Below are 115,343 nucleotides of genomic sequence, written 5' to 3' on the forward strand. Positions count from 1 at the left end.
AATGCTGGCCTTGTTGGGTATATTCCAACACCTTTTTTTCATTAGCATAAATGTCATTTTTTAGTTTAGCGAGAGCTGGAATATCGTTGATGCTAGAGAGCTTGTTGGTTTTTCGCTCTCTAAGAATTACTTTGCCATCCTTGTTAATAAAAAATACGGTAAATTGATACTGCTCTCTAAAGTGCTTTAGGATAGAGTCTATATAAGACATGCGCATGCCAATGCCCGTAGCCCCAATCAGTTTTCCAGAATTATCAAATATTTTATGGTTAATAAACATAATCATGCTGTTACTGAATTTGTCGTTGTAATCCAGGTTGATTTCATGATTGTTTTTTTCGTTTTTAAACCGGAAATACCATTTGTTGTCCGGTTTGTCGGAGCTCATTTTCTCAATGAAGCCCTTTTGAGAGTAATAGCGGAGTGTTTTTTCGGAAACCAGAAAGGTCACGAACATACCGTATTTTTCTTGGATGGTTTTTAGGTAACTTTGAATTTTTGTTGTGTCTTGTTCGTCATACACAAGCCAGTGTTTGACAAAAGTATCATGTGCCATAATCGATGAGATTAGGTTTGGTTGGATGATATTGCGCTGTATTTCGGTGGAAATATTATCGACAGACAGCGGCAAAGAGCGAGTTTTCAGCTCTTTTTGTTTGGCGCTTAAGGAAACCGAGAAGTTAATTAATGAAATTGAAATGGATAGAAATACCAGAAGCAGCGAAATCACAGCAACAATTTTAATGTTTGAGTCGAACTTCATTAACTAGGGAGTCCTTGTTTGGTTTAGCATGGTAAAAACCATTTTTTATTAGTGGTTTTGCGAATTATAACCAAATGACAGCGCTATTTTTAGGATTAAATCGTGACTTTGTTTGGTAGCAGTTTATATTCAAACAAAAGCACAATAGATAAGGGGCGCCAGATTATGTTAATAAACTGGCACCAAAGCGTAACCTTGTGCTTGCCAACCCATTACGGATAAAAAGCCGGAGCGAACCGGTTTTATGCCTGGGTATAACGTGTCATTATCGACTTTGAAATAAGCGGTCGCTGCAGAGCAAGCTTCCATCTTGACGCCCAAATTAATCAAACGAGCAATCTGAGCTTTAATTTTCGGCAAAACTTCAGCGTGTTGGAATTCGACTTCTTCCGAAGGTTTGGTCGTAATGAACTTCACCGCGCTGGAGATGAACACCACTCTTAAATTTGGTTTTACACCTTCTTTGAGCAAGTTTTTATGATTGGTCTCAATACCTTTCAGGTAAGCCAGCATGACGTTGGGGTTCGATTTCCTGACGTCATAAAGTGTATGGATTTCGGTGATGCCTTGGAGAGCTTCTTTATTGTCAAGTTCCTGAGCCTGAGCGGAAAGTGGCATAAGCGAAACCAAGCTCAATAATAAACCGCAGAAAAGTGTTGAATTAGTGCCGATACGCATCGTGTCCTCCTTTGGTTATGCCGATATTTTTATTGTTCTGATATGAACTCTATCACAAATTGTGTGAGAGGATTTATGCTAAAAACAGAAAATTGTTTTTGAGATAGAGGTCAAAGAAAATCTGCCAGGCTGGGTAAGTGAGCACTCTGACAGTAGAGTGCTCCATGTTTCTGAGGCTGGATCAGTTCGCAAAATCTTCCGGGTCGTAACCTAGGTTTGGCGCTAGCCAGGTTTCAGCTTTTTCAATGCTCCAGCCTTTACGTTGGGCATAGTCTTCTACCTGATCTCGACCTAAAGATCCGACACCGAAATATTTGGCATCAGGGTGCGCAAAATAGGTGCCGGAAACGGCAGCCGTTGGTGTCATGGCAAAGCTTTCGGTAATTTCAAGGCCGATAGCTGCGTCTGGTTTTAAGATTTCCCAAATAGTGCCTTTTTCGGTGTGGTCAGGGCAGGCAGGGTAGCCTGCTGCTGGACGAATCCCTTGATAGCGTTCTCGAATCAGGTCTTCATTGGTCAGTTCTTCATCAGCGGCATAAGCCCAGTCTTCTTTACGAACGATTTCATGTAATTTTTCGGCAAAAGCTTCAGCCAAACGGTCTGCCAAGGCTTTTAACATAATCGCATTATAATCATCATGCGCTTTTTCAAAACGCTCTACATGCTCGTCAATGCCGATACCGGCCGTGACGGCAAATAAGCCTACATAGTCTGCTACGCCAGTTTCTTTCGGAGCGATAAAGTCGGATAAGCAACCATTAGCACCGCCACGTTTTTTCTCGGCTTGTTGTCTAAGGTGATGAAGTTTGTGTATGACTTTAGTGCGAGTTTCATCGCTATAGATTTCTATGTCGTCACCCACGCGATTGGCAGGGTAGAAGCCATAAATCGCTTTGGCAGTAAGCCATTTCTCGTCGAGAATTTTTTGCAGCATGGCCTGTGCATCGGCAAAAAGTTTTTTCGCTTCTTCACCGACAACCTTGTCCTCAAGAATGCGAGGGTATAAGCCATGCAGTTCCCAAGATTGGAAAAAAGGTGACCAGTCAAAACGTTCAACCAGTTTTTCCAGTGGATAATCTTCTAGTACTTTTGTGCCCAAGAATTTAGGTTTTGTTGGGGTGTAATCTTGCCAAGCATCTAGTGTTAAAGATGGATTTTTACGTGCTTTATTGATGGAGATACGCTTGACCTGCTTGGCACGTGCCTTACGTTCTTCACGCACTTGCTCGTATTCAGCACGGATTTTGGCGGCGAAGTCAGATTTTAAGTCATTAGAAATCAGGCTTTGTGCCACGCCCACGGCACGTGAAGCATCTTTGACATAAACCACAGGGTGTTCATATTGTGGTTCGATTTTTACTGCAGTATGGGCTTTAGAAGTGGTGGCACCACCGATGAGTAGCGGTAAGTTCATGCCACGCTCTTTCATCAGTTTGGCGACATTGACCATCTCTTCCAGTGATGGTGTTATCAAACCGGAAAGACCAATGACATTCGCGCCTTGTTCGATGGCGGTATCAAGAATCTTTTCCGCAGGCACCATGACACCAAGGTCGATGACCTCGAAGTTATTACATTGTAGTACGACGCCAACAATGTTTTTACCTATATCGTGTACATCACCCTTAACGGTCGCCATCACGATTTTGCCTTGAACCTGCCCCGAAGATTTTTCCGCTTCCAAGAAGGGGTCAAGATAAGCAACAGCACGTTTCATCACGCGTGCGGACTTCACTACTTGCGGCAGGAACATTTTTCCAGATCCGAACAGGTCACCAACCACGTTCATGCCGTCCATTAATGGACCTTCGATAACATTAATCGGTGCGCCGAGCTTTTGGCGAGCTTCTTCGGTATCGTCTTCGATAAAATCGGTAATGCCTTTCACTAAAGAGTGTTCAAGGCGCTTTTCAACAGAAGCTTCACGCCAAGATAAATCGGCAACTTTGCTGGCAGCAGAACCATCACCGCGGAACTCTTCAGCCACTTCCAGCAGGCGTTCACCGGCTTCAGGGTCTTTGTTGAGAATTACGTCTTCGACAGCTAAACGTAGCTTCTCTGGCAGGTCGTCGTAAATCGCCATTTGTCCTGCATTAACGATCCCCATGTCCATACCTTCTTTGATGGCGTAGTAGAGGAATACCGAGTGAATGGCTTCGCGAACCGGATTGTTGCCTCGGAAGGAGAACGAGACGTTCGACACGCCACCGGAGATTTTTGCATAAGGTAGGTTTTGCTTAATCCAGGTGACGGCGTTGATAAAGTCCAGGCCGTAGTTGTTGTGCTCTTCAATCCCGGTGGCGACCGCGAAAATGTTCGGGTCGAAAATGATGTCTTGTGGCAGGAAGCCGACTTTTTCGGTCAATACTTTGTATGAGCGCGAACAGATTTCGATTTTACGTTCTAGGGTGTCAGCCTGACCGTCTTCGTCAAACGCCATGATAATGGCAGCAGCACCATATTTTTTAACCAGTTTGGCATGGTGGATAAACGCTTCTTCGCCTTCTTTCAGAGAGATGGAGTTGACGACCCCTTTACCCTGAATGCATTTTAGACCTGCTTCGATGACTTCCCACTTGGAGGAGTCGATCATAATCGGTACGCGGGACGCTTCCGGTTCGGATGCCAGTAAGTTCAGGAAGCGTGTCATACAGGCTTTGGCATCTAGCATGCCTTCATCCATATTCACGTCAATAATCTGTGCGCCGTCTTCTACTTGTTTAACGGCGATTTCAATTGCTTCATCGTAGTTGTCTTCGATAATCAGGCGTTTGAATTTTGCTGAACCTGTGACGTTATTTCGTTCACCAACATTGACAAACAAAGAGCTGTCGTCGATATTTAGTGGTTCTAAGCCGGACAAACGACATGCTGGTTTAATAGTTGGTAACTGGCGGCGAGGATGTTTTTGGGCGGCTTGAGCCATCGCGGCAACGTGATCTGGGGTGGTGCCGCAGCATCCGCCGATAATGTTGATCCAGCCTTTTTCTGCCCAAACAGCAATTTCCGCAGCCATTTGTTCTGGGGTTTCATCGTATTCACCAAATTCGTTAGGTAGACCTGCATTTGGGTGAATGGAAATATAGGTTTCGCAAACGCGACTGAGTTCTTCCACATAAGGGCGCAATTCTTCCGGCCCTAAGGCACAGTTCAAACCAACTGAAAGTGGTTCGGCATGTGCGACGGCATTATAGAAAGACTCTGTGGTTTGACCCGAAAGGGTACGACCACTCGCGTCCGTTATCGTACCGGAAAGCATAATCGGTACTTCATAGCCGACTTCGTCTTCTACTTCTTTCACGGCGAAAATCGCAGCCTTGGCATTGAGTGTGTCGAAAATGGTCTCAATCAGGATGGTATCAACACCGCCTTCTAATAAAGCATGGGTTGCCTGCTTATAAGTAATGACCAGTTCGTCAAAGGAGGTGTTGCGGAACCCTGGATCATTTACGTCAGGCGAAATAGATGCCGTACGGTTCGTCGGCCCCAAAACACCTGCAACAAAACGCGGTTTGCCATCTTCTTGCTCGGCAATGTCACAAGCCTCACGTGCTACTTTAGCAGCGGCCAGATTGAGTTCGGTGACGACTTCTTGCATGTCGTAATCGGCTTGTGCGATGGTGGTGCCGTTGAATGAGTTGGTTTCGACAATATCGACGCCATTGCGTAAGAACTGAAGGTGAATATCACGAATGAGTTTTGGTTGTGTGATGACCAAAATGTCGTTATTGCCTTTGATGTCCATGTGATAATCGGCAAAGCGAGTACCGCGAAACTCTTCTTCCGTTAGCTCCAAACCTTGAATCATGGTGCCCATTGCACCATCAAGAATTACGACACGTTCGTTAAGTAAGGATTTAAGTTGTTGGAGTCTTTCAGTTTTTGTTGTCATTTTGCCACTTAAATTAGGTCATCAATTAAAGCGCGTATTTTAACCGAATACTGAGAGACTTCCTAATCTTGCGTGTTGGTGAATAGATTAATTGATAAAATCTGCCAGGCTGGGGTAGATTGTTTATGCGTCTTTACACTTGCTTCTGTCGCGCGTTGCATTGCGGCTTTAAAGCGTGTCTGCTAATTTATGCAGATTGTTAAACATTAATTCTGATTCGATTTTTTCATGCTTGGAACTTTTTCAATTTTATTGCCGATTTTTGGTTTGATTGCGGCTGGGTTTATCAGTCGTAAAACCAAAGTAATGGGTGCAACTGCTGCCGGTGAGCTGAGTCGCTTTGTCGTTTGGTTGGCATTGCCAGCGTTATTGTTCGATATTATGGCGAACAGCCATTGGTCTGATCTATATTTACCCGACTTTATTAGTGTTTACCTAATTGGTTCAATGAGTGTTTTTGCGCTGGTTTTATTGTGGCGATTAAAGCAGGGGCATAAGCTTGCTGATGCAAGCATAGACAGCGTTTCTGCAGCATATTCTAATGCGGCGTATATTGGCTTTCCTTTGCTGCTTTTGGTGTTTGGTGCATCCAGCCATGTACCGACGACCATTGCCAGTATTATCGTAGTGAGTGTCGTTTTTGCCACAGCCATTATCTTGATAGAGGCAGGCTTACAGTCGGAAGTTTCTTTACACCTCAAGGTGCAAAAGGTGTTGAAAGCGGTGTTTCTCAATCCGTTGATTTTATCACCAATTGCTGGCGTGATTGTCGCAGCTGCATCCATTCATTTGCCGCAAAGTATCGAGACTTTTTTAAAGTTTCTTGGCAATGCAGCCAGTCCGGCGGCATTGGTGAGTTTGGGGTTGTTTTTGGCGGATGCCAAGGTAGCTTCCGGCCAGAGTTCGACTCAAAGTCGAGTCACGCCTTGGGTGCTGACGGCAATTAAGTTGATTGGTCAGCCATTGTTGGTGGCCTGGCTGGCACTAGGTGTGTTCGATATGGATCATGAGCTGGCGATGATGGCGATTCTGCTTGCAGCTTTGCCGACAGGAACCGGACCTTTCATGCTTGCAGAGTATTATCGACGAGAAGCCTTGGTGACTGCGCAAACGGTTTTGTATTCTACGCTTGCGTCTTTAATTACCTTGTCGGTGCTTCTCACTTTTTTCACTAAATAAGCTCGAAGTAGACTGGGGAGATGGTCTTACAGGTACTGCCACCAACGTACGGCAGGATCTTCAGCATGCATGGGACGGATAAAGCGTTCCACTTCTTTTTCTTTGCCCTCGTTGCTGTAAGCCATATTGTTACGGGCGAAGTTTTGCAGAATGCGTTCGCGCGATTGTTGCTCTTTGCCGTCTGTTAACCCAGGGTGATTTCGCAAGACAAAGTCTGGCTGGAAAAAGAAATAAGTGTAGTCGAATCCATAAGGATTTCGAGCGTGTTTTAATGGGTAGCAAGTTCCAAACGCGGTTAAGAATAAGCTTTCTCCTGCCCAAGAATATTTCCAGCCCTTAACTTCTATATCTTGTTGTAGGCAGTCCGAGTGCGTTGGATCGATTTTGTTGAGAGCGGATAAAAATTTGGCAACGGTTTGTGCTAGCTCATCGACGCTGTCACTGAAAGAAGCGGGCATACGCAATGCATAGCCTTTGAACTTTTCTTTTTTACCAAAGGTCATAAAACGGAAAAAACCTTCGGCAAAACGTTGAATGTTTTGTTCGAATGTCAGTTCATTATCCCATTCGTCTGCTCCCCAGTACTTGCCTGTTTGGGCAAAAATGCATTGAGTTTTGTCTACAGCACCCAAAAACTGTCGGTGTGTTGGCGAAAAGACGGGTTCATATTCATTTTCATCACGGGCAAATTTTTTCAATATCGGTAAACTGCCAGCCCAATGCGCTTCAAAGTCTTTTAGTTGCGAAGGGAAATTGACCGCCAACATAGCAAATAAACGGTTGGTAAGATTTTGAATGCTCTCTAAGTCGTTTTCCGGAATGGGATTTTGAATCTGTACCGATTGATAAAATGCAAGAGTGTCCGCCAGTTGTTTTAGAGTAGGTAGGATACTTTCGTGTGCATACTCATCTGCGAATTCAGGTTTTTGACAATGGTTTAACAGGCGATCGGGAAGTACATAATAACGATAAGCTGTTTGCAAAATGACAAAGCTCAAAAGTGACTTAGTGGATTGATCCTTCCAATTGCTGTATTGCTCCATCTGTTCAATAAGATAGTGGATAAGATTGATGGTTGTTTTATCGTTAAGCTGTAGGTGTTGCTCAGTGGCAAAAGCTTCAGCACGTCTTTGCGCTATTACGAATTGTTTGAGTAAATTCAACACTTCCACACGTCCTTAAAATTCTAGGTTTAGTTGCTAAGGCGGTGGCGCATCCATGTTCCTATGCCTAATCATTTACCTGGTTGTTCTGTTGGCGGCGGGAATGATATCGAAATTCACTGATATTGTATATAAACCATATTAATTTTATGGTTTTATTGAGCTGGTTTGAAACAAAAAACAAATAAGAGTTGTTGCTCTTAAGTCACCGCCGTTGGTTTTGTCTGTTTTTGGGGCCATTTTCAACGTTTTTACCTGCTTTTGCAACCTAACTCAAAGTGTGCAATCTGTTATAATTCGCGCTTTATAGTTAAGTTTTTAAGTTATCTTCAATGCTTTGTCAGGTTTTCCCCGAGAGTTATGAGGCACAATTAACCGACAAGAAAAATCGGTTACAGGTGCTGATTCCCCATTTACAAAAATTATCAATTTTTGAGTCGACGCCTGCGCATTACCGTGCGAGAGCGGAGTTTCGCGTGTGGCATGAAGGAGATGAAACCTTCTACATCATGTTTGATTCCGAAACCAAGGAAAAAGTGCGAGTCGATCGTTGTCCTATGGCGCTAGAGTCCATCGATGCTTTAATGCCGAAACTGATGCAAGCAATTGAGCAGATGCCGGTTTTACGTCAAAAGTTGTTTCAGGTCGATTTTCTAGCTACTTTAAGTGGCGAGATGCTGGTCACGTTGATTTATCGCAGATCCATTGCCGAAGATGAAGCGTGGCTTAGTGCCGCGGAGGCTTTGAAAGCAGATTTGGGCGTTACATCAATTATCGGGCGAGCACGTAAACAAAAAATCCTGCTTGATCAAGGCTATGTGACTGAGCAATTGAAGGTTGATGATAAAACCTTTATTTACCAGCAGGTAGAAAACAGTTTTACTCAACCGAATGCTGGTGTTGCGCAAAAGATGCTGCATTGGGCAAGACGCATGGCGAAAAGCTATGTTGACCCGCAAACGGATTTGATTGAGCTTTATTGCGGTAATGGAAACTTTTCCATTGCCTTGTCGGAGCACTTTAACCGCGTGTTGGCCACCGAGATTTCCAAAACGTCGGTGCAATCGGCGCAGTTCAATATTGCAGCCAATCAGGTAGAAAACTTGGTGGTGGTGAAGATGGCTGCGGAAGAGATTTCGCAAGCATTGCAAGGACAGAGTTTTAACCGCCTCGCAAATGTCGATTTGGCGAGTTATGACTTTAAAACAATTTTTGTAGATCCACCAAGAGCAGGTTTGGATGATTTGACGCGTAGCATGGTCGTTGAGTTTGATTACATTATTTATATCTCCTGCAATCCGGAAACTTTGGCAAGAGATTTAGTGTCGATTGAGAAAACGCACGAGATCGTTGAATCAGCATTGTTTGACCAGTTTCCGTACACGCACCATATCGAAAGCGGTGTGTTTTTGAGAAAGAGATAGAAGCAAGAAGGATTAAAAATGACTTTGGCATGGATTGGCGCTTTGTTTATTGGGGTGAGTTTAGGGTTGCTAGGTTCTGGCGGCTCAATTTTGACTGTTCCAGTACTCGTTTATTTGGTAGGGCAAGAGCCAAAAGTTGCTATGGCCGGGTCTTTGTTGATTGTTGGTCTTATTAGCGTCTTTTCGGTAATGACCTATGCGCGTCACAGTTTAATTCAATGGCGTACGGTGATGTTGTTTGGTGTGCCTGGAATGCTTGGTGCATTTATCGGTGCTTGGGCAGGACATTTTGTATCGAGTGTTTTTCAGATGTTGGTGTTTTCGGTATTACTTTTGTCGGCATCTTATTTGATGTTCAAGCCTGTAAAGGTGGGAGATGCCGATAAGCCGCATGCTGAACGTGCGTTGTACAAAATTGCTTCCGATGGCTTATTGGTCGGTATGGTAACTGGGTTGGTTGGAGTAGGCGGCGGTTTTTTGATTATTCCTGCTCTGGTGTTGCTAGGTGGATTGCCGATGCGTCTAGCTGTGGGAACCAGTCTTGCTATTATTGCGATGAATTCTTTTGTCGGTTTTGCTGAGCATTTACGCGTGTTAGATGAGCGTAATTTGGCATTGGACTGGCGTGTACTGTTCGTTTTTGCTATTATTGGTATAGCGGGGAGCTGGGTTGGTAAGTATGTTAGCCAACGCGTTGATCAGGAAAAGTTAAAAAGAATTTTTGCGGTATTCCTGGTTTTAATTGGCGCATTTATTTTGTATAAAAACATTCCTGCGCTTTTCTAGTCCATTTTTGACTTAAATTGATGAAGGGCTCAATCAGGAGCGCTTCATTAAAAGCCAAAGTCGAATTTCAAATCAATAGAATCTTTTTTCTGAAAGCTATCAGTCGGTAAACTCAGCGTTTGTTCAAGCAATTGAGAGTTGGATTGATAACTGAAGCTTACGCCAAAGCTTTTCCAGTTTTGTCTTGAGTAGCGTACACCAAGGCCAAATTGGATTTGGGTTTTGTTAAACCGGTTGCTCTCAATATAGTTGGGATTGAAAGAAGTCGCAGGATTCTCGTCATACCCCAACCCTACCTTAGCAAAAGGACGAAAACGTTCGTTGGAAACATCAATTGCATGACCAAAGTTTGCAAAGGCCGAATAGGATTTTGGATTTAGTATGGTTTGTGATGGATCAATACGCGTTTTCAGCGCTTTCATATCCAACTCCAAGTCAAACCAGTTGTTGAGTTGATAGTTTGAAAATGTACTGATTTGTCCAGTGGTTTGCTGTTGGTAAAAGTAATTTGGTGAGTCGTTTTGCTTGTTTTTTTGCGCTTTGCTTTGCTCGGCAATCGAAAAATCTAGACGTGTCATATCGTCCGCTGCCCAGCTATAAGTAGTTGCAAGGCATCCTCCGAGAAAAGTTGCGGCGATTAACAGCGACAGTTTTTTCATACGTTTGTGCTGAGGAGCAACAAGGGGGAGGGACAACATTTTCAAAATACTTTTTAGTTTATGGATGTCCATTGTAGAAGTCTAAGGTGAGAATTCAATGAAATGTTGATCGCAAAAAATAAAAAATACAACCTGTTGCGAAATAGCAACAATTTTAAGGACTTAGGAAATGTTATTACTTACTATTTGTAAGGTTTTATGGCTAAAAAGGGTAGAAACGAATGGCTCCATTTTTTGCGCCATCTCTTGCAACCCAAGTCCCTTTACCCCAGCCTGGTAGATTTTGTATGGCAATGGCTTCAGGGTTCCCTCTATCGGTTGGTAAGATCAGCTTTTCATGTAATGGCGAAAAAGTGGTTTTGCCTGACCAATCATAAAGCACAAAACGCTTGGGTGTTTCATTGACGGCGCCAGCTAGGAGAACAAAAGAATTGTCAGTCGCTTGCATATCTCTGATGCCCAATCCTTGCAAGTTAACAAGTAAGAGTTTGCTTTTGCTTACTTTGAAGGCATTTCGATCTAACGTTAACTTTAATATAGGGGTTAAATTGCCTCTTAATACAGGGCCTCGAAAGCCGACATAAAGCTGAGTTTTACCTTTATGTGAGCGCACGGCCAAGCCTTCAATATCAATACCATTTTCTTTACTGGGGATTGCCAAGAACGGAGCGAGAATAGGTTGGTTATGAAGGTTGCCTAGCAGGCTGATTTTATCGATATGCGCCGCTTTAAGCTGTTTATTTAGCTCTATACGAAAAAGAACTCGACGATCCGGTTCATCAATAATCGGCGTGATACGGTTGAGGTTTTCTTTTGTCTTCAAAGAGGCTTTGAGTTTTTTGCGTTTTTTCGAATGTGACCCTATAGCGTAAAGATAAGGGCTTTGCCAGGCCAGTGCTTCCAGGTCAAACTCCTTGATTTTGGTATGCGTTTGATTAAGGTCTATTACGCCGTTGGGCGTTGCTAGATAGCCATCTTTTGATTTAGGAAGAATTTGGATTTTTGTCCCTTCATCGGTGGCGAGAGCCAAAAAACGGTCGGTTTTTACCATGCCACTGATATTGTCAGGATCAATGGATAGTGAGCCAATAATAGAAAGCTGGGGTGTTTGGCTTGATGCCAATGTGGATTGAGACAGAGTGCTGAGCAATAACAGGCTGACGATTAACCAAGCGTTAGATTGGCGAGATAGAAACTTAGTAAAAAAATTAGCCATAGCAAAGTGTTCCAAAAGTTTCATCAACCACTTGTCGTTTTTGTATGATAAGAATCATAACAGAGAAGCTGAATTCGTCATCGAAAATCTGCCGATCCTATTTGCATGATTAAGGAAGTAAGTTGCACTATGAAAATATTATCACTCAATATTGGGCAAAAGCGTCCTTATCCTTGGCGCAATGGAACAGAATCCGCCATTTTGAAGAGTCCAGTAGAAGGTCAAGTTGAAATCACACCAACAGGATTGGTGGGCGATGAACAAGCTGACTTTGGCGCGCATGGTGGTGAAGATAAAGCGGTGCTGTGCATTCCTCAAAGCAATTATGCATTGTTTGAAATTCATCAGGGGTTTGGGTTTCTGGGTGAAAACCTAACTTTATCTGATGTGGATGAAACCCAAATTCAACTCGGCGATCAAATGAAAATAGGCGAAGTCGTTTTGGAAGTAACGCAGCCGCGTTCACCTTGTTGGAAGCTGAATGAGATTACGCAAGACCCGCAGTTTTTAAAGCGCTATGCAGAGAGTGGTCGGGTTGGTTTTTATTGTCGTGTACTGAATACGGGTAAGTTAGAAATTAATGACTCGGTCTCTTTGCGCCATCCTGAACCGGCAGCGGATCATCCAGCGATTTCTATTCAATCATTATTTTTGGCAAAACATCGTGTACAAACGCGCAATGCGCAAACCGGTGATATGGATTTGTTGGCACTTGCCGTTCAGCATCCAGCACTTTCAGATGCCTGGCACAGAGAATTGACTAAATTATTAGATCAATAATTTTTTGGCTAAATATTTTCGTCTAGCGTGCCTTCGCCATGCCCTTGACCCTCTTTGTTTCCTTTTCGGTGTGTTACTGTATCTAAGTCAGGTCCTTCTAAGGTATAGGCTTGGGCAAAGCCTCGCACAAAGTTAATTGAATTTGGTTGTAACTCAAATAAGTGGAAATCACTTAAGGTTTGTAGGAAATCAATCATTTCTCCCAATCTATCGGACATTTTGGGCAATACAGTATTCCAAGTTTCTGAATCTCTGGCGATAATTTTTCCGCTCGCTTTCACGGTTGCGCGCTTGCGAGCGAATAGATTTTCAGCACTTTGTTCATCTTCAATAAACAGCAGGCTAACAGCGGGGTTTTTATAAAGGTTTTGCGTGTGGTTTGCTAGCTCAGAAATCAAAATATAGTAACAGTGATTGTGCACCAGAACAGGAGCATAACTGGCTTCAGGCATGTTTTCGCTTGATAGCGTTGCTAAAACAGCGGAGCGGTGTTCGCTTATAAATGCCATGCAATCCTGATAAACGGATGCAAGTGGCTTTTTCTCTTGTTCTTGCGCCACCTTAGTTCTCCTTAGAAAGTTATGTGAATCATCATTTTAGGTAAATGCCAGTGATATTTCATCATGCAAACCATGACAAATTCTTGAAGCACATGATTTATCTGGTGGGTATTTATTTGAGTGCCTGGAATGAGCTCGGTTACAATGCATTTAATTCTAAAATTTCATTTGTATACTAATTTGAACCTATGACAACGTCAACGCAAGGTTTGCGAGCCTTTCCCAAAACTCTATTGCTTGTATTATCGGCGACTTTATTGGCTGTCTGCCTCCTGTCATTAATAACCGGATCAATGCAGTTATCAGCTTTACAGGTTTGGTCGAATATCTGGTCGACAAGTGATCAAACCGCGCATTTAGTGATAATGGATATTCGGTTTCCCAGAGTTTTGTTGGGTGTGATGGTTGGTGCGGCACTGGGGATTTCAGGTGCCGTCATGCAAGGGTTGTTTCGCAATCCGCTTGCCGATCCAGCTCTGGTCGGGGTTTCAAGTGGTGCAGCCCTGGCAGCGGTAACCGTGATCGTGCTAGGAGGCACTTGGCTACAATCCTGGACGGGTTGGTTGCACTCGTTAGCGATTCCAGTGGCAGCATTTCTCGGTGGAATATTGGTGACCATTATTATTTTCCGCTTTTCGACACGTAATGGCCGAACTGATGTTGGTTTGATGTTGTTGAGCGGTATCGCCATTAATGCCATTGCGGGTGCGGCAACAGGCTTACTGACTTATGTTGCCAGTGATGAAGCGCTTCGTTCGTTAACCTTTTGGAGCATGGGCTCGCTCGCGAGCGCTACTTGGCAGGACGTTGTGATTGTGACAGTACCAACCTTGTTGGCGTTGGTGATATTGCCGTTTTTTGCCCGTTCGCTGAACAGTTTTTTGATGGGGGAGTCGGTTTCTTATCAAAGCGGTTTTAACGTTAAGCAGCTTAAACGAGTGACCATTGGTTTGACGGCGTTGGCTGTGGGAGCTGCAGTTTCCGTGAGTGGCTTGATTGGTTTCGTAGGTTTGGTTGCACCGCATTTGGTTCGATTGGTTTTGGGGCCAGATCATCGCTGGGTGATTCCCGGTAGTGCTTTGATGGGCGGTATGCTGGTATTGTTATCCGATATTCTGGCAAGAACCCTGTTATCACCGGCAGAACTACCGATTGGCATTTTAATGTCAGCCATTGGCGGTCCGTTTTTCCTTTGGTTGTTGGTAAAAAACCGTTCTCGTATTGGGTTATGAAACGGATGGATAAGGTAAGCAAATGTTAAAGGCTATCGATTTAAAACTGACTCTGGAGTCGAAGACTATTTTGAATTCGGTCTCTATTGAGTTGCAGCCGAGACAATTGATTGCCGTTTTGGGGCCGAATGGTGCTGGAAAATCAACCTTGTTGAAATGTTTATCTGGTGAGTTGTCTCCTCATAGTGGAGAAGTGTTGATGGATTCAGATCCATTGCATGTGCTTTCTACTGAAACCTTGGCTTTGCGTCGTGCCGTAATGCCGCAGTCTGTACAGTTGGATTTTCCGTTTACGGTGACAGAAGTGGTGGAAATGGGGCAGCGTTATGCCTTGTCCAGTATTGAGTTACAACAAATGGTCGAACAATCACTCAGTATGTTTGATGTACAGCATTTGAAAACGCGTAATTATTTGACGCTGTCAGGCGGCGAACAGCAACGCGTGCAGTTGGCTAGAGTGGTCGGACAACTTTTGTCAGCTATGCAGTTTCAAAAGACGGTGCCAGGTTATTTGTTACTGGATGAATGTACGTCTAGTTTGGATTTGTCTCATCAACATTTGGTCTTTAAGGTCGCTCGCCAATTGGCAGATCATCATGGTATGGGCGTGTTAATGGTTTTACATGATTTGAACTTGGCATCGCAATATGCTGATCAACTGGTGTTGATGAAACAGGGGCAGGTTCATTATCAAGGCTCTCCATTAGAAGTTTTAAACGAAGAAATTGTGGAAGCTATTTATGATTTTTCAGTTCGTGTACTTCCACCAACGGAAGGTGTTAGCGACTGGCCGTTGGTTTTACCTATGAAGGACTAAAATCTACCAGGCTGGGGTAGAGGTAAAGATACCCAGCCTGGCAGATTTTACAAACCGTTTGCGGTAAAATATGCGGATTAAATGAAATGAAGCCTGTTATGTCAGAATCCTTGTCTGTTGAATCCTCCGTTGAAAAATTGTCAGAAGTGGCTGCCGAAGCAATTTCGGACGCTGACGCAATGGATTCAAGCACATCTAAACTATCCAAAAAAGAACGTACCAAAGACTGGATTGTGCCACCTAAGTCAATCCTAAAGCTGGTTGGTCGTGCGATTGCACAATACAAGATGATTCAGGAAGGCGATCACGTCTTACTGGGTTTATCTGGCGGTAAAGATTCCTTGGCGTTATTGGCGGTATTAAAGCATTTGCAACGTCATTCTCCGGTGAAGTTTGAGTTGGCGGCCTGTACCATTGATCCCGAAATTCCTGGTTTTGATCCTTCGCCACTAAAAGCTTGGGTAGCCGAGAAAATGGGTATCCCGTATTTTTACGAGGCAGAAGATTTGGTTGCACTGGCAGATGCGCACATGAAGGGCAATTCGTTTTGTAGTTTCTGTGCGCGTCAAAAGCGCGGTAAGCTTTATACCGTGTGCCGTCGAGAAGGTTATAACGTATTGGCATTGGCGCAACACTTGGATGATTTGGCGGAAAGCTTCATTATGTCTGCATTCAATGCGGGCGAGCTGCGTACGATGAAAGCGCACTATCTGAATAATGAAAAAGACATTCGTATCATTCGCCCTTTTGTGCGCGTTAGAGAAAATCAAACGCGAGAATTTGCCAAATCTGCAAATCTGCCGGTGATTCCCGATAATTGCCCGGCATGTTACGCCAAGCCACAGGAACGTCAGCGCATGAAAGAACTGTTGCTGGACGAAGAAAAGCATAACAAACACCTCTATGCGAACCTCTGGACGGCAATGCAGCCATTAATAGCGGATGACAATCATGCTGGTGAAGCGGATTTGAGGAAAACAGATGGCTAAGTACGCGAAGATGGATTGGCAAGGTCGCGTTTTTATTGGCCTGTTAAAATTCTTTTCCTGGTTTTCGTTGCCAATAAATCACCGCTTAGGTGCTGGTATCGGTTATTTGCTTTGGTGGTTGCCCGAGTCTGTTAGCGGCGCAAAAAGAGTTACTCGAATTAACCTGCAAACAGCCTATCCTCAATTAGCACCGGGTGACATTCAATCTTTGGTGAAACAACATTTGATTCAACTGGGCAAGACGGCGACTGAGTTAGGTCCATTGTGGTTGTGGGAAAAAGGCAAAGTCTTATCGTTGATAAAACAGGTTAGTGGTCAGAATGTTTTGGATAAAGCTTTTGCTCAAAAAAGAGGCGTTATTGTTATTTGCCCGCACCTTGGGAGCTGGGAAATTATTGGCCTTTATTTATCTAATCGGTATGAAACCACCAATTTGTATGAGCCACCGAACATAGTATCTCTTGAAGGTTTTATTGTTGATGTGCGCGGTCGTACAGGAGCCAAGTTGGCACCGACGGATCGTAGTGGTGTGATGAAATTGATTAGAGCACTTAAAAAAAATGAAGTTACTGGTATTTTACCGGATCAAGATCCAGGTGAAGTCGGTGGGGTTTATGCACCTTTTTATGGACACCCCGCTAGAACCATGACTTTAGTCTCTAAACTCACAGCAAAAACAGGTTGTGAGTTGGTCTATATGTCAGCAGAACGCTTGCCAAATGGTGAAGGTTTTCATATTCATATTTTGCCTGCGGATAAGCAAGCAATAGCTGCGCAAGATGATTTGACGGCAGCGACTGCGTTGAATGCTGGTATTGAACATCTAATCGAAATAGTTTCAACGACGCAATATCACTGGAACTACAAACGTTATCGTCACCCACCTGAAGGTGTTAAAGACATCTATAAACGCGAACCATAAAGCTAAAGCCATCAAGTTTTTGATTTGGTTTTTTTGAAAGTTAGTAATGTCACACCAAGCGTCACCAAAATCATACCGATAGCATGATAGACCGTAAAGGGCTCGTGCAGAATCCAGATAGCAAGGAAGATAGTCATAATTGGGCCGAGTGTGCCGATGATACCGGTTTGTGCTGGGCCAATGCGACGGATAGCTTCCGCAATCATAAAGCTTGGAATGACCGTGCTGAAAACCGCTAAGAGAAACAGCCACAACCAAGCCTCTTCAGTAGTCGTCAATGCGGAAAAATCGAAGAAGGTAAAGTAGTACGCCAGTACAAATAAGCTGGAAGCTGTCATTGCCAAGCTGGTAAACCACAAGCTGCCGATAGCGGTAATGACTTGTTTTCCGAACAGCACGTAAATAGAAAAACTCAGTGCCGCTAAGAATACAAATAGCGTTCCCCAAATCGTTTCATTTCCAAAAACATCCAATTCTTCAATAAACACCACCCAAAGTCCGGTGTAGGTAATGATTAACGAGAAAATTACTTTGCGCGTCAGGGGCGTTTTAAAAAATATGGCACCGAGAATGGCTGTGATGATTGGGTAGGTGAATAGTGTCAACCGTTCCAATTGAGCAGTGATGTATTCAAGACCTTTTAAGTCTAGCCAAGACGATAGGAAATATCCCATGAATCCAAGGACTAGAATGCTGACAAAGCGATTTTTGAGCTCATTTCTGTGTATTGGTTTATAGCGTATTAGCCAAATAATGATGCCCAGATAAATAGGTAAAGAAATTGCCATGCGCAGCATCAGTACGCTATCGGTGTTGAGCCCTTGTGCATAAGCGAGCTTGATAAAGATGGACTTTAAAGAAAATAAAGCAGTACCGAAAATGGCGAGTAAAAAACCGACCAACAGTTGCGGTGATTGCAGTTGCATCATGAAGCTTCCAAACGACGGTAAACGTAAGATAAGAGTGAAATGCCAGTTTATGCTATCCCCAGCCTGGCAGATTTTTCTACGTTAAGGCTTAAAGATTAATTCAACGGCTTTTGCCCAATATACCATGCCTGACGTGTTGTTTTGGAGTTTTTGTCATCATGGTTGGGAGCTGCTGTGTTGGCTAGCGTGGGCAATAAACCTTCGCCATAAACTTCGGTCACAAGTGACGGAAACGCTTTGCCGAGTTCGGAAGATTTAAGATAAAAGTTTGGGTTGCTGGGTGCATTGTCTTGAATCGGACCCAAATAGGTTTGGTAAAAAAGTTTACCGCACGGTTTGAGGGCTTGTTCAATTTGAGGAAACAATTGTCGATTTAAATAAAAGCTGACGGTAATTACATCAAACTGTTGGTAAGGCAACAGCATTTGATCCAAATCGCATAGAGTTGGTTTAATGGGTAGACGATTAACTGCTGCCCAGTTATTCAATTCGGTCAAAGCTATATCTGAAATATCCCAAGCTTCAACGCTTAGACCACATTGCGCCATAAAGCGTGCATTACCACCAAGGCCGCAAGCTAGGTCAAGCGCCTTTCCTTTTAGAGGAAGCTGTTCTGGGTGCTGGCGTAATACCCAAGCCGGTATGACAGGTTGCTTTGGATCATGGTTTAGGTATTTTTGATCCCATTTTTCTGCGGTATTCATAAGTGTGGTTTATTTTCTCCAGAATGCAGCAGTAAAGAGCACGAGCAGAGTGAATATTTCCAAACGACCTAGCAACATCGCAAAGGTTAATACCCATTTCATAGGAGATGTAAGGGTTTGGTAGTTGGTTGAAACATCACCCAAGCCTGGACCAAGGTTGTTGATGGTGGCAGCAACGGCCGAAAATGCGGTGACTTGATCCATCCCAAGCATCATCAGAAGAACCATCAGGCCGATGAATGAAACCACGTAAAGTGAAAAGAATCCCCAAACGGCACTAATAACTCTATCTGGCACCGCTTTCCCATTGAGTTTAACTGGCATAATGGCGTTTGGATGCAATAGACGTTTTATTTCTCGGCTACCTTGTTTGGCTAGCAAAATAAAACGGATGACTTTCATGCCCCCTGCGGTTGAACCAGCAGAGCCACCGATAAAACTCATGAAAATAAACATGACAGGTAAAAATGCCGGCCAGATGGCGAATTCGGCATTGGTAAAACCGGTCGTTGTGGCAATAGAAATGGTTTGGAAAGCTGCATAACGTAACGATTCTGTCCAATCGGAGTAGAAACCTTTGTAGTGCAAGTAAAGGGTGCTGATTGCGATACCAATAAGCAAGATGCCGGTATAGACTTTAAACTCTGGATCACTCAAATAAGGTCGATTCGACATGTTTCGGAAAGCTGTAAAGTGTAGGGCAAAGTTAATCCCAGCTAGGTACATGAAAACCATTGCTACAATTTCGATATCGACATTATTGTAATAGCCAATACTTAGATCATGTGTAGAGAAACCGCCGATGGCTACGGTCGAAAAGCTATGTGCAAAAGCATCAAACCAGTTCATGCCTGCCACCCAATAAGCAAAGGCACAAGCGAGCGTTAGCCCTAAGTAGATTAGCCAGAGCGCTTTTGCGGTTTCGGAAATACGCGGCGCTAATTTGGAGTCTTTAACCGGGCCAGGTGCTTCGGCACGATATAGCTGCATCCCCCCAATACCAAGCATTGGAAGAATGGCAACGGCCAAAACGATAATCCCCATACCACCGAGCCATTGGAGTTGTTGGCGATACCAGAGAATAGCGTGAGGAAGTGTATCTAGCGAGGTCAGTACGGTTGCCCCAGTGGTTGTTAAAGCTGAGAAAGACTCAAAAATGGCATCCGTTGGCGGCATAAAAGTATTGGATGCAAAATACATTGGAATCGCCCCAGCGAAACCCAGTGCCGTCCAGAAGATAACCACAATTAAAAAGCCGTCACGAATTTTTAGCTCATGGTGATTATTACGTGTTGGATACCACATAATCACGCCTAATAAGAAAAGGCCAATCATAGATTTGATAAAGTCATCTAGACCACCATCTTGATAGACTAAGGCAATCAGAATAGGCGGTATCAGCGTTAAGCTGAACACCATTAAAAGTAAGCCAACAATTCTTAGAATGAGTTTAGTGTGCATTATTTTCGGACTTATATGTTTAGAACCAGCTGGTTCTTTCTTTTGGCGAGAAGATTTCTGCAACTTCTTTCGCGCGAGAACGGTCGGTCAGAAACAGGACTACATGGTCTTCTGCCTCAATAACAATGTCTCGATGAGCCATCATGACCTGATCTTCTCGAATGACACATCCAATGGTGATGTCCATTGGCCAGTCAATTTCTCCAATGGGCTTACCAATGATTTTTGAAGTGTTTTCGCTTCCATGCACGATGACTTCCATTGCTTCGGCAGCACCGCGTCTTAGTGTAAATGCTTTGACGGTATCACCTTGACGCATATAGTGTAGTAAATGACTGGTGGTAATTTGATCTGCTGAGATGGCGACATCAATACTGTTTAGGTGAATTAAATCAATATAGGATTGATTGTTTACAAGCGCGATAACACGCTTAACACCGAGTTTTTTCGCCAGCATGCCGGAGATAATATTTGCTTCATCCGAATTGGTGACAGCAAGGAAAAGGTCAATTTCATCAATATTTTCTTCAATAAGAAGGGATTTGTCGGCGACGTCACCATGAATAATGATGGTTTCATCCAGCGTTTCGGCAATGGTTCTGGCGCGCTCTATATTGTGGTCCACAATTTTGACTTGATGCTGTCTTTCAAGCTCTTTTGCAAGGTTGTAGCCGATATTTCCACCACCTGCGATCATAATGTTACGCGATGGACGTAGTTTGTAACGACGCAATTCTTCTACAATGGCTGGAATGGCGCTAGGCACAGCCATAAAGAAGACTTCGTCATCTTCACGTATTTTCGCACTTCCAACGGGCATCACAACTTCACCTTTTCGGTAGATGGCAACAATGCGTGTCTCGATACCTGATGGAAGGTGGTTTTTGATGTCTCGAATTTCTTTATCGACCAGTAAGCTTCCCGAACGGACTCGAATGGCGACGATTCGTACTTTTGAGTCGGCGAAATCTACAACCTGTAAAGAACCAGGGTAGGCGATTAACTGAAGGATGTAATCTTTTACCAGGCTTTCTGGGCTGATGAGCATGTTAATTGGAATGGCATCGGTGTTTTGATTACGGTCGAATAATTCTGGGTGATTTAAAAAGCTTGGACTACGAACGCGAGCGATTTTTGTCGGTGTTTTGTGCATGACATGTGCCAACTGGCAGGCAACGATATTGGTGTCATCGTTTTGCGTGGTGGCAATTAGCATATCGGCATCTTCGATACTTGCCTGTATCAGCACGTCTGGATCCGATGCATGACCACTAATTGTTCGTATATCAAGGCGATCTTGAAGCTGTTGCAGACGACTTTGGTCTAGGTCAACGACGGTAACATCGTTGTTTTCGTCAGAGAGGAGTTCGGCTAGTGACGTACCGACTTGCCCGGCGCCTAAGATAATGATATTCATAATTATTACAATTCGTTCATGTATTTATTTCGGGTTTTTCGGATCGATATTGAGCATTTTCAACTTGCGATACAAGTTGGTGCGCTCCACGCCTGAGAGTTTTGCGGTTTCAGTAACATTACCGCTGGTTTCTCTCAGCATTTGACTCAAATAAGCGGCTTCAAATCGTTCTTTCGCCTGTTTTAAATTCATAGAAGTATCCACTGTCGCCAAGGATGAGCTACTTTCTTGCCTATTACTTTCCAGCAGTTTTTTTACTTCGGTATCCGTGACTTCGCCATCACCTAAAATTAATAGGCGTTGGATGCAGTTTTTCAGTTCTTTAAAATTGCCTGGCCAACTATATTGGCGCAAAACGTTTTTTGCAGACAAGTCGAATTCTCGATAGTTTAAGCCTTCCGTCGACAAAAAGAAATCGACAAAGTAATCAATCAGTTCAGGAATATCTTCCGTATGTTGTCTGAGCGAAGGCACATAGACTGGCATTACATTTAAGCGATGCATCAAGTCTTCTCTGATGATTCCTGATTTAATCAATTCAGTAGGGTCAACTTCGGACAGTGCAATAACTCGGACATTGAGCTGAATTTTTCTATCAGATCCTAAGCGAGTATAGCTATTGTGGAAAATAAGTTGCGCCAAGCAATCTTGCCCTCTATCGCTCAAGGCTTCTAGGTTGGAGATAATTAAAGTACCGCCATCGGCACGGTCGAACTCACCTCTGAATATTTGGCCGTTTGTTTCTTCTCCAATCAAGAGACGTTCTTGATCATCAAAGTCTGTACCGTTGATTTCGACTATTTTATGATCTTTGCGGTCGCTTAGTTTGTGAACGGCTTCCGCTAGTCGGTGCTTTCCTGTACCTGATTCGCCCACAACTAATATTGGCATGGTGTATTTTGCCAGGCGCTTAATGGTACTTCTCAGTTCGTTAATCACTTTACTTTTGCCAACAGGCAAAATTTGATCAGGGATTTTTTGTTTAAGGTGTCGGTTTTCCTGATGGAGTTGGATGTGCTCCATCGCTCGTTCAGCGGTAATGAGTAGCTTGGCAAGAGATAAAGGCTTTTCAAGGAAATCGTAAGCGCCAAGTTTAGTGGCTTCAATCGCAGTTTCGATTGTACCGTGGCCTGACATCATAACAACGCAGCTGTTTTCCAGAACTTGCTCGTCGATCATTTGTTTGAGCAATGTAATGCCGTCAATATCTGACATCCAAATGTCGAGAAAAATCAAATCCGCTGATTGTTCCCGCCAAGCTTTTTGCGCTTGTTGACCGTTGGCGGCGGTGGTTACTTGATAGCCTTCTTCTGTGAAAATTTCTTCCATCAGATTACGAATATCTTTTTCGTCGTCAATAATCAGAATTTTGCCGGGTTTCATGTGTTCTCGTTTACCTGATTTTACCTAGGCTTAAAGGTTCGGGTTTAAGGGCAAGGTAATGATAAATTTGGTTCCCTGTTCTACATCTGATTTTACCTGAATTTTTCCCAGATGTTCATCAACAATTTTTTTCACAATGGCTAACCCTAACCCGGTTCCTTTCGGCTTGTTGGTGGCGTAGGGTTCAAAAATCCAGTTGCGGGTTTTTTCCGCAATACCTGGACCATTGTCACTGACACTGATTTCTACCTGTGTTTCTTGACAATGTGTGGTGACCAGAATTAGAGGTTGTTCAGTTTGTTCGGTTGCTTCTATGCCATTTTTAATCAGGTTGTGTAGTAGTTGGCGTAGTTTGGCAGCATCCGCTTGGATAATACCGCAATGTGAATCTATATCATAACGAACCTGCCAATTGGCTTTGGGGTCTTGGTACATACTGGTGATGTCTTTAATGAGGTCGTTAAGGTCAAATCGGCTTAGTTCCAGATCTGGGGTATCTGCGTATTCGGTAAAGGCTTGTACCATGTTTTGCATTGCATCAACCTGCTCAATGATGGTATCGGTCATGCGATTAAGGAGCTTTTGATCGCCATCATCGAGTTTGTCTGTAAGTTTGTAATTGAGACGCTCGGCAGAGAGTTGAATCGGGGTTAGCGGATTTTTGATTTCGTGAGCAAGGCGTTTGGCGACATCGCTCCAGGCTGCATGGAGTTGAGCTTGAACCAGCTCGGTAATGTCTTCGATAACAATAACGTAACCACCCAGTTTTTGATCCAAACTGGGAAGGGTTGAACCATGTATTTGCAGGATTTTTTCACCTTCTTTGCAGTTAAAAGAGAGTTGTTCACTCCATGGCTTATCGGACTTGTCGAAAATCGGGAAAACTTCGTCAAAAAAATAATTTAAATGTTGGTTGCCGTCAAACGCCAGTACTTCTTTTAATGGTTTGCCCAGATGTTTAAACAGGTCGGCATTCAAAATCTGATTAGTGGCATCGTTTATGGTTTTTAACCGCATATTCTTATCAAGCGTCAAGACACCACTTTTTAGGTTTTTGATAATCGCTTGTAAATAGAGTTTTTGTACTTCGGTTTGTTGATGACCGAATTTGATTTCATTTCGTGCTCGGGCGATCTGCTGAATCATATCGTTAAAAGATTGAATCAATTGGCCCATTTCATCATTTTGTTCAATGGGCATGGCAATGGAGTAATCGCCTTCGGCAACGGCCTTCGTTCCTTTTGCTAGAGTTTGTAGCGGGCGCACCATGTTTTCAAATACCTGAATGATAAAGAGTATGGCACTTACCATGGTGAGGAATAAAAGGAGTGTTAGTACAACGGTAAAACTGGTTTTAAGCGGTGTTTTGAGATAAGAACGCTCTTTGTATTGGCTGGCAGAGAGTCTAACGGTGTCAGCCAAACTACTGAGCTGATCGGGAATTGGGTAAACTGCTTGCAGTGCGTATTTTTTATTGGTGAAAATGTCATACACTGGCACCATAATGCGAATGATTTGGTAGCTGTGATTGACGCTCGCTAGGGTTTCAATGGCAGCATAGGTTCGATCATTACGAATTTGTTGGAAAATGCCTGCAGATGGTGTTTTAGGAAGATCGGTGTCGTTGGTTTGGCTGCTGTAAGCAACCAATTCGCCGTTTAAAGTATAAAGTGCCGCTTCACGAATATTAAACTGTTTGCGTAACTTATTGATAGTGAGCACCGGGGTAACCGACAAAGCATTTTGATAGAGGTCCGCAGCTTGTAAAGTGGCTTTAAGATGGTTGCGTGTTTGATCATCCAATGTAATTTTGACCAGCTTGACTGCATTGGTTAGAGCGGTGTCGGTTTTAACATCAAACCATTGGTCAATGCCCTTGTTAACAAAGGTAATGGAGAAAAAATAAGTAATCAGCAGTGGAACACCAATAATTAAACTGACCAAAAAGGTTAATCGAGCAGTGATTTTGGTACCAGGTATTTGGCGTCGATAGTTGCGTTTTAGACGTTTTAACGTCTTGATCAGCATGGCAAAGAGAACAGCGATCCCAACAAAACTGGCGAATAATAGCGAGGTGTAAACCTGTGCAAATTGCGATGCGCTTTGTAGAATTTGACTCATTACAATCAATGAGATGAGCAGCAAGCTGCTGATAACCGCTAGCCAGCCGTACTGCTTAATAAGTAAAGAACCTTTGCGATTTGCCATGATTAGTACCAACTGCTCGGAGATTCAATCGTAACGTCATGCCAACCACTAGACAAGTGCCAATCGTTAGAGGTCAAGGTTTCGATCAAAAGTGGAGAAGGCAAATCCCAGGAGTCGAACTTTAAACGTAGTTTTAACGTATATCTCGTATTTGGGTGTAGTTCAGCAAGGTTTGTTACCGTAAAACTGTCTAGCGTGCCTAGCGTGTTAAGCGCTTCCTTTAGGTTGTCAAAAGATTGGGTTTGCTTGTTTCTTAAGTTGGTAATGAAATAGAGGTGGTTGTAAGTGAAATAATAAAGCTTTGTTTTGTACAGAATGTGTACTCGGTTGCGCGTTAGGTTGATGCCGAGAAAATTAAAGCGTTCATCTAGTTCTATTTCAGTTTCAAATGTTAGCGGAATTTCATGTTGTAATGCGTCCTGCATACGCTGTGACAGGGCGATTTTTATTTGAGCATCGGCTTTGAGTTGTTGCTCTTCATGGAAATCATTAAGCTGAGTGATACGAATTTGTCCGGCAGGTATTTGTTCGCCGTCTTCTGTTTGAGATTGGGCATAGAGGGTAAAGGGTAGGCTAAACAGGATCATAAAGAAAAGAGAACGGACTTTGGGGGTAAGTGTGTGGCGATGCGTCATCTTTCCTCCCTTATCCTTTTATTGTTCATTTGTTTAGAGTGTTATTCTGCTTTTTCTAGTAGGCAGTAATAAAAGCCATCCATACCGGCTTCACCAGGAAGGATTTGTTTCCCCGGTAAGTCTTGCTTTAATCCCCAATTGCGTTCAATAGGAATTTCTTTGGCATCCGGTGTTGCGGCTAAAAATGCCTGTGTTTGTAAGCCGTTTTCTTGCGGTAGCACCGAGCAGGTCGCATAAAGCAATTTACCACCAGGTTTCAGTGTTGACCAAAGGGTTTTTAAAATAGCCCCTTGGATTTCTACCAGTTCTTCTACATCTTCCAGTGTTCGGTGCCATTTTATATCAGGATGGCGGCGGATAATACCGGTTGCCGAACAAGGAGCATCCAACAAAATTCTATCGAAAAGCTGACCATCCCACCAGTCTGATGGTTGAGAAGCATCGCCTACTTCAACTTCGGCGTCAAGCTCCAAGCGGTGCAGGTTTTCCGATAAGCGTTCAATGCGTTCCGGTTCTTTTTCCAGTGCGAGTAGCTTTAATTGATTATTCGCTTGTTCCAGCAAGTGTGTGGTTTTACCGCCAGGTGCGGCACAGGCGTCTAAAATGTGTTCGCCTGGTTGAGGGTCAAGTAAATAAGCAGCTTGTTGCGCGGCAATGTCTTGAACACTGAATCCACCGTCTTCATAGCTAGGCAGTTGTGTGATATCAAGAGTTTGTTCTAAAACAAGAGCAGCCGGCGAAAAGTCATGTTCATGACTGGCAATTGATAAAGCATCCAACTCAGCTTTAAAAGCCTCTCGGGTCTGATAAAGCTTGTTTACACGCAGGCTTAAAGGTGCAGGTTGATTATTGGCTTCTAGAATTGCTTGCCAATCATCAGGGTAGGCTTTACGCATGGTTTTGGTAAACCATTGCGGGTGACTGTATTTAAATGCAGGTTTGAGATCAACTTCGGCTTGAATACTCTCAGCATCACGAAGAAAGCTGCGTAAGACACCATTTACGAGGGCTTTTGACCAAGGTTTTTTCAACTTAGCGGTTAAGGTAACTGTTTCCGAAACCGCAGCGTGAGGCGGCGTATCAAGATACAGAATTTGGTACAACCCTAATAGAATCAGTTGATTGACGTCTTCGTCTTTTGCTTTGAGCGGTTTTTTTAATAAGTGCGCCCGAATCGCTGCTAAGCGTTCTTGCCAGCGCAAAGTGCCTAGCACTAAGTTTTGCGTAAAAGCACGCTCACGACGGTCGGAAAATTGTGACAATCCTTCCCCAAGGGTTTGGCTTAAAGAGCGCCCGTGTTCGATTACGTTTAGACACATTTTTAGCGCAACGTAGCGGCTGTTCGGTTGGTTACCGTTCATTCGGCAGTTGCTCCGAAGACTTCACCGACTAGGTTTCGTGCTTGAGCAAAGTCATAAGCATTCATGGCTTTTTTGCCGGAAGCTTGCAGTTGTGTGATGCGCAATACGCCTTCGCCTGTTGCGATATCAACGCCTTGTTTTTCAACTTGAAGCACTTGTCCTGGCTGAACGTCAGTACCCCAGTCTGGCAGATTTTGTGCATCTTGCGTAGAAATGGCTTGTGATTGCCAAACACGCAAGGGTTTGCCTTGGTATTGGGTAAAAGCAACTGGCCAAGGGTTAAACGCTTGAACCTTGCGTTGAATCAGGCTGGCGGGCAGTTGCCAGTCGATTTCCGCTTCGGCTTTATTGAGCTTTTCTGCATAGGTGACCAAGCTTTCATCTTGTTTGACCGGTTTTAAGTGGCCGTTTTGAATGTCAGGCAGGGTTTGCATTAAAGCATCACACCCCAGTTCACTCAAACGGTCATGAAGTGTTTGTGCAGTGTCGTCAGCAGTAATCGGTGTTTTTAAAATGGTGAGCATATCGCCAGTATCAAGGCCAACATCCATTTGCATAATGGTGACACCGCTTTCAGCATCGCCACTTTCAATAGCACGTTGAATCGGTGCTGCTCCGCGCCACCTTGGTAGAAGGGAGGCATGAATATTTAAGCAACCAAAACGAGGCATCTCCAAAACAGCTTTTGGCAAGATTAGACCGTAAGCAACCACAATCATCACGTCTGCATTCAAGGCTGCTAATTCGGATTGAACGTCTTCCGGTTTTAAGCTTAGTGGTTGGTAAACAGGTAAATCAAAGTCTATGGCTGCTTGTTTAACAGGGCTAGCAGTCAGTTTTTGGCCTCGCCCTGCTGGGCGGTCTGGTTGGGTATAGACAGCGATGACTTCGTGTTCTGAAGCCATTAAGCGTTTAAGCGGAGCAACCGAAAAATCTGGTGTGCCAGCAAAAACAATGCGTAAAGGGGATGTCATTCAGCGTTTCTCTCACTTGCTCTTTCGGCAAGTTCTTTTTTGTATTTTTGTAAGGCACGTGTGCGCTTAAGGCCAGAAAGATGGTCGATAAACAGCTTGCCATTTAAGTGGTCGATTTCATGCTGAATACAAACGGCAAGTAAGTCTTTGGCTTCAACTTCAATGATTTTGCCGTCACGATCCATACCTTGAACCAAAATTTCTGAAGGACGGTCCACTTTGCCATAAACGCCTGGAATCGACAGACAACCTTCTTCCCAGGTGATTTTACCTGCGGATTGAAGAATTTCAGGGTTCATAAGCGCAAGAGGTTCGTCTTGGTTTTCTGATACATCGACGACAATTAATCGCTGTTGCACGGCTATTTGCGGTGCAGCCAGACCAATGCCGGGTGCGTCATACATGGTGTAAAACATTTCATCGATGAGCTTATCGAGGTCATCATTCATTTCCGCGACTGGCGCACAGACTTCGCGAAGACCTTCATCTGGGTAAAGTACAATATCGAGCGGTGACATAATTGATATACTGAGTTAAGTTTTTATTGAAGATTTTTAATTGAAACTTATTATAGCCTATTCGTTATTCTGGCGTTATTTTGATAGGAATTGATTTCCGGGATTTGACTTCTTTTTCATGACTAGCTCTGCAGTAAACACTCCAAACACTAAGGCTGATGCCGCAAGACGAGATTTTTTAAAACTCCATTTTGCAAAAGTGAAAGCAATCAAACTTGATGCGATTGAGGCTCGTTTTGGTTCGATTTCTCAAGCCATGTCAGCATCTCAAGCAGATTGGCAAGCCGCTGATTTGTTAACTCCAAGACAGTTTGAACGTTTATTTGACTCGAAAATAGACGAGCTGGTTCAGCAAGCAGAAGATTGGGCGCAAGAAGAAAATCATCATATTTTGTGTCTTGGTGATGAGCGTTATCCTTCGATGTTAGCGGAAATTTCTGACCCACCTATTTTGCTTTATGCGATGGGGCAGGTGAATTTGCTCAAAGATCCTCAAATCGGTATTGTCGGTAGTCGTAATGCCACTAAGTACGGCATTGGTATTACCAAGGATTTTGCACAGTATTTTATAAAAGTGGGCATGACGGTCACCAGTGGTTTGGCAAGTGGTATTGACCAAGCAGCACATGAAGGTGCGCTGACCGCTTATGAAGCGGCATCGGATAAGACGCAAGGTACTACCATCGCTGTTGTGGCAACAGGTTTGGACAGGGTTTATCCAGCTTCTAATCGAGAATTAGCACATAAAATCTGCCAGGCTGGGGTAATCGTGTCTGAATACCCGCTGGGTACGAAACCTTTGGCGCATCAGTTCCCTGAAAGGAATCGTATTATTTCCGGGCTGAGTGTGGGGGTGTTGGTGGTTGAAGCGGCGCTTAAAAGTGGTTCGTTGATTACGGCTCGGCTAGCGATGGAGCAGGGGCGAGAAGTGTTTGCCGTGCCGGGGTCAATTAACAGTCCGCACTCGAAAGGCTGTCATCAATTGATTCGACAGGGTGCGAAGCTTGCTGAGTCGGGTCAGGATGTGTTGGAAGATCTGTCCAGTTTGATTCAGTTGTCTTTATTGGATAACGTTTTGCCCGATACGTCTCAAGTGGACGTACGAGATAATAAAGCTACTGAGCGGGAAAAAGAGAAAAGCTTGTTACAGTGGATCGAGTACGAACCGGTTAGTCTGGATGAGTTGGCGGTACTCAGTAAGTGGCCTGTTTCGGATATTCAAAGTCAGTTGTTGATTTTGGAAGTGACGGGAGAAATAGAGGCCATGTCAGCAGGGCGTTGGCGTAGATTGAAATAACGCAAGTGTTGGATAAATCTTTAGGTGGCAAGCTATTGGGTTTTAGAGGTAATGCAAGTGGCTGTATTACCATTGTTGCTATAGTTTAATTCGTCAAAACTTAGCTTGTTTGCCATCATAATGCCACGCCCGTGGTTATCCATAGCGCGGTCTAAAGAGAAATCCATATACTCCTCGAATTTAAAGCCTTTGCCCATATCTTGAATGGTTACTGCCAGTTTTTCGTCGTCCCGGCTGAGCTCAACAGTAACAAATTTATCTTTGTATTCATTTGAAGCAAGGCGCCGTTTTATTTCATTTTGCAGTTCGCCAGTGGCGACAAGCTCGGTTTTTTCGTCATAAGTAATACCGAGATTGCCATGCTCTATGGCATTGATCATGAGTTCAAGGTACCCCATTGCAATCGTTTCAGGATCAGAGGTCATTAATGCCAAAAATTGCGCTAAATTTTTTGCTTCTTGAAGGTTCTTAAAAGTAAATTGGCCGCTTTTTAATAAGGGCGAAGGTTTGGCGTTTTCAGTTAAAGATCGCGAGGCTTCAAGATAGTTTTCATAATCTTGTAACGCAGCAGTAATTAGAGATAGTAAGGTTTCTTTGGTGACTGGTTTGAGTAGGTAATAAAAAGCACCCAGTTCAATCCCTTTTTTAATGTCTTCTTCACCGGAAACCGCGGTTTGTAGAATGACTGGAATATGTTTACGGTCTGGGTCATCTTTAAGGGTTCTTAAAAGTTCAAGCCCCGTCATTTCAGGCATATTTATATCTGAAATCACACATTGGAAATAGTCAGGTGTTTGTTCTTTTAATATTTGGCAAGCTTCTTTGCCATTTCGCGCAATCGTCAAACGGAAAGGTTCGTTCTTCAGAAAGATTTCAAGTAGTTTGAGGCTGGTTGGTTCGTCTTCGACGATGAGAAGATTTTTGAGTTTCATGAAGCATTCATTTCTTAAATCATTCGTATTGTTTCATTATACATTCTAAAAATGCTGGGAATAAATTGATAAAAAAATCAAATAATTAAACGGAATGATATTAGAATACGCTAATTTTTAAGGTAATACATTTAATAGATTGCATTTCAACTTTTTTTTTTGCACTCTAATAAAAAGACATTATTTGAGATACGATATTTATGACAAATCTTGTGATTGTGGAATCACCAGCCAAAGCAAAAACCATTGAAAAATATTTGGGTAAAGGGTTTACCGTTCGCTCAAGCTATGGCCATATTCGCGATATTCAGAAAAAAGGCATGGGGATTGATATTCCTAATGGCTTTGCGCCGCAGTACGAGGTTTCGCCTGATAAAAAGAAAACAGTTACCGAACTGAAAAAACTTGCCAAGGGCGCAGAAACGGTTTGGCTGGCAACGGATGAGGACCGCGAAGGGGAAGCCATTGCATGGCACCTAGCGGAAGCCTTGAATCTGAATGTTGCTGAAACCAAGCGTATCGTATTTCATGAGATTACCAAGTCAGCTATTCAAAAAGCCATTGCCGAGCCTCGCACAGTAGATATGGACTTAGTTGAAGCCCAACAAGCAAGGCGTATTCTTGATCGTATCGTAGGTTTTGAACTTTCACCGATTTTATGGAAAAAGATCCGTACAGGACTTTCTGCCGGACGTGTACAGTCTGTTGCCGTTCGTTTGATTGTAGAGCGTGAAAGAGAAGTTGATGCGTTCCAATCCGAATTTGTTTTCCGTCTGCAAGGCACTTTAGCGTTATTAGACGAACAGAAAAAGTCAGTGGGTGAAGTTGAAGTTAAGCGTAATGCCGCTTTTGATACTGAAGCAGAAGCAGAAACTTTTTTAAAGACGCTATCGCAAGGGCAATTGACGGTTGCCAATCTAGAAGAAAAACCAGCGAAGAAATCTCCGAAACCACCATTCACCACCTCTACTTTGCAGCAAGAAGCAGCTGCAAAGCTTGGTTTTTCTGTTAAGCAAACCATGTCGGTTGCTCAGCGATTGTATGAGTCTGGAAAAATCACCTATATGCGTACGGATTCTTTGAACTTGTCCGAAGAAGCGATTGCAAGTGCTCGCCAAGTGGTTTCCGCTCAATATGGTGAAGCTTTTTCTCAATCCCGACGTTTTAAAACAAAAAATGCTGATGCGCAAGAAGCGCATGAAGCCATTCGTCCGACGGATTTTTCAGTGTCTGAAGTCTCAGGTGAAAGAAATGAACAGCGTTTATATCAGTTGATTTGGCGTCGTGCGATTGCATCGCAAATGTCAGATGCGCGTTTGAAACGTACGACAGTTGATATTGCTATTTCTAATTTGCCAGATGAAAAATTGGTGGCGAAAGGTGAAGTGGTTGAGTTTGAAGGTTTCCTAAAAGTTTATCACTCCGATGGTGACAAAGAAGCAGGTATTTTACCGCCAATGCAAATCGGTCAATCACTTGACCTAGGCTCACTAATTGTTCGCCAGAGCTTTTCACGTGCGCCAGCTCGTTATAACGAAGCAAGCTTGGTTAGAACGTTAGAAGAAATGGGTATTGGGCGACCATCTACCTATGCACCAACCATTGATACCATTCAAGCACGTGGTTATGTGGTGAAAGAAGATCGTGAGGGTCAGCCGAGAGAATATCGTCAGTTGTCTTTGACGGCTTCAGGTCTAGAAGCAGAAACGTTAACCGAAATGGCTGGTAGCGAAAAGAACAAACTTTTCCCAACCGATATTGCGGGTATTGTTAACGACTTTTTGGTGAAGCATTTTGGTGAGGTGTTAGATTACAAATTCACTGCGAATGTTGAAGATGAATTCGATGTCATCGCGCAAGGCAAAGAGTCTTGGCAGCAGATGTTGCAGAATTTCTATCAACAGTTCCATCCTAAAGTAGAAGCTGCAGAAGATGTCTCCAGAGAAGAAGCTGGGCAATCACGTTTGTTGGGTAATGATCCGGCAAGTGGACAACCTATGTTCGTCAAAATTGGACGTTTTGGACCTTATGTTCAGCTGGGTGATGGCGAGAATGATGAAAAACCGCGTTTTGCCAGTTTGGTTGCAGGGCAAAAAATGGACACGATTAAAATTGAAGAGGCGTTGGAGCTGTTCAAGTTGCCGCGTGTCGTTGGTGAAGCGACCGAAAGTTTTAGTGCAAGTGCCATTGATGGAACGGTTTTCTCAGTAGAAAAAGGTCAAGAAATTATTGCCAAACAAGGGCCTTTCGGACCTTATCTGGAATATGGCCCTAAGAAATATGCACCAATCAAAGGGTTTGACCCACTGTCGATTTCCTTAGAAGATTCTATGGCTTTGGTTGAGGCGAAGATAGTTGCCGAAGCCGAAAAGATTGTTCGTGTATTCAAGGGGACAGATGTAGTTATCTTGAAAGGTCGTTGGGGGCCTTATATTACGGATGTTACCACTAAGAAAAACGCCAAAATTGCGAAAACCGAAGATCCACATACTTTGACTTTGGAAGAGTGTCAGAAGCGTTTGGACGAAGCACCTGCACCGAAGAAACGTGGTCGAGCGGCGGCAAAAAAGGCACCTGCAAAGAAAGCGCCAGCCAAAAAAACAACCGCAAAGAAAACAACGGCTAAAAAAGCGGCACCAAAGAAAAAGTCTTAGTTTTAGGTTGGTAGATTATTGAAGAGGTTCGCTTAGGCTGGAATCGAAGATTCGATGCTGGCCTTTACCGGATCTTTTCGCTTGATACATTGCCAAGTCGGCATTTTGTAGTAGTTCGGTTTGCGTTGCACCATGATCTGGATAAATCGCTATACCGATGCTGGAACCAATGCTGACCTCGTGTCCACCTAATTTAAAAGGTTGTTCCAGTAGCTGATTTAAGCGCTGACCGACCTGTTCTAATTGTTCTTCTGTTGTGTAGGTTTTACACAAGATAACAAACTCATCCCCGCCAACTCTTGCCAAAATAGTGTCTTTGGCGACTTGTTCTGAAATAACGTTACTAACGGACTTCAGTAGAGAATCCCCTATGCCATGACCAAGGGTGTCGTTAATGGTTTTAAAGTTGTCTAAATCCAGAAACATAATGGTAAATTTTTCGTCAGTATGGGAGGCGTTCTGTAGCTGTTTCTTTAACGCAGTATAGAAAAAGTTTCTATTGGGTAGTCCTGTTACGATATCAGTGTGTGCTAAGTGATCCAGTTCTTGTTGTGTAGCTTTTAGCTGAGTGATGTCGGTATAAACCAGTGTGTAATGGGTGTTCTCAGTGGTTTCATGACAGACTTTGTGAATATCTACCAGGCTGGCTCGTGCCAATTTACCATCTTCATGGTGTAAGAGAAGCTCTCCTCGCCATTCATCATGCTGTTCCAGCTTCGACAAGATGTCGATAGGCGGTTCATCTTGCAGATTATCGAGCAAGGTGCCGAGGGTTAACTGCTTCAATTCATTTTCGTTAAGGCCAAAAACCTTGTGAAAGGCGGGGTTGGTGCGGATAAAATTGAAGTTTTTATCGGTAATGGAAATCGCTTCGTTCGTAGAGTCCAGCAAAATACGATCAAGCGTTAATTCTTCTTCGATTTTTTTCTGCTCTGTCACATCAAGACGAACACAAATCAGCCGTTCAATTTCGCCTTGAGGGGAAAGCAGGGTTTGGCCTCGATCATATACCCAGATATAGTCACCATCACTATTCATTACGCGATGAACATCTTCATAAGCGGTTGAACGATTACTCAGTAATTTTAGAAGTTTCTTTTGTACACTTGTTTGATCACTAGGGTGGATACGTGCTTGCCAGGCGTGTAAGTCTTGCGGAAAATCATGATTAGGAAAGCCAATCATTTCTTGCCATAAATCAGAAAAGAAAGCCGTATTTTTTTTGATATTCCATTCCCAATAAGCGATGCGACTGCTGTCTAAAATAATAGTAAGGCGGTCTTTTTCTTTTTTATGGGCTTTGCGAATATTTTTCAGCTCTTTTTTGTTCGCTTCATTTTGCTCAAGCAGCTTTTTTGCAGTGTTTCTATAGGCTTGATAACTGAGTGCGAAAGCAATGATTAAGATCAGGTTTGAGAATTGAGCAAGGGACTGAAATGGGTTTTCGATACCCCATATAGATTTGGGTAACCAAGAAAAGGCAGCAATCAAAATAAAAACTGCAATCAAAAACAAGACAAATTTGTTTTGAGCCTTGGCTACGTGCTGCATTGCATTAGATTCCATTCTGCCTAAGATACTTTCGTTAATAATTATAGCGATTTTCGGTGGTTAATTCGATTTAAATTAATGAAATTATTATAAAAATTATTGATATAAATTGTTTGTGAGATGGTGTCGTTATGAACGATATTTTTGAGATCACAAGCTTTCTAATTGAATTTAGCCGCATATTTAGCTGTTAATTTGAGTAAAATAGCGGCTAATTTTTATCATAGATTTTTTAAAGAGTTGTGCCATGAAGCAACAGGTGACAGAGTTACTGATTCAAGTCGTAGATGCCTTAAAACAAACGGGTGTTCTTCCACAAGACACGCATCCAAAAATTCATTTGGAAAATACCAAAGATAAGTCACACGGTGATTATGCGACCAATTTGGCAATGATGTTGACAAAAGTCGTCGGCAAGCCACCAAGAGACGTAGCGGCAATGATTATCGAGGCTTTACCGTCTTCTGACGTGGTTGAAAAAGTCGAAATTGCCGGGCCTGGCTTTATCAACTTTTTTGTCAAAGAAGCCGCTAAATTTGATGTTGTACCTGACGTTTTGGCAAAAGGTGATGACTTTGGGAAATGCGATGTTGGTAATGGTCGTTCGGTGCTAATTGAATATGTTTCGGCAAACCCAACGGGGCCTTTGCATGTTGGGCATGGTCGTGGTGCGGCTTATGGTGCAAGTGTCGCCAATGTTTTAGCGGAAGCAGGTTATGAAGTATCAAGAGAATACTATGTAAATGATGCGGGTCGTCAAATGGATATTCTCGCAGCCTCCACTTGGTTGCGCTATTTGGAAGTGGGTGGCGCGTCATTGAATTTTCCAAGTAACGGTTACCAGGGCGATTACATTGTTAAAATTGCTGAAGAGCTTTGGCATCAACATGATGATGCTTTTAAAGTTGATGCAAGTGAAGTCTTTGATGGCGTAGCTGCTGATGAAGTGAAAGACGCTGATGGTAATGTAATTTCCGGTGATAAAGATCAGCACATCGATGCTTTGATTGCGAAAGCAAAAGCTTTGTTAGGGGCTGAAAAGTATGAAATTGTTTTTCAGCAAGCATTGACTGTTATTTTGTCTGATATTCGTGAAGACCTTGCGGAATTTGGTGTTGAGTTTGATAACTGGTTTTCAGAACGTTCATTAATGGATTCTGGTGTGATTGATGCAGCGATTGAAAAGTTGCAGGCCGCAGATAAAATTTACGAGAAAAATGGTGCTTTGTGGTTTAGATCAACCGAGTACGGAGATGAGAAAGATCGTGTTGTGGTGCGTGATAATGGGCTAAAAACCTATTTTGCATCAGATATTGCCTATCATTTTAATAAACTGGAACGTGGTTTTGACGTACTGATTGATATTTGGGGTTCGGATCACCATGGCTATGTACCTCGAGTTAAAGCGGCAATGCAGGCGATGGAAACTAATCCGGATGCGTTGCAAGTGTTGTTGGTTCAGTTTGCGATTTTGTATCGTGGCAGTGAAAAATTAGCGATGTCCACACGTTCTGGTCAGTTTGTTAAGTTGCGTGAGCTTTGTGATGAAGTTGGTTCGGATGCAGCGCGTTTTTTCTACGTTCAACGTAAGTCTGAACAGCATATGGATTTTGATTTGGATTTGGCAAAATCGCAATCCAATGAAAACCCGGTTTATTACATTCAATATGCTCATGCGCGTATTTGTCGTGTATTTGAACAAGCAGCGGAAAAAGGCTATGTTACGGGTGTTGACCCCAGCCTGGCAGATTTTTCATTATTGACTTCTGAACATGAAACTGACTTGGCAACCTTGTTGTCTAAATACCCTGAGATGATTGCGCGCGCTGCGCAAACTTATGAGCCACACCAAGTTGCTTATTATCTGAAAGATTTGGCGAATGGACTGCACTCTTATTACAACGCATGTCAGTTTATGGTTGAAGACGAAGCGTTACGCACAGCACGTTTTGTTTTGATCACGGCGGTCAGACAGGTATTGAAAAACGGTTTGAGATTATTGGGTGTTTCCGCACCGGAAAGCATGTAATGAGACTTATCTAGCTTCTATGGCACGCGACTACAAGCAAAAGCACTTTACAGCAAAGCAGCCTTACCAGCGTAAATCTCAACTTCAAAAGCGAGAAGAAGAGCCTGCCTCGTCAATGAAGTGGGTGTGGTTGGTGGCAGGTGTTATCACTGTTGGCTTGTTGGGTGGTTTTTTTGTGGTACAGCACTTTGCTCATAAGGGTGTGAAATCGGGCGATGCTCAGCAAATCGCTGAAGCAGCTTCTAAATCTCAATCTGAAGAACAGGTAGCAAAACCGGAAGAAACGAAAAAAACGGCTGAAAAGCCGGCGTTTGAAGCGGCTGTCGTACCGAAAGCACAGGAAGATGAGCATAAGATTCATTACAGCTTTTATCACGGCTTGGCGCAAACAGAAGTGGTAGTGAATGCAGTGCCGATTTCGATTGAGTTGCCTACGCCTTACTATATTCAGGCAGGAACCTTTACCGAACAAGATGCAGCATTAAGAGAGCAAAAACGTTTGGCACAGCATGATCAGGTCATGAAAATATCCAGTATCCAGTCGAAAGGCAAAACCTATTATCGTCTGCGTTTAGGGCCTTTTACAGATCGTCTTGTGATGAATCGTAAACGCAATGAGCTGAGAAAGCTAGGTGTGGATACGCTATTAATTCGTACTAAGAAATAGAATGCTTGAATACATTAAAAATCTGAAACTTTAAGTGAGACGCCATCGGTTGGATGGCGTTTTTTGCGTTTGTGCTAGGACGAAGTTTCTTCCAAATCTAATTCTGTTTTAACTTGATTGCGTCCCTTTTCTTTGGCTAGGTACAGTGCATCGTCAGCACGTTTGATAAACTCATCAACCGTCTCTTCCATGCCTTTATAAATAGCGATGCCGAAAGAAGCGGTAATTTTTCCTAGTTCCTTTGCAGAATCTTTTCTTTTTAATTTAGCATTTTCTATGTCATGACGAATCGTTTCGGCGCGTTCAGCTGCTGATTCCAAGTCGGTATCAGCAACGATAATAGCGAACTCTTCACCTCCGTAACGGCAAATGGTTTCGTTTTCTTGCTTGGTTTTTTTCATTAGGTTGGCAAAATAGCGAAGTACACTGTCGCCGACCAAGTGGCCGAAATTGTCATTAAAGCGTTTGAAGTGGTCAATGTCCGTCATGATTAGAGCAAGACTGTCTGGCGTGCCGTTAGCTTGTGCTGTGTCCATCATCTCTGCCATAGCGATATTGAATGCTTTTCGGTTACCGACTTCGGTCAGTTCATCCATCATGACTTGAGCTTTTGTATCAATCAATTGTTTACGTAAGCGGGTGATTTCTTCATTACTCGACATCAATTCTTTTTGCAGATCTTCGCTTGAAGTTTGCATTGAGCTAACCGTAGTTTGGACGGTTTGTGTGAGTGCTTTTAGTGTTTCGGCATCAATATTTGGGTCATTCAAAGATGTAGCGCATTGATCAAGTTGCTTAGATTGTTCGGCAAGCTTGTCGCTCCAAATATTCATTTTTTTGATGACTAAACCGATTAAGCGTTTGAGTGCTTTATCGAATTCATTGTCTGCGGTGTCGTCATCAGCGAAAAATTCATCGTAAAGGCGTCTGCCTAAGCGATCATGGTAGCCGAAAGGGTCGTTGAGGATTTTATCCATTTCCTGACGGAACTTTGGATTGTCGCCTTTGTAGTATTCGTACCAAATAAAATAATTTAGCGGTGATGGGTTAATTGACTGTTCTTCAAAAATATCGATTAACTGATTGAAGATGCGAATAGACTTTTCAGGTGCGTCGTTAATATCAAGTAACATGCTAGACCTTAAGGATTACGAATAATATTTTCTTATTTTACACAAAACCGTTGCGTTAAGAATAGATTTGAACCTCTTTTAAAAGATGACGTTTAGCTGAATAGCTCTAGCAATTTAATGGTATTGGATAGGAATATAGAGTATAGTTTTTAGCTTAATAAATTATGCCGTAAAGACTGAAATTACGGTTGTATCGCTAACTTGGAGACATTATGCTGGATTCGAAACAGATTGCATCTTTGGTAGAAACGGTATCTAAAGTTTTGCCTCAAGGTTTTGGTGAACTGCCAGAGCAAGCGCAGAAAAACTTGAAAGCCAGTTTGAGCCGAGCCTTTGAAAAAATGGACTTGGTTTCAAGAGAAGAATTTGATGTGCAAACCGCTGTATTGGCTAAAACACGTCAGAAACTTGAAGCCTTGGAAGTTAAGGTTGCCGCACTAGAGAGTCAGGAATAAATTTAGCCCGTGTTACCGCATTATGCCATTTTGGAAACACGTGCGTCCTCAGGCATGGAAGCGCCTGTTGTTCAGGTGGAAGTACATGTAACCAACGGTTTGCCGCAATTTTCTTTGGTGGGCTTGCCGGAAGCTGCGGTCAAAGAAAGTAAAGACAGAGTGCGCTCCGCTTTAATTAGTAGCGGTTTTCAACTCCCACCCAAACGTATAACTGTTAATTTGGCGCCCGCAGATATTCCTAAACAAGGCAGTCGCTATGACTTACCGATTGCTTTAGGTATCTTGTTGGCATCTCAACAGTTGCACACCGATAAAGATCTTATGCAGTTTGAGTTTATCGGAGAGCTGGGTTTAAATGGTGAAATACGCCGTGTAGAAGGTGTCTTGCCAGCAGTGCTTCAAGCAAAAGAGGCTGGAAAAGTTCTTATTTTACCGCGAGATAATCTAGCAGAAGCCGCAGTGATTGAAGGAGCTGAGGTTTTGGCAGCTGGGCATATATTAGATGTGTGTGCTTTCTTTGCTGGTGAAAATGACCTGACTTCATGTGACGAAGTTGTTATACCGGAAAGTACGGAAGACTTTTCGATTGGCCAAGAAGACATTGCTGACATTCAAGGGCAGTTTCAGGCAAAACGTGTGTTGGAAATTTGCGCATCTGGCGGGCATTCTTTATTAATGGTTGGTCCTCCCGGGTCAGGTAAAAGTATGCTGGCATCACGCTTGATTACTTTGTTGCCAGACTTAACCCCTCAGCAAGCTATGCAAATAGCTACGATTCGATCCCTTGCCGGTAAACCGGTTGCGGGAGAAACCTTATTCAAAAGAAACCTGGTTCGACCGCATCACACGGCAACAGCACCATCCTTAGTCGGCGGTGGTTCTGGTTCTGTGCCTAAACCAGGCGCTTTGTCATTGGCGCATCATTCTGTTTTATTTTTAGATGAACTCCCGGAGTTTAATCGGAATGTTCTGGAAGCCCTTAGAGAACCTTTGGAAACGAAAAAAGTGGAAATCTCAAGGGTGAATCAACAGGTATCTTACCCGGCAAATGTACAGCTCATATGTGCTATGAACCCTACACCTAGTGGTTACTTTAGCGATGACCATTTAGGGCGCTGTAAAGACACGCCGGAACAAATAAATCGCTATTTACGAAAAATATCTGGGCCATTGTTAGATCGTATTGATTGTCATCTTGAAGTTTCTCCTGTGGATTTTCAACAATTGAGTCAAACGCAAGTTCAGTCGGGTGAAACCTCAGCAAACGTTAAGGAGCGCGTTACCATCTGCCATCAAAGACAGTTGGATCGACAGGGTAAACTGAATGCGGCCTTAACCTCTCAAGAACTTACAGAAAGGGTTGAGCCAGATGAGGCATCCTTAAGTTTGTTGGAAAGATCGGTGAATCAATTGGGTATGTCAGCTCGTAGTTATCATAAAGTGTTGAGAGTCGCCTTAACTCTTGCTGATATGGCGCAGGATGATAAGGTTTCTATGAATCATATCGCTGAAGCCTTGTCTTACCGAAAGTTGGACAAGTTGTCATGAAGACTGGATACGTTGTATGAATGAATCATTGTTGTTGACGGCATTAATGGTTGGCATTTTGGGGGGCGTGCACTGTTTAGGTATGTGTAGCGGTGTAGTCGGCACTTTGTCATTTAATTTGAAGCCTGAGGTTCAGTTGAGTCTTTGGCGTATGTTTCCTTATCAGCTTGCCTACAACTTAGGTCGTATTACCAGTTATGTCTTAATCGGTGTTTTATTTGGTTGGCTAGGACATACGGTAACGTCTTTGGCAACTTTTTTACCTGCACAGCAAGCACTACAGGCATTTGCGGGTGTGTTTATGGTTTTGTTAGGGTTGTATGTTGCGGGCATTTGGAATGGTGTTGTAGTCATTGAAAGGCTTGGCAGCTTAATTTGGAAACGACTACAGCCTTTGGTATCAAAAATGACATCCGTTCAATCTCTTTACCAGGCTTGGTTATATGGCCTTATTTGGGGGTGGCTACCTTGCGGTTTGGTTTATAGCATGCTGATTATGGCAATTTCTTCAGGAGGGGCGTTACAAGGGGGTGCTGTTATGTTGGCGTTCGGCTTGGGAACCTTGCCTAATTTGCTGTTAATGGGATCTTTTGCTTTCTTTTTAACGCGTTGGTCGCGTAACCAAAAAGTCAGACGCACAGCAGGAGCTTTAATTATGCTGATGGGCTTGTGGCAAATCTGGTTAGCTATTAGTGTGCATGTAAACTAAAGTTATGAGCTAATTAGCAGAAAGACCGTAATAGTCGAGCCTACCCCAGCCTGGCAGATTTTATAAAAACTGCCAGTTGATTAGATTATTCGTTATTGTATTGCTTTTCAGCGTCAACAAAACTGTATTGGATAGATAGGGTTTTTAACAGATCACCAGTTGCCGCCAAAATACGGTATTTGGCAATCAATTGATCTGATTCATTATTAATCAGTGTGCGCAGTGCGCTGGTATATTCATTTTCAGTGTTCAGTAAATCCAGCAAAGAGCGGCGCCCTAGGTTGAACTGTTTGCGATAACCGATTAGGGTTTCGTGCGTCAGTTTGATATGTTTATTGATATAGGGCAGTTGTTGGCCTATAAACTTATAAGCATTCCATGCATAACGAAGATTTTCAATTACCTGACGACGGCTGTTGTTTCTTACTTCTGTAGCTCGCAAATACTCTGATGCAGTACGTTTGGTTTCAGAAGAGTCACGTCCACCATTATATAGGTTGTACTTTAACCTCAGCATGGCTTGCAGGTCATTATTTTGCCCTTTAAGTCCTGCTAGGTTGTTGTTGTAAGTTTTTTCAATTTCTAGGTTGATGCTTGGGTAGTAATTTTTACCACTCGCATCATATTGAGCTCTAGCTGAGGCTATGTCTGCATTGGCAGATTCAAGCGTTGGATGGTTTTTTAATGCAATTTGAGTAGCGGTATCTAGTGATGCAGGCAAGTTGTATTTAAACTTTGGTTTTATCAAAGAATTACCCGGCTGTCTTCCTAAAATGCGTTGGAATTTTGCTAGAGCGTCATAATAATTGTTTTGTTCTGAACCCAAATTGGATTGTGCTAAAGCAAGACGTGCTTCTGCTTGATCAACTTCAACTTGGTTTCCAACGCCAGCCTTATTACGTTTTAGGATTTGGTCGTGAATTTTGAGGTGCGTATCCAGACTGTCTTTTGCCAGCTTTAACAGTTCTTTTTCTTTGAGTAGGTTGATATAGGCTTTGGCCATGTCCAGAGCAATGGTATTGGCGGCGGCTTGTGCTTTGAACGCAGCAGAGTCTTGACGATATTTTTGGCGTTTAACTTCATCTTCTGTGGCAAAGCCTTCAAATAAGTTTTGCGTCAATTTGATTGAGCTTTCCTGGCGTTCAAGTCCATTGCCTTCGGTGTTGATGGTTGGTTGTTTAACCTCTTCATATCCAATACCGGCACTTAAATCGATGCTGGGATAATACCCTCCTTCAGCAGACCTTACCTGTGCTTGAGTTGCTCTTAAGGCTTTGACCTCTTTGCGGAACTCAGGGTTATGGACAATGGCATCTTCAATCGCTTCTTTGAGTGTCAATGCATGAGCAGCCGGGCTGATGAGCATGACAGCAGAAATAAGGCTGAGATGAAAATAAAAAAGTGCGTTTTTGTATTTCATAGTTATATTTAAGTTTGCCAATTTTGAATGCACAGCACCAAGGCCAAACGATCCTTGACGGAAAACTTTTCCAGCAAATGGCTAATGTGCGCTTTGACAGTTCGTTCACTAATATGCATGGCTTCGGCGATTTCCATATTGCTTAAGCCTTGCATGACTAATTTTAAGGTTTCATCTTCACGTTCCGTGACCAGTTCTTTCCAGCCCTCGGAAACCTGGGGTTGGCTAGTTGCTTGGGTAATGAGTGCTTGCATTACGTTTTGGCCTAGCCAGATATTACCGGACTCTACTACGTCAATTGCTTGACGAATTCTCTCTTCACTTGCATATAAATTAAGGTAACCCTTCACTCCCAGCGCAAACCATGCCAAAGCTTCTTCTGTGGTTGGCAAGTTAGATAATAATATAATCGGATATTCCCGAGCGATAAGAGCTTGTATGCTTTCCTTATCAATTAGTGGGTTGAGTACCACTAGAATCATCACTTCTGATGGGACATAGCTTAAAGCTTCTTCAAAATCAAAAATAACATCACAATCCTGACTTTTTGCTACTGAGGTATTGTTAATGCTATTTTCATCAGTTGTGTAAAGCAGTAAATGCGTCATTATTGGGTACTTTTCAGTAATTGGTTAAGTATTTTTACTATATTTGTCTGAATGCGACTATTGTACCTATTTTTTTAATTGAGCCATAAAAAACTTTTAGTTATGACTCTCTTAATGCCAAGTCCTTGGCCTTGATAATTGGTTTAATTAAGTAATCCATAATCGTTTGTTTACCGACAACAATATCTACCGTGGCTTGCATACCTGGCAATAGGTAAAGCGGCTTTTTATCGGTTCCTAGGTGGTTTTTATTGGTTTTGATTCTGGCAATATAGAAACTGTTGCCTTTGTCATCAACGATGGTATCCGCCGAGATGTTCTCAACCGTACCTTCTAAGCCACCATAAATCGAAAAATCATAAGCCGTAAATTTTACTTTGGCTTTTAAACCTGGGTAAACAAACCCGATATCAGAAGGCTGAATTTTAGTTTCTAATACCAAAGAAGCATCATCAGGTACGATTTTGATAATATCGCTACCCGGCTTGACCACTTCACCAATAGTGGAAACCATCAGCTGATTAATCACACCGTTTACAGGTGAACGGATATTGGTTCTGCGAACCTTATCTTCGATAGCCGTTTGTGAGTTTTCAATTTGTTCTAGCTTAGCTAGGACTTCGTTGAGTTTTTCTTGTGCTTTGTTTTGAAAGTCTTGTTTGGCTTCTTTCTGCTTGGATTCCGCTTCTCTAACAGCTGATTCAAGTTTAGGAATAGAGATACGAGTCGATTCAAGCTTGGTATAAGCATCATTCGCATCACGTCTTGTTTTCAGTAAGTCCACTTGAGAAGCAATCCCTTCCTTGACCAGCGGGGCCATAATCTGAATTTCTTTTTGCAGTAACTCGTAAGATTTTTTTAGTTGTTTGGATTGGTTGTGAGCTTCTTCTAGTTCTGAACGATGTTGAACAATTTGTTGTTCGAGAATGTGGATGTTGGTTTTCAGCTGATTGAGCTGGTTCAAGTAAAGCGTTTTCTCTCGGTCGAACATTCTCGTCACATTCGGATCATCCGAAGGGTATTTTTCAATAAATGGCTTATCAAAAGCTTCAGCTTTGAGGCGCTCGGCTTGCGCTTCTAAGTCGTATTTTTGGGTTTCTGCTTCTCCAAAACTACTGGAGTATTGGGTATTGTCGAGCTTTAATAGAGTTTCACCTTTGCGAACCTTGTCCCCTGTTCTAACGAAAAGATTGGAGACAATCCCGCCTTCCAAGTTTTGTACTACCTGAATTTGACTCGAAGGGACAACTTTACCTTCACCTCTAATTATCTTATCTAAACTTGTAAAACTTGCCCAAACAACTAAAAACACAATTACTAAGAAAATCAGCCAAACCATGACTTGCGACCCGATAGTCGGTTTTTCTAGGGCGGCCTGACTTAAGCTTGACATGAACTCCAAATCAGATTCGGCAACTTCAGTTTGCTTAATTTGTTTGGTGGACTTTACCTGTTTTCCTAGCGCAAGAAATTTCTTAAACATCTTCATTTACTCGCTTGTTCAGTTGTCCCGATTTTAGAGCTTCCAGTACGGTTTCTTTATGTCCATCGGCTATGATTCTTCCATTATCTAATACAATCAAACGATCTACTAATTGCAGGATACTCATTTTATGAGTGACGACAATCATGGTGTCTTGAATCGTATTTGCTTTTAAGCGCTGAATTAGTGTCATTTCAGTACTAGAATCCATCGCATTTGTTGGTTCATCAAATAGATAAATTGGAGCGGGTAATAAAAGTGCACGTGCGACACCAATGCTTTGTCTTTGTCCGCCAGATAAAGAGGTTCCACCCTCGCTTACCATTAAGCCGTAACCGGAAGGGTGGGTTTTAATGAAGTCATCAACCCCGGCTAATTTTGCGGCATGTAATATTTTATCGTCTTCAATGTAGGGTGCTTTATAGGCGATATTTTCACGGACATCACCGCTAAAAAGTGTCACTTCCTGCGGGACATAATTGATATTGTGTCTAAGTGAAGCAGGATCAAGTTGAGTAATGTCGATTCCATCTATGAGCACTGATCCTGTGTCGGGTTTGTAGAAGCCGAGAATTAGTTTTTCAATCGTTGTTTTACCTGAACCCACGCGACCAATAATGCCCACTTTTTCACCGGGTTCCAATTTGAATGAAACATCGTGTAAAGCCTGTTTAGCATCTCCAGGATAAGTGAAGCTGACATGGTTAAATTCGATTTTTCCGTTAAATACAGGGTGTTGGATAAAACGTTTACCAACAGGGCGCTCTGTTTCTTTTTTCATCAGCTCATTCAGTGAGTTGAGTGCAGTGCGCGTTTGCTGATAAGAAGCGGTTAGGTTGGCAAACTGTCCCATAGGGCCAATGGCACGCTGGCTGAGCATAACCGTGGCAATTAGCCCCCCCATGGTGAGGTTTCCATCTTTGATGATGTAGACACCTGTTAGCACAATGAATACGGTACTCATTTGCTGCATGAAGCCTGTCATTCTGCCGATAGAGCTTTGCATCATTTTTGATTTGATACTGGCTTTTGCAATCTCGCCAACGGCTTGCTCCCATTTCCATTGCGAACGAGCTTCAACGCCAAGAGATTTAATGGTTTCGATAGCGGTTAGGGTTTCTATTAACACGGCATTTTTTTGTGCAGAGGCTTCATAGGTTGCTTCAATGCTGCTCATAATCCGATCTTTCATAATCAAACTGTATAGCAGAATCACGAGAATGATTAGTATCGGAACCAATACAATTGGCCCCGCAATGTAGAAAATGACGAGTAAGAAAATAATTACAAAAGGCAAATCAACAATAGAGGCGATAGTGCCGGAGGTGAAAAAGTTTCGGATACTGTCGAACTCTTTAAGATTGTTGGCAAAAGCACCAATAGAGCCTTGTCGGTTTTCCATCGTTAAGTCGAGTGTCTGCTCAAATAGTTTCGATGACATGATGACATCGCTTTTTTTGCCAGCTATTTCTAGGAAATAGGAGCGTAACGACTTGAGTAACAGGTCGAACATATAAACGACACTGATGCCGATTGCCAGTACCCATAAAGAAGCAACAGCATTGTTAGGGACGATACGGTCATAAACGTTCATGACAAAGAGCGGATTGGCAAGAATGAAAATGTTGATGACAATAGAAGCAATGAGTACATCGCGATAAATGGCACGGTTGTCCCAGAAAGTATGCCAGAACCAATGGCCTTCGTTTTTTGTAACCAGATTTTCTTTTTTATTCGCTTGCGTTACTTTACTGCCAAGATAAATGGCATAACCAAGGTAACTTTCTTTGAGTTCGCTGACTGGAACGGTCTTGAGGCTACCTCCCATTTCAGGCAGGATAATACTGGCTTGGCCATCTGTAATAGACTCTAAAATGCAGGCTTGGTCATCTTTTAAGTTTAGGATACATGGCATAACTAATGAAGGAATGTCCGTCAACTGTCGTTGTACGAATTTTGCTTGAACCTGCGCTCGTTCAGCAGCTCGGGTAAATAACTCGGGCGTGAGGCGCTCTCCATTATCTATAGGAAGTCCTGCTATTAAGGCATGACTGGATAGGTTTTGCCCTTGCGTTTTGCAATAAAGAACCAAGCAGTCTAGCAAAGGGTCATGAAATTCTAAATCCAGACTTTTATCGGTTTCATTATTCAAGGTGTTTGATCCAGTGGTATCCGACATAGTTTAAATTGTCCTAAAGTATATACCTTTTTTATTCTGGGGAAAACAGCGGTTTGGGTGCGCCATACAAATAACCTTGGAAAGTGCTCACGCCCAGTTCTTCAAATGCCTTACGCTGAACATTATTTTCGACACCCATTGCAATGACCAGTATATCCAAGCTCTTACACATTTCGATCAAGCTTGATACATAAGAGCGGGTTTGTTCGTCTTTTTCGATGACATGTGTAAATGACATGTCTAACTTGATAAAGTCAGGTCGTAAGTCCTGCAAGAAAGAAAGTTTGCTAAACTGAGAACCAAAGTTATCAATACCAAATTGGAAGCCTTGTTGGCCGAGATCTTTTACAAATTGATAAGCCTGTTGGTTTGCATCTGAAATGAGTGTCTCAGAAATTTCAAATGCAAAATATTTGCGGTTAACTTGGTTTATTTCAGCTAATAGTTTTTCTCTTTCTTTTGAAGATTCGAGCGTAGTGCCACTTAGATTTATTGATAAACGAGAGGAAAAGCCTTGATGGTGTTTATCAATAAAACTTGTTGCCAAACCTACCACCAGTTGGTCAATTTCACTTTCTCTATGCAACCTAATAACAGTAGGCATAAAGAACCCTGCTGATTGTAATTCGCCATTGTTATCTTTCATGCGAATTAATAGTTCATTGGAGTGAACTTGGCGATCAGCAGAGTAAGCACTCTGTTGGAAAAGAACGAAACGGTTTTCTTTCATGGCAAGCTCAATAGTGTCATGCCAAATTTGTTCATCCGATGGGGCTTTTTCATTCGCAGTATAACAGTAGCTATTAGGTTCTCTTTGAGCTGCCTGCGCTACTGCAATATCCAGATTGGTTAATAACTCCCCTCGTGTTTGACCAGGTTCATAGTGAATAATGCCCACATTAATATTTAAGTAATCGTTTGATATATTCAGTTCATCAAGTATTGCATGAGAGGCCGCTAAAAAAGCTTCTGTTTTTTCAATAATGGTTTCTATTTGACTGTTAGGGATGACAGAAATTAGTTCGGTTCCGTTCAATCTAGCTTTTAATGCATTTTTGAAATTAAGGTTGTTAGTCAGCTCAGCCGAAAGTAATTTGACGAATTTATCACCGATTGGATAACCAAATTGGTCGTTGATGTCTTTCAAGTTCTGGATGCGCACTAAAACCATAGAGCCAGGAAGCGCTTCATTTTTTGGGTCTATCAGTGTGTCGATATTCATTTCAAAGTGTAGGCGGTTTGAAAGACCTGTAACACTATCTTGATAAGCGATTTTTTGTAACTTTTCAGACATTTTTGCATCTCTGTCAAACACGTCTTTCATCTTATGAACCATGGTGTTCATAGCTGAAACCACTTGCTTGAATTCAGTGGTGTTTGGCATCTCTTTCTGTAGGAGATACTCTTTTTTAACAATCGCTTCAGCTTGTTTCTCAAGTTTTTTCAACGGGTTTAACATGATTTTTAACGCATAAATCGCCAAGGCAATGGCAAGGATCGCAGCAAGAGTAAACCAGATAATCAGGGTGATCGTGGTTTTCCAAAGCTCAATATAAGCGTAGCCAGGATGACTTTCGACCTTGAGTTTGCCAACAGGAACCCAGCCAGTTTGCACCAGTGCTTCAGCTTTTGGCGTAGTGATGCGGATAAGGTGGATAAACCAGTTGGGGATGCCTTGAATGCTATCGGTATTCGTGCGTTTGTAAATAAGCTTGCCATCTACATCGTAGAGTGCAATCACAGAATAGTAACCTCGGTCAAACACTGCATTAATCATGGTTTCCATTGAGGAGGTATCATCACCATCGGCAACGGAGCTAAGAGAAAGCCCAAGTGAAGTTGCAGTATCTTGAGAGTGAGATTTCAGTTGATGCTCTAAGAATGTTTTGGTGTTGTTAAAGTTCAGGATAAAAGTTCCGATTAACAGAATCATCAACATGCCTGAAATAAATAAAATCATTTGCTTGCTTAAGCTCATGATGAACTCCTCTTATCTAATTTTTTGAGCAGTGTTTGCCATTGTTCGAGTTGTTTATTGCCACCTTGTACGGCTTTTCCATTGCCGCGTTGTTTTGCCAGCCAGAGACCACTACCGTTAAAACTGTATATCGGGACAAGGTCTGGTCGTTGTGTTGCTTTTTTGATTCGGGTATTTAGGTTGTCAAGAACAAGGGGGATGGATTTTGGTTTCTTGAAATAGGTTAAAACCATATGCGCTTGCCGTAATCTAATGGCTTTAACATAAGTCAGGTAAAGTTTTTTATCGGAGATTCCGAGTGCTCTTAAGGTAAAGTATTTGGCGATGACATAGTCTTCACAATCACCAGCGTCCTTCGTTAACATTTCGATCGGGGTTGCCCAGTAATCCTGTTTGCCCCAGTTTTTCTGATCCGAAACGTATTTTGCACCGTTAAAAAAGTTATTTACCATGCTTAACTGCAACCTTTCTGGTTTGCCATAGGCATCATTAACCAATGATTGCCATGCCTTTAAGCGGTTGGCGGCAAGCATGCCGTACTTTTGTTTGATTTTTTGAATTTCAGCAGGGCTGACAACTTCAGGAGCCCTAGATGCATCGGCTAATTTTATGAAGTATAGGCTTAGTGTTATGACCCCTATACCAATTATAAACCGCTGCATCCTTGCCCCTTTTTACTCTGATTATTTTTTCAATCTCATTGCTTGAGGAATATTTTTTCGCGCCGCTTCAGGTATCTTATCAAGTTTTAGTACTTCAAATTCGATACGTCGGTTTTTCTTTCTGCCTTCTTTGGTTTTATTTGATGCGATAGGGTCATGCGCACCGCGGCCAATAACGTAGAACTTGTCTTTCGGGTAGCTGAAGTTACTCAGAATGTAATCTTTAACGCTATTCGCTCTTTCCCATGATAGTTTCAAGTTGGTTTCAGCTTTACCACTACTGTCAGTAAAGCCGGAAATCAATACCGCTTCATCAGGTTGTAGCTCTTTTAGTTTACTTGCACCTCGTTCCAGTTGTTCTTTCTGGCTTGAAGGAATGTTCCATGTACCTACTGGGAAAATAACTTGAATGGAAACCTTGGTTTTTGGTGGGCAGCCATACTTGTTAACGATATAGCCTTTCGGTGTGTTAGGACATTGATCGAGTGAGTCAATAACCCCATCCCCATCTTTGTCATTGTCAATTTTACAACCGTATTGATTCACTTTTACGCCCAGAGGGGTGCCGGGACATTTATCTTTGCTATCAAGCACTCCATCTTTGTCTTCATCGCCTTCACACCCAAGGAAGTTAACGGATACACCCGGTGAGGTATTTGGGCATTGGTCTGTTTTATCAAAAATACCATCCCCATCGCTGTCCAGTTCACAGCCACGTTTGTCGACTTTGGTTCCTTTTGCAGTATTGGCGCAAAAGTCATCCTTGTCTGGCACGCCGTCTTGGTCTAAGTCCTTGTATTCATTGATGTCTTTTTTAACGTTCCCGTCATTGTCCAGTAGTGTTTTCATTGCCGGAGAGTTGGAAAAGTTATTTTCGGCGTCTTGAGCTGTGACGACAAGGGGAAAGCTACAAAGTAAAACCAATGGAAGGGTGCGTAACATAATTTTTTTATACCTGAATAAAAGACGTATCGGTTGTTATTCTACTTAAAAGTACTAAGAGCATCTAGCGTTTTACAGTGCTTTTGGATTATAAAGACTCATATATCGCGTCAAGTAATTGAGTATCGGATAATACAACTGGATTGCCTAGCATGCTCCCTGCACGACAGTTGGCAATAACAGGGTCAAGCTGACAAGGTGTTATGCCATATTCAGCAAGTGATTGAGGCGCATAACGCTCTGTCATATGTTGCAATATTTCGATTAATTTTAATAAATCAGTATTAAGCGTTTCATTGGTCGGTTCTGTTTGTTTCTCATCAGAAAGCAAACGACCGATACGTGCATACTTTATTAAGGTGCTTTGTACTGTTTCATCGTTCTGTTGTTGCAAACTTTTGATATTGGCAGCGGTAATAGGCGCTAAAAGTCTTGCGCAGACAATGCCATGGGGAGCTTCAAAAAAAGCACCAATGGGTCCTGCTAAACCATGGACGGCACCAAGCCCTGCATTTGCCAAAGTAATACCTGATAAGCTTGCGGCTAGCATTAAGTTGCCATAACCGGTTTGTTTGTCGTTATCCGAGTCACTATCCAATAGTTCAAACGCGCCCTTAAACAGCGTCATCCCTTGCCAAGCGAGAGCATCAGTAATTGGGTTTGCTTTTAGGGTGGTGTATGACTCTAATAGTTGGGTGAAAGCATCCATCCCCGTACTGTACAGGACGGGTTGTGGGCAGCCTACCAATAGTTCGGGGTCAAGCCAAACGTCTTTTGCCAGTAGCTTATTGTCACGGAAAGATTTCTTGAACTGACCAAGTCGAGACAGCACAGCGTTTTTTGTGGTTTCACTGCCTGTACCCGCTGTTGTTGGTACTGCGATAAAAGGCAGAGTTTCCACGTCAAATGGCTCGCCCTTACCAACGCCTTCAAGGTAGTTCATGACAGAGTTGCCGTTGGGTATCAAGCCAGCAACGGCTTTGGCAGCATCTAAAACACTACCACCGCCAATGGCAACCACCGCTTGAGCATTACTTGGGCTGGCATCAACAATAGCATCAACCGTTTCGGGTGAAGGTTCGCCAGAAACCAAGAATAACGCGACACGTGTTCCTTGGTGTTGCAGTTGTTCCAATAGCTCTGATGAAAATCTGCCAGGCTGGGCTAGGGTGTGGCTGGAAATCAGGACGATAGAGGCGTAACTGGAAAGGCTATCGGTAAGTTGTTGACGGCAGCCCCAGCCAAAATGGATTTCTGGGAGTTGTGCCATTTGAAACGGGGAAATCATGAAGTTATTCCTTTGGTTTCATTTCTAGTTGGAGGATGTTTTATCCATTTGATGCCAGCATGGCTTTTAAACTGTCTAACGCGGCATTGCCGCTTTGTTTTTTCTCTTCTTCGGAAACGACGACACCCGGTTTGCCTTCCCATTCCAGCAATTCTTCTGGCAGTTCATGTAAGAATCGGCTAGGTTCGCAGCGCATTTCTTCACCGTATTTGCGGCGCTTTTTCGCATAAGTCATGGTCAAGCTTCTTTGTGCTCGGGTAATGCCTACGTAAGCAAGACGTCGCTCTTCTTCGAGTCCAGGCGATTCAAGGTTTTGTTTATGAGGTAACAGTTCCTCTTCCATGCCGATGAGGAATACGTGTGGAAACTCCAAACCTTTGGAGGCATGAAGCGTCATTAAAGTGACTTCATTTTGTTCCACTTCTTCTTCATTGCGCTCAAGCATATCCATCAAAGTCATATAGGAAACGATTTTTTCGAGTTTGATGTCTTCATCGTCTTCGTTTTTGGCCTTGTCGATAATGCGCTCAATCCACTGGAAAAGGTCGCGCGTGTTTTCAATGCGTTTTTCCGCTTGTCTCGGTGTATTGGAAGTTTCTCTTAACCAGTTGTCATATTCGATTTCTTCATTCAGTTTTCGAATGAACTCAATCACTTCAGTGCCTTCCAATGTTTCGGAGTCCTTAATCCATTTGAGGATTAACCCACCAAAATAACTGACACGTTTTAGTGCTTTATCATCCAATACTGTGCTCAAGCCCAGCTCTTGTGTGGCATCGAACAAGCTTACATTGCGTTGAGTGGCGTAGCTTGCCAGCTTAGTCAATGTAGAAGCCCCAATTTCACGGCGAGGTGTATTTACAATACGCAGAAAAGCAGCGTCATCGTCTGGGTTGACGATTAATTTCAAATAAGACAAAAGGTCTTTGATTTCCGCTTTATCAAAAAATGATTGGCCGCCCGATAACTTATAAGGAATGTTTTGCTCACGTAGCGCGCGCTCAAATAGGCGTGATTGGAAGTTGCCGCGATACAGAATCGCATAGTCTTTGAACTGGGTGCGGTTTTTAAATTTGTGCACGATGATTTCGGAAATGACGCGCTCGGCTTCGTGGTTCTCATCATTACAGGCAATGACACGAATCATGTCGCCCATACCCATTTCAGACCACAGCTTCTTCTCAAACTCGTGTGGATTATTAGCAATCAAAGCGTTTGCAGAATGAAGGATGCGGTTTGAAGAACGGTAGTTTTGTTCCAGCTTGATGACTTCAAGATTCGGGAAATCTTCTTTTAGAAGTGACAGATTTTCCGGTTGCGCACCACGCCAAGCATAGATGGATTGGTCGTCGTCACCAACCACGGTAAAGCGCGCTTGAATACCAACCAGTTGTTTAACCAGGGCATATTGTGCTGCATTGGTGTCTTGATACTCATCTACCAGTAAGTAACGTACTTTGTTTTGCCACTTGTCGAGGATTTCACGGTTTTCATCAAACAGTCTCACCGGTAAACCAATCAAATCATCAAAGTCCACAGCGTTGTAGGCCTTGAGTTGTTGTTGGTACAGGTCGTACAAAACGGCGCGTGCTTGTTGAAGGTTATCTTCAGCTTGTTCTAATGCCTGTTGCGGTGAAATATGGGCGTTTTTCCAGCTAGAAATGTCCCATTGCGCATTTTCCAACGCTTCTTCATCGAGTGATTGTTTTTTCAACAGGTCTTTTATGATCTGTTTGGTATCTGTCGCGTCCATAATCGAGAAGTTCGATTTATAGTCCAGCGCTTTATATTCCTGGCGAATGATGTTCAACCCAAGGTTGTGGAAAGTTGAAACATTTAACCCTTTTGAAGGATCATTCTTTAATAACTTGGTGACACGCTCTTTCATCTCGCGCGCTGCTTTATTGGTAAAAGTCAGGGCATAGATATTGTGGGGTTTGATGTCATGCTTACGAATCAGGTGAGCTATTTTCTCTGTAATTACGCGAGTTTTACCCGAGCCAGCACCTGCTAGCACCAAGGCGGGTGCGTGTACATGGAGAACAGCTTCGAGTTGACGTTTATTGAGTGAATGCATAAAAACTTTAAAAAGTTCGACACCATTAATTTGATGAATCGAGCGTTAAATGGGGAATCCTGTATAATTTTCGATAACTTAGGAGAACCGTATATTTTCAACGTGAAAATTTCCAAGTAACCAGTGGCGGATATTTTATCAGCTAGTCGGTTACTTGGCGGATTTTTCCGAATCTTTTGACGACTATTTTCTTAGTTGTTTGCGGTGTAAAAAATATTAAGGCAGTACAGTGAGCACAATTGACGAACTCAAAAAAGACATACAGTTTCAAACAGAACTCAAAGGGCATGCATTGACCTTTAATTCAACTTGGGGCATTTTTTCACCACGAGAAATCGATTCGGGTACAGACTTGTTATTGAAATACCTTGATATTAAACCAGGTGAAGTTGCATTGGACATTGGGTGTGGTTATGGTCCTATCGGAGTGACGATTGCAGCGCATGCACCACAAGGTGAAGTGCATATGGTGGACAAAGATTTTGTTGCAGTCGATTATGCGAATAAAAATGCTCAGCAAAATGGCTTAAGTCATGCCAAAGCTTATTTGTCTAATGGTTTGAGTGCCGTACCAAAAGATAAGGTTTTCACCACTGTGGTGTCGAATATTCCCGCAAAAGTCGGTAAGGAAATGTTGTCGATCATCTTGCATGACGTGCATCAGCATCTGGCGCCGGGTGGACAGTTTGTTGTGGTGACGATTAACGGTCTAAGACAATATATGAAGCGTAATTTTATGGAAGTGTTTGGTAACTACGATAAAGTTAAACAAGGTAAAGATTACACTATTTCCCGTTGTGTAAAGAAGTAGTTACACTTCACTTTTAGATGCGGCATTTGTCTTGTAACTGTTTTAGTTTCTTGTCATAAGACAGGTTTTCTTTTTCGATATCATCCCGGATTTTATTGACGGCATTAATCTCTTTAACATCTGGAAGGTGCTTGTTATAACTTACTAATTGCTCCACGAGAGAGGAAATAACCTTTTCATGGTCGCTAAGCACTCTGTTCGTGTTTTTAATTTCGCACATAGCTATCTTATTCGCTTGAGCTAGATTACTTAATGCTTTGGCGTTAAGTAAATGCATGGCTCCCGCACCTGATAAAAAGCTCACAAAAGTTAACAAGACACTATATTTAATGAAGTGTGCTTTAAGCTTTTGAGTCCAACTAGGTTTAGGTTGTTCTTGCTGTCTATTCTCCAGCACAGAAATTGCGTTGTTGACTATTCGGATAGCGTTATTGATATGTTCAGAGTGATGTTTGGAGGCTTCAGAAGAGTCTTGGCTATTAGCATTTTGTCTAGCTTTTTTGAAGTTTTGAGCATGGTACATATTAAATGCTAAGAGAGGGTGAACTTCATCAGCCCAGCGGTTGAAATCGTGGAGAGATTTAAAAGGTACAGGAATAGAAGGCTCTTTCTGTAATCTCTTAAGTCCTTTTAGTACATCTACTTCCATATAAAAAACCTTGGAACTTTGATTATGAAGTTCAATTAAATATAAGCATCATTGGCACTTTGCTTAATGATTTTTAATTAAGTTTAAAGCTTTTTTGTAAACAGCCTACACTTCTATTAAATTTCAATCTTTAAATATACGCAAGTATTTTAGGGGTATTTATTTAATATATATATTTGAAAAATATGATGTATTGCTGGTTTTAAATGTCTTTTGTGTTTGAATTAGATGCTGTAAAAAGATGAATCTTTAAATAATAATCTACCCAGCCTGGTAGATTTTGTAGCGTAAATCTGTAAGCTAACTGGTTCAAGTTCAGAGGAAATAGAATAATATGAAAAGAACATTGATACTCATCATGACTTTGGTTTCATTTCTTGCTTTTGCTCAGGTAGCAGAAGCGAAACGTTTCGGCTTTGGTGGTAGTTATGGCTACTCGAAAAAAATTGCGCCTCAGCAATATAGTAAACGACCAGCATCCCCTAACTATCAAAAAGCAAAACCACAAGCATCTGCTGGTCAAAGACCAGCAAGCGGAGCCTCTAGATGGTTGGGGCCTTTGGCGGGAATTGCGGCGGGCGGTTTATTAGCTGCGATGTTATTCGGTGATGGTTTTCAAGGTATTCAGCCGTTTGATATTTTGATTTTTATCTTAATTGCTTTTGTACTGATGAGTTTCTTCCGTAGACGTCAGCAGCCTGTTTATACCTCTTCTTATGATCAAAGAGCGGGCGAAGCTGGTCAACCTGCCTATCGTGAATCTTACGAGCAGCAATATGAGCAAAACCCTCAAACAGCACCAAGTCACAATTTGCAGGGTTCAATGATAGGATCAGCTATTTCGGATGATGCCCAGAGCGTAGAAGAAATGCCAAGCTGGTTTAACAAAGACGATTTTCTTGAGAACGCAAAGCACCATTTTGTTGAAGTACAAAAGGCTTGGGATGCACAAGATCTGACGGAAATTCGTGCTTATTGCGCACCTGAGCTGATAGATGCACTTGAAAAAGATATGCAAGGTGTTGATATGGCCGCTAACTTTACTCAGGTTGACGAGTTACGAGCAGATATTGCAGATACGGTTGTTGATGGCAATTATTTCATTGTCAGTGTGCGCTTTTCTGGCTTTATTGTTGAAGAGCAGGGTGGTTTTGCCCATGCCTTTAATGAAATCTGGCATATTCGACGTTTGACTGCAGGTGAAGGGGATTGGCAAATAGCCGGTATTCAACAAACTGCTTAGAGTGGTTGATGGTGCTGAAGTGTCTTGGAAGCTCGAATTTCCATAGATTTTCTGCTAAGGTTATTTCGCGGAATTGCTGAATTGTTCAATTTGGTTTATGAAGCTAGTCAGTTTGCGTAAAGGAAGGAGTCTGGTGATGAAACGCAGTGCTTGGGTTGCTTTGGTAATGTTGTTAACGTCAGTCATGTTTTTATCGGGCTGTTCTAAAGATCCAGTAAAAATTGTGTCGGCAAAATTGGTTGATAATATTGATAAGGGGTCTGGTAATTTTGATCGAATGTTGCAGATTTGTTTTGATAAGCCAATATCTTCCGATTATTACCATACCGTAGTGATCGTCACGCAACAGAACTTTAAATTAAGTGGTGGAAATACCATTCGACCTTTGGCTTCCGATCCCGATAATAAATGCATGTTGAGAAATCTGTATAATTACATCAATAAAGATTCTCCTATGGGTGCGCGTCAGATGATTAAAGATTACATGACACCAGGTAATATCAGTCAAGTACTCATCAAGATTTATGACGAGAAGCCTGAAGGTAAAGAATTGCCAATTGCTCAAGCTTTGTTTAAAAACCTGTAATCCTGTTTAAAGCTAGGACGAGTTTGGAATAAGCCCGGTACTGCACCGGGCTTTTTTGTGTCGGTTTAATGGAAATAAAAATGTCGGAAAAAAACATTTGTTTTGATATGAATGCCTTGGCCTATGCTTATGGTAAGCCTGCTGTAACAGCAACTCTAAAATCTTCTCCTGAAGATTTTAGAGTTGAAGAGCAAATTGCTTTTTCTTTGCTTGGAGAAGGTGAGCATTTATGGATATGGGTTGAAAAGACGGGTCAAAACACTGATTGGGTTGCCAAACAAATCGCCAGTTATATTGGCATTACCTCTCGGGAAATGGGGGTGGCGGGTAAGAAGGATCGTCATGCCATAACTTATCAGTGGATGAGCTGTCATTTACCGGGAAAACCCGATCCTGATTTTTTAAAATTATCTATCCCTGGTGTCAGGGTGTTAAAGGCTGTTCGACATAACCGAAAGCTGCAAACTGGCGGGTTGAGTGGTAACCGTTTTCAAATCACATTGAATAATGTTGAAGGTGGACTTGAACAAATTGAAGAACGCCTAAAAGCCATTCAAGTGCATGGTGTGCCAAATTATTTCGGTGAGCAACGTTTTGGCAATGATATGCAGAACCTAGCGCAGGCATCACGTCTGTTTAATGGTGAGATTAAACCTAAGCGTCATCAAAAATCGCTTTACCTGTCTGCTGCGCGTTCTTGGATGTTTAATGAAGAGTTGAGTGAGCGTATTCAACAAAATACATGGAATCAGGCAATTGAGGGTGATGTGTTCCAATTGCAAGGGTCGCAAAAATGTTTTGTATCGGAAGTGGATGTTGAAATTCAGCAGCGTGTGACAGAATTGGATATTCATCCAACTGGCTCCTTAACTGGGCGAGGAAAAAGTTTAGCAACAGCCAAGGTATATGAGCTTGAACAAAGTATTATGGCGAACTACCCTTTGTGGCAAACGGGCTTGGAGAAGTTCGGTTTAAAACAAGAGCGTCGTGCATTACGCGTTTTGCCTCAAGACTTGTCCTGGCAACTGGAGGGCGTAGCGGAAGGTGGTGTGGCTGATGAGCTGCAAGATGGCCTAGAATTTACCCAAACCAGACTTGTTTTGAGTTTTACACTCCCAGCAGGAAGTTATGCCACTATGCTGGTGAGAGAAGTGGCTTTGGTTACGTCCGAATTAGTTTGACATTTCGTCATCGCTTTCAGCCATGCAGAACTGGTTTCTACCGCGCTCTTTGGCTTTATAAAGAGCTTCATCTGCTGTTTTAAAAAGTTCTTTAAAGGAAGTGTGCTGTGGACTGTGCTGGGCAATACCCGCAGAGAACTTCATATATATCTCGTCTGAACCAACAGTCAGAGGTGTTTCTGATAGTAGGTTCTGAATTTTTATCATCAGTTTTTCAGCTTGTCGTGCATTGGTTTCCGGCAATAAAAGTACAAATTCATCGCCCCCCATGCGAGCAATTAAGTCACTTTTTCTGAGTGCCCGTTTAACGAGTTTAGCGATAAGCTTAATGGATTTGTCGCCAACAAGGTGACCATAGTTGTCGTTGATGAGCTTAAAGTGGTCTACGTCAAACACCACTAAACAAAGTGCGGAGATATAGTGACGACTGGCAAGGTTGAAATATTGTTCTGAACCATCCAGTAACCCTTGGCGATTTAGTACGCCCGTCATTTGATCGTGGGTAACCAGGTTTTGCAGTTGTTGATTTTGTTCGATGATGGCGGTTTCATAAGAATGAATTTGCTTACTGAAATGATGTGCCAAAATTCCAATAGCGATTAAGCAAAGGATCAATGAATACAGCGCATCCTCCGATAAATAGGTCGGTAGATAGCTCTGCGCTAAAAGCACAAAACATAAAGTGAGTATTAAAATACTTAGACCTGTTATGGCATTAATAAAGAAGAAACTAAAGATGATTAGCGGTAGAAACCAGATCAAACGAAAACTATTTTCTGGCACCAATAACGCCATGATGCAAAAAAACACAAAGCCAGAAAAAGCCAAAATCAAGGAAATGGAAAGTGCGGTGTCAGGACGTTTTTTGAAATAACGATAGAGCAGCAGCATTTCCAAGAAGAAAGCGAAATGACTCCATCCTAAAAAGCGTTGATCTTCTGCAAAGTAAAAAAACGCAAAGAAGGTGTAACCTAAATTTATAGCGGCACCCAACAATAAAATCAGCTTCAAGGTGCTGACTTTAAAGTCGATAAAACTAGATGGTGACATGTTTTCAATTTGCATAATTGAAGCCTGTTTTCCAAGGTTCGCTTTTCATTTTACGTTGAACTACTTAGCTTTGTAAAATAAAGAGCGTTACTTTTCTTTTTTCGCATAAAGCGTTTCTGGGTCAATTAGAGGGTCAGTCAAGATAACTGCCGACTCCGGTGAAATTTCAGTATAAAAACAACTTTTTCGTCCTGTATGGCAGGCTGGTCCGGTTTGGTCCACCAGTAGCAAAATGGTGTCGCCATCGCAGTCAAGACGCATGGATTTCAAAACTTGTATCTGCCCTGATTCTTCACCCTTACGCCAGTAAGATTGGCGTGAGCGAGACCAGTAGCAAACTCGTCCGGTCTTTAGCGTTTCAGCAATAGAATCAGCATTCATCCAAGCCATCATTAAGACTTCGCCTGTATCATGCTGTTGAGCGATAGCGGGTATTAGCCCTTTATCATCAAACTTTAATTGAGACTTTAGCTCTGCCCAGTCAAAAGTGTCACCTTGATGTGCTTTTTCTAATGATTTAAACGATGTAGTCATTTGGATAGCTCCCGAACTTATTTTGTACGCTTTGCCTGTGCAAAAGCTGAGGCGAACAAGTTGTTGGAAATGGTGTTTTTCACTGGTTCTGGCTTTTTCGCTTTGATTTGTGATTTGCGTCCAAGGCTGAGCATTGCATTGAAAAGTTCAGCGGTAGCTTGTGCATCTGCCAAAGCATCGTGAGCATCGCCAGGGAAAGGTTTGTTCAAAATCTTTTCATAAGCGACAGTTAATTTTGGCGTTTTGTAGAACCAATACATTTGTTCGGACTGCCAACGCATTGCGCCAACCAGGTCAGTTGCCAGTTTGGCGACATCAAGCCAAGCGTTATAGTCTAGATCAAATGGCAGTGACTTTTTCTCAGCGCTTTTTTGTAAATAGGCAAAGTCGGATTCGGTGCTGTATGCCAATACCACATCGGCATCGAGTAGTGCCTGGTGAATGCTGTCCCACACCTCTGTTAAAGAAGGTGCATCCTGAACCATTTCAGTCGTGATGTTGTGCTTTTCGTTTTCAGGGATATCGTAACCAGGGTTGATTAACTGGTTTAGGATTTCCTTGCCTTCCAAGTCGCAAATAGAAACTTGAATGACATCGGCATCATCACTGGTGGACACATCGGTTGCTTCAATGTCGATGCAATAGATTTTTTTGCCTTTTAGTTCTTTGTCATGTTCTTTCAGTTTGAAGTGCGCATCGTTGCGCCCTTCTTGCAGAAGGTTAACAACTTCAGAAGAAGTAAACTCAGCGATTAATTCCGAAAGTTTGCTGCGAAGTTTTTTAACAGAACGTGTTAAGGATTGGCGCACATCGTCATCTTCACTGGCACGTTCAATAAAAGTGTCCACGCTCATGATTTCATCTTTCACGACAAAGTTTTGCAAAATGCTATCGACGATCTTGGCATCTTTAAAGTCCAATGCTTCAAGCGATGGAATTTTAAGCGTAGCACTCAATAGGGCTTTTTCTCCCTTGGCAGGCGAGGCAATGACTTGAATACCTTTGATATCAAGCCCGTCTGAAGCAGCAACGGCAACAATGTATTCTTTGATGGGCTGGTTACGCTTATCAATAAAAATGAGTTGCGCATTGCTTTTGTTTGTTTTTTTGACGGCTGATTCTGTGTTCATTGCTTCTCTGACAGGGGTTAAAGTAAATGCGGTATTGTACCAGTTTAGGGCTTAGTGAGTAACGCTTAGTCTGTGTCAAGTTTATGAAATTTCTGCAATATCAAATCGCGACAAACTAATTAAAATGAACAAAATCTGCCAGGCTGGGTGCGGAAGTAGGTAAAAGCTAGCGTTTGCTGGTGTAAGCAATTCGGCGGGCTGTCCAGTAATGGCGGCGCCAAAATGAATTGTCCAGATTTGAAATGGTGACGCCTTCACTACTTGAGGCATGCATGAATCGATGGTTGCCTAGGTAAATACCGTTGTGATGACCGCTGTCGAAAACCCCTAAACCAATATTGAAGAAAATCACATCACCAGGTTTAAGTTTTGATATGGGGACATAGTGTCCGGTTTTAACCTGCAGCTTGGTGGTTCTGGGTAATAATAAACCAAATTGTTGCTTGAAAGTCGTCTGGACAAAACCTGAGCAATCAATGCCTTTTCTGCTCTCCCCGCCATAACGATAAGGTGTTTGTTTCCATTTTGAATATTCTCGCAATAGCTTTTTTCTCACCGCTTTGGTGTTGGAAAAGTCCGTTTTAAGCTGAGTATAGCTGTGGCTGTGATGAATAGGATAACTGGCTTGTCTTGGAGGAGAAGTCGCACAGCCTGTTAGCCAAATCACCAGACCAGTGAGTGAAATGAGACTTTTGTAATTAGAAAGATAACGTTGCATCTTTAGTCAACCAAAACTAGGCTTTCCATTTGATCGAGCACCCCATTGAAGGGATTTGTTCTAAAGGCCCTTGTCCGGTTTGTGCTACTTGTTTCATTGCTTCGAGTAAGTCGCGTTTTACGCCTTCAGGAGAGGTTTCTTTTCGAGATTCATCGAGGCGACCACGATATTGTAGTTTCAGCTCAGCGTTATAACCAAAGAAGTCGGGGGTGCAAACCGCGCCGAAAGCTTTAGCGACTTGTTGTGTTTCGTCCAGAACATAAGGAAATGGAAATCGCCATTGCTCGGCGATGGCCTTCATGTTTTCAAAAGAATCTTCTTTATATTCATTGGGATCGTTACTCATAATGGCGATGCTGTTAATGCCGTACTCATCACGTAAGATGCGGGTATCTTCAACTAAACGTTTTTGAATGGCTTTGACATAAGGGCAATGGTTGCAGATAAACATAATCAGTAACCCATTTTTCCCTTTTGCTTTTTCAAGAGTCCACATCTGACCATCAATGCCAGGTAGATCAAAATCAATTGCAGGTTGGTTAAAATCGCAAACAGGGGTGGTTAAGCTGACCATGTATAGCTCTCCTATATTCGTTATGAATCTTCGGTTTTTTCTTTCTTTGGGCTGCCCGGTGGTGGATAGGCCAAGGTATCTTTAATTGCTGCCTTTTCGTCATCGGAAAAATTAGGGAAAGGTAGTTTTTCTTGTTCAATCAGTTCTTGAATTTTTGCCTCAGCTTCTTTTTGCACGTCTTCAGGGATGGGGTGTCCTTTGGTGATAACAATGCGTTGCTCTGGCGTGGCAAGGCGAATATTGAGCTTGTGTAATATATCAAGAATATGGAAATTCAGATCTTCGGCGATAGCCTTCAATTCAGGCAATGACTTTGTGTTGACATAGGCGTTGACTACTATCAAAAATGCATCGCGTTCAATTTCTTCAAAGCGTGCTCTGGCTGCGATATCCAGTGTTTTAGGATGAGAGATAATGAGTTCTCTCAGTGCGATGAGTAGCAGCCTGAGTTGTTCAACGGATGTATCAAGCCTAACGCGGAGTTCTTTTTTATAAAGTCTACGATCAATTTCGGCGTAATTTTCCAATTCTTTTGAAGCAAAAATGGAGTTGGGAACATGCACGATGGAGCGATTGAGTTTGCGGATGCGGGTTGAACGTAGCCCGATTTCTTCCACTGTTCCTGTAATCTCGCCAAACTTACAAAAATCGCCCGGCTTGATGGGGCGGGCAATATAGAGGGTAAAGGCGCCAAAAACGTTTTCGAGCGTTTTTTGTGCAGCCAGAGCAATGGCTAGTGATCCTATCCCTAACCCTGTTAGAACAGTAGTGAGGCTATAGCCGGCATCACTTAGCCAGCTAAGAATCAGTACGATAACGACCAATACTTTCACGGTTGTGGACAGGGGTCGGATCAGCGCACGAGAAAATTTTTCATTGAGTTTGTTGATAAGGCGTTGTGCAATCAGTTCGATAATGCCTAGGCTTAAGAACATGATTGCTAAGTAGTCTAGAATGCCAGATGTTAAAACAACTTTGGCTTGTAGGGATAGCCCAAGCTGGTTAATGCCATATTGCAACAACCATATAGTGACTGCGAAACGGAGTCCATTTACGAGAAAATGCTGGAAAGCAGTTCTTTCAGGGTAGAGCTTTAGCCAAATGAATCCGAAGAAAGTCGTTAGAAGTTTGATGGCATACCAACTCAGCACAACAATGAAAACCACACCAACAAATTGCCAGTTTTCCATATGAAAAAACTTAAAGTCAGGTAGGTAGTTAGCGATGGTGGTAGCCCAACTTGGGTAGCCGAACTCAGACCAAAGTGCAGGGACTTTTATCAATGTGCGGTTAGATATTTTCCAGAGATAACCGACAGCTGGATCGGGCACTTTTTGCAGGTAAACCGGTATTTTGCCTTTGGTGCTTTTTAGGTAACCAATCAGGTCGCGATAGGGAGGTAGCCCGTCGTTTTGCATGCCATCTGGCGAATTACTGACAGCCGTTAGATCAAGAAGGTTTTGTTGCTGCCAGATAATCATTAATTGTTTGAGCAATTTGGGGGCGCCGACTTTTTTTACTTTTTGTGGCAGATAGCGCAAATCCAGATAGATGGTTCCCTCTTCATATTTTTTCTGTTTGACGAGTTCTTTGAGGGTTAGTAATGTTGAAAGCGGCGTGCTGCCAGGGCGAACAATTTGTTTATTGGCATCGATGTTTTCTATAGCAGACTGGCTTCGTTGCTGGGTTTCGATCGCCTCTTTAATGCTTGTTGGCGCAGCTGAAAACGCATATTGAGAAATGCTTAAAAAAATGACAGCTAAGAAAGTCTGTAGATATGGCAATGAGCGCTGTTTTTTCATGGGGTGATACCTGAGCTGGACGATTAAGCCATGTGAAGTTGTTAGTCGCAATATACCTTAAATTTTGTTGAATCGTCCAGAATAAAACTTGTAATAAAATCGTTAAATCTTGAGAGTTGTATTTTCATGCAGAGAAGTAAGGGGTGAGTTGTCTCCAATAAGGCCACGGACAATATCTCTCGGGTGCGTTACTTTGACAAAGTAGGCTGGTATGTAGGTACAAATAATCGAACGGATTATGTTTGATGTTGGTTGTTTTAGTGGCAGGGGTGAATGCTTATGTTATCAAGCCCATTTATGTGGAACAGTTTGGGCGGGCTTAAATTTTTGGTTATCGAGAGCAATGTGAAGTTTGCAAAGTTTTAGACATAAAAAAACCGGCAACTGCCGGTTTTTTATAGCGTAAGCAATTAAGCTTTTGCAGCGGTATAAAGCTCAGAGACTTTATTCCAGTTAACCACGTCCCACCAAGCTTGCATGTAAGCAGGGCGAAGGTTTTGATAACGTAGGTAATAAGCATGTTCCCAAACGTCAAGACCTAGGATTGGCGTCCCCTTAACGTCAGCAACATCCATTAGAGGGTTGTCTTGGTTAGGTGTTGAAGAGATTTCTAACTTACCGTCAGCAGAAACTGTTAACCAAGCCCAACCTGAACCGAAGCGTGTTGCGCCAGCAGTGTTGAACTTTTCTTTCATAGCGTCAAAGCCACCGAAAGTTGCATTGATATCGTCAGCCAAAGCACCTGTTGGCGAGCCCATGCTGTCACCAGTCATGATGTTCCAGAAGAAAGAATGGTTCCAATGGCCACCACCGTTGTTACGCACAGCAGGAGAAATAGAACCCGCATTTGCACATAACTCTTCAATTGACTTGTCTTCAAGTTCAGAACCAGCAATCGCATTGTTTAGGTTTGTGATGTAAGTGTTGTGGTGCTTAGTATGGTGGATTTCCATTGTACGTGCGTCAATGGAAACTTCTAATGCATCGTAATCATATGGAAGATCTGGAAGCGTGAAAGCCATGTGTCCATCCTTTTTAGTTAGTTGTTCGAGTTGCCCTTGCCCAAAAGCGTTAGTCTTGGCAAGAGATTGAATCTTGAAGTCTTATTTTAGCGAGTTAATCTTTATTGTAAATATAAAGACTGTAAATAACCGACTAAATTTGTCGGTTATTCGTTTTTTGTCCAGAAGTTGACTGGTTTGGCAGGAGATAAGTCATTGTGATTAAAATCTGCCAGGCTGGGGTAGTTAACGTAATTGGCGTCCGTGACCTCGGCTAGAAAATATTGTCTAGGTGTTCCGGTGGAGGTGTCATGTCTGATATTTTTTCAACTTCATTAGGCGGCATTTGCATATAGTAGCCTTTGTCTTCAATTGCCTTGAGGATTTCTTTTGCATCTGCTCGTGGCAATTTACGCTCTGCTGTTAGTTCAAAATCAAGTACATGTACAGGCTCGCCAAACATGACAAAAAGTTCATTCGGTAGCTCCTCTAACTCTGTTTCTTGCAAAACATAGAGGTAAAGTTCCTCTTTTTTCGGGCTTTTGAATGCTGAAATTGTTTGTGCCATGGTTTGCCTCAATGGGGTTGTGTCAGTGGGTTATGATTATAGGAAACGCGCTATTTTAACGATTTTAACTGTAAAAGTGAATGTCTAGTCTGCGGGTTTATGCGAATAATTGCTTGACCTTACTCGTTGATTTTTTTATGCTTATCCGCCGCTTTTTGGCTGCTTGCATAAGAATAAAATAAGGCAGTCTCTATAAAGAATACCTTTTCGCAGAGTGATGCGGGTTTAAGAACAAAGGAAAAAAGATGTTTGGAAAAAAGGTCGTAGTGTTAGCAGGCGCCGGGTTTGTTGGGCGCTCAGTTGTTAATGAGCTGTCAAAGCAAGGCTATCAGGTGCGCGTTTGTGTGCGCCGTCCTGAGCGCTTCCGTGACTATGGGCTTTTCCCAAATACCAAAGTATTTGCTATCAAGGACTATCAAGATGAAGCGGTTTTGAAATCTGCTTTGGAAGATGTGGATGTCGTCGTTAATTTATTAGCAGATCTAACAGCAGGTATTGAAGCTGTTCCGACAAAAGATTTGGTTGTCGCTAACCAAAAAGTGAAAAAAGCGGTTGAATTATCTTCTGCGCAACGCGTGATTTCATTGTCTCAACTGGGTGCGGATGCAACCAAAGCGGAAAACTCACGCTTACAGCAATTGGGCGAATCAGATGCAATTGCTTTAGGCGCGTCGAATACTAAAAATACCATTTTGCGTACCAGTCTGTTGTTGGGTGAAGGAGATTGTGTAACCACTCAGTTCCGTAAGCAATTGAATTTGATTTCTTTCTTACCTGTAGTCAACGCTTCTACGCTGGTTCAGCCTCTTGCGGTTGGAGAGTTTGCAAAAGCCTTGGTGTCAGTTATCAATGACGAAACCACTTATGGACAAAAAGTAGAAGTCGCAGGTGAAGAGCGCATTAGTGTTCGTCAGTTGGCTGAATTGGTTGCTGAATTGTTGGGCAAAGAATCTGCGTTGATATTTCCAATGTGCAAAATGAATGCTAGATTGATGGTGAAATTAGGCGTTCTGGCGCCGATTAAATCGGTAAGCCCAGTGTTATTGGACGGCCTGACTATCGATCAAGTGACAGATAATGATTTCTCGAATCAGTTTGGTTTTGTACCGCGCAGTATTGAACAGGTGTTATCTGCTTACTTGTTACCAACTAAGGTGCGTGATCGTTATCATTTCTTGCGTCAAGAAGCGGGTCGTAACCACGACGACTTGGCATAGCACGATCTTTTCTCTTTAGATGAAAAAGCGCCATCGGCGCTTTTTTTATATGTGGATTTCAATAGTCTTTCCATAAAGAGAGGCATGGTTTTCATTGAGGCTTTTCTAAAAGTTGGTATATGATAACGAAAGGTGTTCGTTTTCAAACGAACGCTTCGAAAAATTAAGGTCTAAACCAAAAGGAGCATTAAAATGGGATGTAATGTAGGTGGACTTGATAGAAAATTACGGATTCTTGTCGGTATTATCATACTGTTGATTGGTATGGGAATGAGCAGTTGGTGGGCTCTTGTCGGTTTGATTCCGCTAATTACCGGGATCATGGGATGGTGTCCTGCGTATCTATTGTTTGGTGCGAGCACCTGTAAAACGGATTCTGAGAAAAGCGCTGAATAAAGCGAACGTTATTTGCTTGAGTTTAGCTCTGGTGAAATGTTAAAACCTGGTCGTTGGGCTGGGTTTTTTTGTCTTTATGGGTTAGAAAATTAGATTTTGAATTAGGTTAAAACGGAAAAAACGGATGCAAATCTATTTGGTTGGTGGTGCTGTGCGAGATACGTTGCTCGGATTAAAGCCGCATGAACATGATTGGGTTGTTGTTGGTGCAACACCTGATGAGCTTATTAAGGAAGGTTACCAGCAAGTTGGTAAGGACTTTCCCGTGTTTTTGCATCCCAAAACAAGAGATGAATATGCTCTGGCTCGCACAGAGCGTAAGGCTGGCAAAGGCTATCACGGCTTTGAAGTGTTTGCCGACCCTTCCGTGACTTTGGAAGAGGATTTGATTCGTCGGGATTTAACCATTAATGCCATAGCCCAAAACGATGATGGGGAGTTGATTGACCCTTATGGTGGTGTAAAAGACCTTGAGGCAAGGGTATTGCGTCATGTGTCGGATGCTTTTGTTGAAGACCCTTTACGAGTATTGCGCGTTGCTCGCTTTGCCGCCAAGCTTGCTCCTTTTGGGTTTGTGCTTGCAGACGAAACGCGAACACTGATGCAAGAAATGGTTTCTTCGGGAGAAATATCTGATTTAACGCCTGAACGTGTTTGGCAAGAAGTTGCTAAGGCGCTTGCGACAGCAAAGCCGAGTATCTTCTTTGAAGTGCTAGATCAAGTCGGGGCAGTAGAAGTGTTGTTTCCCGAGTTGTATCAACTGCATGATGTCACCCAGCCAGTTAAGCATCATCCAGAAGGTGATGTTTGGATTCATACTATGATGGTGTTGGATGCAGCCGCAAGCTTGTCGGATGATTTGAATGTCCGGTTTGCCGCTTTGGTGCATGATCTTGGTAAAGGGATTACGCCCAAAGAGCTTTGGCCTAAACACCATGGGCATGAAAAAGGTGGTCTGTCTTTGGTGAAGGCGATGGCGAATCGCTATCGACTGCCAAAAAATACACTGAATTTTGCATTGAAGGTGACGGAATATCATGGCATTGTGCATAAGGTCTTGGATTCTGAGGGGCAGCCGCACTTAAAGCCGCAAACTTGCCTTAAGCTGCTTAATTTAACCAAAGCGTTTAAACAAACAACAGAGTTGTCTTTGTTGTTGACGGCTTGTGAAGCCGATGCTAGGGGGCGATTAGGGTTTGAAAACCGACCTTATCCTCAGCGAGATTTTTGGTTGGCGTTAGCGCAAGCGGGATCAAAGGTTAATAATCAAGAGATTATCGCAACAGGCGTGCAGGGAGCTGCCATTTCCGAAGCGATTGAGCGCAAGCGCATTGAGTTGATTCAGGCGTATATGGATGCTTACTCTGCTGAAAAAGCAGAATTATAAATTGATAAAATCTGCCAGGCTGGGTAGCTGAGGGACTAGGGAATGCAAATGAAAGAACTAAAACTGGTAAGGGTTGCAACCTATGCTTCTGTTTCAGTAGCGGTTTTTCTGCTGGTGATTAAAGCCTTTGCTTGGATGGAGACCAGTTCAGTTGGTATTTTGGCATCTTTGCTGGACTCTGCTGTTGATATTGTTGCATCCGTGATGATTTTGTTTGCGGTGCGTTTGGCACAAGAGCCCGCCGATAATGAGCATCGTTTTGGGCATGGTAAAGCGGAGCCATTGGCTGCGCTGGCACAAAGCGTTTTTATTGCCGGCTCGGCACTTTATCTGATGCTTCATGCAATACAAAGGTTGATTGATCCGGTTGAAGTTCAGGAACCGAATTTGGGTGCTTGGGTTATGTTGGCATCATTGTTCTTGACCTCATGTTTGGTTTTGTTTCAAAGGTATGTTGTCCGTAAGACAGGGTCAACCGCGATTGAATCTGATGCACTACATTATTTTTCTGATTGGATCGCTAACCTAGCCGTACTTATCGGTTTGCTGTTGTCAGTTTATGGTTGGATAGATTCCACGCTTGGTTTATTGATTGGGGGGTGGATTGGCTGGCAAGCTATTCGGTTGGCAATCCATTCGGCAAATCAATTGCTTGATCATGAGTTACCAGAAGCCATTCGCAATCAAATTCGCGATATTGTGTTGGCTAATGTAGAGGTGGAAGGGTTTAATGATTTAAGAACCTATCGTTCAGGCCCCACCATTTTTATACAGCTGGATTTGGAGTTGGACGACCATCTAAGTTTGGTTAATGCCCACCGCATTACGGAAGAAGTGACGCAAGCTCTGTTAGAAGTGTTTGAAAATGCCGACGTGTTGATTCATCAAGAACCTGTGAGTATCCGGCTTGATCCTGAGCATCACCAATGGGAGATGGAAAACCGAGAAGATTCGGTTGAAGAGGACGGAAAGCCGCAATCAGGCAGTTAAGCCCAATTGCGCATTAGGTGTTTATAGTGTTTTTGAGAAACTAAACGCACCTCGAATATCACCTATGTGATATCCAACCGCTTTATCACGAGGATAAAGTTCGTGCAGTTTCTGCTGAACAGCTGGTGCGATATGAGTGCCGTGACAGGCTAGACAGACGCCACCTGTTGGAATCGGTTTAATGAATCGATAGGTTTTTTTGCCATTCATGTCAACGATTTCACTGTAAGCCATTTGTTTGACTGGAATGCCGGACATTTTCTCTGCCTCGAAATGTTTCAGGGCTTTGATTTCCCATTTGTCAGGCGTGGCGGTTGCGCCGCGGGGCTTCATGCTCACGCGATTGACATGCCAGCCACTGGATTTTGAGAGGTCGGCGGCGATCTCCGGGGCTTTGGTGTTGCAGAAAGACAGGGCATGTACCGGCCCGCCGTTTTTCATGGCGTGCATCAGTTGAGGTTTTAACTTGCCGAGAAATTGCTTGGCCAGTGCCATGCTTTGTTTGTCTAGCTGCTGAGTTTCGGGATTGGCCAATGCGCTCGTCGAACTTGCAAGCGCAGCGGTAATGGCGATAGATTTGATCAGTGCATGAGCCATGTGAATTCTTCCTAAAATAAATAAAAGTGTTAATGGATATTAGAGTTTACTAATCGCTAGTATACTTTTAAGTAGGAATTAAATAATCTTAAGACAGTATTGAAAGCTGGGTTTGATTTATCGGATAGCGGTTTTTTGGATAGGAATTGGCCTGTTTATCGCTATAATGCCGTTTTAAGAATGTTTCATGTTTTCTTACGTAGACGTAAAGGATAGGTTTGTGAAATTACCGACAATAGGGGCTTCAAAAAGTAAGAATGCCTTTGTAGCGATTCTGATTATTTTGCTGGTGGTTGTGATCGTTGCCTATATGGTCAGCACCAAGCCTAAGCCGCCGCCAGTAGAAATCAAACAGAAAGTCTGGCCGATTGAAGCGATGAAAGTGTCGGTGGGGCAGGTTGTGCCAAAGCAATCTTTGTATGGCACGGTTGAATCGACATCGATGGTGACGGCAGCTGCACCGGTATCGGGTGTGGTGGCTGCAGTTTCGGTGAAAGACGGTGATGAAGTCCAAAAAGGGGATAAGCTCGTAGCCTTGTCCGATGCGGATATTCAGCTGCCTTATCAAATTGCCAAAGCGGATGTCGAAGACACGCGTGCGCAACTTCAGTTGCAAGCACTGGCTTACAAATCAAATCAAGCCAAGCTCGACAATGAAAGGAAGGTACTTGCCATTCGTGAAGAAGACGTCAAGCGTAACCAGGAGCTGATCAAGAAAGACCTTGCCTCAAAATCTACGTTGGACATCGCTAAGGAAGCTCGGTTAAAGCAGAAGCTGTCAGTGGTGAATGCAAACCTGTCGGTAGAAGAAAACAAACTGAAAGTCGCCCAGTTGAAAGCGCGCTTAGCCAAGGCCGAGGCCAATTTTCAACAGGCAAAAATTAATTTGAAGCGTGGTCAGTTGGTAGCGCCTTATGCGATCCGAGTTTCCAAGGTGTCAGTTTCAGCAGGAGACCGTGTTTCGCCCGGAACAGCTTTGTTGAGCTTCTATGGGTTGGATAGTTTGGAGTTGAAAGCAACGATTCCTGCCGCTGAAGTCAAAGATGTTTATGCCGCGATGCAACAAGGCCAATCATTTACCGCCGATTATCTTTCCTATGGACAACGTTATGAGTTGCATTTGAAACGTCTGGCAGGAGAGGCATCAACCAGTGGATTGAATGCTTATTTTTCGCTGCCCAAAACCTTAAAGAGTGTGCGCCCGGGGGATCTGTTGCAGGTGCGTTTGCGGCGTGAGCCGATAGCCAACGGGTTTGCGGTGCCTTATTCTGCGTTGTATGGCTCTAGCCGAGTGTATGTTGTCAAAGACGGTTTGTTGGAGCGCCGAAAGGTCAAGGTGCTAGGGGAAACTCCTGTTAAGGGGCAGACTTGGGTGCTACTGAAAGGCGGTGTTCAAAGTGGCGAGCAGGTTGCAATCACCCATTTACCGAATGCCGTGACTGGTCTGAAAGTGTCTGTGATGGAACCCTGAAATGACGCAGAAAAACGAACCTGAACATCATCGACTTCCGGAAGAGCATCCGGAAGATTTTGCCGGTTATCACCCACGTCACGAAAAATTTAAATCGACTGGTTTTATCGGTATGTTGGCGCGTCATAAGGTGGCGCCGAATCTATTAATGCTCATTATGGTTTTGATGGGCATTGTCGCCCTGTTGAAGTTGAATGTGCAATTTTTCCCCAATTTTGAACTCGATTATGCTCAGGTCAGAGTCGTTTGGCCAGGAGCCAATGGTGAGGATGTCGAGCGTTCGATAACCGACCCTATCGAACGAGTGTTGAGAAATATCGATAATCTTGATGAGATGACTTCAACCTCTGCTTTGGGGATGTCGGCGGTGACTTTGAAATTCAAAGAGGGTACCGACATGATCGAGGCGATCGATCAAGTCAATCAAAAGGTTCGGGAGCTCCGCAACCTGCCACAAGATTCCGAGAAACCGGTCATCGAACGCTTTGTTCGCTATGAACCCATCGCACGTTTGTTGTTGATTGGGGATAAGGCAGATCTGACAGAATTACGTCATTTGGCGCGTCAGTTTGAGCGGCAATTGCTTGATGAAGGGATCGATAAAGTCGAATTCGATGGACTGCCCACTGATGAGATGTCGATTAATGTGCCCAAGCGTAAGTTGGAACAGTATGGATTGACCTTGGGAGATGTGAGTAGTCGTATTGCGGCGATGAGCCGTGATATTCCAGCGGGATCGGTTGGCGATGAGGATAGTATTCGTGATTTACGGGCAATCAACCAGGGTCGGAGCGAGCAACAGTTTGATCGTTTGACGGTCATTTCTAAAGGAACCGAAAAGGTTGCCTTGGGGCAGTTAGCGCAAGTGCAGAAACGCCCGGTAAAAAATGCGCCTTATTTGACGGTAGATGGGCACCCGGCGATTGAGATGCGTTTAATGCGCTCTGAAACAGGGGATACGCTCAAGTCTTCTAAAATCATGCAGCAGTGGTTGGCAAAAACCAAGCCGACTTTACCCAAAGGCGTGAAGTTCAAGGTTTATGACGAGACCTGGTCGCTGGTGAATCAGCGGATTATGTTGCTGGTCAACAACGGGATCGGCGGGTTGGTTCTGGTGATATTGATTCTGTATCTTTTTATGAATGGACGGGTCGCCTTCTGGGTGGCGGTCGGGATACCAGTGTCCTTTATGGCGACTTTGATGATTATGTATCTCGCGGGAGGCAGTATTAATATGGTCAGCCTGTTCGGGCTGATTATGGCGCTGGGGATTATCGTTGACGATGCCATTGTGGTCGGTGAGGATGCGCTTGCGCATCATGAGAAGGGTGAGCCGGACTTGCAAGCCGCTGAAGGGGGTGCGCATCGCATGCTAGCACCTGTAACGGCTTCGTCCATTACCACGGTTGCAGCTTTTTTACCCCTGATGATGATTGGCGCAGAAATGGGCAAAATCCTGTTTGCGATTCCGTTGGTGATTATTGCGGTCATTATCGCTTCTTTGTTTGAGAGTTTTACCATTTTACCAGGTCATTTGCGGCGTGCCTTCAAGAAGGTCAAGCCACCTCAGCCGGGCAGTGTGCGTTATCGTTTGGATCGAACCATAGATCATTTCCGTGAGCACCAGTTCCGGTCGGTGATCCGTTGGGTACTGGCTCATAGGGCGATTACTATTGCCATCACGCTGGCGATGATGATTTTTGCGATTGGTCTGTTAGCAGGCGGTCGTTTGGCGTTCGTTTTCTTCCCTTCACCGGAGTCTATCAAGTTGACGGCGGATGTGCGCTTTGTCGCGGGTACCCCGGCGAAGGTCACGGCGGCCTATGTTGACCAGGTTTATCGAGCATTACGCAAAACAGAAAAGGAATTGGAGCCGGGTATTGTTAAAACGGCAGTGGTTCATTACAACGAGTCCAGTTCGGAAAAAGGGTCGAATTTCGGTAGTGTCAATATCGAACTGAAAGAACCGGATCAGCGAAAAACCCGAAACGCGCAGTTCATCCGTGCTTGGCAGAAAAATGCCGGAACCGTTCCCGGATTGGATGTGTTGTCGATTGAAGCGCCAAGAATGGGGCCACCGGGCAGTGATTTGGATGTTAGGATGTGGGGGGTTTCACCGCACCTGTTAAAGCAGGCTTCCTTGGAGGTGCAGCAGGTATTGGATCAGATTCCTGGGGTGAGTGGTGTTCGCGATGATTTGCCTTATGGCCGTGATCAGATGATTTATCGCCTGACACCACAAGGTAAAGCATTAGGCTTTACCTATGCCAGTATCGGTCAGCAGTTGTCGGATGCGTTTTCCGGTCGCTTGGCGCAAATCTATACTCAAGGTGAGGATGAAGTGGAGGTCAGGGTTCAGTATCCTCGCAAAGAGCAGGACAGCTTGGCGACCTTGGATTCGATGATGGTGACCGCGCCAGATGGACAGAGAGTGTTATTGAAGTCTATCGTGAAGTGGAGCAGTCAGCAGGGCTTTGATGTGATGCGCCATGTCGATGGACATTTGGCGGTCAATGTGATTGGCGAAGTCGATAATACGAGAAATAATGCCAACCGTATTTTGGCTCAGTTGAAAAAAGATACGTTACCGAAACTGGTAGCCAAGTATGGGTTCAGCTATTCGTTTGAAGGCCAAAGCGCCAATCAGGCCGAGACGCTTGCAGATATGAAGATCGGTTTGTTGGTCGGTTTGACCTTGATTTATATCGTGTTGGCCTGGGTGTTTGGTTCTTACGGCTGGCCGCTGGTGGTGATGCTGGCGATTCCATTCGGATTGATCGGTGCAATCATGGGGCATTGGTGGATGGGCTTGGATATGACGATTTTGTCATTGTTCGGTTTCTTCGGCTTGTCCGGTATCGTGGTGAACGACTCGATTATCTTGGTCAGTTTCTACAAGCGGCTACGCGAAGAAGGGATGGCAATCAATCAGGCTCTAGAAGAGGCTGGAGTGCAGAGAGTTCGAGCGGTGTTGCTGACGTCATTGACGACCATTGCAGGTCTGACACCGCTACTATTTGAGACTTCTTTGCAGGCGCAGTTCTTAATACCGATGGCGGCGGCGATTGCTTTCGGGTTAATGTTTTCGACGTTATTGATTCTGTTGGTGATCCCCAGCGTGTTGTCGCTGTATGAAGAGGTGCATGAGCGATGGATGCATCGTTCACATAAGGTTGAACCACAAGAATCGGTTTAACGTTGTTCGTTCTTCCTGTGCTCCATGGATGGTTGCGGCGAATTAATCCATTTCAATCGGTGGGCAAGCCTCACCATTGGCTTCTTTCTATACGCTAGAGCCCTTAATTAAATTAACTGCATTGGTGTAGCTCTTTTTTTTTGCATGGTTTCAGTAGCTAGTATGCCACGAGGAATATGTTGAGCCATAGCAATGACGTTATCTAAGTATCCACTGGTTCTCTTGTCTAGTAGTTTGTAATCTTCTCAATAAGTTTTTTGCGGCTTTACAATCAATCTTTTAAATATGGGATTTTCGTCAGACACAAGTGTCTTTCATTCTGATGATGTGACGCTTCTCCTTTTCTGTGTTTGGCTTAGTTAGCCTAGAAAAAATAGAGGATTCGTAAATCTCGTATCTGATAAAAAAATGTCATATTTTTGTGATATAGGGTGATTAGCCTATTAAAAGGCGATTTTGAGTGGTTTTTTGTTTGTTGCAACAAATTAAAAACATCTTGATATAGATAAGAAAACTTGATGATTTTTGCGTTTTAAGCGAAAATGTCCGTCCAAAATTTTACAAAACGGTTATGGAGCGATTAAAACACCCGCTTTTTTAAGTATTACTAAACCCATACATAACCCGTGTATATACCGAATTTTTTTAACTTGAGGGAAGTTGTCAATGCCAACTCGTAGAGAACTAGCAAATGCTATCCGTGCACTAAGCATGGATGCGGTACAAAAAGCCAAATCTGGTCACCCAGGTGCACCAATGGGGATGGCGGATATTGCCGAAGTATTGTGGAATAGCCACATGAAGTTTAACCCTACTAATTCAAAATGGGCTGACAGAGATCGTTTCGTACTATCGAATGGTCACGGTTCTATGTTGATTTATTCATTATTGCACTTGACTGGTTTTGACTTAGGTATGGAAGATATCAAAAACTTCCGTCAGCTTCATGCTAAGACTGCAGGTCACCCAGAATATGGTTATGCAGATGGTATTGAAACGACTACTGGTCCTCTAGGGCAAGGTATTACCAATGCTGTAGGTATGGCAATCGCAGAGCGTACGCTAGCGGCGCAATTCAATAAGCAAGGTCACGATATTGTTAACCATTACACTTATGTGTTCATGGGTGACGGTTGTTTGATGGAAGGTTTATCTCATGAGTCAGCTGCTATGGCAGGTACTTTGGGCTTAGGTAAGCTAATCGGTTTCTGGGATGATAACGATATTTCAATCGATGGTCATATTTCTGATTGGATGGAGCGTGATGTTGCAGGTCGTTTCGAATCTTACGACTGGCACGTTATCCGTGATGTTGATGGTCACGATGCAGAAGCAATCGATAAAGCAATCCGTGAAGCGAAGTCTGTTAATGACAAGCCTACTTTGATTTGTACTCGTACAACTATCGGTTTTGGTTCACCAAATCTATGTGGTACGCATGACTGTCATGGTGCACCTTTGGGTGATGAAGAAATCAAATTGACTCGTGAAAACCTAGGTTGGGAGCATGAGCCATTTGTTATTCCACAAGATATTTATGAAGGTTGGGATCACAAAGCAAAAGGTGCTGAAGATGAAGCATCTTGGAACGCTAAGTTTGAAGCTTATCGTGCAGAATTCCCAGCAGAAGCGGCTGAGTTTGAGCGTCGTATGGCTGGTGACTTACCTGCGAACTTTGAAGTTGAAATGGATAAGTTCATCGCTAAGACTCAAGAAGAAATGCCAAACATCGCTTCGCGTAAGGCTTCTCAAAACGCTATCGAAGCAATGGGACCATTGCTACCAGAAATGTTCGGTGGTTCTGCTGACTTGACAGGGTCTAACCTAACTAACTGGTCAGGGACTGTTAAAGTAAATCATGAAAACCCTAAAGGTAACTACCTATCATGGGGTGTACGTGAATTCGGTATGGCTCACATGATGAACGGTATGGTTCTTCACGGTGGTTTCAAAGTTTATGGCGGTACTTTCTTCATGTTTATGGAATTCATGCGTAATGCTTTACGTATGTCTGCATTAATGAAAATCGGTACGATCTATGTATTTACACATGACTCTATCGGTTTGGGTGAAGACGGTCCTACGCATCAGCCAGTAGAGCAATTGGCGACTATGCGTGTGATTCCTAACTTCCAAACATGGCGCGGATGTGATGCAGTTGAATCTGCAGTTTCTTGGAAAGTTGCAATGTTACGCGGTGACGCGCCAACAGCACTAGTATTCTCTCGTCAAAACTTGACGCCAATGGAGCGTACTGCTGAGCAAGTTAAGAACATCGAAAAAGGTGGTTATGTGCTTAAAGATTGCGCAGGTACACCTGATGTTATCTTTATTGCGACTGGTTCTGAAGTTGGTTTGGCAGTTGAAGCTGCTGAAGCAATGGATGCAAACGTTCGTGTTGTTTCTATGCCTTGTACAAATGCATTTGATGAGCAAGATCAAGCATACAAGGATTCTGTATTGATTCCTGGTGTTAAGCGTGTTGCGATTGAAGCAGGTGTTGCTGAGTCTTGGTACAAGTATGTTGGCCTTGAAGGCGGAATTGTTTGCATGAAAACATTTGGTGAATCAGCTCCTGCAGGTGAACTGTTTAAAGAGTTTGGCTTCACAGTTGAAAACGTTGTTGCAACAGCAAACAACGTTCTTGGTAAATAATTTTAGTTAAATGAAACTCAGGTCGGCGTCAGCGATGATGCCGGCAAAATTTAGGAGTAAATAATAATGACAATTAAAGTAGGTATTAACGGTTTTGGCCGTATCGGTCGTATGGCTTTCCGTGCTGCAGCAAAAGACTTCAAAAATATTGAAGTTGTAGCAATCAATGACTTGTTGGATCCAGAATATTTGGCTTATATGCTTAAGTATGATTCTGTTCACGGTCGTTTTGATGGTGAAGTTGAAGTTAAAGATGGTAACTTGATTGTTAATGGTAAAACGATCCGCATCACTGCTGAACGTAACCCTGCTGACCTAAAGTGGAGCGAAGTTGGAGCTGATTTAGTTATCGAGTGTACTGGTTTCTTCCTAACTGAAGAATCTTGTCAGGCGCACATTGAAGCTGGTGCTAAGAAAGTTGTTCAATCTGCACCATCTAAAGATCATACGCCAATGTTTGTATATGGTGTTAACCATAACGAATATGCTGGTCAAGCAATCGTTTCTGCGGCTTCTTGTACGACTAACGGTTTGGCACCAGTTGCTAAAGTTCTTAATGACAACTTCGGTATCAAACGTGGTTTGATGACAACTGTTCATGCTGCAACTGCAACTCAGAAAACTGTTGATGGTCCTTCTATGAAAGACTGGCGTGGTGGTCGTGGTATTCTTGAGAATATCATCCCTTCTTCAACTGGTGCTGCTAAAGCGGTTGGTAAAGTTTTGCCAACACTTAACGGTAAGTTGACTGGTATGTCTTTCCGTGTACCAACTTCAGACGTTTCTGTTGTAGATTTGACTGTTGAGTTGGAAAAAGATGCTTCTTACGATGATATCTGTGCAGCGATGAAAAAAGCTTCAGAAGGTGAATTGGCTGGTGTTCTAGGTTATACAGAAGAAGCGAACGTTTCTACTGATTTCCGTGGAGATTCTCACCCATCAATCTTTGATGCGAAAGCAGGTATTTCTCTAGATCCTACTTTTGTTAAAGTTGTTGCTTGGTATGACAACGAGTATGGTTACACTTGTAACATGATGCGCGTTGTTGAGCATGTAGGTAGCAACTAATTCAGTTTTACTGAAGTGAAAGGCGAGATTAACTCTCGCCTTTCTAATTCATGATTTCAGTATTGGCTTTTCATTTCCATATTTTTTTAGTATTGAAATGTAAATTTAATATTCAAAACTTATTATTTAAATCCAATATTGCCCTCCAAGAGGGTAGTGTTTAAACCTTAAAGAAGAGGACACACTATGTCTGTAATTAAGATGTCTGACCTAGACTTAGCTGGTAAGCGTGTATTGATCCGTGAAGATTTGAACGTTCCAGTTAAAGAAGGGAAAGTAACTTCTGATGCACGTATCCGTGCTTCATTGCCTACTATTAAAATGGCTGCTGATGCAGGTGCGAAAGTGATGCTAATGTCTCACTTAGGCCGCCCTAGTGAAGGTGAATATGCTGAAGAATTCTCTTTGGCACCAGTTGCTGCAGATTTGTCTGCTAAGCTAGGTAAAGAAGTTCGTCTTGTTAAAGATTACCTTGATGGTGGTTTTGATGTAGCAGATGGTGAAGTGGTTCTGCTTGAAAACGTTCGTTTCAACGTTGGTGAAAAGAAAAACGACGAGGCATTGTCAAAAAAATACGCGGCATTGTGTGATGTTTATGTAATGGATGCTTTCGGTACAGCTCACCGTGCACAAGCTTCTACTCATGGTGCAGGTGCATTTGCTGATACAGCTTGTGCAGGACCATTGTTGGCAGCTGAATTAGATGCACTTGGTAAAGCATTGAACAATCCAGCGCGCCCAATGGTTGCGATTGTTGGTGGTTCTAAAGTTTCTACAAAATTGACAGTTCTTGAGTCTCTATCTGAGAAAGTTGATCAGTTAGTTGTGGGTGGTGGTATCGCGAATACTTTCATCGAAGCTGCTGGCTATAACGTTGGTAAATCTTTGTCAGAAACTGATTTGATTCCAACTTGTAAAAAATTAAACGAAATCATGGAGTCTCGCGGAGCGGCAATTCCACTAGCATCAGATGTTGTTTGCGGTAAAGAATTCTCTGAGTCTGCTGCTGCTGAGACTAAGAATGTTGCTGATGTTGCTGATGATGACATGATTTTCGATATCGGACCTGATTCTGCCGCTGAACTGGCAACTATCATTAAAAACGCTGGTACGGTTGTTTGGAATGGTCCTGTTGGCGTATTTGAGTTTGATCAATTCGGTGAAGGAACTAAAGCGATTTCTATGGCGATTGCTGAATCTTCAGCTTTCTCTATTGCTGGGGGCGGTGATACGCTAGCAGCAATTGATAAGTACGATATTGCAGATAAGGTTTCTTATATCTCTACTGGTGGTGGTGCTTTCCTTGAGTTCTTGGAAGGTAAAAAACTACCTGCAGTTGAAATGTTAGAAAACGCAGCTAAGTAATTTGAGTGTAATGACCAACCACAACAGTGGTTGGTCTTTTTAATAACAACTGATTCCATCTTATTTAAGAAAGGCGAGAGGGTGTCTCGGAAAATAAACCTCAATCATTGTTGATGGTGTGTATTTTTCGAGTCATCTTGCTTTCTGAATAGAAGTGGATGAAAGAAGAAAAAAGGTAAGAAAATTAAATGTCATCTGGATTAAGACGTACCAAAATCGTTGCTACTTTAGGGCCTGCTACAGACAGAGAAGGCGAGCTAGAGAAGATGATTAAAGCTGGTGTGGATGTTGTGCGTATCAACATGTCACATGGTAATCCTCAAGAGCACATCGAAAGAGCAAATAATGTCCGTGAAATAGCGGCTAAGCTAGACAGAGAAGTTGGTGTGCTTGTTGATTTGCAAGGACCAAAAATTCGTATTGCACGTTTTGCTGAGGGAGCTGTATTTTTAGATCCTGGCGCTAAGTTTGCATTGGACAATAATGTTGACCCTCACCAAGGTAACAAAAACGAAGTTGGTTTGACTTATAAGAGTCTGCCGTACGATGTTAAGCCTGGAAACCGTCTGCTATTGGATGATGGACGTCTTGTTTTGGATGTTGATGCGGTTGAAGGTGAGCGCGTTTTCACTACTGTTGTTGTCGGTGGTAAGCTTTCTAACAACAAAGGGATTAACCTTTTAGGTGGTGGTTTGTCGGCATCTGCACTTACAGATAAAGATAAAGAAGATATTTTGACAGCTGCGGAAATCAAAGCAGATTATCTAGCATTGTCTTTCCCACGCTCTGCCGATGATGTTGAATATTGTAGAAGCCTAGCGGAAAAAGCGGGCTTACATTGCAGTATCGTTTCTAAGATTGAACGTGCTGAAGCCGTAAACGACGACTTTACGTTGGATAGTATTATCCTGGCTTCTGACGTTATCATGATTGCACGTGGTGACTTAGGTGTTGAAGTGGGTGATGCTCAGCTACCTGCACTGCAGAAGAAAATGATTAAACGCGCACGTCAATTAAATCGTGTCACCATCACAGCAACGCAAATGATGGAAACGATGATTGAAAATGCTATTCCGACTCGTGCGGAAGTATTTGACGTTGCCAACGCTGTTATGGATGGTACGGATGCCGTGATGTTGTCTGGTGAAACGGCAACAGGTCACTCACCTAGTTTGGTTATTGAAACCATGTCCAATATCGCACATGAAGCTGAGAAGAGTCGTACAGTGCGTTCATCTACTCACCGAATGGATGAGTCGTTTACAGCAGTTGATGAAACTGTTGCGATGGCAGCTATGTATGCAGCAAACCATTTTGATGTTAAGTGTATAGCAACCCTAACGGAATCAGGTAATACGCCATTATTGATGTCTCGTATTAGTTCTGGTATTCCGATTATTGCGCTAACACCGCATATTGAAACACGTAGAAAAGTAACTTTGTATCGTGGTGTTTACCCAACAAGTGTTGACTATACCGGTATGACGGATGAAGAAGTTCAGCAAAATATTTTGCAAGAACTGGCTACTAAAGGAACGGCAAAATCGGGTGATTTGGTGATTCTGACGCGTGGGCAGGCCCGTGGTGAAATGGGTGGTACAAACCAAATGGAAATTGTAAAAGTTCCTTAATTTAAGGGCTTTTAACGTAAGTTTTTTAACTTTTTAATAAGCAGAAAGCTTGTTAGAATGACATGATTTATTTTTAAACTAATAGAGGAGTCTCGCACATGGCGATGATTACACTTCGTGAATTGATGGACTACGCAGCAGAAAACAGTTTTGGTATGCCTGCGTTTAACGTAAACAACATGGAACAAGTTCGCGCAATTATGCGTGCTGCAGATGCTTGTGATTCTCCAGTTATCCTTCAAGGTTCTGCTGGTGCACGTAAGTACGCTGGTGAGCCAATGCTTCGTCACATGATTGAAGCTGCGACTGAAATGTATCCTCATATTCCAGTTGTTATGCATCAGGATCACGGTTCAGATGTGGGTGTATGTTTGCGTGCAATCCAATCTGGTTTCACTTCAGTCATGATGGATGGTTCTTTGGAATCAGATATGAAGACTCCTGCATCTTACGAATATAACGCTGGCATCACTGCTGAAGTTGTTAAGATCGCTCACGCTGGTGGTGTTTCTGTTGAAGGTGAGCTAGGGTGCCTTGGTTCTCTAGAAACTGGTAAGATGGGTGAAGAAGATGGTCACGGTTCTGATGAAGAACTAGATCACTCAATGCTATTGACTGACCCTGAAGAAGCGGCTCAGTTCGTTAAAGACACTAACGTTGATGCACTAGCTGTTGCGGTTGGTACTTCTCACGGTGCTTACAAGTTCACTTCTAAGCCTTCTGATGATGTTCTTAAAATCGACCAGATCGCTAAAATCCACAAACGTATTCCTGATACTCACATCGTAATGCACGGTTCTTCTTCTGTTCCAGAAGAGTGGTTGGAAATCATCAACAACTACGGTGGTGATATGGGTCAAACTTATGGTGTACCTGTTGAAGCAATCGTTGAAGGTATCAAGCACGGTGTTCGTAAAGTTAACATCGATACTGACTTGCGTATGGCATCTACTGGTGCAATCCGTAAGCACTTACATGACAACCCAGCTAACTTTGACCCACGTAAGTTCTTCAACGCTGCTGAAAATGCAATGTTGGAAATCTGTAAAGCTCGTTTTGAAGCTTTCGGATGTGCTGGTCATGCTTCTAAGATCAAGTCTGTTGGTCTTGAAGAAATGCAAGCACGTTATGCTTCTGGTTCTTTGGATCAGCGCATTAACTAAGAGAATCATTTTTGGTTCAAACTTAAAAGCCCGATTTTTATCGGGCTTTTTTGTTTCTGGAGATTAAAGGGGAAGAATTCATGTGTGTTGGCGTTGTTGTAGGCTTGGCGTTACTATTGCTGTATTACACGGATGTGGTGATTAGTGATTTATCTCTGAATGAACAAGTCGGTAGTCAGTACGTAACAATTGCATCTGGCTGGGGGATGGCAACAGAACTCTGGCCTTTGATGTTACTGTCAGCCTTGGTGGGAATTGCGTTGCTATTGATGTTTTTGAAGATTAAGAAGGTTTTGTGATCAAGCGCTGACTAACAGTTCTACCAGTTCATTAGGAAGTGTTGCAGGTTTTCCTGATTCTGAGTGAGGGCAGGAGAATATCGGTACGCTTACTAGGTTCTCTAAGCCTTGCGTAAACTGTTTGCTTGGATGTAGTTGGTTGATAACTACCGCAGCTAACTTAAGACCTCTATTTTGAATTGCTTCAATCGTTAGTAATGCATGATTGATGCACCCTAAACGATCCCCAACGACCAGAATAACCGGGTGTCCTAACATAACGGCTAAATCTGCATTAAGTCCGTCCATTGCTAGGGGGGAATAAAAGCCACCAGCACCTTCCACAAAAACAATGTCATCGTTATTAGTTATGCGACAGTTTACTGCAAGATCAGAAATGCTAAGAGGAGAATTGTTAAGCTCCATAGCCAGTTTTGGAGAGACTGCTTGCTCGAAAAGGTAAGGGCAGATTTGTTCTAAACTGTCAGGGGTTTTAAAAGACGACTGCAAAAAAAGTGCATCTTCAGAAATCAAGGAGCCGTCAGCCTGGGTGATACATCCTGATGCAACAGGTTTGCGAGGTGTTGCAGCAATATTGGCTTGGTGGAGTGTATGCCCAATAGAACCTGTAACAAAGGTTTTTCCAATTTCGGTATCCGTACCGGTAATAAAAAAACCTTTGTTATTTGATTGGCTTGTCATCTCAGTCAATTACGTTAACCCAGCCTGGTAGATTTTCAGTTATGAGTTTTCCATTAAGCGTGATTGCGCTTCTTGATATTTTAGTAGGGTCATATCAACGACTTCTTCTGGAAGTTCTGGGCCAGGAGCTGTTTTGTCCCAATCTAATGACTCAAGGTAATCTCGAATATATTGCTTATCAAAGCTATCGGGATTTTTGCCGACTTGATAAGTCTTTGCAGGCCAGAAACGAGAACTATCAGGTGTTAAAGCTTCATCAATTAAGTGGATAACACCATTCTCATCTTCACCAAATTCAAACTTTGTATCAGCGATGATGATGCCTCGTTCTGCTGCAAATTCAGATGCCATCTTGTAAAGCGCTAAGCTGTAGTCTTTTACTTTCTTAGCTTTCTCGGCACCAATCAGTTTAACGACTTCATCATAAGAGATGTTTTCATCATGGTCGCCAATTTCGGCTTTAGTTGATGGGGTAAAAAGTGGTTCCGGTAGTTTCTCGGCTTTTTGTAGCCCTTCTGGTAGGGAAATGCCGCAAACAGTCTGGTTCTTTTTATATTCTTTCCAGCCAGAGCCAACTAGGTAGCCACGAACAATGGCTTCTACTGGCAATGGTTTAAGCTTTTTAACAATCATGCCACGCCCTTGAAGTTGTTCAAGCTCATCAGGCGTTAGGATGTCTGCAATATTGATATCATCTGCCAGTTGGTTTGGAAGGATGTCGATTGCCTTCTTCATCCAAAAGATAGCGGTGTCGGTCAGTACGCGGCCTTTTCCAGGAATCGGTGTAGGAAGCACGACGTCAAACGCAGAAATACGGTCAGTTGTAACAATCAGCAAGTGTTTGTCATCTACGTCGTATAAGTCACGGACTTTGCCCTTATTGATTAAAGGAAGGCTGGTAAGTTGGGATTCATACAAAGATTTCATTTTGTCGCTTCCTGATCAGTGTCTTTTACTTTGCTTTCATTCATAAGGCTACGCTCTAAATTGCTACGGTCGTCGTATGGAAGTTTTAAATGACCATAACGAATAATAATAACGGTAAGGGCAATTAAGACCATTGTGCCAGAGATAGCAATAATTTCCATGCTACCCAGATTTTTCATATCAAGGATAAGGTAACGAGCCAAAGCGATGATCGCAATATAAAGCGGGAATCGGATCGGTAGCTTTCCTGAATCCAAGTAAATGGCGACCATTGCCAAAACTTCTAAGTACAAAAACATTAAAAGCAAATCGGCAAGAGTGACTTTCATTGCCTGTACCATGCTGATGACTTCATTAGCACCGGCAATTACTGTTGCAATTGCGATGATGATTAGGCCGATGACCTCAGTCATTCGAATGCCGCGTTTAACCGCTTTTAGACCAGGATAATGTTCCATGAATGTATTTCCATTAGTACCTTAAATTTTTGCTTATTATCACAAATTTAAACCCTATTCGGGCGGTTTTTAAATATTAGAATCTTTTATAGGCTTTTGACTTGAAATGACAAGGCAAATCTTGCGTGAATAGTAGGATGAAATCGTGGTTTAATTCGATGGTCTCTGTTAAAATTAATGAAATTTTTTAACAAGTTTAGATGCTAAGGATTAAATCATGGCTAAAAAAGAAAACTGGATCGCCCCTTCTATTTTGTCAGCAGACTTTGCGCAATTGGGTAAAGATGTAAAAGACGTTATCACAGCAGGTGCGGATGTTGTTCATTTTGATGTAATGGATAACCACTATGTACCTAACTTAACGATTGGGCCATTGGTTTGTGAATCCTTGAAAAACTTCATGGTTCGTGAAGACGTAAAAGCGCCAATCGATGTGCATTTGATGGTGAAGCCAGTTGATCAGTTGATTGGCGATTTTGCTTCTGCTGGTGCGGATTATATTACTTTCCACCCAGAAGCTTCCGAGCACATTGATCGTTCTTTGCAGTTGATCAAAGGTGAAGGTTGTAAAGCTGGTTTGGTATTTAACCCAGCAACCCCTTTGAGCTATCTTGAGCATGTGCTAGATAAAATTGATATGATTTTGATTATGTCTGTTAACCCTGGTTTTGGTGGTCAGGCATTCATCCCTCAAGCACTTGAAAAGTTGAGAGCGGCTCGCAAACTGATTGATGAATCAGGTCGTGATATTCGCTTGGAAATTGATGGTGGTGTTAAGGTTGAAAACATTGCTGAAGTTGCAGCAGCTGGTTGTGATACGTTTGTATCAGGTTCTGGTATCTTTGGTAAAGCAAATGCTTCTGATGCGAACCGTTACGATACAGTGATCGCGCAGATGCGCGAAGAGCTAGCTAAGGCTTAATTGCGGAGCTCATTGGTAACGCATTAGCTGCATCACCACTGAACTCCTCGTTCATACGTTTGAGCGAGAAATGAGATACGCCAGCCTTGCTGGCGTTTTTGCCATTTAAAACAACAAAGAATTTGCAAGGCAGAAGCTTCTGTCAGGTGAGCTGCACAATTGAATAAGCAGTCACAATCGCTAGGTTGTAAACCTAATTAAGAATTGGAAAAAAGATGTCGATTGAAAAAATTAAACCCGGATTTGTATTGATTGATTTGGATGGTACGCTTATCGATAGCGTGCCGGACTTGGCTTACTGTGTTGATGAAATGATGAAGCAACTTGGTATGCCTGTTCGCGGTGAAGAAGCGGTTAGAGACTGGGTTGGTAATGGCGTTCAGCGTTTGACTGAAAGAGCCTTGATTAACTCAGTTGAAGGGATGCCTGATCAAAACTTGATGGATAAAGCATATCCAATTTTCCTAGAATTGTATAAAGAAAATACTTCACAACGTTCATGTGTTTATGAAGGTGTTGTTGAAGGTATCGAATGGATGAAGGCTCAGGGTTACCGTGTTGCTTGCGTTACCAATAAGGCTGAAGCCTTTACTGTTCCATTGCTAAAAGATAAAGGTCTTTATGATCATTTTGAAGTGGTCGTTTCCGGCGATACTTGTGCTGAGAAAAAACCACACCCAATGCCGTTATTATTCGCGGCAGAACAATTAGGCGTTGCGCCTGAAAATGCTTTGATGATCGGCGATTCTCGCTCTGATGTTAAAGCGGCTAGAGCAGCAGGATTCCATATTTTCTGTATGACTTATGGGTACAATCATGGTGAAGATATCCGTGACTACACCCCTGATGCAGTGATGGATTCCTTTATGGAATTGCCGAACTATTTAGAAGCGGCAAACTGATTCAAAATTAACTAAAAGGAAGCTTGTTAGATATGTCTTTTATAAAAGCGCTTTTCATTGTTGTGACCAAACCCCTATGGTGCTCAGTACAGGGTTTGTGGCAACTTTGGCGACTTAAAAGGTATGAAAGACAGCAGACAAAACTTCGAAACAGTTAATTAAGAGATCACACAATGAGCAATTCACATTTTAGCCGCTTGGCTAACCAAGGCTACAAAACCACTCCGGTCATGCATACCATGCTGTCCGATTATGAAACCCCATTAAGTGTTTACCACAAAGTGGCAAACCAGCCACAGAGCTACTTGTTTGAGTCGGTTCAAGGCGGAGATAAATGGGGTCGTTATTCTATTATCGGGCTGCCCTGCTCAAAACGCTTGGTCGTTAAGGGGCAGCAAATCACCTTACTTGATGGCGATGACATTTTAGAGCAGCAAGTGTCGGATGACCCTTTGGCATGGATCGAAGCTTTTCAAAATCGTTTTAATGTTTATCCTGAAGCGGGCATGCCTGCATTCAGCGGTGGCTTGGTTGGCTATTTCGGTTATGACGCTGTGCGTTATATGGAAACAAAGCTCAAGAATTCCGTGCCAGAGCGTGATGATATTGGCGCACCGGATATTGTCTTGCTTGTGTCCGAAGAAGTGGTTGTGTTCGATAATTTGAGCGGGCAGCTTCATATTATTGTTCATGCAGACCTATCTAAAGCCGATGCGGAAGCCAAAGCGCAAGTGCGAATTACTGAAATAGCCGACCTTATTCGTACGCCTATGCCAGTGCCTAGCGAACCAGAACCTTCCGAGTTGCTTGGCGAACAAGACTTTCATTCGAGCTTCGGTGAAGAAGCGTTTAAGCAAGCTGTTGCCAGTATCAAAGAATACATCCTTGCAGGTGATGCGATGCAGATCGTTCTTTCACAGCAGATGTCGGTTGATTTTGAGCATGAACCCTTAGATTTATACCGCGCATTACGCCACTTAAACCCATCACCTTACATGTTCTTTGTGGATTTGGGTGAATTACAAATCGTTGGTTCGTCGCCTGAAATTCTGGTGCGTCTAGAAGACAATCAAGTCACAGTGCGGCCTATTGCTGGGACACGTCGTCGAGGTACAACACCTGAAAAAGATCAGGCGTTGGAAGCCGATTTATTGTCAGATCCAAAAGAGCTGGCTGAGCATTTGATGCTGATTGATTTGGGTCGAAATGATGTCGGCCGCATTGCACAAGTGGGTAGTGTTGAGTTAACCGAAAAGATGATTGTCGAGCGTTATTCTCATGTCATGCATATCGTTTCCAATGTAAATGGTGATCTGAAACCAGGTATGAGCCCGATGGATGTGTTGCGAGCAACCTTCCCAGCGGGCACGGTTTCTGGTGCACCGAAGATTCGCGCAATGGAAATTATCGATGAGCTGGAACCGGTTAAGCGCGGTGTTTATGCCGGCGCAGTGGGGTATCTCGGATGGCATGGCAATATGGATACTGCGATTGCCATTCGTACTGCGGTCATTAAGGATAAGAAGTTATTCGTGCAGGCAGGCGCCGGTATTGTGGCTGACTCTGTGCCTCAGTCAGAGTGGGATGAAACCATGAATAAAGGACGTGCAATTTTTAAAGCCGTCGAGTTTGTTCAAAATGGTTTGAAAGCAACCAACCCTGATGCTGGGCATCGTTAGTTAGCCGGAGAAAAGAATATGTTATTAATGATTGATAATTACGACTCCTTTACCTACAACCTAGTCCAGTATTTTGGTGAGCTAGGTCAGCAGGTAGAGGTACATCGCAACGACCAAATCGATTTAGAAACCATTGAGACGCTAAACCCTGATTACCTGGTGATTTCTCCCGGCCCATGTACGCCTACAGAAGCGGGTATTTCAGTAGAGGCGATTCATCACTTTGCGGGAAAAGTGCCGATTTTGGGCGTGTGTCTTGGGCATCAGTCTATCGGTCAAGCATTTGGCGGTAATATCATTCGCGCCAAGCAAGTGATGCATGGTAAGACCTCTCCCGTTTACCATCACAATGTAGGGTGTTTTGCTGGCTTGCCGAATCCCGTGCAAACAACACGCTATCACTCATTAGTCATTGAACAAGAGACTTTGCCGGATTGTTTGGAAGTGACTGCTTGGACACAAGATGAAGATGGCAACTTTGATGAAATCATGGGAGTGCGTCATAAAACCCTGCCGATTGAAGGTGTTCAATTCCATCCCGAATCCATTTTGACTGAGCAGGGTCATGCCATGCTGAAAAATTTCTTAGAACAAAAAACTGGAAAAATAGAGGTGTAATTCAATGAATGTGAAAGATGTATTGAATCAATTATTGGATCACAAAGACCTCTCGTCTGACCAGATGGAAATGGTGATGAATGCGCTTATGTCTGGGGAAACCACCGATGCACAAACTGCTGCTATTCTGATTGCTCTAAGAGCAAAAGGCGAAACCATTGACGAAATGACCGCTGCCGCCAAAGTGATGAGAAGTCTATCTACTAAAGTGGAAGTCGAAGATAAAGAGCACATGGTCGATACCTGCGGTACGGGTGGCGATGGTATTAACGCCTTTAATATCTCTACCGCTTCCGCATTCGTTGCAGCAGCAGCCGGTGCAAAAGTCGCTAAGCATGGTGGGCGTTCTAATGCCGGAAAGTCCGGTAGTGCCGACGTGCTGGAAGCAGCAGGTGTGAACTTGGATTTGTCTGCTGAACAAGTTGCTGAGTGTGTGAAAGAGTTGGGTATTGGCTTCATGTTTGCGCCTGCGCATCATTCTGCGATGAAGCATGTTATTGGGGTTCGCAGAGAGCTGGGTGTTAGAACGCTTTTCAATATACTAGGGCCATTGGCTAATCCTGCAGCGGCACCCAATCAAGTGTTGGGTGTTTATAGCAAAGATTTATTGGTAGCTTTTGCTAAAGTGTTACAAGCACTCGGCTCTAAGCGAGTGATGGTCGTTCATGCCGAAGATGGGATGGATGAGATTTCTATTGCCAGCTTAACCCATGTTGCTGAGCTAAAAGATGGCAAAATTACCCAATGGACAATTGATCCTTATGACTATGATATGGATCACGTGAACTTGGATGATTTGGCGATTGATTCCGCACAGGAAAGTGTCAATATCATTACTGCCGTGTTTGCCAATGATGATGGCGCAGCCAAAGACATCGTTTGCTTAAATGCTGGTGCTGCAATTTATACTGCTGGTTTAGCAGAAGATTATGCCGAAGGTGTGTTGAAAGCAAAACGTCTGATTGCTGAGGGTAAGGTCATGGCTAAATTCCATGAGTTTATCAATAAAACCAAAGCCTTTTAGTTGTAAGGTAATACCCCAGCCTGGCAGATTTTAATAAAAAAGAACAATAAAGAGTTATGTAATGAAAGCGCACCAAACCCCAGACATTCTAAAGAAAATTATTTTCCGTAAGCTTGAAGAAATCCAAGAAGGCTGTGAAAAAATCTCTCTTCGCGAGATGAAGCAAAAAGCGATGATGATGTCGCCTGCTAAGGGTTTTGCTGAAGCCATGCGTGCTAAGCTAGATGCAGGTCAGTCTGCAGTAATTGCAGAAATTAAAAAAGCCTCTCCAAGTAAAGGCGTGATGCGTGATCCTTTTGATCCAGTTGAAATAGCCAAAAGCTACGAAGCACATGGTGCAGCCTGTTTGTCAGTGCTGACTGATCGTGATTTTTTCCAAGGCAGTAATGAATACCTGCAAGCCGTGCGCGAAGCGGTCGACCTGCCGATTATCCGTAAAGACTTTATCGTTGATGACTATCAAGTCTATGAAGCACGTGCCATTGGCGCTGACTGCATTTTGCTGATAGCCGCGGCCATTGGTGATGCGCAACTGTATGAACTGACGCAAACCGCTTTGCAATTGGGGATGGATGTTTTGGTAGAAGTGCATAACGAAGAAGAAATGGAGCGCGCATTGCAGTTGCCATTACCGATGATCGGTATCAATAACCGTGACTTGCATACGTTTGATGTTTCTTTGGAAACCACTTTTAGAATGCTGGATATGATCCCTGATAATCGTATTGTGATTACAGAAAGCGGTATTTTAACACCGGACGATGTCGCGCAAATGCGTGAGCATGAGGTCAACAGTTTCCTGGTTGGTGAAACCTTTATGCGAGCCGATAATCCAGGCGAAAAGCTGGCTGAATTGTTTCGAAAATGATTTGCGTAGCTTCCTGGCAATGCATGGAAGCTAGCAACTTAAAGAAAAGCTTAAAAGTCGTATCTGACAGCGATATGGAGCTGGTTAGAGGTTAAAGTAGGTTTGTCGATAGCTGTCATTTGGTTGCTACTGTTAATAACTTTCTCGCTGGATGCTATTTTGCCATAATTGGTATAGGCATAAGACAGGTCAATATCTAATTTTTTAGTTAGCGGATAAGTAGCTCCAATTAGGCCTTGGTAAACAAAGTTCGTATCGGTCTTGGATTCCATTTCGCTCACTTGAGTACCGTTGTTATAGCTTTTTGTTTTATTGGAGTAGCTTGACATGCCGATTCCCAAGCCTAAATAAGGTTTGGTTTTCCAGTTCAGTTTAAAAGCTTCAGATAAACTAAATAGGTTTTTGATCATCAAGGTTGATAAATTGATTTGAGTCTTTGTACTGTACTGAGTCTTAAGAGTGCCATTTACTTCAACAGAAGGAGAGGTAATTGTGAACTCAGGTGTATATTGGTAAGCAGCTTCAAGTGTATAGAGTTTATTTACGCGGAGTCCTAGATCTATACTATAGTTTTGAATACTTTCCGATTCATAGTTGTAGCCATAGTTATAAACTGTGCTTGAAGTGGTTTCTTTGTCTTTTGCGCTAACTGCTTGTGTTGTTTCAAAGCCAACGCCAGCCTTTAAATAGTAGTTACTTTCCTTTGCTTGAGCCATATTTGATAAAGACATGGCTGAAACAATAGTCAAAGCACCGATAAAAAACTTTTTCATCAAAACTTCCTTTGGTTCAATTAATAAAAATGCTCGAGTATTATAATTAAAGGAGTTTTTACCTAGTTTTAAGTTGAACTAAATTTGTTTATGCGCGACAAAAAGCATTCTTATGGCGTGAGGTAGTCGCTTCTATGTTTTACAGAACCCCCCAAGGTTTAACTGAAGGGGGCTGAAAGAAAAATTCTTAAGCTTCACGGTAAAAATAGTGCTTGTGATATGGGCGAGCTAGCCTTTGTTCATCTGAATTGTTATTAATCAAGTCATCCGTATTTATTCCAACTTTTTCTTGTTAATTCCACTCTAAAAAATCTCTAGCAGTCTGTTTTTATTCTGTGTATCCTTTTAAAACGCTTAGTAAAAGTGATTTGATATTCAAGAGGAGATAACAGGTGTCTTATTTAAAAAATCAACCGAATCAAGAAGGGTTCTTTGGTGACTTTGGTGGAGCTTTTCTACCGCCCGAGCTGGTTCCACATTTTGAAGAAATCAATAAAGCCTACCAAGAGCTGGGGCGTTCGGCAGATTTTCTAAATGAGCTAAAGTATATTCGCAAACACTACCAAGGCCGACCAACACCTGTTTATTACGCCCACAATTTGAGCAGAGAAGTTGGTGCGCATATTTATTTGAAACGTGAAGACCTGAATCATTCTGGTGCCCACAAGTTAAATCACTGTATGGCTGAAGCCTTATTGGCGAAACACATGGGTAAAACTAAGCTGATTGCCGAAACGGGAGCTGGGCAACATGGTGTTGCCTTGGCGACAGCAGCGGCTTATTTTGGGATGGAATGTGAAATCCACATGGGCGAAATCGACATTGCCAAAGAAGCACCGAACGTCACGCGAATGAAACTTTTAGGCGCGACGGTGGTGCCAGTAAGCTTTGGTGGTCGCAGCTTGAAAGAAGCAGTTGACTCCGCGTTCCAATCTTATGTGCCTCAAGCGGATACCGCTTTGTTTGCTATCGGTTCGGTAGTTGGACCACACCCTTTCCCATTGATGGTGCGTAATTTCCAGTCTGTCGTCGGGTTTGAGGCGCGTGAGCAGTATCTGGAAATGACCGGCGAATTGCCGGATCATGTCGGTGCCTGTGTTGGGGGTGGTTCCAATGCAATGGGCTTGTTCGCCGGATTTATGGATGACGATAAGGTGATCAAAAACGGTGTCGAGCCATTGGGGCGTGGTACCAAGCTGGGTGAGCACTCGGCGACCATGACTTACGGTAAGCCGGGAATGATCCATGGTTTCAAGTGTATGCTACTGGAAGATGAAGAAGGCAACCCTGCACCGGTGCATTCTATTGCTTCCGGCTTGGATTACCCAGGGGTTGGCCCAGAGCATTCATTCCTCAAAACAGCAGGAAAGGTGAACTACCATGCCGTGACCGATGACGAAACGCTGGATGCTTTCTATAAGTTGTCACGCATGGAAGGGATTATTCCAGCATTGGAAAGTTCGCATGCCGTTGCTTGGGCGATGAAGCAAGCCAAAGAACAACCAGGTTGTACCATGCTGCTTAATTTGTCTGGTCGTGGTGACAAAGACATTGATTATGTCGCGGATAATTTCGGTACTGGCGAGTCATAATTAGAGGCTGATTCTTTGATTACCATCTACCCACAAAGAGAAGGAGTCTTTGTGCAGATTGTCAGTAAGTCATTAATATAATTGCATTGTGCAAAAATAATATAAGTGTTACTTTTAAATCGGAAGCTTTATAAGGAGGTTGCCATGAGAAAGACAATTGCATTAAGCATGATTTTGACTTTGCTAGCTAGTTTTGTACTACCTGTTCAGGCTGCCATGATTGGTACTGGTGAGATGTTGCATCAGCAATCTATGGTCAATGAACGAGTAAAATTAGCGGCATTTCTTGACCGAGATGAAGTAAAACAACAGTTGGTCTCTATGGGAGTATCGCCAGATCAGGTGAAAAGCCGTGTTGCTTCTATGACCGATCAGGAAGTTTCTGAAATCAACCACAAAATGGAAGCGATGCCAGCAGGTGGCGATGTATTAGGGATAGTGGTTCTAATATTTATTGTATTTGTAATTACAGATGTTATTGGCGCTACGGATATATTCCCATTTATTAAACCAGTAAGATAAAGGCGTGGCTGTATTTCACTCTTTCAAAAGCACCCGGTTTCTGTCGGGTGTTTTCGTTTTAGCTCTTTTGTTACAGGGCTGTGCAATTGCTCCTCAAACCAGGCTACTCGAAAAAAATATGCCTGAAGATTTGCCTGCCAAAGCAGAATTGACGCAGGTTCCATTTTTTCCTCAATCAGAATATCAATGTGGGCCAGCAGCTTTAGCAACTGTGCTCAATTATCGACATCAGTCGGTCAAGCCAGATGATTTGACAGATAAAGTTTATGTCCCAAATAGAAAAGGAAGTTTTCAGCTTGAGATGGTTGCAGCGGCTCGACAGTATGGATTGGTTGCATACCCGTTAGCACCGAAAATGTCTGATTTATTGTCGGAAGTGAGTGCCGGTAATCCAGTGCTGGTATTACAGAACTTAAGTTTTGATACCTTTCCCATGTGGCACTTTTCGGTGGTAGTCGGATATGATTTGGCGCATGAATCTATTGTGTTACGTTCGGCAACAACCAAGCGATGGGAAACCAGTTTTTCCAATTTCGAACAGACTTGGCGGAAATCCCAATATTGGGGGCTAGTTATTACGCAACCCAATCACATTCCAAAAACGGCAAACGTGAAAAACTGGCTGCAAGCTTCTTATGATTTGGAACAAGTAGGGAAAATACAGGCAGCAAAAGTAGCTTATCAAGCTGCAACAAAACACTGGCTCGATCAACCAGACGTCTGGATTGCGCTGACCAATTTACAATATAAGCAAAAAGATTTTGCAGAAGCTATTTCGAATATGAAAAGTATTTTGCCTAGGTTTTCTTCAAATGTTCAGCTGTGGAATAACTATGCCTATATTTTAAAATCCTATGGGTGTCAGGATGCGGCAATATTGGCAGCCAAGTGTGGTGTAAAAGCAGCACCTAATGATGAAAATATTAAATCGACACTTTTAGATATGCAAAAAACAGATGCTATTCAGTTAGGTGCTAAGAAGTGTCCTGTAATTAGTTGTTTTCAATAAAGAAATACATAGGCAATATTTTTTGCATCATATATAAAAATTCATAAAAAAATAACTTGCAAATCCTTTTAAAAGGGGAATAATACGCTTCTCCTTTTTCACACAGAAACCTAACGGTCAGACCGAAGGAAACAGAAAGAAAAATGGTTAAACCTCACGATAGAAAAGATAGCTTTTCAAGTCGTGGTTGGGGTTCAGTGAACTAGCCTTTGTTTATCTGAATTGTTATTAATCATTCATCCGTATTCACTTCTAATTTCATGCGGGTGTTTTATAAAGGTATCCTCCTAATGCCACAAGCAGAAAATATTTTGGTCACAAGTAATGACCATTTCGAAGTTATTGAAAAAACAACGGTTATCGATGACACTTGGCCAACCCATGATCAAGCAGTAGAAGACCAAACGCTGGATCACTTTATTTGTCGTAATGGCAAAACCTTTGCCGGTACGCATTTGATTGCTGATTTCTGGGGCGCAAGCCGTTTGGATGATTTGCAACTCATGGAAGATGCACTTCGCGAAGGTGTTGAAAAAGCCAAGGCAACTTTGTTGCACATTCACTTGCATCATTTCACGCCAAATGGTGGGATTTCTGGTGTTGCCGTTTTGGCAGAATCTCATATCAGCGTTCACTCTTGGCCTGAAAGAAACTACGCGGCATTTGATGTCTTTATGTGTGGTGACTCTGAGCCTGAAAAAGCGATTGAAGTCTTGAGAGAAGCCTTTACACCATCTGAAGTAAAATTAGATACCATGCTACGAGGTGAGGTAGAAAAAGATGGCGAATAATTATCTGGAAACCCTTTACCCAACTTGGGGACAGCAGTTCGTAATGAACGAAGTGTTGTTTGAAGTGGATACTGGACACCAGAAGTTGGTTATTTTCAAAAATGACCAATGGGGTACGGTGATGGCGTTGGACGGTGTGATTCAAACCACTGAAAAAGACGAGTTCATCTATCATGAAATGATGACGCACGTGCCTTTGTTTGCTCATGGCAATGCGAAGAAAGTGCTGATCATCGGCGGTGGTGATGGCGGTATCTTACGTGAAGTATTGAAACACCCAGAAGTGGAGTCTGTCACTCAGGTTGAAATCGACCAACAAGTGATTGATATGTGTATTCAGTATTTGCCGAACCATTCTGCTGGTGCTTACGATAACCCAAAAGCGAATATCGTCATTGCCGATGGTGTAGATTTCGTTAACGAATGCACAGAGAAATTTGATGTCATTATTTCCGACTCGACTGACCCTATGGGGCCGGGTGAAGTATTGTTCACGTCTCGCTTCTATGAAGGTATTAAAAACTGCCTGACAGAAGAAGGTGTGTTCGTGGCGCAAAACGGTGTGAGCTTTATGCAGACCGATGAAGTGACGACGACATTCAAACGTTTGTCTCCTTTGTTCAAGCAAGCAAGCTTCTACTCAGGCGCAGTACCAACTTATGTTGGCGGTATCATGACATTTGCATGGGCAACGGATAATTTGGCATTGAAAGAAGTGTCAAAAGAAGTGATTGCAGAGCGTTTCAAAGCGTCTGGCATCACAACACGTTTTTATACACCTGAATTGCACAAAGGCTCTTTCGCCTTACCGCAATATGTATTGGATGTAATGAAGTAATGGACTCACAAGAGTTGGTTCAGCACTTTGCTGAACAAAGTCACCCTGATGAACTAGAACAGTTTGATCGAGCTTCGCTTGAGGAGTTGGTGCGCCAGCACGAAACCCCTTTTATGGTGCTTGATTTACAGGAAGTGGAATACCAATACAACGCCTTGCAAGAAGCTTTGCCTGGCGTGAAGTTGTTTTATGCTGTTAAGTCTTTATCTCACCCAGCATTGATTAAGCGCTTGAAAAAATTGGGCGGGCAATTTGACTTGGCGACTTCTGGTGAAGTCGATTTGGTTGAAGGTCTTGGGGTTAAAGGTCAGGACTGTATTCATACCCACCCGATTAAAAAAGACAAAGAAATCCGCCATGCCTTGGCATTTGGTTGTACACGATTTGTTGTCGATAACTTGGAAGAGGTGAGTAAGTTCTTGCCTTATAAAGACCAAGTAGAGTTGATGGTGCGTGTCAGTTTCCGTAGCCAAGATGCCGTGGTGGATTTGTCCCGTAAGTTCGGTTGTGCGCTAGAAGAGCTACCCAGCCTGGTAGATTTTTCGGTGGATAATGGTTTGACGATATCTGGTTTATCTTTCCACGTTGGTTCGCAGTCTTTGTCACCGATGGCGCAGGCAAATGCCATCAATGCATCGATTGCAGCGATGAGCGAAATGACCGATGTCAATTGGAAGTGGCTGGATATTGGCGGAAGCTTTCCGGTTTCTTACCAAGGCCCAGTCATGCCGATTCAGGATTTCTGTGTGCCGATTATGGATGCTTTGGCAGAGTTACCAGAAGGTATTGAGGTCTTTGCAGAGCCTGGGCGTTTTATTTCCGCGCCTTCCATGATTGAAGTCATGACCATTATTGGTAAGGCAAAGCGTGGCGCGCGTACTTGGTACTATTTGGATGATGGTGTTTATGGTGCTTTGAGTGGTCAGATCTACGATCACGCAAAATATCCGATTGCACCTTTGCAGCCAATTGACCCAACGGGTGATTTCTTTCCGAGTGTTTTGGCCGGGCCGACCTGTGATTCTATTGACGTAGTCGATGAAGATGCCGAACTACCTGATTTAGCGGTTGGCGATATTATGATTGCGAAGCAGATGGGTGCCTACACCATTGCATCTGCAACGGAATTTAACTATTATCCTAAGCCAAAAGTGGTTGTGGTCGAAGACTTGATAGATCACAGCGAAGATGCTCAGGAATAAAAGGAAAGAATATGTCGATCAAAGTAGAGTGGAAAGGCGGTAAAGCATTCGAAGCAACTTCATCAACTGGTCATAAGGTCATGATGGATGCATCAAAGGAAGTCGGCGGGGAAGATCGTGGTTCGCGCCCTATGGAACTTTTATTGATGGGCTTGGGTGGTTGCTCCGGTATCGATGTGATTATGATGCTGGAAAAAGGCAAGCAAGACGTCAAGGATTGCCAAATGGAAATCACCTCAGAGCGTGCCGATGCCGTACCTGCGGTGTACACCAAAATCAATCTGCACTTTACTGTTACGGGTACTGACTTGAATGAAAAGAAAGTCGCTCGTGCGGTTGAGTTGTCTGCCGAAAAGTACTGTTCTGTTTCCAAAATGCTGGAAAAAACAGCCGAAATGACGCATAGCTATGAAATAATTGAAGCCTGATTGGTTTCAAGTATCACCAAAAGAAAGCCACCAATCGGTGGCTTTTTTGTTTTCTGGAGTTTAAAAAATGTCACCTAAAATGTTTAGTCGCCTCATGAGGATTATCAAGTATTTGGTCTCGGAAAAGACCTTGGCGCACCAAGCGAGAAAGCCAACTGGCTTTTTGGGGAAATATGTTTTACAGCCGATGTTTGTGCATGGTAATGCTGCTTTGAATGCCTTTATGCTGGAAAAGTTGGATGTGAAATCAACCGATTGCATTCTTGAAATCGGTTTTGGTCCTGGGGTGATGTTAGCGGATTTGTCCGAACGTATAGAAGAAGGCAAAGTGCATGGTATTGATTTTTCCAAAACCATGATCGAGCAGGCAACGATTCGCAATCAGCCACATATTGAATCGGGTTGTCTGGAGTTGTGTGAAGGTTGTAGTGACCTGATGTCGTATGAAGACAATCATTTCGACAAGGTGGTGACGGGCAATACCCTATATTTCTGGCATCCACCAGAGCCACATTTACAAGAAATTCTACGAGTGTTGAAACCGGGTGGGCTATTCGTGATGGGGTTTAGAGATAAAGCGCAAATCGACCAGATGCAGTTGAACCAAGAAGTCTTTTTGCGCTATACGCAGCAAGATGTAGTTGCGCTGTTGGAGTCAACAGGATTTGCCGAGGTGTCTGTTGAAATCAAAGGTAGTATGCCTGTGGACTCTTATGTTGCGATAGCAACTAAATTAGATTAGTTATTTTTTGTGAATTTCCGTATCAATGTAGGAATATCAATTTCAAAAAACTTTCCTTTGTATGTTGTAATTTTTATTCCTTTTACAGGTTCCCAGTATTCATTCTTTTTGATTTGGTTTTTGCTTTCATTGTTAATTAAAACCGTTTGGTTGTTTGGAGCTGAAGCTTCTAAAAGGTTAATGTGTTTTTCTTGTAAAGAAGCGATGTGCCCAATCATTTTAAGTTGCGATTTCAAGTGATTAACTTGAGACATTAATTGCTGAAGTTTCATCTCGGATGACTTTTCCTGGGTCGGAATTAGGAATGTTTCAGAGTCGTCATCGGCAAGAGAAAGATAGCTTGCGAGTGCTAAATAAATATTTTCAATTGCTTCGTCTTTGTTGTTTGGGTTTATGCTTAACAGAAGTTCATTTTTCTTTGTAGTTATAGATGTATCAGCATCAATGCCCAAGTCCGCTAGGAACTCTCCGAAATAAGCTAAATACTGACCAAAGGTATGCTTGTATTCATTAGGGAGATTGATTTTTGTTGTTATTCCCTCAAAAATATTAAATTGGCTGATTAGAGTGGTTTGAGCATTAGCCAAAAAGGTAGAAATTCTCAAGACTTCCTGTTCAAGAGTGCTTTGTTGCGATAACTCTATAGAGAATTCTAAAAAATAAAAGCTATCTTCTAGTATTGGGCCTTCTATATTAAATGCATTAAGTTCTTTTAATTTGGTTTTGGTTAAGTCAGCTATTTTCTTGGGGTGTATGCTGTCTTGGAAATTATCTATTGAATAACTGATATAACCTCTCAAAAATATCTTATTGCTTCTTTTTGCTATTAGGAAGTGAAAAAAAGGTTCGTAAGTATTATTTTTTACGTCAATACTAAGGCATAGAGAGTTAGGGTATTTATTGAGCTCTATATCTGCAATATCTGAATAGGTGCAAGCATCGTTATTTTCTATTAGAAACTGAGCCCCCAAGTAGTGCTCAATTTCGTCAAAATCATGGCAATAGTGATTTATTTCTACACTCTTATTCTGTAGCTCAAGGTAATGAGAATTGTTATGTTTAGAGATTTTCATTTTGCAATAACTGTACCTAAAGTGCATGTGAGCATTGATGTCAGTTTGGATAAGTTTGACTGAGAAATATTATAAGCCGGCATGGTGTAAACCAGTCTGCCGAAAGGTCTGAGCCAGATACCATTTTCAATCCCTTTTGCCTGAACTTGTGGGCCAAGGTCGCTTCTTTCCAGCTCAATCACGCCAATCGCCCCGAGTACACGTGCATCCGCCACACCCTCCAGTTCTTTAAGTGGCAATAGCGTCTCCGTAAAGTGCTCTTCAATGCGTTGAATGTTGTCCTGCCAGGGTGAGTTCATTAAAACATCTATATTGGCGATAGCGGCAGCACAGGCGAGTGGGTTGCCCATAAAGGTGGGGCCGTGCATCAGTAAGCCGGGATTGAGGTCGCCGACATTGCTGCTGATAGTGTCACTAACGTCTGTCGTTGCCAGTGTGGCGGCTAAGCTGATGTGCCCGCCCGTTAGAGTTTTACCCAACGTCATGATATCTGGCGTGATGCCCGCCCATTCACACGCGAATAACTTTCCGGTGCGACCAAAGCCGGTAGCGATTTCATCGGCAATCAATAGCACACCGTATTCATCGCACAACTGGCGTAACTGTTTGAGATAGTCCGGGCGGTAAAAACGCATGCCGCCCGCACCTTGCACAATCGGTTCGATGGTCACGGCAGCGATATTATTATGATGTTCTTCAAGCATGGTTTTCAGTGAGTTGATGTCCTGATTGTCTGATTCAATATCAAAGCCCATTTCCGGTTCAGGGGCGAAGTAGTGTTGCGTCAGGATTTCTGAAAACAAGCTATGCATGCCATTGACGGGATCACATACAGCCATGGTGGCGAAGGTGTCACCGTGATAACCGTTGCGAACCGTGAGTAGCCGGTTTTTGTTTGGCTGGTCTTTGCTTACCCAATATTGCAGCGCCATTTTAATCGCGACTTCCATTGCCACTGAGCCGGAATCGACTAGGAAAACTTTATCCAGCCCTTCGGGGGTGAGTTTGACTAGACGCTTTGACAGTTCAATCGCAGGTTCATGGGTCAAACCACCAAACATGATGTGCGGCATGATGTCGATTTGTTCATGCATGGCTTGTTGGATTTTTGGGTGGTTGTAGCCGTGTAACGCTGCCCACCAAGATGACATGCCATCGACCAATTCTGTACCGTCCGCCAAGGTGATAACCGATCCTTGGGTGCTTGCAACGCCTATCGCAGGTGTGTCAGCCGGCATTTTGGCGTAAGGGTGCCAGATATGTTGTTGGTCAAAGGCGAGGAGTTCTTTCCAATGTTCGGATAGATTTGGTTTTGAAGGCGTCATAGTTTTTGGTCTTTTTGAATGTTGCCTGTATTGTGACAAAAATCTGCCAGGCTGGGTAGGGGGTGAAAGAAATCAATCCAGTATGGGATTCAGCTCTTGATTGGGCCAAAGCTTATTTAAGGTGTTGGTGAAGCTGGCTTCCAAAGGGGCGTTAAGCGTCATGGTCTCGCCCGTTGTTGGGTGGGTGAATTGTAGTGACGTGGCTGCAAGGTAGAGTCTGTGTTGCCCAAGCCATTGGTTAAAGAAGTGGTTGTGGTGTCTGTCACCATGTTGTACATCGCCAATAATGGGATGGCTGATATGGTTTAGGTGGCGGCGAAGTTGGTGTTTACGTCCGGTTTTAGGTTGTAGTTTGACCAGTGAGTAGCGTTGAAACTCAAAGCGTCCCATTTTGTGTTCGACCTGGGTGGTTGCTAGGCGTTCATAATGTGTGAACGCATCTTGCAGTATGTCTTCAGCCCGTTTGTCTTTATCGGCAAGCTTGTCTTTGTGATATTTAAGTGGCTTATCGATATCACCGTTTTCCGGTGTCCAGCCTCGGCATAGGGCGACATAGGTTTTTTCAATGCTATGTTCCATAAACTGGTCGCTGAGATTGCGAGCCGCATCAGGGTTGAGTGCAAAAAGCAGTAGGCCAGAGGTAGGTTTGTCCAGACGATGGATTGGAAAGACTTGCTGGCCAATAGTGTCACGAGTGATTTGCACGGCAAACTGGGTTTCATGCTTGTCGATGGGAGAACGGTGTACCAATAAACCTGCGGGTTTGTGGATGGCGACAAAATCATCGTCTTGGTAAATGATGCTGAAAGCGTCAAGATTGCAATGCGTTTCCAAAGCGGTTTCTCATGGCTGAAAATAATGAGATGATTTTATCAGTCTAGCCATGAAATGGTGATGAAACTCGCGACATCTTTCTGGTGAGAAAACGGTAAAATTAAGAAATATTGATTGATGGCAAAAAACTGTAGGGTTAGAAAATTGCAAAATTCTGTTGAGACGATGATGGCATTTGGGCTGGTAGTGGCAAGTGTGGTTATTTTGTTATTACTTTGGCTTGTGTGGAAACGTCGTCCATCGGAAGCGTTGTGTCTACAGGCAATAAAACAGCTTGTTCCTATGTTTCAGGCATCTTCTTTGCGTCGGATGGAAGATGTCTATATTCAGTTTATTTTGCAGCGTTTTCAGCCGCAAAGTTATCAGAAAATCAGTAAACCGAAGTCGAAGGTTTATCTTGAGTCCAGTGAGCTTTTACTGCCTACGTTAAATGGACAGGCCTATTACTTATTGAAGCCTCAGTTGTCAGGGCAAACCTATACTGCTGAAGATTTACAATGGGTTGAGATCGTTTTGTATGTTGCCCGAGAGGTAGAGGCGTCCAAACAACAGAGGTGGCTGGGGGTGAAAGAAGAGCGTCAGAGAATTAGACGCGACTTGCATGACGAGTTAACTCAGGACTTGATTGCCCTTATGCGAAGTGTCGATGGCGATGGGCAGGTACAGTTGGCTAATGGTGCAATGAATTCCCTTAAAAATATTTTGTCCGCTTTGTCTGATGAGGAGATGTTGTTACAAGATCTTTTGACGACAGCGCAAGCACAGATGCGAGAACGCATGTCTTTGCATGATATCAATCTTGAGTGGTATGAAAAGAACATTTCTTCAGAGGATGTTGTGACGGCAAAAGTGGTGAGTAATGTACTGAAGATATTGAAAGAAGCGGGCTGTAATGTAACGAAGCATTCGGATACAGATAATGTCAAAGTGGTGGTGAATCAGTTTGGTCATCGTTTGGAGGTGCGTATAGAAAACGAGGTTATTGAAAAGCGTTTTACAGAAGTATCTAATCAGCTGGGTATGAAAAATATAGAGGCTCGCGTGAATGAGCTTCATGGAGAGATGAATGCAACTGAAGAGTCTGGGGTGTTTATATTGAGCTTTTCATTTCCATTGGAAGAGGGGGAAGCAGTCGGTGTTTAAGAAAGTTTTAGTGGTGGAAGATCGTCAAGAGCACCTAACGTTTTTAAAAGAGGCGTTAAAAAAAGCATCTCCTGAGATGGAAGTTTCTTCAGTTAAAAGTATCCAGGAAGCGAGAGGGGTACTATCAGAAGATATTGAACTGTATATTTTAGATTTAGAGTTGCCTGATGGTGCGGGTGTTGAATTGATTCCAGCCATTCGTGGCTTGAACTCTGAGTCAAAAGTCATGATTTACACCGTTTTTGATGAAGACGAAACCTTTTTCAAAGCGATGCGAATGGGGATAGATGGTTATGTGTTAAAAACGGAAACGCAGCAAGGTTTGTCTGATGCTGTTCATGATGTATGGAGAGGGATGGCTGCGTTATCACCTGCTTTAGCACGTAAGCTGATGAATCATCATGCCAGAGAGTTAGATGAAGTGCCGAAGTTGAGTGACAAGGAAACGGCTGTGTTAAAACTGATTGCGCAAGGCCACACAATGAAAAGCGCAGCGGAGCAGCTTAATCGCTCGGTTGATACTGTGAAGTTTCATGTAAAAGAAATTTATCGTAAAACCAGTGCGCAAAATCGAACGGAATTATTAAAGTTGGCGCGAGAGATGGGAATATCCTAAACCATAATCTGATATTCAAGGCGGCGTGCCGATTGTCTCACAGGTTATTTGTATAGGCGCAATAGGTTTGAGTAGCGTACTGGAAGCTTTGAGTAAGTTGGTTGATAGGTTGGAGTTTTAACTATTCAAAAGTCGGGTGAAAGAGTGCATATTTGTTTACGTTGAGTGAAAAGGATGTGCTTAAGAAATAAATTTGGAAAAAACACTTTTTTAACTTGACACAAAAGTCATTTCAATTAAAATACGCCCCAACAATTCAGGAGGGTTTCCCGAGCGGCCAAAGGGGGCAGACTGTAAATCTGCTGGCTCAGCCTTCGGTGGTTCGAATCCACCACCCTCCACCATTGTTTACATTTGCGGGTATCGTATATTGGCTATTACCTCGGCCTTCCAAGCCGATGAGGGGGGTTCGATTCCCCCTACCCGCTCCAGTTTATGAGGCTCTCTTTGTTGATTTGGAAAAGTCGATAGGGAGGGCCTTTTTGTTATTTGCTCTCATAGCTCAGTTGGTAGAGCGCATCCATGGTAAGGATGAGGTCACCAGTTCGATCCTGGTTGAGAGCTCCAATTTAATTCTATGTAGTGTCTGTATTTTCAGTCGCTGTTATTAACGGAGTTTGCATCATGGCAAAGGAAAAGTTTGAACGTAGTAAGCCGCACGTAAACGTTGGTACGATTGGTCACGTTGACCATGGTAAGACAACTCTTACAGCGGCCTTGACAATCGTACAAGGTAAGAAATTTGGTGGTGACGTAAAAGATTACGCTGCAATTGATAACGCACCAGAAGAGCGTGCACGTGGTATCACTATCTCTACAGCACACGTAGAATATGAATCAGAAACGCGTCACTATGCTCACGTAGACTGCCCAGGTCACGCCGACTATGTTAAAAACATGATCACTGGTGCGGCACAGATGGACGGAGCAATCCTAGTATGTTCAGCAGCTGATGGCCCAATGCCACAGACTCGTGAGCACATCCTTCTGTCACGTCAGGTTGGTGTACCTTATATCGTTGTTTTCCTAAACAAAGTTGATATGGTAGACGACGAAGAGTTGCTAGAATTGGTTGAAATGGAAGTTCGTGAACTTCTAGATATGTACGAATTCCCAGGTGACGATACACCTGTAATCATGGGTTCTGCATTAAAAGCAATCGAAGGTGACCCAGCGTACGAAGCAAAAATCGGTGATTTGGTTGACGCTTTAGATACATACATCCCAACGCCAGAGCGTGACACTGACAAGCCATTCCTAATGCCTGTAGAAGATATCTTCTCAATCCAAGGTCGTGGAACGGTAGCAACAGGTCGTGTAGAAACAGGTGTTGTTAAAGTTGGTGAAGAAATCGAAATCGTAGGTATTCGTCCAACAACAGTAACAACTGTAACTGGTGTAGAAATGTTCCGTAAGCTTCTAGACCAAGGTGAAGCTGGTGATAACGTTGGTATCCTATTGCGTGGTACTAAGCGTGAAGATATCGAACGTGGTCAAGTATTGGCTCACAAAGGTACAGTAACACCACATACTAAGTTCGAAGCTGAAGTGTATGTGCTATCAAAAGATGAAGGTGGGCGTCATACTCCATTCTTCAACGGTTACCGTCCACAGTTCTACTTCCGTACAACTGACGTAACAGGTGCATGTGAATTGCCAGCAGGAACAGAAATGGTAATGCCAGGTGATAACGTTCAGATGACAGTTGAGTTGATCAACCCAATCGCAATGAACGAAGGTCTACGTTTCGCGATTCGTGAAGGTGGACGTACAGTTGGTGCAGGTGTTGTTGCTAAAATTATTGAATAATTAAATAGCACTTGAAAAAAGAGAGGGGGGATTGTATAATCCCCCCTTTTTTCGCTAAGCGAAAAATTCTAGGGGTATAGCTCCAATTGGTAGAGCACCGGATTCCAAATCCGGGTGTTGGGGGTTCGAATCCCTCTACCCCTGCCAAATTTCTACGACCTGAATTTTTCAGGTTGTTTCATGTTTAAAGAAATGAACATTATATGAGTCACAAACTAGAAAAAGATGTAAGCGGCACCGTTTCTGAAAAGATAAAGAACGTCACAGCACTAGTGGTTTTGATTGCTAGTTTGGCTGGTTACTATATTTATTCGGATGCGCATGCGGTAGTTAGAGTTTTAGGTATGTTGGCAGGTGCAGCCTTGTCTGGCTTTATTTTCTATCAGTCAGAGAAAGGGCAGGCGGCGTTTAAATATTTGTCTAATGCAAAGAAAGAAGTTCGACAAGTTATTTGGCCTACTCGTCAAGAAACTGTTCAGATGACCTTGATTGTGTTTGCTATCGTAATTGTAATGAGTATCTTTTTGTGGCTGGTTGATATGTTGTTTTTATGGATTGTCCAGCTATTAACAGGACAGGGTGGTTGAAATGGCTCAAAGATGGTATGTCGTACATGCTTATTCTGGTTATGAGAATAAAGTAAAGAAAGGCTTGAGTGAGTACATTGAAAGAGCTGGTCTTCAGGATAAGTTTGGAGAGATTTTAGTTCCATCTGAAGAGGTTGTTGAGATTCGTGACGGTAAAAAGCGTACTTCAGAGCGTAAGTTCTTTCCAGGGTATGTTTTGGTTCAGATGGAAATGGCTGAAGATTCTTGGCATTTGGTTAAGAGTGTTCCTCAGGTAATGGGGTTTATTGGTGGTACTTCAGATCGACCAGCGCCTATTTCTCAGAAAGAAGTTGATCGCATTCTTCAGAAGGTTTCTGATGGTGTTGATAAGCCACGTCCTAAAGTTATTTATGAGCCTGGTGAAATGGTTCGTGTTATTGATGGTCCGTTTAAAGACTTTGAAGCAGTTGTTGAAGAAATTGATTATGACAAAAACAAGCTTCAAGTGTCAGTATTGATTTTCGGGCGTTCTACGCCTGTAGAGCTTGAATTTACTCAAGTCGAAAAAAGCTAGTTTAAGTTTTTGTAACCCTGGGGAGTTGAATAGACGTTTGTACCCACAAGGAGAAAGAAAATGGCAAAGAAAATTGATGCCTATATCAAGTTGCAAGTTCCTGCGGGAAATGCAAATCCTAGTCCACCGGTTGGTCCTGCTCTAGGTCAGCATGGTGTGAACATTATGGAGTTCTGTAAAGCATTTAATGCGCAGACTCAATCAGTGGAAAAAGGTCTTCCTATTCCTGTTGTTATTTCTGTTTACAGTGATAAGAGCTTTACGTTTGTTACCAAAACACCTCCAGCTTCAATTTTGTTGAAGAAAGCTGCTGGTATCCAAAAGGGTTCTGGTGTGCCTAACTTGAATAAAGTTGGTACGGTTACTCGTGCTCAGCTGGAAGAAATTGCCAATGCTAAGATGGCTGATTTGAACGCAAACGATTTGGATGCTGCAGTAAACATTATTGCAGGTTCAGCTCGTAGTATGGGCTTAACGGTTGAAGGGTAATTGATATGGCAAAGTTAACAAAAAAACAAAAGTTGTTCGCTGATAAAGTTGATTCAACAAAATCATACGACGCCGCTCAAGCTTTGGCGCTTGTGTCTGAATTGGCAACTTCAAAATTTGCAGAGTCTGTAGATGTTGCAATTAAATTAGGGATTGATCCTCGTAAGTCTGACCAAGTTGTTCGTGGCGCGACAGTTCTTCCTAACGGTACAGGTAAAGATGTTCGTGTTGCTGTTTTTACTGGTGAAGCGAATGCTCAAGCTGCAAAAGATGCTGGTGCTGATTTTGTAGGTATGGATGAGTTGGCTGCTGAAATTAAAGGCGGCATGATGGATTTTGATGTTGTTGTTGCTTCTCCTGATGCAATGCGTGTCGTTGGTATGTTGGGTCAAGTTCTTGGTCCACGTGGGTTGATGCCTAACCCTAAAACAGGGACGGTAACACCTGATGTTGCTTCAGCTGTTAAGAATGCAAAATCTGGACAGGTTCGTTACCGTGCAGATAAAGCTGGTATTGTTCATGCCTCTATCGGTAAAGCTACTTTTGATGCAGATAAGTTGAAAGAAAATTTAAATGCGTTGATTGAAGGTTTAAACAAGCTTAAGCCTGCGTCTGCTAAAGGAACTTATTTGAAGAAAGTTTCTGTTTCTAGCACGATGGGTCCAGGTATTGAGTTGGATCAGTCAACGTTGTAAGAAATTTTTACCCCTGTTTTGCAGGGGTAAGAATGCGGTTTGGGATACCTTAAATTAAGTCTTGCTTAGTTTTTGGGTGCCCATCGCAGACCGTAGGTGAAGGTATAAGTTACTTTCTTAATAGTTTAAAGCCTACGTAGATGGATGGTTTAGAAATGAACCTTGTTGGAGAAGTTATATGGCGCTCAATATTGAAGGTAAGAAAGCTGTCGTTGAAGAAGTTTCAGCAATTGTTGCTGGTGCTGGTTCAATCGTTGCAGCCGAATATCGTGGGTTGTCAGTAGCACAATTAACTGAACTTCGTGCAAAAGCTCGTGATGCGAACGTGCAAGTACGTGTTGTTAAAAACACGCTAGTACGTCGCGCAGTGCAAGGTACTAAGTTTGAAGACATGGCTGACGGTTTTGTTGGTCCGCTTGTCTTTGCATTTTCTGGTGAAGAGCTAGGGAATGCGGCACGTGTTTTCAAAGACTTTGCAAAAGATAACGAAGCTTTAGTGGTGAAATCACTGTCGATTGGTGAAGGTGTTTTGGATGCCTCGCAATTGTCAGCTGTTGCTGCTCTACCTACATATGATGAAGCGGTTGCTAAACTTCTATTTGTTATGAAAGAGCCTGTTGCTAAATTGGCTCGTGCTTTAACTGCGGTTAAAGAACAAAAAGAAGAAGTTGCTGCATAAGCAAAACAAAATTTAAGGAATATAAAAATGGCAATTACAAAAGATGATATTTTAGAAGCTGTTGCTAACATGTCAGTAATGGAAGTTGTTGAACTTGTTGAAGCAATGGAAGAAAAATTCGGCGTTTCAGCTGCTGCGATGGTAGCTTCTGGTCCTGCTGGTGATGGTGGTGCTGGTGCTGGTGAAGAGAAGACTGAGTTTGACGTTATTCTTACTGGTGCTGGTGATAACAAAGTTGCTGCGATCAAAGCTGTTCGTGGTGCTACAGGTCTTGGTCTTAAAGAAGCGAAAGAAGCAGTTGAATCTGCTCCATTCACTCTTAAAGAAGGTGTTTCTAAAGAAGAAGCAGAAGCACTTGCTAACGATCTTAAAGAAGCTGGTATCCAAGTCGAAGTTAAGTAATTACTTAACAGCTTCGGCTGAAATAGCGACAATTGGCTGGCGTTTTTTGCGTCGGCCTTTTGCCGTTTTTGTAGTGTGTAAAAGTGTGATTAATAGTTGTTAACTGTTTTTACAGTTTTATGCATTTTTTGAAAACATCTGTTTTCGTAATCTCATTCATCATAGGACGGGAAAATTAATGGCCTATTCTTTAACAGAAAAGAAACGTATCCGTAAAGATTTTTCAACTCGTGCTTCAATTCTTGAAGTTCCCTACCTTTTATCTTTACAAAAGGAATCTTTTAAAGAGTTTTTGCAAATTGACAAAGAGCCTCTAGAAAGAGCGATGAGCGGCTTGCATGCTGCTTTTTCATCAGTGTTTCCAATTCACGGTGTTGCTGGTACAGCGGACTTAGAATATGTTAGTTATAACATGGGGCAGCCTGAGTTTGACGTTAAAGAATGTAAGCAGCGTGGAGTGACTTATTCTTCACCATTGCGCGTGAAAATGCGTCTTGTCTTATTTGATAAGGATGCGCCAGCTGGAAAGCGTCCTGTAAAAGATGTTAAAGAGCAAGAAGTCTATCTTGGTGATATACCTTTAATGACTGATAACGGTACTTTTGTTATCAATGGTACTGAGCGTGTTATCGTTACTCAGTTACACCGTTCTCCTGGTGTTATTTTTGATAGTGATCGCGGTAAGTCACACTCTTCAGGTAAAGTCCTGTTTAATGCCCGCATCATCCCTTATCGTGGTTCTTGGTTAGATTTTGAATTTGATCATAATGACTGTGTATTCGTTCGTATTGATAGAAGAAGAAAGTTACCTGTATCAATTATCTTGAGAGCGATGGGTTATAACAATGAACAAATCCTAGATAGTTTCTTTGAGCATACCCAGTTTTCTGTGAAAAACGGTAAATTCATAATGAATGTTGAACCTGAGCAATTAAAAGGTCAAACAGCTGTGTTTGATATTGCTTCAGGTGATGATGTTATTGTAAAAGCAGGTGCGAAAATTACTGCTCGTACAATCAAAAAAATCAAAGAATCAAAGCTTAAGACACTTGAAGTACCAGAAGATTTCGTTCTTGGGAAAGTTTTGTCTGTAGGTATTATGGATGAGTCAACTGGTGAGTTGGTTGCGAAAACAAATGAAGTAGTTACTGCTGAATTAATTGAAACATTTAAGTCGATGAAAGGACTTAAGTTCAAAACCATTTATGTAGATGAGCTAGAAAATGGTCCTTATATTTCTGATACTTTGAACTTGGATGGGACAACGTCACAATTAGAAGCTCAAATCGAAATTTATCGAATGATGCGTCCGGGCGAGCCACCAACAAAGGATTCTTCTGAAGCTTTGTTTAATAGCTTGTTCTTTGATGATGCTCGTTATGACTTGTCTGCTGTTGGTCGTATGAAGTTGAATCGTCGCCTAGGTCGTACAGAAAACGAAGGTAGTTCAGTTCTTGAGCCGCAAGATGTTATCGATGTGGTAAGAGAATTATTAGATATTCGTAATGGTCAAAGCACAGTAGATGATATTGATACTTTGGGTAACCGTCGTATTCGTGCTGTTGGTGAAATGGCTGAAAATGCTTTCCGCGTTGGTTTAGTTCGTGTTGAAAGAGCAGTTAAAGAACGCTTGAATCAAGCTGAATCTGATGGGCTAATGCCTCAGGATTTGATTAATGCGAAGCCAGTTTCTGCTGCAATTAAAGAGTTCTTTGGTTCAAGTCAGTTGTCTCAGTTCATGGACCAAGTTAACCCGCTTTCAGAAATTACGCATAAGCGTCGTGTTTCGGCGTTAGGGCCAGGTGGCCTTACGCGTGAGCGTGCTGGTTTTGAGGTGCGTGATGTTCACCCTACGCATTATGGTCGAGTATGTCCGATTGAGACACCTGAAGGTCCAAACATCGGTTTGATTAATACATTGGCTATTTATGCTAAAACGAACAAGTATGGTTTCTTAGAAACTCCTTATCGTAAAGTGGTTGATGGTCATGTAACAGATGAAGTGGAATATGTTTCGGCAATTGATGAAGCGCAATATGTTATCGCTCAAGCAAGTGCTAACATGGATGATAAAAACAATTTGTTAGACGACTTGGTTACTGCAAGACATAAGAATGAAACGATTTTGGCATCATCTAAAGATATTGATTTCATGGATGTTTCGCCAAAGCAGATCGTGTCTGTAGCAGCATCATTAATTCCGTTCCTTGAGCATGATGATGCTAACCGTGCCTTGATGGGATCAAACATGCAGCGCCAAGCCGTTCCAACTTTAAGAGCGGATAAGCCTCTTGTTGGAACAGGGATCGAGAAAACAGTTGCAATTGACTCTGGTGTAACGGTTATCGCCGAGCGTGGTGGTGAAGTTGTATCTTCTGATTCAGCACGTATTGTTGTACGTGTTAATCAGGATGAGATTGCTGAAGGTGAGTCTGGTGTTGATATCTACAACCTAATTAAGTATCAGCGTTCTAACCAAAATACATGTATTAATCAAAAGCCAATCGTTAAGGCTGGTGAAATTGTTTCACGTGGTGATGTGCTTGGTGATGGCCCTTCTACTGATTTAGGTGAGTTGGCGATCGGTCAAAATATGCGTATCGCATTTATGCCGTGGAATGGTTATAACTTTGAAGATTCGATCTTGGTTTCGGAGCGAGTTGTACAAGAAGATCGTTATACAACGATTCATATCGAAGAGTTGACGTGTCTGGCTCGTGATACAAAGCTAGGGCCTGAAGAAATTACAGCGGATATTCCAAACGTTGGTGAAGCTGCACTTTCTAGACTTGATGATTGCGGTATTGTTTATGTTGGTGCTGAAGTCAAACAAGGAGATATCCTTGTTGGAAAGGTAACGCCAAAAGGTGAAACGCAATTGACACCAGAAGAGAAGCTATTAAGAGCGATCTTTGGTGAGAAAGCATCAGATGTTAAGGACACTTCTTTACGTGTTGGTAAAGGGGTTGAGGGAACGGTTATTGATGTTCAAGTATTTACGCGTGAAGGTGTGAAGAAAGATGTGCGTTCGTTAGCTATTCAAGAAGAAGAGCTTCAAAAGGTTCGTAAAGATATTGATGAACAATACTCTATCTTGGAACAGGATACGCTTGCTCGTGTGAAAGTAATGCTTGACGGTGAAGCGCTTGCCAATGGTAAGAAGATAACTGAGGCGGCACTTGATGAGATGGAACCAAATAAGTGGTTTGGTCTAAATGTTAAGAATGAAGATCTAGCAGTTCAACTTGAATCTCTTGAAAAGCAATTGGCTTCTAAAAAAGAAGAGTTTAATGCTGCATTTGAAGAGAAGAAAAAGAAGTTGACTCAAGGTGATGATCTTCAGCCAGGTGTTTCTAAAATGGTTAAGGTTTACGTGGCTGTTAAGCGTCGTATTCAGCCTGGTGATAAGATGGCTGGTCGTCATGGTAACAAAGGTGTTATCTCACGTATTTGTCCTGTTGAAGATATGCCTTACGATGAAACTGGACGCCCTGTTGATATCTGTTTGAACCCATTGGGTGTACCGTCACGTATGAACGTCGGTCAGATTCTTGAAACGCATTTAGGGCTTGCCGCTGAAGGTTTAGGGTCAAAAATCAATGCAATGCTAGAGCAGCAAGCAGATATTAAAGAGTTGAAATCATTCTTGCACAAGATCTACAACGAAACTCAAGGTCAATCCGTAGATTTTGATGCTTTGTCTGATGCAGAAATTATTGAACTTGCGACCAACTTAAGAAAAGGTGTGCCTATGGCGTCACCAGTATTCGATGGTGCTTCAGAAGGTCAGATCAAAGCATTGCTTCGCCTTGCCGATCTACCTGAGTCGGGTCAAATGGTATTGTTCGATGGTGTGTCTGGTGAGCAGTTTGATCGCCCAGTAACAGTTGGTTATATGTACTATCTGAAATTGAATCACTTGGTTGATGACAAGATGCATGCTCGTTCAACTGGTCCTTACAGTCTGGTTACGCAACAGCCATTGGGTGGTAAAGCACAGTTTGGTGGTCAGCGTTTCGGGGAGATGGAAGTGTGGGCACTTGAAGCATATGGTGCAGCCTTTACATTGCAAGAAATGTTGACAGTTAAGTCAGATGATTTGAATGGACGTACCAGAATGTATAAAAACATTGTGGATGGCAATGAATACATGGAACCAGGTATTCCTGAGTCCTTTAGTGTATTGCGTAAAGAAATCCGTGCATTAGGTATTGATATTGAGTTGGAGCAAGAATAATGAAAGATTTATTAGGTTTTCTAAAAAAACAAAATGTATCGAATGAGTTCGATGTCATCAAGGTATCACTTGCTTCTCCAGAGAAAATTCGTTCTTGGTCTTTTGGTGAAGTTAAAAAGCCAGAAACCATTAACTATAGAACTTTTAAGCCTGAAAGAGATGGTTTGTTCTGTGCAAAAATCTTTGGGCCTATTCGCGATTACGAATGCTTGTGTGGTAAATACAAGCGTTTGAAGCACCGTGGTGTTATTTGTGAAAAATGTGGTGTAGAGGTTACGCAATCAAAAGTCCGTCGTGAACGAATGGGGCATATTGATTTGGCAACTTCAGTTGCGCACATTTGGTTCTTGAAATCATTGCCATCACGTATCGGTTTGATGCTTGATATGACATTGAAAGAAATCGAAGCGGTACTTTACTTTGAAGCTTTCATGGTTGTTGATCCAGGTTTGACACCTCTTGAGCCATGGCAGTTATTGAATGAAGAAGAATATTTAGATGCGATGGATGAGTATGGTGATGAGTTTGAAGCACAAATGGGTGCGGAAGCCATCAAGAAAATGCTTCAATCTATCGATTTGGCTGCTGACGCAGCTAGACTTAGAGAGGAAATGGAAGCGACCAGTTCTGAAACTAAGCAAAAGAAAATTTCAAAACGTTTGAAGTTGATTGAGTCATTCTTGCAATCAGGTAACAAGCCTGAGTGGATGATTTTAGATGTATTGCCTGTGTTGCCTCCTGAGTTAAGACCGTTGGTACCTCTTGATGGTGGACGTTTTGCAACTTCAGATTTGAATGACCTGTATCGTCGTGTTATTAACCGTAACAACCGTTTGAAGCGTCTGTTAGATTTGATGGCTCCAGATATTATTGTTCGTAACGAAAAACGTATGCTTCAAGAGTCTGTAGATTCATTGTTGGATAATGGCCGTCGTGGTCGTGCTGTTACTGGTACGAACAAGCGTCAGTTAAAATCGCTTGCGGATATGATTAAAGGTAAGCAAGGTCGTTTTAGACAGAACTTGCTTGGAAAACGTGTTGATTACTCAGGACGTTCAGTAATTGTGGTTGGTCCTACACTTAGACTACATCAATGTGGTTTACCTAAGAAAATGGCATTGGAATTATTTAAGCCATTTATTTTTAGTAAATTGCAAAAACGTGGTTTAGCGACCACTATTAAAGCTGCTAAGAAGATGGTAGATCAAGGGTTGCCGGAAGTATGGGATGTATTGGATGAAGTTATTCGTGAGCATCCTGTTTTGCTTAACCGTGCACCGACACTTCATAGGCTTGGTATTCAGGCATTTGAACCAGTGTTGATTGAGGGTAAAGCGATTAACTTGCATCCGTTGGTGTGTTCGGCATTTAATGCTGACTTCGATGGTGACCAAATGGC

102 protein-coding genes and 4 tRNA genes (2 of these 106 running past the window's edge) are annotated in these 115,343 nt (G+C 42.8%); 60 read left to right on the forward strand and 46 right to left on the reverse strand.

Annotated features, from left to right (window positions below; translation table 11 throughout):
* The 3 genes from N745_RS0100705 to metH form a co-directional block, all read right to left on the reverse strand.
* A protein-coding gene (locus tag N745_RS0100705; RefSeq protein ID WP_024850224.1) for a sensor domain-containing diguanylate cyclase crosses the window boundary here: on the reverse strand, positions 1-763 show its 5' portion. It extends 677 nt beyond the left edge of the window; 763 of the gene's 1,440 nt are visible here — the first part of the coding sequence; it begins with the start codon at positions 761-763; its stop codon lies beyond the left edge, outside the window.
* Positions 764-931: 168 nt separating this feature from the next.
* Positions 932-1,441 (reverse strand): DsrE family protein, encoded by a 510-nt coding sequence (locus N745_RS0100710; protein WP_024850225.1) that lies wholly within the window; start codon positions 1,439-1,441, stop codon positions 932-934.
* Positions 1,442-1,622: 181 nt separating this feature from the next.
* Complete coding sequence (metH, locus tag N745_RS0100715) at positions 1,623-5,333, reverse strand: methionine synthase (RefSeq protein WP_024850226.1); 3,711 nt, start codon at positions 5,331-5,333, stop codon at positions 1,623-1,625.
* 228 nt (positions 5,334-5,561) lie between these two features.
* Between metH and N745_RS0100720 the strand changes: the two genes are divergently transcribed.
* Positions 5,562-6,512: an AEC family transporter gene (locus N745_RS0100720; RefSeq protein ID WP_024850227.1), complete on the forward strand. Its 951-nt coding sequence runs from the start codon at positions 5,562-5,564 to the stop codon at positions 6,510-6,512.
* 26 nt (positions 6,513-6,538) lie between these two features.
* On the opposite strand, the gene N745_RS0100725 is transcribed toward N745_RS0100720, so the two are convergent.
* The gene (locus N745_RS0100725; protein WP_024850228.1) at positions 6,539-7,678 is read right to left on the reverse strand and encodes a YqcI/YcgG family protein; all 1,140 of its coding nucleotides are present in this window, start codon (positions 7,676-7,678) and stop codon (positions 6,539-6,541) included.
* Between the two features lie 329 nt (positions 7,679-8,007).
* Between N745_RS0100725 and trmA the strand changes: the two genes are divergently transcribed.
* A complete protein-coding gene (gene trmA / locus N745_RS0100730; protein WP_024850229.1) occupies positions 8,008-9,099 on the forward strand; it encodes a tRNA (uridine(54)-C5)-methyltransferase TrmA in 1,092 nt (363 codons plus the stop codon).
* An 18-nt stretch (positions 9,100-9,117) separates the two neighbouring features.
* A complete protein-coding gene (locus tag N745_RS0100735) occupies positions 9,118-9,885 on the forward strand; it encodes a sulfite exporter TauE/SafE family protein (protein ID WP_024850230.1) in 768 nt (255 codons plus the stop codon).
* A 47-nt stretch (positions 9,886-9,932) separates the two neighbouring features.
* Here N745_RS0100735 and N745_RS0100740 read toward each other — a convergent pair whose 3' ends face one another.
* Positions 9,933-10,544 carry an outer membrane protein gene (locus N745_RS0100740; protein WP_157833722.1) on the reverse strand — a complete coding sequence of 204 codons (612 nt, stop codon included), beginning with the start codon at positions 10,542-10,544 and terminating at the stop codon, positions 9,933-9,935.
* Positions 10,545-10,746: 202 nt separating this feature from the next.
* On the reverse strand, positions 10,747-11,760 hold the full coding sequence (locus tag N745_RS0100745; RefSeq protein WP_157833723.1) for a DUF3616 domain-containing protein: 1,014 nt from the start codon (positions 11,758-11,760) through the stop codon (positions 10,747-10,749).
* A gap of 129 nt (positions 11,761-11,889) precedes the next feature.
* Between N745_RS0100745 and N745_RS11515 the strand changes: the two genes are divergently transcribed.
* Positions 11,890-12,540, forward strand: a complete 651-nt coding sequence (locus N745_RS11515) for an MOSC domain-containing protein (protein WP_024850233.1) — start codon at positions 11,890-11,892, stop codon at positions 12,538-12,540.
* Between the two features lie 8 nt (positions 12,541-12,548).
* On the opposite strand, the gene N745_RS0100755 is transcribed toward N745_RS11515, so the two are convergent.
* Complete coding sequence (locus N745_RS0100755; RefSeq protein WP_024850234.1) at positions 12,549-13,100, reverse strand: HugZ family pyridoxamine 5'-phosphate oxidase; 552 nt, start codon at positions 13,098-13,100, stop codon at positions 12,549-12,551.
* A gap of 293 nt (positions 13,101-13,393) precedes the next feature.
* Between N745_RS0100755 and N745_RS0100760 the strand changes: the two genes are divergently transcribed.
* The 4 genes from N745_RS0100760 to N745_RS0100775 all read left to right on the forward strand — a co-directional run bounded on the left by N745_RS0100760 (position 13,394) and on the right by N745_RS0100775 (position 17,060).
* Positions 13,394-14,332, forward strand: a complete 939-nt coding sequence (locus tag N745_RS0100760) for an iron ABC transporter permease (RefSeq protein ID WP_024850235.1) — start codon at positions 13,394-13,396, stop codon at positions 14,330-14,332.
* Between the two features lie 22 nt (positions 14,333-14,354).
* Positions 14,355-15,149: a heme ABC transporter ATP-binding protein gene (locus N745_RS0100765; RefSeq protein ID WP_024850236.1), complete on the forward strand. Its 795-nt coding sequence runs from the start codon at positions 14,355-14,357 to the stop codon at positions 15,147-15,149.
* A 179-nt stretch (positions 15,150-15,328) separates the two neighbouring features.
* Positions 15,329-16,138, forward strand: a complete 810-nt coding sequence (locus N745_RS0100770) for a tRNA 2-thiocytidine biosynthesis TtcA family protein (protein WP_051453408.1) — start codon at positions 15,329-15,331, stop codon at positions 16,136-16,138.
* On the forward strand, positions 16,131-17,060 hold the full coding sequence (locus tag N745_RS0100775) for a lysophospholipid acyltransferase family protein (protein WP_051453356.1): 930 nt from the start codon (positions 16,131-16,133) through the stop codon (positions 17,058-17,060). Before N745_RS0100770 ends, N745_RS0100775 begins: the two co-directional genes overlap by 8 nt.
* 11 nt (positions 17,061-17,071) lie before the next feature.
* Here the strand turns inward: N745_RS0100775 and N745_RS0100780 are convergent, their stop codons facing one another.
* From N745_RS0100780 to def, 10 genes are all read right to left on the reverse strand, one after another.
* Positions 17,072-17,989: a DMT family transporter gene (locus N745_RS0100780; RefSeq protein ID WP_038070537.1), complete on the reverse strand. Its 918-nt coding sequence runs from the start codon at positions 17,987-17,989 to the stop codon at positions 17,072-17,074.
* A 95-nt stretch (positions 17,990-18,084) separates the two neighbouring features.
* Positions 18,085-18,693: a class I SAM-dependent methyltransferase gene (locus N745_RS0100785; RefSeq protein ID WP_024850240.1), complete on the reverse strand. Its 609-nt coding sequence runs from the start codon at positions 18,691-18,693 to the stop codon at positions 18,085-18,087.
* A gap of 9 nt (positions 18,694-18,702) precedes the next feature.
* Positions 18,703-20,154 (reverse strand): TrkH family potassium uptake protein, encoded by a 1,452-nt coding sequence (locus N745_RS0100790; RefSeq protein ID WP_024850241.1) that lies wholly within the window; start codon positions 20,152-20,154, stop codon positions 18,703-18,705.
* A gap of 19 nt (positions 20,155-20,173) precedes the next feature.
* The gene (trkA, locus tag N745_RS0100795) at positions 20,174-21,571 is read right to left on the reverse strand and encodes a Trk system potassium transporter TrkA (RefSeq protein WP_024850242.1); all 1,398 of its coding nucleotides are present in this window, start codon (positions 21,569-21,571) and stop codon (positions 20,174-20,176) included.
* A gap of 24 nt (positions 21,572-21,595) precedes the next feature.
* Entirely contained in the window at positions 21,596-22,954 is a 1,359-nt protein-coding gene (locus N745_RS0100800; RefSeq protein WP_024850243.1) for a sigma-54-dependent transcriptional regulator, read from the reverse strand.
* A 30-nt stretch (positions 22,955-22,984) separates the two neighbouring features.
* Positions 22,985-25,162 carry a sensor histidine kinase gene (locus N745_RS0100805; RefSeq protein WP_024850244.1) on the reverse strand — a complete coding sequence of 726 codons (2,178 nt, stop codon included), beginning with the start codon at positions 25,160-25,162 and terminating at the stop codon, positions 22,985-22,987.
* Positions 25,163-25,164: 2 nt separating this feature from the next.
* Entirely contained in the window at positions 25,165-25,797 is a 633-nt protein-coding gene (locus N745_RS11520) for a DUF4390 domain-containing protein (RefSeq protein WP_024850245.1), read from the reverse strand.
* Between the two features lie 41 nt (positions 25,798-25,838).
* Entirely contained in the window at positions 25,839-27,158 is a 1,320-nt protein-coding gene (gene rsmB, locus N745_RS0100815) for a 16S rRNA (cytosine(967)-C(5))-methyltransferase RsmB (protein ID WP_024850246.1), read from the reverse strand.
* On the reverse strand, positions 27,155-28,132 hold the full coding sequence (gene fmt / locus N745_RS0100820) for a methionyl-tRNA formyltransferase (protein WP_024850247.1): 978 nt from the start codon (positions 28,130-28,132) through the stop codon (positions 27,155-27,157). Before fmt ends, rsmB begins: the two co-directional genes overlap by 4 nt.
* Positions 28,129-28,650, reverse strand: a complete 522-nt coding sequence (def, locus tag N745_RS0100825) for a peptide deformylase (protein WP_024850248.1) — start codon at positions 28,648-28,650, stop codon at positions 28,129-28,131. Before def ends, fmt begins: the two co-directional genes overlap by 4 nt.
* 118 nt (positions 28,651-28,768) lie before the next feature.
* Here def and dprA point away from each other — a divergent pair, with 118 nt between their 5' ends.
* Complete coding sequence (dprA, locus tag N745_RS0100830; RefSeq protein ID WP_024850249.1) at positions 28,769-29,947, forward strand: DNA-processing protein DprA; 1,179 nt, start codon at positions 28,769-28,771, stop codon at positions 29,945-29,947.
* Positions 29,948-29,979: 32 nt separating this feature from the next.
* Here dprA and N745_RS0100835 read toward each other — a convergent pair whose 3' ends face one another.
* Positions 29,980-30,879, reverse strand: coding sequence for a response regulator (locus N745_RS0100835; protein WP_024850250.1), 900 nt, complete (start codon positions 30,877-30,879; stop codon positions 29,980-29,982).
* Between the two features lie 200 nt (positions 30,880-31,079).
* Between N745_RS0100835 and topA the strand changes: the two genes are divergently transcribed.
* Entirely contained in the window at positions 31,080-33,533 is a 2,454-nt protein-coding gene (gene topA, locus N745_RS0100840) for a type I DNA topoisomerase (protein WP_024850251.1), read from the forward strand.
* Positions 33,534-33,548: 15 nt separating this feature from the next.
* Here topA and N745_RS0100845 read toward each other — a convergent pair whose 3' ends face one another.
* Entirely contained in the window at positions 33,549-35,084 is a 1,536-nt protein-coding gene (locus N745_RS0100845; protein WP_024850252.1) for a sensor domain-containing diguanylate cyclase, read from the reverse strand.
* A 247-nt stretch (positions 35,085-35,331) separates the two neighbouring features.
* Between N745_RS0100845 and argS the strand changes: the two genes are divergently transcribed.
* Together argS and N745_RS0100855 are read left to right on the forward strand one after the other, a co-directional pair.
* Positions 35,332-37,113, forward strand: a complete 1,782-nt coding sequence (argS, locus tag N745_RS0100850) for an arginine--tRNA ligase (protein ID WP_024850253.1) — start codon at positions 35,332-35,334, stop codon at positions 37,111-37,113.
* A gap of 19 nt (positions 37,114-37,132) precedes the next feature.
* Complete coding sequence (locus N745_RS0100855) at positions 37,133-37,780, forward strand: SPOR domain-containing protein (protein WP_024850254.1); 648 nt, start codon at positions 37,133-37,135, stop codon at positions 37,778-37,780.
* Positions 37,781-37,854: 74 nt separating this feature from the next.
* On the opposite strand, the gene N745_RS0100860 is transcribed toward N745_RS0100855, so the two are convergent.
* Entirely contained in the window at positions 37,855-38,913 is a 1,059-nt protein-coding gene (locus N745_RS0100860; protein ID WP_024850255.1) for a GGDEF domain-containing protein, read from the reverse strand.
* Positions 38,914-39,125: 212 nt separating this feature from the next.
* Between N745_RS0100860 and N745_RS0100865 the strand changes: the two genes are divergently transcribed.
* Genes N745_RS0100865 through N745_RS0100875 form a run of 3 tightly spaced genes read left to right on the forward strand, consistent with a single transcriptional unit; the run spans position 39,126 to position 41,625 of the window.
* Positions 39,126-39,368: an accessory factor UbiK family protein gene (locus N745_RS0100865; RefSeq protein WP_024850256.1), complete on the forward strand. Its 243-nt coding sequence runs from the start codon at positions 39,126-39,128 to the stop codon at positions 39,366-39,368.
* A gap of 9 nt (positions 39,369-39,377) precedes the next feature.
* Positions 39,378-40,916: a YifB family Mg chelatase-like AAA ATPase gene (locus N745_RS0100870; protein WP_024850257.1), complete on the forward strand. Its 1,539-nt coding sequence runs from the start codon at positions 39,378-39,380 to the stop codon at positions 40,914-40,916.
* A 16-nt stretch (positions 40,917-40,932) separates the two neighbouring features.
* Positions 40,933-41,625, forward strand: a complete 693-nt coding sequence (locus N745_RS0100875; protein ID WP_024850258.1) for a sulfite exporter TauE/SafE family protein — start codon at positions 40,933-40,935, stop codon at positions 41,623-41,625.
* An 85-nt stretch (positions 41,626-41,710) separates the two neighbouring features.
* Here N745_RS0100875 and N745_RS0100880 read toward each other — a convergent pair whose 3' ends face one another.
* The 9 genes from N745_RS0100880 to rep all read right to left on the reverse strand — a co-directional run bounded on the left by N745_RS0100880 (position 41,711) and on the right by rep (position 54,262).
* Complete coding sequence (locus N745_RS0100880) at positions 41,711-43,045, reverse strand: TolC family outer membrane protein (protein ID WP_024850259.1); 1,335 nt, start codon at positions 43,043-43,045, stop codon at positions 41,711-41,713.
* A gap of 8 nt (positions 43,046-43,053) precedes the next feature.
* Positions 43,054-43,653, reverse strand: coding sequence for a response regulator transcription factor (locus N745_RS12145; RefSeq protein WP_024850260.1), 600 nt, complete (start codon positions 43,651-43,653; stop codon positions 43,054-43,056).
* 100 nt (positions 43,654-43,753) lie between these two features.
* Entirely contained in the window at positions 43,754-45,136 is a 1,383-nt protein-coding gene (locus N745_RS0100890; protein WP_038070816.1) for an HlyD family type I secretion periplasmic adaptor subunit, read from the reverse strand.
* A complete protein-coding gene (locus tag N745_RS0100895) occupies positions 45,129-47,315 on the reverse strand; it encodes a type I secretion system permease/ATPase (RefSeq protein WP_024850262.1) in 2,187 nt (728 codons plus the stop codon). The genes N745_RS0100890 and N745_RS0100895 overlap by 8 nt, the downstream gene beginning before the upstream one ends.
* Before the next feature lie 31 nt (positions 47,316-47,346).
* Complete coding sequence (locus N745_RS0100900) at positions 47,347-49,293, reverse strand: bifunctional diguanylate cyclase/phosphodiesterase (protein WP_024850263.1); 1,947 nt, start codon at positions 49,291-49,293, stop codon at positions 47,347-47,349.
* The gene (locus tag N745_RS0100905; protein ID WP_024850264.1) at positions 49,290-49,955 is read right to left on the reverse strand and encodes a transglutaminase-like cysteine peptidase; all 666 of its coding nucleotides are present in this window, start codon (positions 49,953-49,955) and stop codon (positions 49,290-49,292) included. The genes N745_RS0100900 and N745_RS0100905 overlap by 4 nt, the downstream gene beginning before the upstream one ends.
* A gap of 21 nt (positions 49,956-49,976) precedes the next feature.
* A complete protein-coding gene (locus N745_RS11530; RefSeq protein ID WP_024850265.1) occupies positions 49,977-50,897 on the reverse strand; it encodes an OmpA family protein in 921 nt (306 codons plus the stop codon).
* A gap of 88 nt (positions 50,898-50,985) precedes the next feature.
* A complete protein-coding gene (locus tag N745_RS0100915) occupies positions 50,986-52,185 on the reverse strand; it encodes an iron-containing alcohol dehydrogenase (protein ID WP_024850266.1) in 1,200 nt (399 codons plus the stop codon).
* A gap of 40 nt (positions 52,186-52,225) precedes the next feature.
* Positions 52,226-54,262 carry a DNA helicase Rep gene (gene rep / locus N745_RS0100920; RefSeq protein WP_024850267.1) on the reverse strand — a complete coding sequence of 679 codons (2,037 nt, stop codon included), beginning with the start codon at positions 54,260-54,262 and terminating at the stop codon, positions 52,226-52,228.
* Positions 54,263-54,491: 229 nt separating this feature from the next.
* Between rep and N745_RS0100930 the strand changes: the two genes are divergently transcribed.
* Positions 54,492-55,073: a class I SAM-dependent methyltransferase gene (locus N745_RS0100930; RefSeq protein WP_024850268.1), complete on the forward strand. Its 582-nt coding sequence runs from the start codon at positions 54,492-54,494 to the stop codon at positions 55,071-55,073.
* Between the two features lie 13 nt (positions 55,074-55,086).
* On the opposite strand, the gene N745_RS0100935 is transcribed toward N745_RS0100930, so the two are convergent.
* Positions 55,087-55,722, reverse strand: a complete 636-nt coding sequence (locus N745_RS0100935) for a hypothetical protein (protein WP_024850269.1) — start codon at positions 55,720-55,722, stop codon at positions 55,087-55,089.
* Positions 55,723-56,056: 334 nt separating this feature from the next.
* On the opposite strand from N745_RS0100935, the gene N745_RS0100940 reads away from it, so the two are divergent.
* From N745_RS0100940 to truD, 3 genes are all read left to right on the forward strand, one after another.
* Positions 56,057-56,965: a Tim44 domain-containing protein gene (locus N745_RS0100940; protein WP_024850270.1), complete on the forward strand. Its 909-nt coding sequence runs from the start codon at positions 56,057-56,059 to the stop codon at positions 56,963-56,965.
* A gap of 136 nt (positions 56,966-57,101) precedes the next feature.
* A complete protein-coding gene (locus N745_RS0100945) occupies positions 57,102-57,551 on the forward strand; it encodes a hypothetical protein (RefSeq protein WP_024850271.1) in 450 nt (149 codons plus the stop codon).
* Positions 57,552-57,631: 80 nt separating this feature from the next.
* Complete coding sequence (truD, locus tag N745_RS0100950) at positions 57,632-58,732, forward strand: tRNA pseudouridine(13) synthase TruD (RefSeq protein WP_024850272.1); 1,101 nt, start codon at positions 57,632-57,634, stop codon at positions 58,730-58,732.
* On the opposite strand, the gene N745_RS0100955 is transcribed toward truD, so the two are convergent.
* The 8 genes from N745_RS0100955 to N745_RS0100990 all read right to left on the reverse strand — a co-directional run bounded on the left by N745_RS0100955 (position 58,724) and on the right by N745_RS0100990 (position 66,109).
* Entirely contained in the window at positions 58,724-59,797 is a 1,074-nt protein-coding gene (locus N745_RS0100955) for a GGDEF domain-containing protein (protein ID WP_024850273.1), read from the reverse strand. The genes truD and N745_RS0100955 overlap by 9 nt on opposite strands.
* 72 nt (positions 59,798-59,869) lie before the next feature.
* Positions 59,870-60,316, reverse strand: a complete 447-nt coding sequence (gene hisI / locus N745_RS0100960; protein ID WP_038070547.1) for a phosphoribosyl-AMP cyclohydrolase — start codon at positions 60,314-60,316, stop codon at positions 59,870-59,872.
* 17 nt (positions 60,317-60,333) lie between these two features.
* A complete protein-coding gene (locus N745_RS0100965; protein WP_024850275.1) occupies positions 60,334-61,446 on the reverse strand; it encodes a 3'-5' exonuclease in 1,113 nt (370 codons plus the stop codon).
* Positions 61,447-61,612: 166 nt separating this feature from the next.
* Positions 61,613-62,164: an NlpC/P60 family protein gene (locus N745_RS0100970; protein WP_024850276.1), complete on the reverse strand. Its 552-nt coding sequence runs from the start codon at positions 62,162-62,164 to the stop codon at positions 61,613-61,615.
* Between the two features lie 16 nt (positions 62,165-62,180).
* A complete protein-coding gene (locus N745_RS0100975) occupies positions 62,181-62,738 on the reverse strand; it encodes a thioredoxin family protein (RefSeq protein ID WP_024850277.1) in 558 nt (185 codons plus the stop codon).
* Between the two features lie 20 nt (positions 62,739-62,758).
* Positions 62,759-64,540: a mechanosensitive ion channel family protein gene (locus N745_RS0100980; RefSeq protein ID WP_024850278.1), complete on the reverse strand. Its 1,782-nt coding sequence runs from the start codon at positions 64,538-64,540 to the stop codon at positions 62,759-62,761.
* A gap of 410 nt (positions 64,541-64,950) precedes the next feature.
* Positions 64,951-65,562: a superoxide dismutase gene (locus N745_RS0100985; protein WP_024850279.1), complete on the reverse strand. Its 612-nt coding sequence runs from the start codon at positions 65,560-65,562 to the stop codon at positions 64,951-64,953.
* 253 nt (positions 65,563-65,815) lie between these two features.
* Positions 65,816-66,109 carry a YcgL domain-containing protein gene (locus N745_RS0100990; protein WP_024850280.1) on the reverse strand — a complete coding sequence of 98 codons (294 nt, stop codon included), beginning with the start codon at positions 66,107-66,109 and terminating at the stop codon, positions 65,816-65,818.
* 245 nt (positions 66,110-66,354) lie between these two features.
* Here N745_RS0100990 and N745_RS0100995 point away from each other — a divergent pair, with 245 nt between their 5' ends.
* The 4 genes from N745_RS0100995 (at position 66,355) to N745_RS0101010 (ending at position 70,099) form a co-directional block, all read left to right on the forward strand.
* Positions 66,355-67,326 carry an NAD(P)H-binding protein gene (locus N745_RS0100995; protein WP_024850281.1) on the forward strand — a complete coding sequence of 324 codons (972 nt, stop codon included), beginning with the start codon at positions 66,355-66,357 and terminating at the stop codon, positions 67,324-67,326.
* A gap of 192 nt (positions 67,327-67,518) precedes the next feature.
* The gene (locus N745_RS0101000; protein ID WP_024850282.1) at positions 67,519-67,722 is read left to right on the forward strand and encodes a YgaP family membrane protein; all 204 of its coding nucleotides are present in this window, start codon (positions 67,519-67,521) and stop codon (positions 67,720-67,722) included.
* Between the two features lie 124 nt (positions 67,723-67,846).
* Complete coding sequence (locus N745_RS0101005) at positions 67,847-69,109, forward strand: multifunctional CCA addition/repair protein (protein WP_024850283.1); 1,263 nt, start codon at positions 67,847-67,849, stop codon at positions 69,107-69,109.
* 42 nt (positions 69,110-69,151) lie between these two features.
* Positions 69,152-70,099 (forward strand): cation diffusion facilitator family transporter, encoded by a 948-nt coding sequence (locus N745_RS0101010; RefSeq protein WP_024850284.1) that lies wholly within the window; start codon positions 69,152-69,154, stop codon positions 70,097-70,099.
* A 21-nt stretch (positions 70,100-70,120) separates the two neighbouring features.
* Here the strand turns inward: N745_RS0101010 and N745_RS0101015 are convergent, their stop codons facing one another.
* Complete coding sequence (locus N745_RS0101015; protein WP_024850285.1) at positions 70,121-70,696, reverse strand: Tll0287-like domain-containing protein; 576 nt, start codon at positions 70,694-70,696, stop codon at positions 70,121-70,123.
* Between the two features lie 220 nt (positions 70,697-70,916).
* Here N745_RS0101015 and N745_RS0101020 point away from each other — a divergent pair, with 220 nt between their 5' ends.
* The 8 genes from N745_RS0101020 (at position 70,917) to N745_RS0101055 (ending at position 83,544) form a co-directional block, all read left to right on the forward strand.
* Positions 70,917-72,167, forward strand: coding sequence for an efflux RND transporter periplasmic adaptor subunit (locus N745_RS0101020; RefSeq protein WP_024850286.1), 1,251 nt, complete (start codon positions 70,917-70,919; stop codon positions 72,165-72,167).
* A gap of 1 nt (position 72,168) precedes the next feature.
* The gene (locus N745_RS0101025; RefSeq protein ID WP_024850287.1) at positions 72,169-75,363 is read left to right on the forward strand and encodes an efflux RND transporter permease subunit; all 3,195 of its coding nucleotides are present in this window, start codon (positions 72,169-72,171) and stop codon (positions 75,361-75,363) included.
* Positions 75,364-76,029: 666 nt separating this feature from the next.
* The gene (tkt, locus tag N745_RS0101030; RefSeq protein WP_024850288.1) at positions 76,030-78,018 is read left to right on the forward strand and encodes a transketolase; all 1,989 of its coding nucleotides are present in this window, start codon (positions 76,030-76,032) and stop codon (positions 78,016-78,018) included.
* Between the two features lie 66 nt (positions 78,019-78,084).
* The gene (gene gap, locus N745_RS0101035) at positions 78,085-79,086 is read left to right on the forward strand and encodes a type I glyceraldehyde-3-phosphate dehydrogenase (RefSeq protein ID WP_024850289.1); all 1,002 of its coding nucleotides are present in this window, start codon (positions 78,085-78,087) and stop codon (positions 79,084-79,086) included.
* Positions 79,087-79,272: 186 nt separating this feature from the next.
* Complete coding sequence (locus N745_RS0101040) at positions 79,273-80,451, forward strand: phosphoglycerate kinase (protein ID WP_024850290.1); 1,179 nt, start codon at positions 79,273-79,275, stop codon at positions 80,449-80,451.
* Between the two features lie 188 nt (positions 80,452-80,639).
* Positions 80,640-82,082 carry a pyruvate kinase gene (pyk, locus tag N745_RS0101045; RefSeq protein WP_024850291.1) on the forward strand — a complete coding sequence of 481 codons (1,443 nt, stop codon included), beginning with the start codon at positions 80,640-80,642 and terminating at the stop codon, positions 82,080-82,082.
* Positions 82,083-82,180: 98 nt separating this feature from the next.
* Complete coding sequence (gene fba / locus N745_RS0101050; protein ID WP_024850292.1) at positions 82,181-83,245, forward strand: class II fructose-bisphosphate aldolase; 1,065 nt, start codon at positions 82,181-82,183, stop codon at positions 83,243-83,245.
* An 80-nt stretch (positions 83,246-83,325) separates the two neighbouring features.
* Positions 83,326-83,544, forward strand: a complete 219-nt coding sequence (locus N745_RS0101055) for a hypothetical protein (RefSeq protein ID WP_024850293.1) — start codon at positions 83,326-83,328, stop codon at positions 83,542-83,544.
* On the opposite strand, the gene bioD is transcribed toward N745_RS0101055, so the two are convergent.
* From bioD to N745_RS0101070, 3 genes are read right to left on the reverse strand one after another with little or no spacing between them, the layout of a single operon-like run.
* Positions 83,545-84,225, reverse strand: coding sequence for a dethiobiotin synthase (bioD, locus tag N745_RS0101060; RefSeq protein ID WP_024850294.1), 681 nt, complete (start codon positions 84,223-84,225; stop codon positions 83,545-83,547).
* Between the two features lie 39 nt (positions 84,226-84,264).
* Positions 84,265-85,152, reverse strand: a complete 888-nt coding sequence (locus N745_RS0101065) for a phosphoribosylaminoimidazolesuccinocarboxamide synthase (RefSeq protein ID WP_024850295.1) — start codon at positions 85,150-85,152, stop codon at positions 84,265-84,267.
* Positions 85,149-85,610: a phosphate-starvation-inducible protein PsiE gene (locus tag N745_RS0101070; protein ID WP_024850296.1), complete on the reverse strand. Its 462-nt coding sequence runs from the start codon at positions 85,608-85,610 to the stop codon at positions 85,149-85,151. Before N745_RS0101070 ends, N745_RS0101065 begins: the two co-directional genes overlap by 4 nt.
* Positions 85,611-85,827: 217 nt before the next feature.
* Between N745_RS0101070 and rpe the strand changes: the two genes are divergently transcribed.
* From rpe to trpC, 6 genes are all read left to right on the forward strand, one after another.
* Positions 85,828-86,532, forward strand: a complete 705-nt coding sequence (gene rpe / locus N745_RS0101075; RefSeq protein ID WP_024850297.1) for a ribulose-phosphate 3-epimerase — start codon at positions 85,828-85,830, stop codon at positions 86,530-86,532.
* A 215-nt stretch (positions 86,533-86,747) separates the two neighbouring features.
* On the forward strand, positions 86,748-87,434 hold the full coding sequence (locus N745_RS0101080; protein WP_024850298.1) for a phosphoglycolate phosphatase: 687 nt from the start codon (positions 86,748-86,750) through the stop codon (positions 87,432-87,434).
* Positions 87,435-87,607: 173 nt separating this feature from the next.
* Positions 87,608-89,113 (forward strand): anthranilate synthase component I, encoded by a 1,506-nt coding sequence (gene trpE, locus N745_RS0101085; protein WP_024850299.1) that lies wholly within the window; start codon positions 87,608-87,610, stop codon positions 89,111-89,113.
* 18 nt (positions 89,114-89,131) lie between these two features.
* Positions 89,132-89,731 carry an anthranilate synthase component II gene (locus N745_RS0101090; protein WP_024850300.1) on the forward strand — a complete coding sequence of 200 codons (600 nt, stop codon included), beginning with the start codon at positions 89,132-89,134 and terminating at the stop codon, positions 89,729-89,731.
* A gap of 4 nt (positions 89,732-89,735) precedes the next feature.
* Positions 89,736-90,755 (forward strand): anthranilate phosphoribosyltransferase, encoded by a 1,020-nt coding sequence (trpD, locus tag N745_RS0101095; protein ID WP_024850301.1) that lies wholly within the window; start codon positions 89,736-89,738, stop codon positions 90,753-90,755.
* Positions 90,756-90,816: 61 nt separating this feature from the next.
* On the forward strand, positions 90,817-91,623 hold the full coding sequence (gene trpC, locus N745_RS0101100) for an indole-3-glycerol phosphate synthase TrpC (protein WP_024850302.1): 807 nt from the start codon (positions 90,817-90,819) through the stop codon (positions 91,621-91,623).
* A gap of 50 nt (positions 91,624-91,673) precedes the next feature.
* Here trpC and N745_RS0101105 read toward each other — a convergent pair whose 3' ends face one another.
* On the reverse strand, positions 91,674-92,396 hold the full coding sequence (locus N745_RS0101105) for an outer membrane protein (protein WP_024850303.1): 723 nt from the start codon (positions 92,394-92,396) through the stop codon (positions 91,674-91,676).
* Positions 92,397-92,788: 392 nt separating this feature from the next.
* Between N745_RS0101105 and trpB the strand changes: the two genes are divergently transcribed.
* The 8 genes from trpB to N745_RS12150 all read left to right on the forward strand — a co-directional run bounded on the left by trpB (position 92,789) and on the right by N745_RS12150 (position 99,520).
* The gene (gene trpB, locus N745_RS0101110) at positions 92,789-93,988 is read left to right on the forward strand and encodes a tryptophan synthase subunit beta (RefSeq protein ID WP_024850304.1); all 1,200 of its coding nucleotides are present in this window, start codon (positions 92,789-92,791) and stop codon (positions 93,986-93,988) included.
* A 144-nt stretch (positions 93,989-94,132) separates the two neighbouring features.
* Entirely contained in the window at positions 94,133-94,510 is a 378-nt protein-coding gene (locus N745_RS0101115; RefSeq protein ID WP_024850305.1) for a DUF6627 family protein, read from the forward strand.
* Positions 94,511-94,628: 118 nt separating this feature from the next.
* Positions 94,629-95,519, forward strand: coding sequence for a PA2778 family cysteine peptidase (locus N745_RS0101120; protein WP_157833725.1), 891 nt, complete (start codon positions 94,629-94,631; stop codon positions 95,517-95,519).
* 290 nt (positions 95,520-95,809) lie between these two features.
* Positions 95,810-96,310 carry an adenosylmethionine decarboxylase gene (gene speD, locus N745_RS0101125; RefSeq protein WP_024850307.1) on the forward strand — a complete coding sequence of 167 codons (501 nt, stop codon included), beginning with the start codon at positions 95,810-95,812 and terminating at the stop codon, positions 96,308-96,310.
* Entirely contained in the window at positions 96,300-97,148 is an 849-nt protein-coding gene (gene speE / locus N745_RS0101130; protein ID WP_024850308.1) for a polyamine aminopropyltransferase, read from the forward strand. The genes speD and speE overlap by 11 nt, the downstream gene beginning before the upstream one ends.
* Entirely contained in the window at positions 97,148-98,350 is a 1,203-nt protein-coding gene (locus N745_RS0101135; protein ID WP_024850309.1) for a type III PLP-dependent enzyme, read from the forward strand. Before speE ends, N745_RS0101135 begins: the two co-directional genes overlap by 1 nt.
* Positions 98,351-98,361: 11 nt before the next feature.
* Positions 98,362-98,778: an OsmC family protein gene (locus tag N745_RS0101140; RefSeq protein WP_024850310.1), complete on the forward strand. Its 417-nt coding sequence runs from the start codon at positions 98,362-98,364 to the stop codon at positions 98,776-98,778.
* A 67-nt stretch (positions 98,779-98,845) separates the two neighbouring features.
* On the forward strand, positions 98,846-99,520 hold the full coding sequence (locus tag N745_RS12150) for a class I SAM-dependent methyltransferase (protein ID WP_024850311.1): 675 nt from the start codon (positions 98,846-98,848) through the stop codon (positions 99,518-99,520).
* Here N745_RS12150 and N745_RS0101150 read toward each other — a convergent pair.
* The 3 genes from N745_RS0101150 to N745_RS0101160 form a co-directional block, all read right to left on the reverse strand.
* The gene (locus tag N745_RS0101150) at positions 99,517-100,593 is read right to left on the reverse strand and encodes a hypothetical protein (protein WP_024850312.1); all 1,077 of its coding nucleotides are present in this window, start codon (positions 100,591-100,593) and stop codon (positions 99,517-99,519) included. The two genes, N745_RS12150 and N745_RS0101150, sit on opposite strands and share 4 nt — an antisense overlap.
* Entirely contained in the window at positions 100,590-101,918 is a 1,329-nt protein-coding gene (locus tag N745_RS0101155) for an adenosylmethionine--8-amino-7-oxononanoate transaminase (protein ID WP_024850313.1), read from the reverse strand. The genes N745_RS0101150 and N745_RS0101155 overlap by 4 nt, the downstream gene beginning before the upstream one ends.
* 72 nt (positions 101,919-101,990) lie before the next feature.
* A complete protein-coding gene (locus N745_RS0101160; protein WP_024850314.1) occupies positions 101,991-102,752 on the reverse strand; it encodes a pseudouridine synthase in 762 nt (253 codons plus the stop codon).
* Between the two features lie 144 nt (positions 102,753-102,896).
* Here N745_RS0101160 and N745_RS0101165 point away from each other — a divergent pair, with 144 nt between their 5' ends.
* The 15 genes from N745_RS0101165 to rpoC form a co-directional block, all read left to right on the forward strand.
* Positions 102,897-103,895 (forward strand): sensor histidine kinase, encoded by a 999-nt coding sequence (locus tag N745_RS0101165; RefSeq protein ID WP_157833726.1) that lies wholly within the window; start codon positions 102,897-102,899, stop codon positions 103,893-103,895.
* Positions 103,888-104,511 carry a response regulator gene (locus N745_RS0101170; protein ID WP_024850316.1) on the forward strand — a complete coding sequence of 208 codons (624 nt, stop codon included), beginning with the start codon at positions 103,888-103,890 and terminating at the stop codon, positions 104,509-104,511. The genes N745_RS0101165 and N745_RS0101170 overlap by 8 nt, the downstream gene beginning before the upstream one ends.
* 259 nt (positions 104,512-104,770) lie before the next feature.
* A tRNA-Tyr gene (locus N745_RS0101175) sits at positions 104,771-104,855 on the forward strand.
* 12 nt (positions 104,856-104,867) lie between these two features.
* Positions 104,868-104,942: transfer RNA gene (locus tag N745_RS0101180), tRNA-Gly, on the forward strand.
* A 60-nt stretch (positions 104,943-105,002) separates the two neighbouring features.
* Positions 105,003-105,078: transfer RNA gene (locus N745_RS0101185), tRNA-Thr, on the forward strand.
* 57 nt (positions 105,079-105,135) lie between these two features.
* A complete protein-coding gene (gene tuf, locus N745_RS0101190) occupies positions 105,136-106,320 on the forward strand; it encodes an elongation factor Tu (protein WP_024850317.1) in 1,185 nt (394 codons plus the stop codon).
* Between the two features lie 70 nt (positions 106,321-106,390).
* Positions 106,391-106,467: transfer RNA gene (locus tag N745_RS0101195), tRNA-Trp, on the forward strand.
* A 56-nt stretch (positions 106,468-106,523) separates the two neighbouring features.
* On the forward strand, positions 106,524-106,907 hold the full coding sequence (secE, locus tag N745_RS0101200) for a preprotein translocase subunit SecE (RefSeq protein ID WP_024850318.1): 384 nt from the start codon (positions 106,524-106,526) through the stop codon (positions 106,905-106,907).
* A 1-nt stretch (position 106,908) separates the two neighbouring features.
* Positions 106,909-107,442, forward strand: coding sequence for a transcription termination/antitermination protein NusG (gene nusG, locus N745_RS0101205; RefSeq protein ID WP_024850319.1), 534 nt, complete (start codon positions 106,909-106,911; stop codon positions 107,440-107,442).
* Positions 107,443-107,502: 60 nt separating this feature from the next.
* Complete coding sequence (rplK, locus tag N745_RS0101210) at positions 107,503-107,931, forward strand: 50S ribosomal protein L11 (protein WP_024850320.1); 429 nt, start codon at positions 107,503-107,505, stop codon at positions 107,929-107,931.
* 5 nt (positions 107,932-107,936) lie between these two features.
* Positions 107,937-108,626 (forward strand): 50S ribosomal protein L1, encoded by a 690-nt coding sequence (gene rplA, locus N745_RS0101215; RefSeq protein ID WP_024850321.1) that lies wholly within the window; start codon positions 107,937-107,939, stop codon positions 108,624-108,626.
* 178 nt (positions 108,627-108,804) lie between these two features.
* Positions 108,805-109,305 (forward strand): 50S ribosomal protein L10, encoded by a 501-nt coding sequence (gene rplJ / locus N745_RS0101220; protein ID WP_024850322.1) that lies wholly within the window; start codon positions 108,805-108,807, stop codon positions 109,303-109,305.
* 27 nt (positions 109,306-109,332) lie between these two features.
* Entirely contained in the window at positions 109,333-109,707 is a 375-nt protein-coding gene (rplL, locus tag N745_RS0101225) for a 50S ribosomal protein L7/L12 (RefSeq protein WP_024850323.1), read from the forward strand.
* 178 nt (positions 109,708-109,885) lie between these two features.
* Complete coding sequence (gene rpoB, locus N745_RS0101230; protein WP_024850324.1) at positions 109,886-113,944, forward strand: DNA-directed RNA polymerase subunit beta; 4,059 nt, start codon at positions 109,886-109,888, stop codon at positions 113,942-113,944.
* A protein-coding gene (gene rpoC, locus N745_RS0101235; RefSeq protein ID WP_024850325.1) for a DNA-directed RNA polymerase subunit beta' crosses the window boundary here: on the forward strand, positions 113,944-115,343 show its beginning. It continues 2,806 nt past the right edge of the window; the window shows 1,400 of its 4,206 coding nt (coding positions 1-1,400); the start codon lies at positions 113,944-113,946; the stop codon falls past the right edge of the window. Before rpoB ends, rpoC begins: the two co-directional genes overlap by 1 nt.

The organism is Hydrogenovibrio kuenenii DSM 12350, from assembly GCF_000526715.1.
GTDB lineage: Bacteria > Pseudomonadota > Gammaproteobacteria > Thiomicrospirales > Thiomicrospiraceae > Hydrogenovibrio > Hydrogenovibrio kuenenii.

Coding starts and splice junctions, on each gene's coding strand:
- N745_RS0100790 (WP_024850241.1), bottom strand. CDS start 20,154: ATGCACACTAAACTCATTCTAAGAATTGTTGGCTTACTTTTAATGGTG.
- N745_RS0101090 (WP_024850300.1), top strand. CDS start 89,132: ATGTTATTAATGATTGATAATTACGACTCCTTTACCTACAACCTAGTC.
- N745_RS0100945 (WP_024850271.1), top strand. CDS start 57,102: ATGAAACGCAGTGCTTGGGTTGCTTTGGTAATGTTGTTAACGTCAGTC.
- N745_RS0100735 (WP_024850230.1), top strand. CDS start 9,118: ATGACTTTGGCATGGATTGGCGCTTTGTTTATTGGGGTGAGTTTAGGG.
- N745_RS0101070 (WP_024850296.1), bottom strand. CDS start 85,610: ATGGAACATTATCCTGGTCTAAAAGCGGTTAAACGCGGCATTCGAATG.
- tuf (WP_024850317.1), top strand. CDS start 105,136: ATGGCAAAGGAAAAGTTTGAACGTAGTAAGCCGCACGTAAACGTTGGT.
- trpD (WP_024850301.1), top strand. CDS start 89,736: ATGAATGTGAAAGATGTATTGAATCAATTATTGGATCACAAAGACCTC.
- truD (WP_024850272.1), top strand. CDS start 57,632: ATGTCGGAAAAAAACATTTGTTTTGATATGAATGCCTTGGCCTATGCT.
- N745_RS0101140 (WP_024850310.1), top strand. CDS start 98,362: ATGTCGATCAAAGTAGAGTGGAAAGGCGGTAAAGCATTCGAAGCAACT.
- N745_RS0100710 (WP_024850225.1), bottom strand. CDS start 1,441: ATGCGTATCGGCACTAATTCAACACTTTTCTGCGGTTTATTATTGAGC.
- N745_RS0101135 (WP_024850309.1), top strand. CDS start 97,148: ATGGACTCACAAGAGTTGGTTCAGCACTTTGCTGAACAAAGTCACCCT.
- N745_RS0100835 (WP_024850250.1), bottom strand. CDS start 30,879: ATGAAACTCAAAAATCTTCTCATCGTCGAAGACGAACCAACCAGCCTC.
- N745_RS0100890 (WP_038070816.1), bottom strand. CDS start 45,136: ATGTTTAAGAAATTTCTTGCGCTAGGAAAACAGGTAAAGTCCACCAAA.
- nusG (WP_024850319.1), top strand. CDS start 106,909: ATGGCTCAAAGATGGTATGTCGTACATGCTTATTCTGGTTATGAGAAT.
- N745_RS11515 (WP_024850233.1), top strand. CDS start 11,890: ATGAAAATATTATCACTCAATATTGGGCAAAAGCGTCCTTATCCTTGG.
- N745_RS12150 (WP_024850311.1), top strand. CDS start 98,846: ATGTCACCTAAAATGTTTAGTCGCCTCATGAGGATTATCAAGTATTTG.
- trpC (WP_024850302.1), top strand. CDS start 90,817: ATGAAAGCGCACCAAACCCCAGACATTCTAAAGAAAATTATTTTCCGT.
- N745_RS0100785 (WP_024850240.1), bottom strand. CDS start 18,693: ATGAATACCGCAGAAAAATGGGATCAAAAATACCTAAACCATGATCCA.
- N745_RS0101025 (WP_024850287.1), top strand. CDS start 72,169: ATGACGCAGAAAAACGAACCTGAACATCATCGACTTCCGGAAGAGCAT.
- rplL (WP_024850323.1), top strand. CDS start 109,333: ATGGCAATTACAAAAGATGATATTTTAGAAGCTGTTGCTAACATGTCA.
- N745_RS0100980 (WP_024850278.1), bottom strand. CDS start 64,540: ATGAAAAAACAGCGCTCATTGCCATATCTACAGACTTTCTTAGCTGTC.
- rep (WP_024850267.1), bottom strand. CDS start 54,262: ATGCATTCACTCAATAAACGTCAACTCGAAGCTGTTCTCCATGTACAC.
- N745_RS0100740 (WP_157833722.1), bottom strand. CDS start 10,544: ATGAAAAAACTGTCGCTGTTAATCGCCGCAACTTTTCTCGGAGGATGC.
- N745_RS0100955 (WP_024850273.1), bottom strand. CDS start 59,797: ATGCAAATTGAAAACATGTCACCATCTAGTTTTATCGACTTTAAAGTC.
- N745_RS0100770 (WP_051453408.1), top strand. CDS start 15,329: ATGGATTCAAGCACATCTAAACTATCCAAAAAAGAACGTACCAAAGAC.
- N745_RS0101010 (WP_024850284.1), top strand. CDS start 69,152: ATGCAAATGAAAGAACTAAAACTGGTAAGGGTTGCAACCTATGCTTCT.
- N745_RS0100800 (WP_024850243.1), bottom strand. CDS start 22,954: ATGAAACCCGGCAAAATTCTGATTATTGACGACGAAAAAGATATTCGT.
- trkA (WP_024850242.1), bottom strand. CDS start 21,571: ATGAATATCATTATCTTAGGCGCCGGGCAAGTCGGTACGTCACTAGCC.
- bioD (WP_024850294.1), bottom strand. CDS start 84,225: ATGACAAGCCAATCAAATAACAAAGGTTTTTTTATTACCGGTACGGAT.
- N745_RS0100760 (WP_024850235.1), top strand. CDS start 13,394: ATGCAGTTATCAGCTTTACAGGTTTGGTCGAATATCTGGTCGACAAGT.
- N745_RS0100720 (WP_024850227.1), top strand. CDS start 5,562: ATGCTTGGAACTTTTTCAATTTTATTGCCGATTTTTGGTTTGATTGCG.
- rplK (WP_024850320.1), top strand. CDS start 107,503: ATGGCAAAGAAAATTGATGCCTATATCAAGTTGCAAGTTCCTGCGGGA.
- rpe (WP_024850297.1), top strand. CDS start 85,828: ATGGCTAAAAAAGAAAACTGGATCGCCCCTTCTATTTTGTCAGCAGAC.
- secE (WP_024850318.1), top strand. CDS start 106,524: ATGAGTCACAAACTAGAAAAAGATGTAAGCGGCACCGTTTCTGAAAAG.
- N745_RS0100865 (WP_024850256.1), top strand. CDS start 39,126: ATGCTGGATTCGAAACAGATTGCATCTTTGGTAGAAACGGTATCTAAA.
- N745_RS11530 (WP_024850265.1), bottom strand. CDS start 50,897: ATGTTACGCACCCTTCCATTGGTTTTACTTTGTAGCTTTCCCCTTGTC.
- N745_RS0101055 (WP_024850293.1), top strand. CDS start 83,326: ATGTGTGTTGGCGTTGTTGTAGGCTTGGCGTTACTATTGCTGTATTAC.
- N745_RS0101155 (WP_024850313.1), bottom strand. CDS start 101,918: ATGACGCCTTCAAAACCAAATCTATCCGAACATTGGAAAGAACTCCTC.
- trmA (WP_024850229.1), top strand. CDS start 8,008: ATGCTTTGTCAGGTTTTCCCCGAGAGTTATGAGGCACAATTAACCGAC.
- N745_RS0100995 (WP_024850281.1), top strand. CDS start 66,355: ATGTTTGGAAAAAAGGTCGTAGTGTTAGCAGGCGCCGGGTTTGTTGGG.
- gap (WP_024850289.1), top strand. CDS start 78,085: ATGACAATTAAAGTAGGTATTAACGGTTTTGGCCGTATCGGTCGTATG.
- dprA (WP_024850249.1), top strand. CDS start 28,769: ATGACTAGCTCTGCAGTAAACACTCCAAACACTAAGGCTGATGCCGCA.
- N745_RS0100845 (WP_024850252.1), bottom strand. CDS start 35,084: ATGCAGCACGTAGCCAAGGCTCAAAACAAATTTGTCTTGTTTTTGATT.
- tkt (WP_024850288.1), top strand. CDS start 76,030: ATGCCAACTCGTAGAGAACTAGCAAATGCTATCCGTGCACTAAGCATG.
- N745_RS0100775 (WP_051453356.1), top strand. CDS start 16,131: ATGGCTAAGTACGCGAAGATGGATTGGCAAGGTCGCGTTTTTATTGGC.
- rplA (WP_024850321.1), top strand. CDS start 107,937: ATGGCAAAGTTAACAAAAAAACAAAAGTTGTTCGCTGATAAAGTTGAT.
- N745_RS0101065 (WP_024850295.1), bottom strand. CDS start 85,152: ATGAAATCTTTGTATGAATCCCAACTTACCAGCCTTCCTTTAATCAAT.
- N745_RS0100975 (WP_024850277.1), bottom strand. CDS start 62,738: ATGGTCAGCTTAACCACCCCTGTTTGCGATTTTAACCAACCTGCAATT.
- N745_RS0101120 (WP_157833725.1), top strand. CDS start 94,629: ATGCCTGAAGATTTGCCTGCCAAAGCAGAATTGACGCAGGTTCCATTT.
- N745_RS0101015 (WP_024850285.1), bottom strand. CDS start 70,696: ATGGCTCATGCACTGATCAAATCTATCGCCATTACCGCTGCGCTTGCA.
- argS (WP_024850253.1), top strand. CDS start 35,332: ATGAAGCAACAGGTGACAGAGTTACTGATTCAAGTCGTAGATGCCTTA.
- pyk (WP_024850291.1), top strand. CDS start 80,640: ATGTCATCTGGATTAAGACGTACCAAAATCGTTGCTACTTTAGGGCCT.
- N745_RS0100855 (WP_024850254.1), top strand. CDS start 37,133: ATGGCACGCGACTACAAGCAAAAGCACTTTACAGCAAAGCAGCCTTAC.
- N745_RS11520 (WP_024850245.1), bottom strand. CDS start 25,797: ATGACGCATCGCCACACACTTACCCCCAAAGTCCGTTCTCTTTTCTTT.
- N745_RS0100990 (WP_024850280.1), bottom strand. CDS start 66,109: ATGGCACAAACAATTTCAGCATTCAAAAGCCCGAAAAAAGAGGAACTT.
- N745_RS0101080 (WP_024850298.1), top strand. CDS start 86,748: ATGTCGATTGAAAAAATTAAACCCGGATTTGTATTGATTGATTTGGAT.
- trpE (WP_024850299.1), top strand. CDS start 87,608: ATGAGCAATTCACATTTTAGCCGCTTGGCTAACCAAGGCTACAAAACC.
- fba (WP_024850292.1), top strand. CDS start 82,181: ATGGCGATGATTACACTTCGTGAATTGATGGACTACGCAGCAGAAAAC.
- hisI (WP_038070547.1), bottom strand. CDS start 60,316: ATGACTACATCGTTTAAATCATTAGAAAAAGCACATCAAGGTGACACT.
- fmt (WP_024850247.1), bottom strand. CDS start 28,132: ATGACATCCCCTTTACGCATTGTTTTTGCTGGCACACCAGATTTTTCG.
- N745_RS0101150 (WP_024850312.1), bottom strand. CDS start 100,593: ATGAAAATCTCTAAACATAACAATTCTCATTACCTTGAGCTACAGAAT.
- N745_RS0100745 (WP_157833723.1), bottom strand. CDS start 11,760: ATGGCTAATTTTTTTACTAAGTTTCTATCTCGCCAATCTAACGCTTGG.
- N745_RS0100965 (WP_024850275.1), bottom strand. CDS start 61,446: ATGAACACAGAATCAGCCGTCAAAAAAACAAACAAAAGCAATGCGCAA.
- N745_RS0100935 (WP_024850269.1), bottom strand. CDS start 55,722: ATGGAAGTAGATGTACTAAAAGGACTTAAGAGATTACAGAAAGAGCCT.
- N745_RS0100765 (WP_024850236.1), top strand. CDS start 14,355: ATGTTAAAGGCTATCGATTTAAAACTGACTCTGGAGTCGAAGACTATT.
- rplJ (WP_024850322.1), top strand. CDS start 108,805: ATGGCGCTCAATATTGAAGGTAAGAAAGCTGTCGTTGAAGAAGTTTCA.
- N745_RS0100915 (WP_024850266.1), bottom strand. CDS start 52,185: ATGATTTCCCCGTTTCAAATGGCACAACTCCCAGAAATCCATTTTGGC.
- metH (WP_024850226.1), bottom strand. CDS start 5,333: ATGACAACAAAAACTGAAAGACTCCAACAACTTAAATCCTTACTTAAC.
- N745_RS0100900 (WP_024850263.1), bottom strand. CDS start 49,293: ATGAGCTTAAGCAAGCAAATGATTTTATTTATTTCAGGCATGTTGATG.
- N745_RS0101115 (WP_024850305.1), top strand. CDS start 94,133: ATGAGAAAGACAATTGCATTAAGCATGATTTTGACTTTGCTAGCTAGT.
- N745_RS0100860 (WP_024850255.1), bottom strand. CDS start 38,913: ATGTTACTTGATATTAACGACGCACCTGAAAAGTCTATTCGCATCTTC.
- N745_RS0100805 (WP_024850244.1), bottom strand. CDS start 25,162: ATGGCAAATCGCAAAGGTTCTTTACTTATTAAGCAGTACGGCTGGCTA.
- N745_RS0101000 (WP_024850282.1), top strand. CDS start 67,519: ATGGGATGTAATGTAGGTGGACTTGATAGAAAATTACGGATTCTTGTC.
- N745_RS0100875 (WP_024850258.1), top strand. CDS start 40,933: ATGAATGAATCATTGTTGTTGACGGCATTAATGGTTGGCATTTTGGGG.
- N745_RS0100880 (WP_024850259.1), bottom strand. CDS start 43,045: ATGAAATACAAAAACGCACTTTTTTATTTTCATCTCAGCCTTATTTCT.
- N745_RS0100940 (WP_024850270.1), top strand. CDS start 56,057: ATGAAAAGAACATTGATACTCATCATGACTTTGGTTTCATTTCTTGCT.
- N745_RS0100905 (WP_024850264.1), bottom strand. CDS start 49,955: ATGCAGCGGTTTATAATTGGTATAGGGGTCATAACACTAAGCCTATAC.
- rsmB (WP_024850246.1), bottom strand. CDS start 27,158: ATGAACGGTAACCAACCGAACAGCCGCTACGTTGCGCTAAAAATGTGT.
- N745_RS0101105 (WP_024850303.1), bottom strand. CDS start 92,396: ATGAAAAAGTTTTTTATCGGTGCTTTGACTATTGTTTCAGCCATGTCT.
- N745_RS0100970 (WP_024850276.1), bottom strand. CDS start 62,164: ATGCAACGTTATCTTTCTAATTACAAAAGTCTCATTTCACTCACTGGT.
- N745_RS0100985 (WP_024850279.1), bottom strand. CDS start 65,562: ATGGCTTTCACGCTTCCAGATCTTCCATATGATTACGATGCATTAGAA.
- def (WP_024850248.1), bottom strand. CDS start 28,650: ATGTCACCGCTCGATATTGTACTTTACCCAGATGAAGGTCTTCGCGAA.
- N745_RS0101040 (WP_024850290.1), top strand. CDS start 79,273: ATGTCTGTAATTAAGATGTCTGACCTAGACTTAGCTGGTAAGCGTGTA.
- speE (WP_024850308.1), top strand. CDS start 96,300: ATGGCGAATAATTATCTGGAAACCCTTTACCCAACTTGGGGACAGCAG.
- rpoB (WP_024850324.1), top strand. CDS start 109,886: ATGGCCTATTCTTTAACAGAAAAGAAACGTATCCGTAAAGATTTTTCA.
- N745_RS12145 (WP_024850260.1), bottom strand. CDS start 43,653: ATGACGCATTTACTGCTTTACACAACTGATGAAAATAGCATTAACAAT.
- N745_RS0100780 (WP_038070537.1), bottom strand. CDS start 17,989: ATGATGCAACTGCAATCACCGCAACTGTTGGTCGGTTTTTTACTCGCC.
- topA (WP_024850251.1), top strand. CDS start 31,080: ATGACAAATCTTGTGATTGTGGAATCACCAGCCAAAGCAAAAACCATT.
- N745_RS0100895 (WP_024850262.1), bottom strand. CDS start 47,315: ATGTCGGATACCACTGGATCAAACACCTTGAATAATGAAACCGATAAA.
- speD (WP_024850307.1), top strand. CDS start 95,810: ATGCCACAAGCAGAAAATATTTTGGTCACAAGTAATGACCATTTCGAA.
- N745_RS0101005 (WP_024850283.1), top strand. CDS start 67,847: ATGCAAATCTATTTGGTTGGTGGTGCTGTGCGAGATACGTTGCTCGGA.